Source organism: Pseudomonas sp. PAMC 26793 (assembly GCF_000313235.1).
GTDB lineage: Bacteria > Pseudomonadota > Gammaproteobacteria > Pseudomonadales > Pseudomonadaceae > Aquipseudomonas > Aquipseudomonas yamanorum.
In genome coordinates this window covers 1-115,343 of record NZ_AMXG01000058.1, presented here as the reverse complement: position 1 = coordinate 115,343, position 115,343 = coordinate 1, and the positions used below count along the sequence as shown (strand labels likewise).

Here is a 115,343-nt window from a genome sequence, read left to right as displayed (position 1 = left end):
AGTTCACGAAAGCGTTTTTGCCAGATCATGTAGGGCAGGGCGATCAGTACGGGCAGCAGCCAGGCGAGGAAGCCCTTGGTCATGAAGCCCATGCCGCAGGCGAACCCGAGCAGGGCCCACGACCCCAAGCGGCCACGGGTGGTGGTGCTGTCGAAGCAGAACCACAGGGCAGCTCCGGTCAGATTGACCCAGAAGGTAAACTGCGGATCGAGGTTGGCGTAGCCCGCCAGGAACGCGACGCTGACGAAACTCATGTACAGCACGGCGCTGACCAGGCTCTTGCGCGGGTCGTTCCACAAACGCCGGGCCACGCAGTACACCAGCAGGATGCTCAAGCCAGTGCTCAAGGCCGAGGCGAAACGCACGCCGAACAGGTTCTGCCCGAAAATCGCCTGGCCCAGCGCGATCATCCAGTAGCCGGCCGCCGGTTTTTCGAAATAGCGAATCCCCATGAAATGCGGCGAGGCCCATTTGCCGGTCAGCAGCATTTCCTGGCTGATCTGCGCATAGCGGGTTTCGTCGGGGATCCACAGCCCATGGGTGGTCAACGGAATCAGGTAGAACACTCCGAAAGCCAGCAGGAGCAGGGGCAGGGCCCAGCGCCGGATCATGCCTTTTGCACTCCGAGCCAGCCTTCACGGCCGCTGAGCACGCCGCGCACCAGCTGTTGCTGGGGCAGGGTGGTCAGGTCGGCGGGCAACAGGTCGCCCAACGGTTTGAACTCGATGCCGCGCTGCCCTGCCTGGGCGAGCAACTGGCGAAAATCATTGGCCATCAGAATCCCTTCTACTTCTGCGTGGATCGTATAGACGTTGAGCTTCGACGGCTTGAAGCGGTCGAGGATGTAACTGTTGAAATCCTTGGCGGCCACCACCGGGCCTACGACTTCGTCGAAGGTCGGCATGTCCACCGGAATTTGGGGCGTGCCGGCACTGCCATCCGCCAGGGTTGGCCGGAACAGGCTGGTACCACGGCAATCGCTGTTGTAGCGGAAATTGAACGCTTGCTTGGCTTGCACCACGCGCTCATCGGCACGCCACCCGGCGGCGGCTGAGCAGTCGATGGGCTCACCGAGGATGTCGTTCAAGGTGTCGACGCCACGGCGAATCTGCTCGATCAGCTGTGCATCGCTCCAGCGCCCGGTGTTGGCTTGCCAGCCATGGTGGTCCCAGGCGTGCAGCCCGACTTCATGCCCGGCAGCCTTGGCCTGGCGCATCAAGTGCCCCAGGTCGCGACCGATGGGTTTTCCTGGCCAGGCGGTGCCGGCCAGCAAAATGTCCCAGCCGTACAAACCGGCAGCGTTGGAGCGCAGCATCTTCCACAGGAATTGCGGGCGGATCAGGCGCCACAAGTGGCGCCCCATGTTGTCCGGCCCGACGCTGAAGAAGAAGGTCGCCTTGACCCCGGCTTCGTCGAGCGACTCCAACAACCGTGGCACCCCTTCACGGGTGCCTCGATAGGTGTCGACGTCGATGCGTAGACCTGCCTGCATCAGCGCTTGTCCGCGATTTCGAGCATGGCTTCACGCAGGAAGAAGTCCAGGGTGTTGCCGATGGTTTCGCTCATCTCCACGGTAGGCTCCCAGTTCAGCAGGCGCTTGGCGTTTTCGATGCTTGGCTTGCGGTGAGCCACGTCCTGGTAACCGGTGCCGTAGAACGCCTTGCTCTCTACGTCGCGGAAACCGGCAAACGGAGGGAAGTTGCTGCGCAGTGGGTGAGCTTCGAACTGACGCAGCAGTTCTTCGCCCAACTGACGGATGCTGGCTTCGTTTTCCGGGTTGCCGATGTTGATGATCTGGCCGTTGCAGTTATCGTTGTCGTTATCGATGATGCGGGCCAGGGCCTCGATACCGTCAGCGATGTCAGTGAAGCAACGCTTCTGCTCGCCACCGTCGAACAGACGGATCGGCGTGCCTTCCACCAGGTTCAGGATCAGCTGGGTGATGGCGCGGGAACTGCCGATACGGGCCGAGTCCAGGCGGTCGAGGCGCGGGCCCATCCAGTTGAATGGACGGAACAAGGTGAACTTCAGGCCTTTGTCGCCGTAGGCCCAGATCACGCGGTCCAGCAGCTGCTTGGAGACCGAGTAGATCCAGCGTTGCTTGTTGACCGGGCCCACCACCAGGTTGGAGGTGTCTTCGTCGAAGTACTGGTCCTGGCACATGCCATACACTTCGGATGTCGACGGGAAGATCACGCGCTTGTTGTACTTCACGCAGTAGCGAACCAGTTTCAGGTTCTCTTCGAAGTCCAGTTCAAACACGCGCAGCGGGTTGCGGGTGTATTCGATCGGAGTGGCGATGGCCACCAGCGGCAGGACCACGTCGCACTTCTTGATGTGGTACTCGATCCACTCGGAGTGAATGCTGATGTCGCCTTCCACGTAGTGGAAGTTCGGGTGGCTGCGCAGGCGCTCGATGGCGTCGGAGCCGATGTCCAGGCCGTAGATTTCGTAGCGGTCGTCACGCAGCAGGCGCTCGGACAGGTGGTTACCGATGAAACCGTTCACACCCAGGATCAGTACGCGGGTACGGCGTGGCTTGCGGCCGGACTCGGCGCCGCGCAGGACGGAACCGTCCACCAGGCCCAGTTCATCAGCCAGGGACGGGCCGGCCAGGTACAGGCCGTTTTCGTTGCGCTGGCCGAACTTGACCACCAGGGAGTCTTCACCGCAGGCGATGCGCAGCGGGTTGACGCTGATCACGCGGCCTGGTGCCAGGCCTTCGTTGCCTTTGACGACTTCAGCGCTCCAGACGATCAGCTTGTGCTCGCCTACCGCGCAGAAGGCGCCCGGGTACGGTTGGGTAACGGCGCGAACCAGGTTGAACAGCTCTTCAGCCGGTTTTTTCCAGTCCAGCTTGCCGTCAGCTGCGGTGCGACGACCGAAGTAGGTGGCTTTGCTTTCGTCTTGGGCGGTTTCGGTCAGCTTGCCTTGAGCCAGTTGCGGCAGGGCGTCACGCAGCAGGCTAGTGGCCGCGTCACGCAGTTTGGCGTGCAGGGTCAGGCCGGTGTCGGTGCGGTCGATCACGACTTTCTGCTGGGCCAGGATCGCGCCGGCATCGGCACGCTTGACCATGCGGTGCAGGGTCACGCCGGTTTCGGTTTCGCCGTTGACCAGTACCCAGTTGGCCGGTGCGCGGCCACGGTATTGTGGCAGCAGGGAGCCGTGCAGGTTGAACGCGCCTTTCTTGGCGGTGGCCAGCAGGGCTTCGCTCAGCAGGTTGCGGTAGTAGAACGAGAAGATGTAGTCCGGGTTCAGCTTGGCGATGCGCTCGATCCACAGCGGGTGGTTGGCGTCTTCCGGGGCGAGCACCGGGATACCGTTACGGGCGCACAGTTGGGCGACGGAACCGTAGAAATTGTTTTCCTTGGGATCATCGGCATGGGTGAACACGGCCGCAATTTCGTAACCCGCATTGAGCAGGGCTTCGATACCAGCACAGCCAATATCGTGGTAAGCGAAGACAACAGCTTTTGAATTCATGACGAAACCTGATCGGAAGGAGAAGTAGAAGTGTGGGAAGAGGTCAGGCCATCGACCGTGAAGGTCTCGGCCGGTGCTGCCGGTTGGTTGCGCAGCACTTTTTCAATAAAGAACCGTGGGCGGGCCCGGACGTCACTGTACATGCGGCCCAGGTATTCACCCAATAGGCCCATGCCGATGAACTGGCCTCCGGTAAAGACAAACAGTACGGCGAACAGGACGAAGGTACCGTCGCCGGCCCAGCCTGCGCCAAAGGCCAGGCGCAGGATGATCAGCGCAAAGGCGAAGAGCATGCCCAGCGCCGCCATGCTGAAGCCGACGATGCTCAACAGGCGCAATGGCGTGGTGGTCATGCAGGTCAGCAGGTCGAACATCAGGCTGATCAGGCGCATCGGGCTATATTTGGATTCGCCATGTTCACGCTCGGCGTGATGCACCAGGATTTCCGTGGTGTGCCGCGCGAAGCTGTTGGCCAGGATCGGGATAAAAGTGCTGCGCTCGCGGCAGGCCAGCATCGCGTCGACGATGGTGCGACGGTAAGCGCGCAGCATGCAGCCGTAGTCGCTCATGGCCACGCCGGTGGAGCGCTGCACGGCGAGGTTGATCAGGCGCGACGGCCAGCGGCGGAAAGCCGAGTCCTGGCGATTGTTGCGCACGGTGGCAACCACGTCGTAGCCCAGGGCGGCCTGTTCGACTAGACGCGGGATTTCTTCCGGCGGGTTTTGCAGGTCGGCGTCCAGGGTGATCACGACGTCGCCCCGGCAATGCTCGAAGCCGGCCATGATCGCGGCGTGCTGGCCGTAGTTGCGGTTGAGGATCACCGCCACCACGTTGCTGCCTTCGAGGGCGGCGGCGTCTTCCAGCAATTGCGCAGAATTGTCGCGGCTGCCGTCATCCACCAGGATGATTTCGTATTCGTAAGCCAGCTGTTTGCAGGCGGCCATGGTGCGGCGCAGCAGCTCAGGCAGGCTTTCTTGTTCGTTGTAGACCGGGATAACGATCGACACGCAATGAATTGGATAGGGTTTCAAAGATTCATTACCTCGGGGGTTTAGAGCAACTTGGAGCGTAAACACAGCCATTATCATCAGCCTCGCACGGCGGGCATCCGATCAAAGATAGCGTTGGTTTGTGGCATTCATTCGACAGTCCTGACAGGTCACAGTGGGTCTTCCATGGATTGTGTGAGTAAAGACCAAAACGCTCAAAGGTAAAGCGGAATCAACGAGTTAACCTGCAAATTACGGTTCGCTCTCAAGTCGTGCCGCCAAGATTAAGCGCAAAAATGTTCAACGAATATGAAACGCAGATGAAAAAGTCGTTTTTTTGGCAGGTAGACAGCTAGTGTTCAGGTAAACAACAGAACCACGGACAACACCGTCGTTGGCCCCTGCAGACTGGATAGTGGCCTTTTCCTGCGCGCGGGTTCATTCCTGAAGAATCTTCTCTGCAATGCCGTGCAAGTGCCGGTAAAGTAAGCCATATCTTGCCAGGGCAGTCGGATGAATAGCGTGCAGCGTTTACGGCCAATGTTGATGGTGTTGTTGATGACGGTGGCCTGGGCTACGAGCGTGCGGGCCGATGACGGTGTGGCACTGACGGCCATCGACCCGGTGCCCGATGGCGTAGAAGTGCGGGGTAAACAGGTCGGAGCCTTCACCTGGAGCGATAAACAGGGCAAGAACCTGTTGGTGCTCGCAGAGCAAGTCAGCGAACGCGACGACGACGGCGCGCAGTCGGCCTTTGTCTACGCGGCCCAGTACCTGCTTGATGGTGACCGGCCCAAGCGCCTGTGGATGCTCTACGACGACGTGCAGCATTGCGAGTTCGACGCCGGCGCACACTTCAACACCGACGCCACCAAGGTCACCGACTTGCTGGGTGACGGCATCAGCCAGGTCACGGTGGGGTATAGCCGCACCTGCACCAGCGATGTCAGCCCCAATGATTTCAAGCTGATCATGCACATCGGCAAGTCGCAGAAGTACCGCCTGCGTGGCATCGACCGCTATGGTGCCAGTTGGTGGGATGAAGACGCCGGCGCCCTGCAAGGCATGCCGTTGCCCAAGGATTGCAGCATCGCCGCCCAGCAAGCGCTGGTCAGCCAGTACAAGGAGCAGGGTACCGAGCTACCGCTTCCGGGCTGTTATGGCGACGAGGAGGACTTTGCCAAGGCGCCCAAACCGTACCTGGAGTTCATGCGCCAGCACTGGTTTGCCTTGATGCAGAAGCAGGACACCGACTGGAGCCAGCAGCAGACACCCGCCCCGGCGGAAGACGATCAGGAATAGCCCCATGGATTGACCTGCGCTAGACTCGGCGCTCGCCAATTCACTAAATATGTCGATTAAACAAATGGTTAGTCGACATATTTAATCCAAAGGCTGATCTACCTTGACTGAGTCTACCCGCAACCCGCTGACCCTCTACCTCACCCGCCTGGCACCCTCCAGCCAACTGACCATGCGCTACGTGCTGCAAGACGCCGCCGACCGCCTGGGCTTTGAAGACATCAATCTCGAAGACATCGACTGGCACCTGCTGCAGCCTGAACACGTCATGGCCCTGGTGGCGGCGTTGCGGGAAGACGGTTATGCGCCGAACACCTCCTCGCTGTACGTCAACGCCGTGCGCGGGGTGATGAACGAGGCCTGGCGCATGAGCCTGATCAGCCAGGATCACCTGTTGAAGATGCGTTCGGTCAAGGCCATGGCCGGCACGCGGCTGAGCCAGGGCCGCAATCTTCGGCGTACGCTGATTCGTGAGTTGATGGAGGTCTGCGCCGCCGACCCGCGTCCCCAGGGCCTGCGGGATGCAGCGGTGATCGGGATCCTGTATGGCTCGGGCATGCGCAAGTCGGAGTCGGTGAATATCGAGTTGGGCCAGGTCAATTTTGACGAGCGCAGCCTGCAGGTCACCGGCAAGGGCAACAAACAACTGATCAAGTACGCGCCGGCCTGGGCCTTCGCCAAGCTGGAGGCGTGGCTGGAGTTCCGTCGCAGCCAGTTGAAACCCGGTGAGCAGGACGACAGGTTCCTGTTCAACCGCATTCGCCGGGGCAGCCACATCACCCGAGAGCGCATCACCAAGCACGCGATTTACTACATCGCCCGTCAGCGCGGGGAACAAGTCGGCGTGAAAATCATGCCCCATGATTTCCGGCGCTCGTTCATCACCCGGGTGATTGAAGAGTACGACCTGTCCATTGCCCAGAAGCTGGCGCACCACACCAATATCCAGACCACCGCCAACTATGACGTGCGTGACGACAATGAGCGGCGGCGGGCAGTGGATCGATTTGATTTGTAGCGTCCTCGCAAAAAAAGATTGAATATTCACACCTAATGTTATTTAAATAACAAAACAAGAGCGCCACGACCTGCCTGGTCGTGCCGTAACAAGGTGGAATAGCAATGGGCAAGATCGCAGTCATCGGCAGCAATATGGTGGATTTGATTACCTATATCGACCGCATGCCGGTCCAGGGCGAAACCCTGGAAGCGCCGGGCTTTGCCCTGGGTTGCGGCGGCAAAGGGGCCAACCAGGCGGTGGCGGCAGCCAAGCTTGGGGCGGATGTGTTGATGCTCAGCAAAATCGGCGACGACATGTTTGCTGATAACACACTGGCCAACTTCCAGCGTTTTGGTATCGACACCCGTTACGTACAACGGGTGCCCGGCGTGTCCAGCGGCGTGGCGCCGATTTTCGTGCGGGCCGACTCCCACAACAGCATTTTGATCGTCAAGGGCGCCAATGCGCATTTGCTACCGGCTGATATCGACGCGGCGGCCGCCGACCTGCGCGAGTGCACGCTGATCGTGCTGCAACTGGAGATCAATCTGCCGACGGTCTACTACGCCATCGAATTCGCTCAGCGGCATGGCATCGCCGTGCTGCTCAACCCGGCACCGGCGTTGGCCGGGTTGAGCGCTGAGCACTTGGCGCAGTTGGACTTCCTGATCCCCAACGAATCCGAACTGGCGTTGATTACCGGCCAGGTCGTGGACTCGCCGGACTCGGCCCGCACTGCCGCACGCACCCTCGTCGCCAGCGGCATTCGCCATGTGATCGTCACCCTCGGCGAACACGGTGCGTTGTACGTGGGCGAGGAGGGGGAATTCGAGGTGCCGGGCCAGCGGGTCGACGCCCGTGACACCACCGGCGCCGGTGACGCCTTTATCGGTTGCTTCGTTCAGCACTGGAGCCGCGACGGCCATATCCGGCATGCCATGGAGCAGGCGGTGGCGTATTCGGCGTGCTCAGTGATGGCGCTGGGTACCCAGACCTCTTATCCCGACAGCGAAGCATTCGCCCGCTTCCAGCAACAGCGCTAACACCCTCTACCCAGCCCGGAGAACAATAATGAACAAACCTGCGCTGCAACAGACACCCGATGGTTTCTACCTGAACCGCACGCCCTGGTTCGCCTTTATCCTGCTGTGCAGCATCTTTGCTTTGTGGGCGGCTGCGGCGAGCATGAATGATGTGCTGATCGCCCACTTCAAGAAGGCGTTTTTGCTCAGTGATTTCCAGACTGCCTTTGTGCAGTCGGCGTTTTACCTGGGTTACTTCTTTGTTGCGATTCCGGCCGCAATGGTGGTTCGTCGGTTCAGCTACAAGACCACGATCCTGATCGGCCTGCTGCTGTACATGTTCGGCTGCCTGCTGTTTTTCCCGGCGGCGTCCACGGCCAAGTACGGGATGTTTTTGCTGGCGCTGTTTGTGATTGCCGCCGGCCTGTCGTTCCTGGAGACGGCGTGCAACACCTACTCGACGCTGATGGGCCCACGGGAAACCGGGACCCGGCGCTTGAACATCTCCCAGACCTTTCACCCGTTCGGCGCCATGGCCGGGGTGTACGTGGGCAGCTTCGTGATGTTCAAGGACACCGACGCCACCACTCAACAACTGCAGCAGATGAGCGTCTCCGAAGCGGCGGTGCAGCAGCTGCAGATGATTCAGTCCACCTTGTTGCCCTACAAGTGGATGATCGCGGTACTGGTGCTGATGTTTATCCTGATCGCCATTACCCGGTTCCCGGCCTGCAAGGGCAATAAGCCGGCCGACAGCAAGCCCGGGAGCCTGCGTCAAAGCCTGGGGCGGCTGTGGCGTAACCCACGCTTTACCTTTGGCGTACTCGCGCAGTTTCTGTATGTGGGCGCGCAGGTGGGCGTGTGGAGCTTCACCATCCGCCTGGCCATGCAAATGGGCGGCATGAATGAACGCAGTGCTTCATGGTTTCTGCTCACCACCTTTGCCGCCTACTTTGTCGGCAAGATGATCGCCAACTTGCTGATGCGCCGACTGCACCCGGCCAAGGTCTTGGCGATGTACGGCGTGCTGTGCATCGTGCTGCTGGCCTACACCATCCTGGTGCCGAACATCTCGGCGGTGTACGCAGCGGTGGGCGTGAGCATTTTTCTCGGCCCTTGCTGGCCGACCATCTACGGCTTGACCATCGATGGCCTGGGCGAGGACACCGGCGTCGGCGGTTCCTTGCTGGTGATGAGCATTGTCGGCGGCGGGGTGATTCCGATCTTCCAGGGCCTGTTGTCCGACGCCAGCGGGGGCAATATGCAGTTGGCCTACAGCGTGCCGTTGCTGTGCTTTATCGTGATCGTGATTTATGCGGTCAAATGCCTGCGCCAGTCAGACACAGCCACGTTGGGCGCGGCAGCGGCGGTGGCCTCATGAACACGCATATCCCGCTGTATCGTGCGGTGTTCAGCGAGCAGGAAAAGATCCTGTTGCAGTCCGGGGATTTCAAGGTCAGCGCCTGGACGTACCCGTCCGGCGTGCTGGCCGTGAGCCTGGAGAACAGCCGTGGGCGACTGGTGGTTCTGCCTTATCAGGGGCAGATGATCTGGTCGGCCGTGTTCGACGGCTGCGACCTGACCATGAGCAACCTGTTCGAACAGCCCCGTCCCAGCCCGACGATCATCGATACCTATGGCTGTTTCATGTTTCACAGTGGCCTGCTGCGTAATGGTTGCCCGGCGCCGGATGATACCCATGCCTTGCACGGTGAAATGCCCTGCGCGCCCATGGACACGGCGTGGCTGGAAATAAGCGAGGGCTTTGTGCGCCTGGGCGGCTCGTACCAATACGCCAAGGGGTTCGGTGATCGTTACCGGGCGTGCCCGAGCGTGACACTGCGCGCCGATTCGGCCGTGTTCGACATCGACATGGACGTGACCAACCTGGCTGGCAAGCCCATGGACCTGATGTACATGGCCCACATGAACTACGCCTATGTGGCCGGCGGACGGTTCGTCGAGCCGCTGGGCATGCAACGCTTACGCCTGCGTACCAGCGTGCCGGACCACGTCAAGCCGACGCCTGACTGGAATGCCTACATGGCGCAGTTGGCCGAGCATCCAGCCCAGTTGGCCTGCCTCGATCAGCCGGCGCTGTACGACCCTGAGATTGTATTTTTCTTCGACGGAGTGGGTACCGACGCCACAGGCCACGCGCACTGTCTGCTGGAGCATCGCGATGGCGCGGCGTTCTACACCCGTTACCGTCCCGAACAGTTCGAACACGCTGCACGCTGGATTCTGCACACGCCGGATCAGCAAGTGGCGGCGTTCGTGCTGCCGTCAACCTGCGAGCCCGAAGGCTATAACGCCGAGAAAGCCAAAGGGCACGTGCGTCAGCTGGCAGCCGGGGCCAGCGCCTCGTTCAGCGTGACCACCGGCTACTTGAACGCGCAGGAGCGGCAGAGGTTGCTGGGTTAAACCAGCAATTGCGCGCCGCTGGCCTGAATGGCGTCCTTGTAGGCGCGGGGGATTTTCTTGTCGCTGACCACGTACTGAAAGTCCCCCAGGGTGGCGAAGTGTGCGGTGCGCACCGTGTCGAACTTGCTGAAGTCGGCGAGCAGCACCCGTTGCTGGGCCTGGCGCAGGACCTTTTGCTTGACCTCGACTTCATTGAAGTTGAAGCAGGTCACACCGAATTCCTGGCTGACGCCCGCGGCAGTCACGAAGGCCCACGTCAGGCGCACGCTGTCGAGAATGCTGCTTTCGGCACTGCTTTCGAACACCTGGTTCTTGCGGTGAAAGGTGCCGCCGCATAACACGATGTGGCAGTTGGGCTTGTTCTGCAGCCTGAGCAGCACGTTCAACGAGCTGCACACCGCGGTGAACTCCAGCTCATCCGGGATGAAATCAATGACAAAGGGCGAGGTGGTGCCGCAGTCGAAAAATACCGTGTCACCGGGTTGTATCAACCGGGCGGCGAGTTTGCCGATGCGGCGCTTTTCCTCGACGTGGCGGGTGTCCTGGTCGGCTACCCGGTACTCGCTGGCTTCACTGCCGACCCGGGTGATATAGCCGCCCAGCAGGCGCACGTGATCGGTGAAGTGGTTGAGATCGCGGCGCAGGGTCATCTCGGAAACGTCCAGCAGCGCGGCCATTTCTCTCAGGTGAATGGCGTTCTGGTCCTGCAAGGCTTGTTGGATAAGCTTGAGTCGCTCGGCTTTTTTACTGTCCAAGAGTATTCCAGTGCTTGATTGTTTCTGTTAAATAAGCAACATTAAGTGTGACTATAGTAACATTGTTATGTGGGCGCTGTGACAAGCGGTACACGATCATTGGCAACATACAGGCAAGGACTCGTTAAATGAACACTCTTCAACCTGCAGCATTGGCGAAGTACATCGATCACACCTTGCTGGCGCCCGATGCCTCCCGTGAGCAGATCCGCATCTTGTGCGAGGAAGCCCGGGAACATGGCTTTTATTCGGTGTGCGTCAATTCAGGCCAGGTCCCTTACGCCGCGTCGTGCCTGACCGACGAGAGCGTGGTGATTTGTGCGGTGGTGGGCTTCCCGCTGGGTGCCGGCCTGAGCGACACCAAGGCATTTGAAGCCCAACGGGCAATTGCCGCCGGGGCAGGGGAGATCGATATGGTGCTCAATATCGGTTGGTTGAAGGAAGGGCTGCTGGACGCTGTGCGCGATGACATTGCCCTGGTCCACAAGGCCTGCGGCGCCGTGCCGTTGAAAGTGATCCTGGAAACCTGCCTGCTCAACGACGAACAGAAAGTCCAGGCATGCGAAATCTGCCGGGACCTGGGCGTGGCATTCGTCAAGACGTCCACGGGTTTCAGCCGAAGCGGCGCGACGGTCGAAGACGTGGCACTGATGCGCAAAACCGTGGGTGCCGGGGTTGGGGTCAAGGCCTCCGGTGGTGTGCGCGATTACGAGACGGCGATCCAGATGATCAATGCCGGGGCAACACGTCTGGGCAGCAGTTCGGGGATTGCGATTGTGGGCGGCGTGATGACGGCGGCGAGCGGCTATTGATCCACATCGTAATGACTGAAGGCCCGCCTGTAACCTGATCCGCCAACTGCCTTGAACTCTGCCCGGCACCCGCGCTCGCAATAAGTAGGGCGCGGGTTTTGCCGCGTGCCGTGTTCATTCAGTCAAGGGAGCAGACCATGGATACCTACAACATCAACAAGACCGGCACGGGTTGGGCACTGACCAAGCAGGGCTCGGCGCGGCCGTCGAAAACGGCGGAAACCAAAGAGGCGATCGTTGAGTTGGCGAAGGAGTTTCTCAGCGACAAAACGGCGTCGCTGAGGATTCACAGCATGGACGGGCGGATTCAGGAGGAGCGCACGTACCCGCGCAAAGCTGATCCGACACGATCTCTAGGTTAACCGAGTACCCAATGTGGGAGCGGGCTTGCTCGCGAAGGCGGTGGATCAGTCACACATGTATTGCCTGACACGCCGCTTTCGCGAGCAAGCCCGCTCCCACACTGGATTGGCGTCCTGCCTTAGAGAATTGGCTTACCACCGGTCACGGCATAGCGCGATCCGGAGATGTAACTCGCCTCATCCGACGCCAGCAGCACATAGATCGGCGCCACTTCCACCGGCTGCCCCGGGCGGCCCAGTGGCGTCTCGCTGCCAAAGCTGTTCACGTCCTCATCGGGCATGGTCGAGACAATCAACGGCGTCCAGATCGGACCCGGTGCCACGCTGTTCACTCGAATGCCCTTGCTCCCCAGCAGTTGCGCCAGGCCGCCGGTAAAGTTGGCAATCGCGCCCTTGGTGGCCGCATACGCCAGCAACGTTGGCTTGGGCATATCGGAGTTCACCGAACTGGTATTGATGATCGACCCGCCAGCCTTCATATGTGGCAGCGCTGCCTTGCAGATGCGAAACATCGCCGTGATGTTGATATCGAAGGTTTTGACCCATTCCTCGTCGGGAATCTCTTCCAGGGTCTCGTGGGTCATCTGAAACGCTGCGTTATTGACCAGCACATCGATACGCCCGAACTGCTCGACGGTCTGGTCGACAATGGCCTGGCAGTTGGCCTTTTGCGCAAGATCCCCGGGCAACAGCAGGCACTGGCGACCGGCTTCTTCGACCCAGCGTGCGGTTTCCTTCGCGTCCTCATGTTCATCCAGGTAAGCGATGGCCACGTCGGCACCTTCCCGTGCAAAGGCAATCGCCACGGCGCGGCCGATGCCGCTGTCAGCGCCGGTGATCAGGGCAATCTTGTTGGCCAGGCGGCCGGAGCCGGTGTAGCTCTTCTCGCCGCAGTCGGGGTAGGGGTCCATCTTCTTCTGCGAACCGGGAACGGATTGGGCCTGGCTGGCGAAAGGTGGGCGTGGGTAGTCAGTCATCTCAATCTCCATAGATCACAACGGGTTCTATGGATTAGTGATTTTCAGCGGCGCGATAGTTGTAATCGATGCTGGCCGAGCCCGACGAATGGTTTGTGATCAACCGTGCTGGCGGGCATCGCCCAGGCGCATGTAGTCCAGCTCATGGCGCACGCCGTGGCTGTCGATGTAGACCATGTGGCCTTTCACCGGACCGCACTCGGTGGAGGTTTGGGTACTGACACGCACCACCTTGGCGATATCCAGGTCCTGGGAATAATCGTACGCCTCGCTGGCGGGTGCGTTGGCACTCACCGCGGGCGCCGGGGTTTCGCCTTGAGCGACGGCCAGTGTGCTGAACAGGCCCAGCACGGCGATAAGCAGATAACGCATGAGAACCTCCGACACCACGAAGGTGGTGGCTTGACTGTGAGGCTCATTCTACAAAGCGCTTGCAGCGGGCATGAACGCCTGCGGGCCAATAGAAGACATCAGCCAAATCGATATACACAGGCGCTCATGTTCATTGCTGAGGCTGCAAATGCGCCGGCAGGCGGCGCAGCGTCCACCACACGGTGAGCATTGCCGCCACAGCGCTGAGGGCGATGCCGATCAACATCGGCGCCGGTGTGTGGTCGGCGAACAGGCCGGCCAGGGACATGGCCACGGCAGCGGTGATCATCTGGATCGCGCCCAACAGCGCCGATGCAGAGCCCGCTACCGCGCCGTGGTCTTCCAGGGACAACACCCCGGCCGCAGGCAATAAGAGGCCGAGGAAACCAAAGCCGATAAACAGCAGCGCCATCATCAACGGCAGGCTGTTGCCCCACAGTGTGGTAAGTGCGAGCAAGGTCATGACCGTTGCGACGCCCGCTATGGACCAGCGAATCAAAGGGGCCAATCCGAAGCGAGCACTCAGGCGCGCGGTCAACTGGCTGAGGGCAAAAAACGATGCGGCGTTGAGGGCGAAGCACAGGCTGAATTGCGTCGGCGTGAGCCCGTAGTACTCGATGTACACGAACGGCGCGCTGCCGATGAACACAAAGAACGTCGCCAGGCCAAAACCGCCCACCACCGACAACCCGGTAAACACCGGATCACGCAGCAGGGCGCCGTAGCTGCCAAACGCGTTGCCCAGGGTCTTGCCCAGGCGGCGCTCGGCGGGGTGGGTTTCCGGCAGTTGCACGGCGGTCATGATCAGGCACAGCACTGCGGCCACACCCAGCACCAGAAACACTTCGCGCCAGCTCCATACCGCAATGATCAGGCTGCCTGCCAATGGCGCGAGGATCGGTGAAATACTCACTACCAGCATCAACAATGCCATCAAGCGTGCAGCTTCATGGCCGGTGTACAAGTCACGGACAATCGCCCGGGGAATCACCATCCCGGCACAAGCGCCAAAGGCCTGCAAGGCCCGGAAGCCGATCAGCACCTCGATGGAGGGGGCGAGGGCGCAACCAATGCTGCCCACGATAAAAATCACCAGGCCGGCATAGATCGGCGGTTTGCGCCCGAACACATCGCTGATCGGGCCGTAGAACAGCTGGCACACACCGATGATCATGAAAAACACCGTCAGGCTCATCTGCACTGCGGCAGGCGAGGCATGCAAGCTGGCACCCAGGGTTGGCAGGGCCGGCAGGTAGATGTCGATGGCAAACGGGCCGACGGCAGTGATCAACCCCAGCAGCAGGGCGAGATGGGCGATACTTCGAGACATGGTGATTCCGGACGGCGGTAAAAAAGAGCGGCCAGCTTAGTGATCGCCCTCGGTGCTTACAAGCTGGTGTTTACAGACTCACTACATAGTTATGGGGGGCTGGCTGTCGCCGATGCCACCTGATCAGGACATAAGCGCGTAACCTATTGTCTTAACTCAACTAAATATCCATTTAGTCGAGTTAAGTATTCGTGAGTTTAAGGCTGGGCGAGGGCGCCTGTTCGGCGTTCGAATGGGGTTAGAGAGTATTCGACCTTCGGCGGGATTTCCTTGAAGTCGATGCGATCGATGATTTCATCGCGCTCCAGCTCCTTCAACTGCTGGATCAGCACCGCCATTGATGAGCGCCGGCGGCTCGATTGTGCTGACAGGTTCGACGACCGCTTCGATGGGCACCGCAGCGTTCAGCGTGTACAGCGCCTCGAAAGGTGCACTGCGAAACTTTGCCAGAAGCTGGGCGTTGGATCTGCAAGGCACGGGTATTCGGGTCAATGTGCTTTCACCTGGGCCAACGACGACGCCTGGTTTGGACCGAGCGCTTTCAGGCACCGGCCAGAAGGATGCGATTGTCGACTCGATGGTGACACGTGTGCCGCTGGGTCGTATGGGTTTGGCAGACGAAGTGGCGAATGCGGCATTGTTCCTGGCGTCGGATGAAAGCAGCTTCATGACAGGCAGCGAGATGTTTGTGGATGGTGGTTTCGCTCAGGTGTGATTCAGGGTCATCGGCCAAATCGAGATGGGTTGGGTTTGGCCGATGAGGAGCGTGGTGCGCTGGTTGAAATTTGGTTGGCACTGCCCCTGATAATGAATCATATTATTACGCATAATGTATATTATGTTAAATTATGTGTCATAACTGCGCAGCGCACAAGACCTGGACTAGATGCTCCCAGGTGTCATCGATCCTAGAAAACAGAAAGCGTAATGTTGCGTAGCCACTGTTCTTCCTTTCGTGCTTGGGCGCCCGTGCGCTTGAAGATCAGGTGCTCGGTATCCTGATGAACGTTGAAACTCCCGCTGCCCAGGCATTCAGGACCAGCAGTACATGGCGTGAATCGTCAGTCATGAAGCACCTCGTGAATGACCCCTCTTACCCAAGCCGCCAACACCTGACAACGGCACGCTCGAACAACCAATGGTCAGTCTGATCGCCAATAAGCTGGCAGTCTTGACCTGGATCAGAAACACCCGACATACGAGGGGTACACAAGAGAGGCAGCTTCGTTTCAGTGGTATTTACGATTGACGAGGAATCTCACCATGACCGCCCTACCCCATAACGCCTCAAACAGCACTCCCACCGTGTCGGACGTTCAAACCGATCACTGGATCGACCCTTTGAAGGACGGTACCCATGTACTCATCCGCCCGTTGGAAGCCAAAGATCGAGAGCGCGAATTCGCCTTCATCAAGAACCTTTCTCCCGAGTCACGGCATTTTCGCTTTCTATGCAGCATCACTGAGCCGGGTAACACCCTCATGAATCAATTGATGGCCGTCAACAGCCCGCAACAGATGGCGTATGTCGCACTGTTCATGGACGGTGGGCACTTGATCGAGATCGGCGTCGCGCGTTATGCGTCGGCCGAGGGCGACACTCAGTGCGAATCGGCGGTGGTAGTTGCCGATCAATGGCAAAACAAAGGCCTGGGCAAACGGCTGATGCAACACTTGATCGATGCGGCACGCCTCAATGGTTTTGAGTCCATGATGTCGATGGACTCAGCCGTGAACACTCGCATGCGCGGTTTGGCGCAAGAACTGGGCTTTGACAGTCATCGCGACCCGCTGGATGCGACGCAAGTCGTCTATCGATTAGCGCTGAACTGAGCATTGGAAACTACTCATGAACACTGAGTGCGGGGCGTGGATAGGGTGTGCCTGTAGGTTGAGCGATACGGGCTTAGTTCAGCGTCATACGCAAATTTACTCAGGTCTGTATTGACCGAGCGAGGGGTCACGCTGACCGGCTTGTATGACTGCGTTGGCAAAATGCTTTTAGCCGGACTATGTCCAGGATCTCGATGCTACGCCCTTCAACCGTGATTAAGCTCAGCTCGCGCAGACGCGCAATCGCTCGGCAAATCGTTTCGGACCTTACGCCAATAGACAAGGCAATGTCCTCACGTGACATGCGCAGCAGAAAACGGTGCGCGGAGTAGCCCCGTTCTGCAAAGCGTTTGGACAGCCCTAGCATGAAGATTGCCAGGCGTTCTTCTGAGTTGTAGTGCCCCAGTGCGAACAGCCTGTTTTGACCGTGGGTGATCTCTCGACTGAGCATCCTGCTTAGGTTCAAGCGCAAAGCGGGCAACTCGCGCGCCAGACTTTCGAGCCGCCGATAAGAAATCATATACGCCTCACTGTCCTCCAGTGCCACCGCCGAACATAAATGCAACTCTCCCGTAATGGCTTCCAGGCCCAATGGTTCTGCGGACATGGTAAATCCCGTTACCAAGCTGAACCCTTGATCGCTGACGAGAACGGTTTTAAAACTACCGTGCCGCACAAAATATAAATATTGTGAATTCCCGCCCGCGTGGTAAAGCTCGGCGCCTTTGTTAATGCGCACTGTGTGGGTTATTAATTCATCGAAACGCTCACACTCCGCCTCAGAGCGCTCGAGCGACAAAAACGCCTCATAAATAGCGGATTGATCAAGGTTCTTGACCGGGTCGTAGGCGCGTAAGGGAAACGACGTAACAGGTCTTGTTCGTTCAGTATTGATTAGCATCGTGCACACTCCGGCGGCGTCGACTGAGGCGTTACCCAAAGGTAGGCGACAGTTCGAGTTCATAAATGATTTCGTCATCGCCAGTGGCCGGATATCGGCAATGAAATCCGAGGCTACGGGCCAGGCGATGCATACCAAAGTTGTTGATCTGGTGGACCGACATCATTTTTTTGAACCCATTCCGTTTGGCCGCAAAGATCAGGTGCCCCATCAACAGCGTTCCCATGCCCTGACGTTGCCAGCGGTCCGCGACAACGACCGTGCAATCACACTGAGGGTTACCGGCAGTCGCGTCATAGCGACTTATTCCAACTTCCGTCAGTTGGCCGTTCTCATGAACCATTGCGATGTACGCCATGCGAGAGTGATGGTCCACATCCATCATTTGGTCCAGCAGCGACACATTCGGTTGCCCCATTACTCCAAAAAAACGTGTGCGAAACGACTCGGCTCCAAGCTGTTGAATAAATATGAACTCACGTTCACGGTCTTGTGGATGCAAGGGCCGAATCAGCACATGGGTATCGTTGTTCAAGGCCTCTATCCAATGCTCGTCGGGAGGTTCGTGACCGAGCCCCGCAAGAATTTGTTCTACCGCATAGTCATTTATCATGACGGTGGGCCTCCCCGCAGCTGTAAAGCCGACGGAGTACCGCCGGGAGCATATCCGGCAAATCTTCTGCCAATAACCCGGGACCAAATTCGGCCGCCGCCGCCCCATGCAACCAGACACCCGCTGCCGCAGCGGTAAAAGCCGATACTCCTTGGGCGAGCAAACCCAGAATGATGCCACCCAACACGTCGCCGGAACCGGCAGTCGCCAATGACGAAGGCGCATTGGTATTGACGATTGCGCGACCATCAGGCGCTGCGATCACGGTGTCACTGCCCTTAAGCACAACCACCGCTGAGCAACGAAGGGCTGCCGCTCGGGCACGGGTCAGCTTGTCGCCGGAGGCGTCAAATATTCGGCAGAATTCACCGTCATGGGGTGTCAGCACACAAGGCCCCCGTATCGCGCGGTCCAGAGCTTCGGGGTCATCCTGAAAGACCGTAATTGCATCAGCGTCAATCACCGTGGGGCGACCGGTTGCGAGCATCGCCAACACGTGGCCGAACGTATCTTTGTTAACGCCGGCACCGGGACCGATTAACCACGCGGAAAAACGGCTGCCGTTTAGCAGGTGACCAAAGTCTTCCGGGGTTACCCAGGGCTGCACCATGATGCTATTGAGCGTCGCGGCGTAAACGGGCAGTGCTATGTCAGGCACGGCAATCGTCGTCAGGCCCGCACCTGCCCTTGCAGCACCTCTGGCGGCCATGCGGGCGGCCCCGGTCACCGGGTAACCGCCGAATACCAAGGCATGTCCACGGCTATGTTTATTGGAGTCGGCCTGCGCTCGCGGCAGTTCGGCCAGCCACAACGCCGGATCATTCTCGAAGGCCCGCGGTGTGATGGAATCAAGCACCGATTTAGGATTGCCGATATCGGCAACCACGACTTCGCCGCACAGGTCTCGACCCGGTAACAGCAGGTGGCCGGGCTTTTTACGGGAAAACGTCACCGTCAGCACTGCCTTTACCGCCCCTAGCGCGGCGCCCGTATCGCCCATGACTCCGCTGGGTGTATCGATCGCGACAATCGGTACACCGCCATGCCCTGCTGCAGCCAATGTATCGAGCGCCTGCCCTTCAAGTGGACGGCTGAGCCCAGCACCGAAGAGTGCGTCAACGATAAGTTCCGCGTCCTTGAGTACCAACGGGCTGAGTGCTTCGACCTCCCCACTCCACCGCTGTGCATGTTGCCTTGCTTCATCCTGGAGGCTGAAACGACTGCCCAGCATGGCCACCCGCACCGGCCAGCCGGCCTCTGCCAACAGGTGGGCCGTGACGAACCCGTCCCCGCCGTTGTTGCCTGGCCCACACAGCACCAGCAGCGGCCTGGGCGTCCATCGGGTTTCAATCTCGTGCGCAACAGCCGCACCGGCATTGCCCATCAACTCAAAAGACGACACGCCGGCCGCAACCGATAACCGGTCGGCCTCAGCCATCTGTCGCACGGTTAACAAGGCGGTCTGGCTGCTCGCCTCGGACCCGAAACTCAACCTGTTCATGCTTTTTACTCTCTTAAACAGCACCGAAATCTATGACCACCCGCGAGGGAACGTCACCGTGTTCAAGGCGATCGAAAACCTGGTTGATCGCTGACAGTGGTTGCAATTCAATGTCGGCTTTAACCTTGCCTTGAGCGGCGAAGTCCAGTGCTTCGGCCATGTCCTGACGATTGCCGACAAACGAGCCACGAACGGTGATGCAGTTGGCAACCACGTCGAACAATGGCAGCGGGAACTCACCGGGTGGCAAGCCCACCAGCACACAGGTACCGTGCTTGCGCGTCATGCCCACGCCCTGACGGAAGGCACTCAGGGACGGCGCGGTAATCAGCACACCATGGGCACCACCACCGGTGGCCTTGATAGCCGCCTCGATGGGGTCGCCCTGTTTGGCGTTGACCACCGCGTCGGCCCCAAGGCGTGTGGCATGGGCCAGTTTGCGGTCGTCAATGTCCACTGCGCAGACCCGTAGCCCCATGGCCTTGGCGTATTGCACCGCCAGATGACCGAGGCCGCCGACACCGGACACCACCAGCCATTGCCCTGGACGAGTTGCGGTTTCCTTGATGCCCTTGTAGGTGGTGACGCCCGCGCAGATGATTGGCGCCGCCTCGCAAGCCGATAGCCCCTCAGGGATGTGGGCGACGTAATTCGGGTCGGCAAGGATGTATTCGGCAAAGCCACCGTTCTGGGTGTAGCCCCCGAATTGCGCTTGGGCACACACCGTCTCCCACGCGCTGAGGCAGTATTCACAATGCCCGCAGGCGGAATACAACCAGGGCACCCCTACCCGCTCGCCTTCGCGCACACTGGTGACGCCCTGTCCCAGCGCCGTCACGATGCCAATCCCCTCGTGCCCCGGGATAAACGGTAACCCGGGCTTAAGTGGCCAATCACCCTTCGCGGCATGCAGGTCGGTGTGACAGACCCCGCAGGCCTCAGTGCGAACCAGGATCTGCCCCGGGCCCGGGGTCGGAATGTCGCAACGTTTGAGCACCAGCGGTTGGCCGAATTGTTCAACGACGGCGGCCTGCATTGTGTGAGTCATGGGAGCATCCTTTTTTGAGTAGCCCCTTGGGGAGGGCCACATGAGGTGACACATAAGTCCAGTGATGGCGACAGGTTGTTGATCAACTTGCGGCGGACAACCCTAAGCCCTTTACGGCTTCGACCATGCCCGACATCACGGCCAGGGCATCGCCATAGACCATGTCGCAGTTGTCGGCATAGAACAGTGGATTGGCGATACCCGCGTAGCCCTTGCCCTGCCCGCGCTTGACCACATAAACCTGTTTGGCCTGGTCTGCATTGAGAATCGGCATGCCGTAGATGGGCGAGCTTTTATCTGCGCGTGCCGATGGATTGACTACATCATTGGCGCCGATGACGAGGACCATGTCGGTGTTCGCGAACTCCGCGTTGATGTCTTCCAGTTGGAAAATCATGTCGTAAGGCACACCGGCTTCGGCCAGCAGCACATCCATCTGCCCGGGCATGCGTCCGGCGACCGGATGCACGGCAAAGCGCACACCGACACCGGCAGCCTGCAGTAGCTTCACAAACTCGTAGAGCTTTTGCTGTGCCTGAGCCACCGCCAGGCCATAGCCCGGCACAATGATCACACTTGCGGCATAGCGCATGGCTGTGCCGGCGTCGCCAGGCGAGGTCACCTTGAGCGGGCGAGTCTCTGCGCCATGTTTGGGCTTGGCGCTGTCACCGAAGTGGCTGAACAATACGTGCACGACTGATCGGTTCATGGCCTTGGCCATCAACGCGGTCAAGGCAATGCCCGCAGCGCCCACCAGCATGCCTGCGATCATCAAGGCCGGGGCTTGCAATACGAAGCCCTCCAGGCCAACCGCAAGCCCGGTAAACGCGTTGTAAATCGAGATCACCACCGGCATGTCTGCGCCCCCGATCGGCAGCGTCATCAACACCCCAAACAGCAGCGCACCGATGAAGAACAGCCCAATCAACCCACTGACCGCCGTTAACGGCGTGGCGCCACCTTGCAGTAAAAATACGATGTAAGCGCCCAAGGCCACGGTACCCAGCATCACGATTGCGTTGATCAATTGGAGGCCCTTGAGGCGCAGGGGCGCGTTGAGCAGCCCACCCAGCTTGGCCCAGGCGACCAACGACCCAGACAACGACAGGGTCCCGATCAACGCCCCCACCAATGTCACCGTGAGTGCCGTCACGCCTTGTGCATGTGCGCCAAACAGCGCCACGGCTGCGATGGCGGCGGCAGCCCCACCGCCCATGCCGTTATATAGCGCAACCATTTGCGGCATCGCGGTCATTGCCACCTTGCGCCCGGCCCACCAGGCGGCTCCACCACCGATGATCAGGGCACTCAGCGCCAGCGCACTGTTGACCAGCAGGTGGGGCCTGGCGGCGTCGCTAACGGTGAATACCACCAGAAAGCTGGCCATTACCGCCGCCAACATGCCTACACCCGCGACGCTGATACCCGCCGCCGCCGTCACGGGCGAGGACATGCGCCAAAGGCCATAGATCACCAAAAAGGCCACGGCGAAATCCACCAGCCCCATTAACAACGTTGGAATCATCAGGAACATGACGGCACCTCAAGTCTTTTTCAGTGGTTTGACCACTGAGCGGTGGGCGTGCGCGTGGGGCTTTGGATGAGCGCTGGTATGAAACATGGCCAACATGCGGTCGGTCACGGCATACCCACCAGCTGCATTGCCGGCGCCCAGCAGCACTGCAACGAAACCCACTGCCTGCTCCAGTCCGCTGCTGGCGTTGAGCAAAGCGCCCACCCCGCCGACCACCACGATGCCATGGACAAAGTTCGAGCCAGACATCAGCGGCGTATGGTGTATCGCCGGCACCCGGCCGATGATGACCCAGCCTGCAAACCCGGCGAGCTTGAAGATGTACAACGCAAGCAGAATGCTGATCGTCATGGAAAGCTCCTTAATACCTGGTCCGTCACGCCATTGATGAAGGGTTGGGCGTGGTGGGCTGAGGGGGCTTGTTGTCACTCGATTTGCTGGCCTCTTCCATCAGGTGCCCGTCGTGGGTCAGGGCTGTCTTGGCCAGTACCTCGTCGGTCCAATCGCAACTGATGATGTTGTCCTTGAGCATGAGCGCCAGCAGGTTGAACTGGTTGTGAGCAAGTAGTTGACTGGCATCCTGGCTGAGCAGTGACGGCACATTGAGTGGCGCCACGATCGTCACACCGCCGACCCGCAGGGTGTCGCCCGGTACGGTGTCCTCGCAGTTGCCTCCGCCTTCAGCCGCCAGGTCAACAATGACCGCGCCGCACTTCATGCCCGCCAGTTGCGCCTTGCTGATCAGCTTGGGTGACGCGCGCCCTGGTACGGCCGCGGTGGTGATGACCAAGTCAGCCTTTTGCAGGTGCGCGGTCAACACCTTGGCCACCTGGGTTTGCTCTATCACACTGAGCTCACGGGCGTAGCCACCCGCCCCGCTGGCATCGATACCGGTGTCGACAAATGTTGCACCCAACGACAGGGCTTGCTCGCGGGTCTGCGCGCGGACGTCATAGCCTTCGACGAGAGCGCCCAGGCGATGGGCAGTGGCGATTGCCTCCAATCCGGCAACCCCAAGCCCCAGGACCAGCACCCTGGCGGGGCCGATCACGCCCCCGGCGCTGGTGATCTTCGGCAACACACACCTCAAGTGAGTGCTACCTAACTGCACGGCGTAATAACCGGCCAGCGCTGACTGGCTGGACAATGCGTCCATGCTCTGAGCACGGGAGATACGTGGGATACGCTCCATCGCAAAACAGGTAATGCGCCGGTCCAAGAGGACCTGTACCCGCTCTGGAACATGCTGGGCATAGACGAACGACACCAGGATCGCTCCAGCCTTCATCGCCCCCAATATTTTCAGCGACGGCACTTGTACCGCCAACACCACATCAGCTTCAGCCACCAACGCCAGCGGGTCCTTGATAAATGTCACGTCTTGATAATCTGCGTCGGCCAACCCACTGGCCTCCCCCGCGCCTGTTTGCATATGCAGCCGGGCCCCCAGCTTGACCAATTTGGCGGTCACCCCGGGCACCAGGGCGACACGTCGCTCATGGGGATGGGTTTCCTTGAGAACGGCAACATTGACGTACATCGCAAGCTCCACTGAATGTGGCGGGTGGGCAGGCATGACCTGCGGCAGAACTCGGCGCCCTGAGCGGGCGCCAGGGGTTCTAAACGGGCGCGTCGATAGCGACGTAGCGCACCAGTTTTTTATTGACGAAGGCCTGGATGCCCATATCGCCCAATTCGCGGCCGTAACCGGAGTTTTTGATCCCGCCGAAGGGCAGTTCGGCATCTGACCAACTGATGTTGTTGATAAACATCATGCCGGTATCGATCCGACTGGCGACCCGCAGCCCGCGACCCACGTCCTGGGTGAACACGGAGCCACCCAGGCCGAAGTCAGAGTCATTGGCCAGCGCAATGGCCTCTTCTTCGTTCTTGACCCGAAAAAACAGCGCCACCGGGCCAAAAAACTCGCCCCTGAACGCAGGGTTCTCCGGTGTGATATTGGTCAGGATGGTCGGGCTCATATAAGAGCCCGAACGGTGAATTCGCTCACCGCCCAGCAGTACCTCGGCACCGGAAAAAACCGCGTCGTCCACCTGCACCAGTAGTTGTTGCAGGGCCGACTCTGTCGACAGCGGACCCAGCGTCGTGCTCGGGTGCATCGGGTCGCCAGGCTTGAGCTCGGCCAGTGCAGCCTTGAAGCGCTGGATAAACATATCTGCGACATCCTCGACCACAATAAAGCGCTTGGCAGCGCAGCACGTTTGCCCACAGTTGTACATGCGACCCCACACCGCCCATTTGATGGTGAGGTCCATGTCGGCGTCTTCCAGAACAATGAAGGCGTCGCTGCCCCCCAGTTCCATGGACGATGGCTTGAGATTGGCCCCGGCTCTTGATGCGAGGCTGCGACCCGCTGGTACGCTACCGGTCAGGGCAACGCCCTTGACTCTGGCGTCATCGACGACGCTGTCCGACTGCTCGTGGGATATCAGCAAGTTGGTGTAAAGCCCCACGGGTGCACCGGCCTCGATCAACAGTGCCTCGAAAGCAATCGCGCACTGCGGCACACAGCCAGCGTGTTTAACCACCAGCACGTTGCCCGCCATCAAGTGCGGCCCTGCGACACGCGCCAATTGGTAGTAAGGAAAGTTCCACGGCTCGACACAGAAAATCACCCCGATAGGGCTGCTTTCCATATGTGCTTCGCCCTCTTTGGGATGGAGCTTGTGGCGGGCCAAAAAGCGCTCGGCATTTTTCGCGTAATAGTCAAGGATGTCTGCGCTGAAGCTCACCTCGCCACGGGCCTCACTGATGCGTTTTCCCATCTCCAGGGTTGCCAGCCGAGCGAAGTCGTCCACCCTGGAACGCATTAGCTCGCCAGCCTTGCCGATAATGGCGGCACGTGCCGCATAAGACGTCTGCTTCCAGCTCTGAAAGCAACGCTGCGCAGTCGCCAGTTTTTCCTCCAGCACCTCATCGCTGATTTGCTCGAAGCTTTCCAGTAACTGGCCATCGCTGGGGTTTACGCTTGTATAAGCCATGATGAATGCCTTTCCCGTGAGGTGACGCACGCCGATGGATTTCGGCTAAGAGCCCCTCAAGGGCTAAGCCCTGGGGGAGTGCTCTGGTTGGGCTTGATAAGTACCACGCAACCCTTGAACCGCCCGGACCGGGCGAAGATCAGTGCGCGACAATAATGTTGTTCTGTACATTCTGGACGCCGGCTGTCCCCCAGGCAGAATGTCTCGCCAGGTCGCGCTCGGCCCAACTGTCGACAGTCCCGGAGAGCGTCACGTTGGCGCCTTGGACTTCCACGTTGATTTTGTGCGAGTCAATAATGGCCCGACGGTTGAGCGCCTCGATGATGTCTGACTTCACATCCTTGGCCGATACTGTTGACTTGATGGCGATGTTGTTAGTGATGCCCTTGACGCCCATCAGGTTGCGAACGGCGTCCAGTGCCGCCCGGCGCTGGTATTCCCATTCCACATCGCCGCCCAGGGTTACCCAGCCGCCCTCGACCTGGATCTTGATGGAGTCCTTGAGCAGATACGTTGTCCACTCCAGGGCGCTGTCGGCAGAACGGGCGATATCAGCATCGGTGCGCTGGCTCAGGCTTGGTAATTTCACGTCTATTTCGACTGCCAGCGCGCGAACCCCCGAGACTTTTTTGGCAGCTTCTTCGGCAGCCCATTTTTCAACGAAGCTGTCGACGTGCCCGGCCAGAGTCACCACGCCATCCTGAACCTCGACCCCGATTTGCTCGGCATTGATTGACGGCTCCCAGCGCAACTCTGCAAGCACGTCATTTTTCAATTGCCTGTCCATTTTCATGTCATTGCTCCCGACCAGGTGATTGCAGGTCATTACGCCGAGGCAGTCGGCGCGACAAAGACACTGCAGAGCCATTCACGTTAGGCGCCTGAATGTCTGGTGAGTAGCCTCGGAAACTACCTACACTCTGGGTCCGAGCCATCGCGTAACAGGCCAACGCCAATGACCAAATTCATGCGTCGTCATGCAGAAACCCACAACAGCAGCCGAATCGGCTGGCTCAGGGCTGCGGTGCTGGGGGCAAACGATGGAATTGTGTCAACCGCAAGCCTGCTGATCGGCGTGGCGGCCGCCAGCGCTACGCACAACTCGCTGATTGTCACGGGCGTCGCAGGGCTTGTGGCGGGCGCCATGTCGATGGCGGCAGGTGAGTATGTTTCGGTGCACTCCCAGGCCGACACCGAACACGCCGACCTGCTAAAAGAGAAAAGAGAGCTTGAGACCAAGCCTGAGGCTGAACACCGGGAGCTGGCGCAGATTTATGTCAGGCGTGGCCTTGAGCCGGAGCTGGCCAGGCAGGTGGCGGTTCAGTTGATGGCCCACGATGCCTTGGGGGCGCACGCACGGGACGAACTGGGTATCTCCAGGGAGCTGAGCGCCAAACCCCTCTCTGCAGCGTTTGCCTCGGCGACGAGTTTCATCGTTGGGGCCGCGTTGCCGGTCGGGGTTACCTTGGTAGTGGCGCTAGAGCACGTGATTCTCTGGATATCGATCATGTCACTGGTGTTTTTGGCGGCCCTGGGCGCTGTCGCCGCAAAGGCCGGAGGCGCGCCGTTGTTGGCGGGCGCCTGGCGTGTGACGTTTTGGGGAGCGTTGGCGATGATCATTACTGCGGTGGTGGGCCGGGTATTCGGGGCAGTGGTTTAGCGCAACAGGTTTCAGCCTGAGGATTCAGGAGTGGGAGCAGATCAGTGTCAGGAATTGATTCTCGACACTGACGCCTGCTGGCGCCCGGTCATCTGAAAGGAACAGCTCGCCGTTATAGTAGGCGAAAGATACCGAGTTTTCGGTTCCCGGCTGGTGTGCAAAGCCACACACCGCCAAGTCACGGCCATCGGCGTTCACTGCGGTGGCGTAGACCGGGTCGAACACCCACCCTCCTCCTTCAAACCCAGCCAATGCCTTGGTCTTGGCAGCGCGTTCTTCCTTGGCGGCAACCGGCACCTTGATACGGGGTTGGTTCAGGCTTTCGATCGAGTCCGGTGTCGTGACGGCTGTTTCTGGCGGAGTTTGGCTGCAGCCGGCCAGGCATACGCAGGCGAGTCCGAGCCAGGCGATGACGTTCAAGGGCAACATACCGACAGGGTTAATTGGCACGTCCGGCCTTCTTGAGCATCAATTGCGCCCGCTGATTGGCTTCGTCTGCCGATTTTTTTGCCGCAAGCGCGGCCTGCAGTGCCTGGTCGGCCTTTATGGCTGACTCATCCGCGTGCACCCTTGCTGCGGTTGCCATGTCTTCGGCGCCGCTGATCCTTGCGTCCACTTCCTGGCGCCGATGGCTGCAACCGGCGGTCAAAACCAGGCTCAAGATCAGGGGTGTGATCAGGATGAGTCTTCTCATTGTGTCGCTCCTTTTAAACTGAATACTCGGTGCCGGTGCTGCAGGGGACACGTTATCCGTTTCCTGGATACCGCAGCAGGCTCGGAAACTACCTAGAAGGTTTTTGCACCCAAGAGGTTCGACCACAACCATCGGTCGGACACTTATGCGGCGCCTTTTCTATGCAAAGGAACGTGCGGCTCAGCAATGGCTGGATAATGTTCAGGTGGCCTGGCGTGAATGCAACGCGCAATGTCGTTAAGCCGCACACCCCGCAAACGTGGACATTGCGTAGCCACTAAAGGAGTGTAGGATCCAAAGACGTGTTCCTTCGGAACGCATTGCTGCGGTAAATCGCTATGCCTGTTCGCCTTCCGCTCGACGCTGGAACGGCCACGCCCAAGGTGATAACCCCATCGTCTTTAGCCGATGCTGCAACGCCGAGCTCAAAACCGCGGTTGACGCCTTCCCCGTCGACTGACTCCATTGATCAAATGCGCGCGCTGAACAAAGAACTGACGGAGATGACCGATCAGCTTCGTGGCTCCCTCGAGCAGCAGCGGGCGGCGTCATTGGTGTCTCTGAATGTGCTGCACAGCATTAACATCGCTGCGATTCTGCTGGATGCCAATCTAAATATCCGTTTGTTCACCCCGGCCAGTCAGTCGCTGTTCAACATTCTTCCTCAGGACATTGGACGACCACTGGCGGACCTGCGCCCGATGGCCACTGATATCAACCTGCTGGATGATGCCAAAACCGTCATGCGTGAGATGACGCCGCTGGAACGTGACGTTGAATCTAGCAGTGGCGTGAGCTTTACCCGGCGGATTTCACCCTATAACAAACAAGATGATTTTGTTGAAGGGGTGGTCATTACCTTTACGGATAGCTGTGACAAAAAACAGGCCACCCAGGAGATCAAAAGCCTGGCACACAAAGCGGAACTGGCAACGGCCACCAAGTCACGTTTTCTCGCCTCCGCCAGCCATGACTTACGCCAGCCGTTACAAACACTCAAGTTGTTGCAAGGGCTGTTGCTCAGCATTCTGAAAGATGAGCAGCCGCGGAAACTGACGGCCAGGATTGGCGAAACCGTGGGCGCCATGTCCGGAATGCTCAATGCCCTTCTGGATATCAACCACATTGAGACCGGCGAAATACTGGCAAACCCTGTCAGTTTCAGAGTGAGTGACCTGCTGGATAGACTTGCCGATGAGTTTAACTACAAGGCCGGTGCCAAAGGTTTGAAACTCAAGGTCGTGCCTTGCCAGCTGTTAGTTGAAAGTGATCCGCGCTTATTGGAACAGATGTTGCGCAATTTACTTTCCAACGCACTGAAGTACACGCGAGAAGGCCGCGTCCTCATGGGGTGCCGCCGCCACGGTGCGTGGTTGAGTATTGAAGTCTGGGATACCGGCGTCGGCATTGGCCCCCCAGAGCTGGAATCAATCATTGATGAGGCGGTGCCGGTCGACACCCCAAGCCTGATGCATGGCGCGGGCTTGCCGATTGTTAAGCGCTTGTGTGCGGTGTTGGGGCATCGGTTTCGTGCGCAATCGAGTCTCGCAAAAGGCTCGGCATTCGCCATTGATGTTGCCTTGTCTCGTAAGGCCATCGCTGTGCCAGGCGCCGTGTCAGAAACCGTTCCACAGAAGCCAGGCCGCGTACCGGGCAGTGAAATGATCCTGGTGGTCGAGGACGACGTGGAATTGCTAGAGTTGCTGGGTGCTCTGCTCAAGTCTGAAGGTTACCAAGTCGCCATGGCGAACGACGCGGAGACCGCGCTGGAGAGTGTCACCCATGGTGGCGTGCAACCCGATCTGATCCTGGCAGACTTCAACCTGCCAGGACCGATCAATGGCTTACAAATGATCGCGCAGTTGCGCAAGAAAATGCGCCGCACTATTCCCGCAATGGTGCTGACCGGGGATATTTCGCGTCAAACCTCCCATGATGTAGCGTTTGAGCACTGCACCCAGCTCAACAAGCCCGCCAAACTCAAAGAGGTCACTTTTGTCATTCGGTCTCTGCTTGCACGGCAACGCCAGGCGCTGGCTGAAGGCAGGCAACTCAAGGAAACCGAGCCACGCGAAACAACGACGTCCATCATCTTCGTCGTGGATCGCGATGATATTTTTCGCGATACGATCCGCGGCGTCCTGGAGTCCAGTGACTATCTCGTCCAGGACTACGCGACATGCGAGGCGTTTCTAGCGGACTACTCGCCGGGCCGGCGCGCGTGCTTGCTCGTCGATGCTCATGCACCAGGCATGGAGGGGCTTGAGCTCCTGCACCGATTGAGGCGCAACGGCGACGACCTGCCCGCCGTAATGATCAGCGATAGCAGCCCGGTTTCGGTCGCGGTGGATGCCATGAAGGCGGGGGCGTCAGATTTTATTGAAAAGCCGTTTGGCCGCAGCGAAGTCCTTCACAGTGTTGCGCGCGCCCTGGAGCATGCACTCGACGCGAATAAAAAACTGGCTTGGCGCCAGGAGGCGACCCATTGCATCGAGAGCCTGACTCTGCGACAGCGGCAAATCATGGACATGGTGCTGGCCGGTCACCCGAGTAAAAACATTGCGGCTGAACTGGGAATCAGCCAGCGCACGGTTGAAAATCACCGGGCCTCGATCATGAACCGTACGCGTTCCAAATCCATTCCAGCATTAGCGCGTATTGCACTTGCAGCCAATCCGCTGACTTTGGCTAAAACCGCCTCAGGCTCAAGCGAGACGCATAAAAACTAATGTGTCGTTAACGATAGCGCAGCGAGAACCGACTTTTTCAACAGGATTGGCCAAGAGCAGGCATTGAACCCGTCTACTCAACCAAGGGCGGCTCACTTCACCTTGCCGCTGCCTCAAGTACCACTTTTGACCTTACTCCAGATCCGCGTACGCACCCGCTCCATCTTCAGTGGCAACGGCTCCAAAGGAAACAGCGTATCCAGCACCGCTTTCGAAGGATAGACACCGGGATTGTCCCTGACCTTTTCATCTACCAGGCTGCGGGCATCCTTATTGGCGTTGGCGTAACTGAGGTAGTTGGAGGACTGCGCAATCACTTCCGGACGCAGCATATAGTCGATGAAGGCGAGCCCTTGCTGAGGGTTCGGCGCATCGCTGAGCAGCACCAGGCTTTCGACCCAGACCGGCGCGCCTTCCTTGGGGATGCTGTACTGAATCTTCCGGCCACTGCCGGCGGCGTCGGCGGCTTTCTTGGCGTCCATTACGCCGCCGGCCCATCCCACTACGGCGCAGATATTGCCGTTGGCCAAGTCCGTAATAAACCGTGAAGAATCGAAGTAGCGAATATGCGGGCGCAGCTTCAGCAGCAACGCCTGGGCTTTTAAATAGTCATCAGGATTCTGGCTGTTATAGGGCAAGCCCAGGTAATGCAAGGCGATGGGGATGATCTCGCCTGGCGCATCCAGCATAGCCACACCGCATTCGCCCAATTTGGCGAGGTTTTCTTCCTTGAAAATCAAATCCCAGGAGTTGACCGGTGCATCGCGGCCCAGGATCGCCCGGACTTTATCGACGTCATAGCCAATTCCCGTGGTGCCCCACAAGTAAGGCACGGCGTAGCGATTACCCGGGTCGTTGGTTTGCACCTTCGCCAGAATATCCGGATCAAGGTGAGACAGATTGCTCAGTTGCGCGCGATCCAATTCCTTGAGCACACCGGCCTTGATGAGGTTCGGCAACAGGTCTCCGGTGGCCACCACCACGTCATAACCACTGCGCCCGGCCATGAGTTTGCTCTGCATGACCTCGCTGTTATCGAACACGTCATACGCGGCCTGGGTGCCGGTCTGCGCCTGGAAGTTCTTCAGCGTGTCCGGGGCAATAAAGTCGTACCAGTTGTAGATATTGACTTTCGGTTCGGCGGCTTGAGCGCAAAGCACCAGGCTGCTGAAGACCGCAGCCAGGCTCCATTGCATGCATCGAATGGCGATCATGAGAACTCCCGATTATTGTTATGAGGGGGTAAAGCGAGATCAGCGAATCAGTAATTCACGGCGCCCGTCGGCGTGTTCCACGGTCTCACCGGGGAGCGTCAGGCGGCGGTCATTGAGGTAGTGATAATCCGCGCGGGCGGCTTGGACTTGGGTCAGGTCGAGGCTGATCATTTGCCGTGTTTCCTCGCGCCCGGCTTCGAACAGCACACGGCCGAACGGGTCGACCACAGCGCTGCCGCCGGCAAACACCAGGCCGTCATCGCCCTGCCCCACGCGATTGACCATCACGCTGAACACTTGGTTTTCCTGGGCCCGGGCCATGATCGCGGTGCGATGCACCGGGCCGTAAGGGTCCATGTTGCCGTTGGTGATGATGATCAGCTCGGCGCCCAGTTGGGCGAGTGCGCGTGCGGTTTCCGGCAGTTCGATGTCGTAGCAAATCAGAATGCCGATACGCACACCGTTGAAAAGCACCGTGCCGAAGCGGTCGCCAGGAGTGATGTCGCCCCGCTCCGAGGGCCACAGGTGTGTCTTGCGGTAACCCAGTGAGAGCCCATCAGGCGTAACCAGTACCGAAGTGTTGTAGAACACGCCCGCATCGTTCTCGACCAGGCCGATGACCACCGAAACACCCCGTTCGCGTACTGCCTGTTGCACGGCTTGCAGCGTCGGGCCTTCGAGGGTTTCTGCAACCGTTGCCAGCCGATCACCGGCGACGAAGCCCATCAAATGGGTTTCAGGAAACACCAACAGGTCGGTGTCCGCGTCGCAGTGGGCGATGGCTTCCAAGGCCCGCCTCAGGTTATAGGCGGTATCGCCATCGCGACCGGCTAACTGCATGAGTTCAATGTTCATGGCTGATCCTTGCGTATAGTTGAGGCCGTACGGACACCGTGTGTACGCCGGCCTGAAACGAGTATGGGCTGTACCTACGTGGCAAAAAATCACTTCGATGGGGTACCCCCGAATGGGTAGTGAGATGAATCTGACATTGCAGGACGTGGCTTGGCATGACTCGGTCGGCCGGTTGATCGAGACCCTGGACCGCCCGCACTTCTGGCGATCAATGGCGCGTTTGCTCGGCAGATATGTGCCGCTGGACACCTGGGTGGTGCTGATCTTCAGCGACGGCAGGCCTCAGGTTCTCGCCGAATCCCAGAATGAAGATGGCAGCAGCGATTCGCTCTTCCAGGACTATCTCAAAGGGCTCTACCTGCTCGATCCCTTTTACCTGGCCAATCGGGAATCGCCGAAAAGCGGGCTGTTCCAACTGGACGATGTCGCTCCGGAATGTTTCGAACAGACCGATTATTACCAACGCTACTTTCGGCTGAACGTGGTGGCTGACGAGATTCATATAAACGTGCAACTGGACCCTGAGCGGACCCTGAGCCTGTCACTGGGTAGCCACTGCCGCTTCAGCCAGGAGCAAATCGCATTACTGAAGCTGATCCAGCCGTGGGTGGCCGGTTTGATGCGCCAGCGTTGCGTGTTTGAACAGGAACTCAAGAGCACGCCGGAACCGGCAGCGGACTGGCAGGAGCGTCTGCAGTCACCCGCGCTGCAAATCAGCTCCGCACTGTCGGTCCGCGAAGCAGAGGTTGCCCAATTGATGCTCAGTGGCTGCTCGAACAAAGAGATCGCGCGCAAGCTGGCGATCTCGGCCGAGACCGTGAAGGTGCACCGCCGGCACCTGTACAACAAGCTGGGGATCAAGTCCCAGTCTGAGCTATTCCTGTTGTTTCTCCAGGCTCAGGACTAGGCCTTCAAGGCTGAGGCGCCCAACCGACTTTCGCCATCGCCGCCAACAACTGCTCAGGCTTGAGTGCCAGGGCTTTTCTGCCGCGACCTTGCACGTCGTCGGCGGCCAACATCGCGTTGAGGATCGCCTCCTCCACAGCATCCGCTGCGGCCACGAACAAGGCTGTCATGTAGTCGTTGTTGACCATTTTCAAGGGCGTCGTCGCGGGGCCCGGATGCCCCAGATTGGCGACCGGCAGGCCGCTGTTGCCTACCGAAAACGCAATGAAGATATCCCCACTGTCGTCTTCGGTGCCGCCGCCGACCCGTGCCAACCCGATGCTCGCTCGCTGGGCCAGGCGCGTGCACTGATGAGGCAGCAATGGCGCATCAGTAGCGATCGTGATCACGATGGAACCCATGCCGGGCACGCCGACATTCACCGGGCCGCTGTAGGGCGAAGGTATGTCCTTCAACACGCTGCCCACGGGGTAACCCGCGACACGCAGTGCGTCGCGTACACCATAGTTGGCCTGCACCAATGCACCGACGGTCCAACCGCCCTCCTCGCTGCTCAGAACCCGCGATGAGGTGCCAATGCCACCTTTGAACTCATGGCAGATCATGCCAGTGCCGCCGCCGACGCAACCTTCCTGCACCGGGCCGCTGCGGGCATCGGCCAGGGCGGCGTGAACATGTTCGGCGCTGACGTGTTGGTCCCAGATATCGCTGAGGATGCCGTCGTAGGTTTCCAGCACCACCGGCATGCACCAGTACGTGTGTTGCTTACCCATGTCGCGCTCAGCGGCCACCAGCGCATCGCGTACCACGCCGACGCTGTGAGTGTTGGTGTAGGCAATCGGCGTGGTCAGCAACCCTGCTTCGCGAATCCATTCAAGGCCGGTGGCGTCACCGTTGCCGTTCAGTACGTGAACGCCTGCAAAACACGGAGCCAAATGGGCCGCAATCGGCCGCGGCTCGATGACGGTCACACCGGTGTGTATCGAGCCATCGCGGCTTTCAGCATTGAGCGTGTGATGCCCCACCCGTACACCGGGCACATCCGTGATGCCGTTGAACACCCCAGGTGTGCCTGTACCGATTGCGATGCCAAGGTCTCGTAAGCGCATGTTTTAACTCTCAATAGTCGAGTGAAGGACGTGCTACGAGTCTAGGTTGGGGACTGTCCACTGGCGATAACCCCCAATTGTTACCCCGGGGGCGTTAGGTCGGCATCGGCCATTTATGCGTGAAATCTGGATTATCTCTGTTATAAACTGCTGATTACTTTATTTTCCGTCCAGCCAGGTGATGTATGGATCCTCTGTCCGACGTGCTTTCATTGTTGAGGGTGCGTAATTACCACTCCGCCACACTCTCCTTGGGCGGTGATTGGGCATTCACCTTTCCTGAGCGCGAAGGCATCAAGTTCACGGCGGTGGTCAAGGGCAGTTGCTGGTTGCATGTGGAAGGTGAGCAGCAGCCGCAGCGCCTTCACCAGGGCGATTGTTTTCTCATGACCCGCGGCATGCCATTTTCGCTCTACAGCGATATGTCCCAAGCGGTAATGAACTCCGACGGACACTTTCAAACGCTCGCGGCGGACGAGTTGGCCCTGCATTACGGCGGTGACGACGTCCAGTTGGTCGGTGGCCGCTTTGACTTCAGCGGTGTACCCGCCCAGTTGTTACTCAGCAGCCTGCCTTCATTGGTCCACGTACAGGCCAATGAACCGCAGGCATCGATCCTGCGCTGGGCGCTGGAGCGGTTCACCTCGGAACTGCAGCAGAAGCGCCCCGGCCGCTCGCTGATGAACGAACACTTGGCGCACCTGATGCTGGTCGAGGTGCTGCGCACCCACCTGGCGAACCTGGACGGCAGTGGCGTCGGTTGGTTTTACGGCTTGGCCGACCGTCACCTCAGCGTAGCCCTGAGCGCGATCCATGCTGACCCGGCCCATCGTTGGAGTGTCTTGGAATTGGCGCAGCTGGCAACCCTGTCGCGCTCGGCGTTCGCATTGCGCTTCAAGCAGGTGGTCGGTGCTGCACCGATGGAGTACGTGACGCGCTGGCGCATGCTGCTGGCCAGCGACCGGCTGAAGAGCTCCGATGACTCCATTTCCACCATCGCGTTTTCATTAGGCTATGAGTCCGAGAGCGCCTTCAGCACGGCGTTCAAGCGCGTCATGTCGCAATCGCCCCGCCACTATGTGCGCGGGCACACCGCCCAGGCTTAATGCAGGCCGCCGCCGATGATCAGGGTTTCACCGGTAATCCAGCTTGCATCCGACGACGCCAGGAACGCGACGGCGGGTGCAATATCCTCGGGCTGACCGATGCGACCCAGCGGCGTAATGGCTTCGATCTTCTGGCGGAACGCCTCTTCGAAAAAGCCGCTGGCATGCACACCTTCGGTGACCACCAACCCTGGGTTGACCGAATTGACACGGATATTCCTGGGCCCTAACTCATTGGCCAAGGTGCGGGTAATAGCGTCGACCGCCGCTTTGGAGGCGGTGTACACCGTCGAGTTGGCCGGTGTGAACGAGGTAACGCTGGAGCTGATGTTGACGATGCTGCCACCCGCCGAATTGAATACCTCAACCGCTGCCTGAGTACATTGGATCAGCCCCAGGACATTGAGGTTGAATTGGCGGTGGAACTCCTCCTGCGTAATGTCAGCCAACGGGTTGGTGGAATAGACGCCGGCATTGTTGACCAGGATGTCGAGGTGGCCATGCTCATGCACAATGGTTTTGAACAGGGCCTTAAGGTTAGTGCTGTTGGAAACATCGGCCTGCACTGCGTAGGCCCTGGCGCCAGTCTGCAGAATCTGTTCGACCACGCGGTCGGCATCCTCACGACTGCTGGCGTAGTTAACGATCACGGTGGCGCCATCCTTGGCCAATTGCTTGGCAATCGCCGCGCCGATGCCTTTGGAAGCACCGGTCACCAGCGCGACTTTCTTGTGCAGCTTTTTCATGTTCACACCCTTCTGTTGCTGGCTGAAAATCAGTCAGTCCAGCTTAGGAGCAACGCCCAGGCGGGTTAATAGCCAGTCCTCCAAAAAAGCTTCGCGATCGTCCAGCCGTGATACGCGGTGACGCGGGCGTGATTTCCCTCAGTACGCTGTCCCACGTCGTTCGTAAATACAGCTGAGTCGGTGCCGTCAGCGCTCCATTATCAGGTCATGCTGACGGGCCAACACTTATGCGTGCGTGAGGTACCAGCGCCAGTCCTGCTCCCCGACTTCGGCGTTGAATTTACGGAACTCGCGCCATTTGATCGCCAGATACACTTTAAGGAATTCGGCCCCCAGCGCCTCGTGTGCCCAAGCTGAATCCTGCAGGGCCTGCAACGCTGTTAGCCAGTCGGTAGGCAGGAAATCAGTTGCCTGTTCATACCCATTTCCTTCAATCGCCGCGCCGGGATCGCTTTGACGAGTGATGCCGTAGTGAATGCCGGCAAGTAATGCGGCAGCGGCAAGATACGGGTTGGCATCGGCCCCGCAAATGCGGTGTTCGATGTGCCGACTTATTGCGGGGCCTCCAGGGACGCGGAACGACACCGTACGATTGTTTACTCCCCAACTTTTGGCCAGCGGCGCGTAACTACCGGTCTGGAACCGGCGATAGGAATTGGCATGGGGGCAAAATATTGCCAGCGAGTCAAACAGGGTCGCCATCATCCCGCCAATTGAGTGACGCAACAGTGGCGTACCCTGTGGGTCTTCGCTCGCATACAGGTTATTGCCCTCCTCGTCGGCCAGGCTGACGTGCAGGTGCATACCGCTGCCGGCCTGGTCGCTGAACGGCTTGGCCATGAAGCACGCTTGTAGTCCATGTTTATTGGCTACACCTTTGACCAGGCGCTTGTAACGTACGCCTTCATCAATAGCCTGAAGCGCATCGAAACGATGCTCCAGCGTCAATTCGACTTGGCCTGGAGCGTACTCGGAGATGGCCGTACGTACCGGCAGCCCCTGTAGCGCGCACGCAGCGTAGAGATCATCAAGAAAAGGTTGAAGCTGCTCCAACTCGTAAATGCCATAAACCTGCGGTGCCTGAGGGCGGACGCCATTAGTCTGCAACGCTGGCTGCGGCCGACCGTTGGCATCGCGTTGTTGGTCCAGCAGGTAAAACTCTAATTCAACGGCCATTACCGGGTGGAATCCATCGGCTTTCAGCCGGTCAATGGCATGCACCAGTACGTGTCGCGGGTCGGCCGGTGCGGCGGGAATGCCTTGGGTCGGGTGCATGCTTACCTGCACTTGGCCTGTGGGATGAGTGCGCCAAGGTTGCAAGGTCAGGCTTCCCGCTAACGGGTAGGTCCAGCAATCGGCATCAGCGACATCCCAGACCAAGCCAGTGTCTTCTACGTCTTCACCCTGCACGGTCAAGGCGAGAATGGAACTTGGCAGCGGCCGACCACTTTCGTAGATCGCCAGTAGTTCGTTGCGATGCAACAGTTTGCCCCGTGGAACACCGTTTGCGTCGATAAGAAACAACTCGATGCTCAGTACTTCAGGGTGGGCGGCCAGATAATCTACGGCCTCTTTTTTATCAGCAAATTGCATGTCAAACCTCTTGGCGCTCATTCAAGCGACTGGACAGTATTTAAGAACAATGGCGTTTTCAGGCGTGCCGTTATGAAGGGATAACCCGCGCTCCAGGTAGGGCAAGCAGCGTGGAAAGCGCGTTATCCAACTCACCGATCAGCCTGTCGATATCCGCATCACTTGTTTGCGGACAGCACAGGGTCATGTTGTGAAAAGGCGTGATCAGGATTCCGCGATTGATCAGATAAAGATGCAGCGCCATTTGAAGGCTGTCATGAAAAGCCGCCTCGGCTTGCGCGCCTGTTCTTGGCGAGGTAGCGCAGAATTGAAACTCACAACGCGCGCCCAACTCTGTGACAGACCAGTTCAGGTGGTGTCGCTTGAACAACCCTCGAAATCCCTGGGCCAGCCTTGAGGCCAGGGGCAACATGTGCTCGTACGCAGACTCGGTCATGACCTCTTCGAGACTGACGCGCATGCAACGCATCGCCAGTGCGTTGGCGGACAGCGTCGTTCCCATGCCACTGTGGCCATGCCCGCCGCTCTCCTCGCTGATGGTCTTCTGGACGTCGCGCATGGCCGAGGCGACTGGCTCGCTAACGCCAAACACCGCGCAAGGCACGCCACCGGCAATGGGTTTACCCACCACGAAAAAGTCGGGTTTCAAATCCCACTGGCGAGTGCATCCACCGAGGCCGGTGGAAATAGTGTGGGTCTCATCAATGACCAACAGGCTGCCATATTTAAGGGTCAGCTCCCGGCACTTTTGCATGAACCCCGGATCCGGCAGGACCATGCCAATGTTCGTCATCGCCGGCTCGCACATCAGCGCGCACACATCGCCCTGGGCTAACGCCGCCTCCAGTGCGGCGACATCGTTGAAGGGGATGGATCGACTGTATTGGCTCAAGTCGTAGGCTTGGCCCACAAGACCTGAACGGGGCACTGTTTTGCCATCGCGGTAGCGCACCATCACGTCATCCACGGTGCCGTGGTAGCAGCCATCGAACACCAACAAGACGTTGCGCTGGGTGATAGCGCGCGCCCAGCGCAGCACATACCGGTTGGCGTCAGTCGCATTGGCGGTCACTTGCCAGTAAGGCAGCTCGAATCGCTGGGCCAGCAACTCGCCGCAGATCACCGCGTCTTCGCCCGGCAGCATCGTGGTCAAGCCATTATTCGCCTGCTCGGTTATGGCGCGGACAATAGGATCAGGTGAATGGCCAAACATCGTGCCGGTGTCGCCCAGGCAAAAGTCTATGTATTCATGCCCGTCAACGTCGGTGAAGCGCGCCCCTTTGGCACGCTGGACAAAGAGCGGCGAAGGCATGGACCAATCGCTCATCCAGTGCATGGGCACACCGTTGAACAGATTCGCCTTGGCGCGCTCGGCCAGCGCCAGTGAAGTGGGGTTGTTTTCTATAAACCGGGCACGCTCGGAGGCGGTAAAAGCAGCAATCGCTGATTCACTAATTCCACTTTTCGACATGATCAATACCCTATGTTAATTATCAAATTAATTAAAAGTCCGTTGCTGAATGACAGCCGGATACGACTCAAGGAACTCAACTGTTCTTTGATACATCGCGCTTTTATAAATCTCGGTTATAGCCCCCCGCCCAATATCGTGGATTGAGCGCGCTGGAGCGTATTCAAACTTAATAATCGCCGTGAGGGGCTTTGTTCTCGATCAAACAGTTCCCGCCATCCACCACGAGGACTTCCCCCGTGATGTAACTGGCGTCAGGCGATGCCAGAAATGCAACCGCCGCCGCCACTTCGCGGGGGCTGCCTGCGCGCCCAATCGGGGTGAAGCGCCCCGCCTCGGCTTCAACGGGCGTGGTTGAGCCCGTGGTGATCCAGCCGGGGGCCACGCTGTTGACGGTAATCCCCTGCTTGGCGACTTCAAGCGCAAGCCCCATGTTCATGCCCACCATCGCTGCCTTGGCGGCGCTATAAGCGGCTTCCCCCGGATTGCTCCCCCGGGTGCCCGTGGTGGAACTGATATTGACAATGCGCCCGTAACTTCTCGCCCTCATCCCGGGCAAAACGGCCCGCGTCAGAAGAAAAGCGGTGGTTAAGTTTCTGGCCAGTGAAAGATTCCACTCATGCAGTTCCATCGTTGCCAATTCAGAGAAGACTTCAGGGCTTCCTTGCATGGCCATACCGGCATTGTTCACCAGAATATCGACCCGCCCCCAGACTGACGCGGCCCATAGGCCGAATTCACGCACCTGACTTTCATCGGTAAGGTCAGTTGCCCGGCCTTCAACTTCAAACCCTTCTGCGAGCAGCTCTTTAACTCGATCCTCGATGCGGTTGCTGCTAGCGGTGATGATCAATCTCGCGCCCGCTGCACCCAGCCTGCGTGCGATCGCCATACCCATACCCGCTTCACTTCCGGCACCACTGACAAGTGCCACCTGCCCCCTCAAATCAGTATTTAACATGGTGTACCCCACGTACTTAATTGGTAATAGGGGTGGAAATTAGGCGAATAAATCTGATAAATAAAGACGATCATTATCAGAAAATTTGACAACTGCTATGGCCTTTACCAGTGAGTCACTCAAAGTTTTCCTTGCGGTTGTCGACAGCGGCTCCTTTTCTGCCGCCGCGCGCAAATTGGGCCGGGTACCCTCGGCCATTAACATGGCGGTGTCGCAGCTTGAAGCAGAGCTGGATTTATTGCTGTTTGACCGATCAACCCGCAAAGCCATTCCTACGGCCGCCGCCAAAGCACTGGAGCCCCAGGCACGCCAGGTCGCCAGCCAGTTAAACCTGCTGGACGCCCATGCGCTCCAGCTTCATCAGGGGTTGGAGGAGCGCTTGGTCCTTGCGATGGCGCCGGAGTTGCAAACAGGCGTATGGAATCGTCCGCTGTCCATTATCGCCAGCGAGTTCCCCACGCTTGAAATCGAGATCCGCTCCGCGTCCCATCCGGAGGCGATGCGCATGCTCCATGAAGGGCGTGTGCAGTTGGCACTGGGATTTGAACGACCAGGGCTTGACGAGCGGGAGACGTTTCTTGAAGCAGGGAGCCAATTGTTGGTAGCCGTTGCCTCTCCTGATCATCCTGCGGCCGCCGGCAAGAAACGCCCTTTGAGTGAAGAGCAGCTGGTCAACGTTCGGCAGATCATCGTTGCGACTGGAGGCCCTACAGACTCTGATCCACGTGTTGTGCTGTCACGGCGGATTTGGCACAGCGACAACTATCTGGCAACGCTGGACCTGGTGCAGCAAGGATTGGGCTGGGCTTATCTTCCACAACCGCTGGTACAACCCCTGATCACCTCGGGCGCATTGACGGAGGTGGTGTTTGACTACATGCCAAGTCAGATGCGGTTATGGGTCGATATCATCTGGGTAAAGAACCGCCCCCTGGGGCTGGCAGCGAGTCGCTACCTGAGCCTGATGCGCAAGATTGCCGAGGGCGAGCCGCGTCGTGTTTGAGAAAAAATACTCGCCGTATGGCTCATTGCGGCCATTGCTCAAGCAGTATCGAGACGAATTTTTCCGCCGCCGGCGAAAGCGACGCCCCCCGGCGGTAGACCAAGCCCAAAGAGCGGTTCACAACCGGCTCGATCAACGGGACGCTGACCAGGGTTGGATGATCTTGCGCCGGCATGGCCAGGCTCGGCATCGCCGAAACCCCCAGGCCCGCCTCCACCAGCCCCAACGAAGTAGAAAGATGCTGGACTTCGTAGAACCATTGCGGCCTCCAACTCAAGCCAGACAGGGCGTGATCGAGCAGCATGCGGTTACCGCTCAGGCGCCCTACCCCGATAAGACGGTAATCGCTCAATTCAGACCAGGTGACCGAGCTGCGCCCGGCTAATTCATGATCACGCCGGCACGCCAATACAAAAGGTTCGCTGACCAATGGCACGAATTCAATATCCGGATGCTGCCCACTCATCATGTTGATACCGAAGTCGGCTTCCCCCCGCAGTACCGCTTCAAGCCCTTCATTGGCGCTCAAATCCAGCAGGCGAATCCGGATTTTTGGATAGCGCTCGTTATACAAACGAATGACTGACGGCAAAAAATAGAAAGCGGCAGTAGGGATACATGCCAGGGTCACCCGGCCAATCTGGCGTTCGGCGAGTTCACGGATATTGAGAATCGACTCATCGAAGTCATCCAGCAACCGACGTGCCTTTGGCAGAAAGTCGCGGCCGACGCTCGTGAGGCTGACCTTGCGGGTGGTGCGATCGAGCAACGCGGTGCCCAACCCCTCTTCCAGTTTTTTTATCCGACGACTGATTGCAGGTTGAGACAGATGCAAGGCATCGGCAGCTTCGTGAAAACTGCCAAGTTCGGCGATTTTCACGAAGGATCGAATGTCGTTCAGCTCGTATTCCATGTCTTATCTCATCCGCAGAAGGCGTCAAAAAGTAATTCAGCGTAAATTCATCATTTGTAAAACGCAATAATCTCATCAATTTTTGCATTTGAAACATTTTTTAAAGCTTGCGACTCTTGCTCCAAGAACATCAATTAAGTCAATTGATCAACAAGAGTCAGGATCATGCAAAGAATTCCCTGTGTGCTGATGCGCGGTGGTACCTCTAAAGGCCCGGTTTTTCTTGATTGGGATTTGCCGGCAGCCGTTGAAGCGCGCGACGAGCTTCTGCTCAACCTGATGGGCTCCGGCCATGAGCTGGAGATCGACGGTATCGGTGGGGGCAGCCCGCAAACCAGCAAGGTCGCGATTGTCAGCCCTTCACTGCACCCGGACGCAGACGTTGATTACTTGTTCGTTCAAGTGATGGTTTCGCAACGCCGGGTCGACAGCGCCCCCAACTGCGGCAACATGCTGTGCGCGGTCGGGCCGTTCGCCATTGAACAGGGTCTGGTCAAAGGCAATCCAGGGCGCACCCGTGTACGCATTCGCAATGTGAACACCGGGACCTTTATCCATTCCGAGGTGTACACACCGGATGGCAAAGTCAGTTATGAGGGCGACACCGCCATCGATGGCGTGCCAGGTACTGCAGCGCCCGTGCAACTCAACTTTCTCGATGCGGCCGGCAGCAAGACCGGCAAACTCTTCCCGACCGGCAACACGCAGGACGTCATCGATGGCATTGCGGTGACCTGTATCGACATGGCGATGCCCATGGTGCTCATCGAAGCCAGTCAACTGGGCAAGCGTGGCGATGAGAAACCAGCGGAACTGGACGCCGATAAAGAATTCCTGCGTCGCCTTGAGTCTTTGCGGATCCAGGCCGGCCAGGCCATGGGCTTGGGCGATGTCAGCGACAAGGTGATTCCCAAACCGGTCCTGGTATCGCGAGCGAAAGCCGGCGGTACGATTCAGGTTCGCTATTTCATGCCGCACAACTGCCACCGTGCGCTGGCCATTACTGGCTCGATTGGTTTGGCTACCGCGTGCGTGATAGAAGGCAGCGTCGTCTCGCAAATGCTCGGCGGGATCAGTACGCCGCGCCTTGAAGCCGTGCGTATCGAACATCCCAGCGGCGGGATTGATGTCGTATTGTCCTACACCGGCGTCAACGGTGAGACAATTCAAGCGTCCGTCGTACGCACCGCGCGCAGGCTTTTTTCAGGTTACGTCTACGCCACGGGCTCTCGGCGCCTCGCCGGATAATTCCGGCGGTCGTTGGCATTTTTGCATCCGCACAATTCTAAAAATGGGTGATGCCATGAAAGTTGTTAAATCGCTCTACTTCCAGATTCTCTGCGCCGTGGTGCTGGGCATCGTGGTTGGCCATTTCTGGGCTCAGCAGGCCATCGCACTCAAGCCATTGGGTGATGCGTTCATCAAGCTCATCAAGATGATGATTGCCCCCGTGGTGTTCTGCACCATCGTCACCGGCATCGCCGGGATGAGCGACAAACGCTCGCTTGGACGCCTGCTCAGCAAGACCATGCTGCTGTTTTTTTGCCTGACGGTGATCAGCCTGGTGATTGGCCTCGTGGCGGTGTACGTGTTCCAGCCGGGCGCCGGCATGAATATTGATCCCAGCCAACTGAGCACCAAAGGCTTGGCCCAATACACGGAGTCGGCTGCAAAGCTTGGGGTTGTGGAGTTTTTCATGCACATCATCCCCGACACCTTTATCGGTGCCTTCAGCAAAGGGGAAGTGCTGCCGGTACTTTTTATTGCGGTATTGTCCGGCTTTGCCTTGTCTTCACTGGGCGAACGCGGCAAACCGGTGCTCGACGTGCTCGAATCCGCCTCGCAAATGGTCTTCAAGATCTTCGCTTACCTGATGCGCTTTGCGCCGATCGGTGCCTTCGGGGCCTTGGCATTCACCGTTGGCCAGTACGGCATCACTTCGCTGGGTTCGCTGGCGAAGTTGATCATGACCTTGTACATCGCCTGCGGCTTCTTCGTGTTCGTGGTGCTGGGCAGCATTTGCCGGAGCAATGGCTTCAGCCTGTGGAAACTGTTGCGCTACTTTCGCGAAGAATTCCTGGTGGTGCTAGGGACGTCCTCCACGGAACCTGTCATGCCACGCATGCTGGAAAAACTTGAAGCGTTAGGCTGCAAGAAAGGCGTCGTGGGCCTGGTACTTCCAACCGGCTACTCGTTCAACCTGGACGGTACGGCCATCTATTTGTCGTTGGCGGCGATTTTCATTGCCCAGGCCTGCAACATTGACCTGAGCTTTACGCAAATCATCACCATGCTGGCGATCATGTTGTTGTCCTCCAAAGGAGCCGCCGGCGTGACTGGCAGCGGGTTCGTGGCGCTCGCCTCGACCCTGACGGTCATTCACGACATCCCGTTGGCCGGCCTGGCGTTGCTGATCGGGATAGACCGCTTCATGTCTGAAGCGCGCGCCCTGACCAGCCTGGCCAGCAACGCAGTCGCGACGGTGGTGATTTCGATATCCGAAAATGCCTGCCACCGCGAAACGCTGAACCGGATGCTCGACGCAAAACCTTCTGCGGCACCCGTAAATGCCTGGGAAGACCTGAAGATCGCAAAGGCGTCCAGCAAGACCGGATAACGCCCTCCCCTGACTTGACTGAACCGCCGACCCCGCCAGGCGCCGTTGTGCAGCCCGGTGGGCCAGGGCTCGTGCGCCTTGGCATTTGTCACCATTACGATAACAACAAGAGAACCGTCCTATGCTCGCTTTCCTTGGCTTGGCCATGGTAGTCGTATTCACCTTCCTCATCATGACCAAGCGCTTGTCGCCGATCGTCGCACTCACCGTAGTGCCTATCGTTTTTGCGGTGATCGGCGGTTTCGGCGGCACCACCGGCAAGATGATGCTCGATGGCCTGAAAATGGTCGCACCGTCTGCCGCATTGCTGCTGTTTGCGATCCTGTTCTTTGGCTTGATGATCGATGCGGGCCTGTTCGATCCACTGATCCGCAAGATCCTCAAGCGCGTCAATGGTGACCCCATGAAGATCGCGGTGGGCACTGCCCTGCTCTCGTTGCTGGTCGCTCTCGACGGCGATGGCACAACGACCTACATGATCACTTGTGCTGCGATGCTGCCGCTGTATAAACGTATCGGTATGAACCCGATGATCCTGGCCACCATCTCCATGCTGTCCTTGAGCATCATGAGTGGCATGACCCCCTGGGGCGGCCCCGCTACACGGGCCATCGCCGCGCTGGGTCTGGATGCCGGCGAGTACTTCGTGCCGTTGCTGCCGACCATGATCGGCGGCGCCATGTGGGTGGTTTTCACAGCCTTCCTGCTGGGGCGAGCCGAACGCAAGCGTATCGGCAACGTGCAACTGCAAAGCGGTGGCGGCGATTGCTACATCAACGCGATTCTTGAGGACACGCCTCACAAACGCCCCAGGCTGGCCTACGTCAATCTGGTGCTGGTGATTGCGGTGATGGCGGCTCTGGTGATGGGGTTGATGCACTCGGCGATCTTGTTCCTGATCGGCTTCGTGCTTGCGCTGATGATTAACTACCCGCAATTGGACATCCAGAAAGAACGCATTCTGGCGCATTCGGGCAACGCCATGACGGTGGTGTTGCTGGTATTCGCAGCCGGTATTTTCGCCGGTATTTTTTCCGGTACCAAGATGGTCGACGCTCTGGCACAGACCCTCGTCGACTGGATCCCACCCTCTTGGGGCCACCTGTTTCCACTGGTCGTCGCGATCACCAGCATGCCGCTGACGTTCGTGCTGTCCAATGACGCCTACTATTTTGGTGTCGTACCTATCCTGGCTAATGCCGCCGCGGCGTATGGCATCGACCCGATTGAAATCGCGCGCGCCTCGATTCTGGGACAGCCCGTGCACTTGATGAGCCCGTTGGTTGCCTCGACCCTTTTGCTGGTAGGCATGGTCGATCGCGACATCGGCGACTTCCAGAAAGCCACCGTCAAATGGGCAGTGCTGACCTCCCTGGTCGTCACTGCACTGGCCTTGCTGACCGGCGCCATTAGCCTGTTTAAATAATTCACCCACCCACCCCTGCTGACTTTCAACGCGCCTCACTCAGGGCGCGGGTGTAGCCGTGCATCCAAAATAACAACAACGAGTCATTTGCCATGAACCCTATGTATACCCGTCGAGCTTTGTTTTGCGCGTTAGGCTTGGTCCCCGTCGCGGGCGCCAACGCCGAAGGTTTTATTGATGACAGCAAACTCAAGCTGCAACTGCGCAATGTGTATTTCAACGAGAACTTTCGTGACGAGCACGGCTTGAGTGCACGAGCCGCCAGAACGGCAAAAAGCGAACGGACCGAGTGGGCCCAGGGATTCCTGCTGGACTATCAGTCCGGATTTACCGCGGGCACCCTCGGCTTCGGCGTGGATGCCCTGGGTCTCTATGGCGTAAAGCTCGATTCAGGGCGCGGTCGCAGTGGTACCGGGCTTATGCCGGTGCATGATGACGGGCGAGCGGCCGACGAGTTTGCCAGCGCCGGCGCTACCGCAAAAGCCAGGTTCGCGAGAACCACCGTCAAGTACGGCACCTTGCTGCCCAAGGTGCCGGTGCTGATTTACAACGATGCACGCTTATTGCCCCAGACCTACCAGGGCACCCAGGTCAGCAGCACCGACATCGAGAACCTGACAGTCACCGGCGGGCACTTGGACCGATTCAAATTACGCGACTCCACCAACAGCGTGCCCATCGTGCCTGATGGCTATAGCGGGGCAAAGTCGGGAGACTTCAACTACGCCGGGGCCGAGTACAAGTGGGGCAAAAATATCCGCCTGAGCTATTTCTATGGCGAGCTCGAAAACTTCTACCGGCAGAACTTCGCTGGCATTCAGTACGACCTGCCACTGGCGGGTGGCGTACTCACCAGCGACCTGCGTTACTTCAACAGCGCAGATAGCGGCTCTGCGTATGCAGGCAAAATCGACAATGACATGCTCAGCGGCCAACTGGCCTACGCGATCGCCGGCCACACCGTCGGCGGTGGCTATCAGACCCTTCGCGGCGATGCCGGTTTGCCCTACATCAGCGGCGCGACCGTGTATTCATTCAGCAACGCAGGCATCGGCAAGTTCATCGAGGAAGACGAGAAGACCTGGATGCTCAACTATGCCTACAACTTCGCTGCCGTCGGCGTGCCCGGCTTGACCTTCTCCGCGCGCTACCTGAGCGGCAATGACGGTAAGTCCACGACCACGGTCAAGGAATGGGAGCGTGATACCGAGCTGGCTTACGTAGTACAGGCGGGTACGTTCAAGGGGCTGGGTGTGCGCATGCGCAACTATGTCTACCGCTCTGAGTTCTCCCGGGGGCGCGACAGCAATCGCCTCTACCTCACCTATGACATCGCCCTCTGGTAGGTCGACAATCGTTCAACGCCTTTGCCGATAAGTTTCACGGTCTGGTCAGCCAGATCGTCAGCATGGCCCGGGCGTTGAATACATCCGTCACCCAGGTGGCCGAACAGAGCAGTTGGGCACCCTGACCGAGGACCTGTCTGCGGGGGGCGTGTCGTTGAAAAGCCTGCAAGGCGATGTAGACGCTGGCAGGGCTATGATGTTGAACGCTCCGGCTCACGCGTGTTGGTCACGGGGCCCTTCTGAAAGAGGTTCCACACGCCAACGGCTTCAACCCCAAATGCGCCGCCACCGTCTGGCCAATATCAGCAAAGCTTTCACGCTCACCCAACCACCCCGCCGCCACGCCCGCACCATAAGCCAATACAGGCACATGCTCGCGGGTGTGATCGCTGCCCGGACGAGAAGGATCACAACCGTGGTCGGCGCTGATGACCAGTAACGTTTGCGGGTCCATCAACGCCAATAACTCCGGCAACCTGCGGTCGAACGCTTCCAGCGCGGCCGCATACCCGGCCAGGTCCCGGCGGTGCCCGTAGAGCATGTCGAAGTCGACGAAGTTGGCAAACACCAGGCTGTTGTCTGGCGCTTCCCTGTAGGCCTTGAGCGTGGCATCGAACAGCGCGTCGTTGCCGTCGGCCTTGTACAAGCGACTGATGCCCCGGTGCGCGAAAATGTCGCCGATCTTGCCCACCGCATGCACGGTGCCGCCGGCTTCGCACAGACGGTCAAGCAACGTCGCCGACGGCGGTGGCACGGTGTAGTCGCGGCGATTGCCGGTGCGGCGAAACTCACCCGCGTGTTCCCCGGTGAACGGTCGGGCAATCACCCTGCCAACGGTGTATTCATCACACAAAGTGCGGGCGATTTCACATACCCGGTACAGCGCCTCCAGCCCGAAATGGCTTTCATGGGCGGCGATCTGCATCACGCTGTCGGCCGAGGTGTAGCAAATCGGCTGCTTGCTGCGGATGTGTGCCTCACCCAATTCGTCCAGCACCGTGGTACCCGAGGCATGGCAGTTGCCCAGGATGCCCGGCAAGCCTGCCTGCTCAATCAGGTCGGCCAGCAACTGTGGCGGAAAGGAGTTGACCGGCTTTTCGAAATAACCCCAGTCGAACAACACCGGCACGCCCATCATTTCCCAATGCCCGGACGGTGTGTCTTTGCCAGACGATTGCTCCCGTGCATGGCCGAAGGCACCGCTCGGTGCAGCGTCGCCCCAGTCGCCCGGCAACGGGCCATCGCCACTGGCCGCCGCTGCAGCCCCCAATCCCAACCGTCCTAGGTTCGGCAGGGACAAAGGCCCCCGGCGCAACGGCCCATCCGCTTCGCCACGGGCGCACGCCTCGGCGATATGGCGCAAGGTGTCGGCGCCCGAGTCGCCAAAGAGGGCGGCGTCGGCACTGGCACCGATGCCCAACGAATCCAGCACCAACACGATGGCCTTGCTCATAGTATTTCCTGGATCAAGTTGCGTTCGGCCAGGAGGTTACCGCCTAACCGATAGGCTGCGCGCAAGGCGGATGCACCCTGCCCGGCCTGCTCTGTATTGCGCGCGTGTACCCAGCCCAAGGGCCTTTGCGCGCTCACCTGTTCACCGACAAAGGCCAACTCGCTGAAGCCGACCGACAGGTCCAGCACGTCGTCTGGATGACTGCGCCCGCCGCCCAATGCCACCACCGCCAAGCCCACCGCCCGGGTGTCTATCTCGCTGACGCAGCCCTCTTCCTCGGCCCACACCGGCATCGACACGGCAGCCTTGGGTAAATGCGCATCGGGGTTGTGGGTAAAGCCCTGCGGGCCACCCAGGGCACTGACCATTTGCTCGAAGCGCTGCAAGGCTGCCCCGCTCTGCCAGGCCTGAAGCAATTGATCACGGGCCTGAGCCTCATCCCTTGCCAGGCCGGCCATTGTCAGTACCTCGGTCGCCAGGGCCAGGGTCACCGCCCACAGGCGTTCACTGCGCACCTCGCCCTTGAGCAGCGCCACCGCTTCGGCAACCTCCAGGGCATTGCCGGCACTGCGGGCCAGCGGCTGGTTCATGTCGGTGATCAGGGCGCGGGTTTTGACCCCGGCACCGTTGGCCACGGCGACGATGCTCGCAGCCAGTTCGCGCGCCTGTTCGGGCTCGGCCATGAATGCGCCGTTGCCGGTCTTCACATCCATGATCAACACGTCGAGGCCGGCGGCGAGCTTCTTGCCGAGGATCGATGCGGTGATCAGATCAATCGACTCGACCGACCCGGTCACATCGCGGATCACATACAAACGTTTGTCCGCGGGCGCCAGGTTGGCGGTCTGGCCGATGATGGCGCAACCGACTTCGGCCACCACCGTGCGCAAACGTTCAGGGCTGGGTTGGCAGTCGTAACCGGGGATACTCTCGAGCTTGTCCAGGGTGCCGCCGGTGTGCCCCAGGCCACGCCCGGAAATCATCGGCACGTAACAGCCGCAGGCCGCCAGCAAAGGCGCCAGCAGCAAGCTGATCATGTCGCCGACGCCGCCGGTGGAATGCTTGTCCACGATCGGCCCCGGCAGATGCCAACTCAATACTTGGCCGGAGTCGCGCATCGCTTCGGTCAAGGCGATGCGCTCGGTCACATCCATACCCTTGATAAAAACCGCCATGGCGAACGCCGCGACCTGCCCATCGCTGAGGCTGCCGTCGGCAATGCCGGCGACAAACCGTTGAATGTCCATTGCGGCCAGGGCGTGCCCGTCGCGTTTACGGCGAATCACTTCTTGTGGCAACCACATACTGTGCTCCTTACAGCGAGATGAAAAAGCCGACAATCGCCGCACTCATCAGATTGGAAAGCGTGCCGCCGATCATGGCCCGCAGGCCCAGCCGCGCCAATTCTTGACGGCGTTGCGGGGCGATACCGGTCAGGCCACCGAGTTGAATGGCAATTGAAGACAGGTTGGCAAAGCCGCACAGGGCGAAGGTGACGATTACCTGGGTATGGACCGACAACAGCGGCACACCGGCTTCGGCGGCCTTGGCCGGGGTCAGGTAGTTGGCCAGGTCGGCATAGGCGACGAACTCGTTGAGGACCAGTTTTTCACCGATAAAACCGCCGGCCATGACCGCCTCGTGCCATGGCACCCCGAGCAGAAAAGCGATGGGCGCCAGCACGTGGCCGAGGACCAGTTGCAAGGTCAACTGCGGGTAACCAAACCAGTTGCCCGCCCAGCCCAGTAGCCCGTTGAACAGGGCGATCAACGCGATAAATGCCAGCAACATGGCACCGACGGACAAGGCCAGGCGCAAGCCAACCTGGGCCCCTTCGGCGGCAGCATCGATGATATTGGTGGGGCGATTCTCGGCCTGTCCCAGCTCCTCGATCACCTGTTCGGTGCGGGCTGATTCGGTTTCCGGCTCCATCAGCTTGGCCATCAACAGCGCCCCCGGTGCCGACATGAAACACGCCGCGATCAGGTACTTGAGCTCCACTCCCAGCCCGGCGTAACCCAACAGCACCGAGCCGGCCACCGCCGCGAAACCACCGACCATCACCGCGAATAACTCCGAGCGCGTCAGCTTGGCAATGAAGGGCCGGACCACCAGCGGTACCTCCGACTGGCCGATGAAAATCGCCGAGGTTACCACCATCGACTCAATGCGGCTGGTGCCCAGCAACAGGCGCAGGGCGCCGCCCACCAACCGTATGATCCAGCCCATCACGCCGATGTAATACAGCACCGAGATAAAGCTGCCGAAGAACACGATCATCGGCAATACCCGGATCGCGAACACAAACCCACCGCTGCCGAACACTTCAAACATGTGCGGCGAACTCAGGCCGCCAAACAGAAACTCGATGCCTTTGTTCGCGTACAGCTGCAGCGAGGCCACCGCCCCCGATAGCGAGGCCAGCACCGTCTGGCCCCAAGGCACGTACAGGGCAAAAGCGCCGATCAACACCTGGATCAGAAACGCTACCGAGACGGTGCGCCAGTTGATGGAGCGTCGCTGATGGGATAAAGCAATGGCAATGAGAATAAGGGTCGCTATTCCGACAAGACTGATCATGCAGGCGTCTCAACAATGGACCAAGCGGACGCAGGCCCGAAGGCCTGCCCAGGATTAGAAAGCGTCGAAGGCGCCCGGCAGCAATTGCGCGAGGGTCCAGGTGCGCGTGGCGGCCGGGTCACTGCCCTGGCAAATCACCACCGCATCCTTGGCCATCAACTCCAGCATCACCTGGCGGCAGGCACCGCAAGGGCTTATCAGTGAAACGTTGGGTGCATATACCGCCATAGCCTTGAAACTGCCCGGCGCATGGCCCTGGCTGATGGCGCTGAACAAGGCACTGCGCTCGGCACAGTTGGTCAGCCCGTAAGAGATGTTCTCCACGTTGCAACCCTGTACCACCTCGCCGTCGGCGGTCAGCAACGCCGCGCCGACCGGGAAATGGGAGTAAGGCGAGTACGTGCTCTCGGCGGCCCGCTTTGCCTGTTCCATCAAACGCTCTTCAATTGTCATGCACAGGGTCATCCCATCTTGTTGCGAGCACAGCCAGGGAGGCCGTGACGCTCTTGTGGTGTTATTTAAATAACAATAGATGTGATTATTCAATCTTTTTTTGCACGGGTGCACAAAGGTGTCTGGCGGAATGGCCTGAACACTCCCGGCGCACGCGGGATGTGTAGTTTTCACAAGTAATTTCCCCCTCCCCTAGGTATGCTCCGCGTTTATTGCCGACCACTGATACCGGGATGCCAGCCCAGGCGCAGCTTATGGAGCCGTATCCTCAAGGACGTTTGAACGATGAGTACCCCCGCGCTGGACATCAGCAGCCTGACGCCACTGCCTTACCACCAGCAGGTAGTCGATTACCTGAAAGCCAGTGAACCTGCGGTGTGGAGTTGGGCCTCGTCCCTCGGGGTTCAGCAGGAACATGCCCAGGATATGCGCGCGCAATTGCTGCGAGACACTTACCGCCTGAGCCCCGAGACTCATCCGCAGGCCTATCAGGCTTGCGAGACGGCGTTGCAGTGCTTGCAGATCCAGGCCCCAGCCACGCTTTACCAGGCCGGCGATGGCGCGATGAATGCGAGCCTGTATTACCTGGCTGGCGAAGTGCATGTGGTGTTCTACGGGCCGATCCTTGAACGGCTCGACGCCCAGGAGTTGCTGGCGCTGCTGGGGCATGAGCTGGCCCATTACCGTCTGTGGTCGAAGCACGACGGTGACTTTCTCACCGCCGACCGGATACTGAATCACGCGATGGCTGACGTGTACACGCCACCCAGCCTGGAACAGACCGCGCGCTTATATAGCCTGCACACCGAGATCTACGCCGACCGTGGTGCGGCGCTGGTGGCCAGTGGGCCAGAAGCGTCCATTACCTCCCTGGTGAAGATTCACACCGGGATTGTCAGTGTCGATGCGGCCAGCTATTTGCAGCAGGCCCGTGAACTGGATGGCAAGGATGCGCAGCTGTCCCAGGGCGTATCGCACCCGGAGGCGTTTCTGCGTTCCCAGGCCGTAGACAGCTGGTGGCAGCAGCTGCCGGAGACGGACGCCTGGCTGCACCGCCGGTTGCGTGGGCCGTTGTCGCTCAGTCGCCTGGATGTGACCGACCAGGTGGAGCTGACCGCCCTCACCCGCGGCTTTATCGCCAGCTTTATCAGTGCGTCGGTGTTGCAGTCAGACGCTGTGCTCAATCAGGTGCGGGGGTTCTTTCCCGACTGGAAGGACACTGAAACGCCCCTGGACCTTGGCACGTTGAATGCCGAACGTATCGACGCGAGCATCCACGAATACCTGCACTTCATCATGCTCGACCTGAGCCTGGTGGACCGCGACCTGCGCGACGACGCTTTAATGCATGCCGCGCGCACCGCGAAGAAGCTCGGCAGCGCCGACGACTTTATCAACGTGCTCAAGCGCGATATCAAATTACCCAAACGTGAGCTCGACCCTATCGTTCGCGCGCTCAAAGCGGAGGTCGACACATGGACCCAATAACCCAACCCGTCACCTTCACTCAATTGCTGCAAAGCCACGATGGCGCTGCCGTGCCCATCGACGATGTGGTGTTCCTCGCGTTGCCGCTGCTGCGCCAGGTGGCGCAACTGCATGAACAGGGGCGTGTTGCCCAGCTCAGCTACCTCAACGTAATGCTGGGGCCGGAGCGCACCCTGCAACTGCGCAACCTCGAGGGCGTGCCGCCGCGCCTGGCGCTGGAGGCGATCAAGCAGGTGCAGCCCAATCCGGAGTCGGCCCTTAATATCGTCGGTACCGTGCGCCTGACCCGGGATTCCGAAAGTGGCGTGGCCATTACCGACCTGCACGTGCAGGAAGACCCGCACCAGGCCATCGACCGCCCGGTGTTCCTCACGGACTTGCACAGTTGGGAGCATCGTCTCGGGCATCACGACGAAATCACCGATATTTTCCAGCTCGGGCAGTTGCTGGCGTGCCTGGCCTGCGGGCTGGATTTTGCCGATATCAATGACGTAAAGACGTTTGCTCGGCACCGGCGCAACCTGTTCCAGCTCAACAGCCGGCTCAACCCGGTGCTGGCCAACCTGATCGTCGAGATGACCGAACTCAACCGGCACGAGCGCGCCACCGATGTCGGTTCCCTGGCCCGGCGCCTGGAGTCCTGGCGCGAGCAGCCGGCCAGCCTCGATGTGGAGCGTGTGCTGGCTCAGGCCGAAGGCCCGGCGTCGCGGCGCACGGTGGTGCTGGAACACCTGCGCAACCGGCTGTTTGACCTGTCGCGGCGCAATCGCCTGCTGCACTTCCGGCCGACCCAGGCCAACGTCAACCTGACCGTGGCCAGCGTGCCGCTGGTGATGCGGATTGAAAGCATCCGACCTGAATCGCTGTGCACCTGGCAGCCTACCTTCGGTGGTTTCTCCGAGCAGGTGTTGAGCGGCAAGCCGGTTGGCCTGCAGCAATGGCTGCGGTTTGAAGACCAGACCTGGCTGCAGGCGTCCCTGGAACGCATCATTCAGGAAACCCGCCGCGACCGTGCCGAGTTCGGCTTCAGCAACCTGCGCCTGGTGGTGGCCTTCATGCGCTGGCACAACCTCAAGGACACGCCGGAAGAACGCATCGTTACCCCGCTGCTGTGGCTCCCGGTGGAGCTGAGCCGGAAAAAAGGTGTGCGCGACCAGTTCATGTTGCAGTGCGATGAGACCGAGGCCGAATTCAACCCGGTACTGCGTCATCAGTTGCGCCAGCTCTACGATATCCAGTTGCCGGAAACCGTCGACCTGCAAAAAACCTCGCTTGAAGAAATCCACGCGGATATTGCCCGCCAGATCAAACTCACCGAGCCCGGCGTGGATTTACGCCTGCAAAGCAAACCGCAAATCGAACTGATCCACCAGAAGGCGGTGCAGCACCTGCAGCACTTCCAGCGGCGCCGCGCCCGTCAGCGCTCGGCCATGCCGTTGGTAAAGCCGGATTTCAGCTACGACCGCGAAGACTACCGCCCGTTGGGCCTGCAACTGTTCCAGCAAAAAGTCCTGCCCAGCGTGTTGCCGCTGCGCATGGCGGTAGGTGGCAAACCTTCGCTGCGCGACCATCATCCACAAATGGTCGCCCGCAGCACTGAAAACAGCACCTACGCTTTGCCCGAGAATCAGGGGCATCGCTACGCCTGGGACATCGACCTGACCCAGGTCACCCTGGCCAACTTCAACTATCGCAAAATGTCGCTGGTGCGCGATTACGCGCAGTTGATCGACGAGCCGGCGCAGAACGAAGCGTTTGACCGGATGTTCTCCATTGAGCCGCGGGAGGTGGAAGTCCAGGCCCCGGACCCGATCCCGTTGCCGGAACAATGGAACGTGGTGGCCGGCGATGCGACGCAGAATGCCGCCGTCAGCCTGGCCCGCACCGGGCGCAATTTCATCATTCAGGGGCCGCCGGGTACCGGCAAGTCCCAGACCATCACCAACCTGATCGCCGACTATGCCGGGCGCGGCCTGCGGGTGCTGTTCGTGTGCGAAAAGCGCGCGGCACTGGATGTGGTGTTCCATCGCCTGCAACAGAGTGAGCTGGGTGAGTTGTGCTGCCTGATTCACGACTCCCAGACCGACAAGAAGGCCTTCGTGGGCAACCTGCGCGAATGCTATGAGCGCTGGATAGCCGGCGATGCCCAGTCGTCGCAGTTGCAGGCCCGACGCAGCGCCACACTGGCTACCTTGGGCCAACAGCTGGGTCTGATCGAGCGCTTTGAACAGGCCATGACCGAGGTGCCGGAAACGCTGGCCTGCTCCGTGCGCGAGCTGGTGCGGCATCTGATCGACCTGCCGGCCGTGGCTGCCAAGCTGCCGCCCGAAGTTCTGGAACGCTTGCCCGAATGGCGTCACTGGCAGGCGCAAAGCGAACTGACTGGCCGCCTGTATCAGGCGATCAATGAGCGCTTCGGCCTCGACAGTTTTGCGCGTCACCCTTTCAGCCATCTGGCCTCAAGCCTCATTACCCACGAACATGCCTATGGCCAGCTCAAGGCGTTCCTGGATGAAGCCGGTGGGCTGATGGACAGCGTCGAGCCGTTTCTGGAGTCATCCTCCAGCCTGCTGTCCAGTGACACCCGCCTGGCGGATGCGCGGGTGCTGACCCAGGCAGCCGAACAACTGACCGGCGCCAACCTGGCATCGCACCTCGACCTGTTGGAACCGGGCTCACCCGGTTCCCAGGCGTTGCAGGCCGAACAAGCCGCTTTGCAAACGCTGACCGTGCAACAACACAACGCCGCTGAAACCACCCGCCATTGGCGCGACAAACTCGCGCCCCAGGACACCCAGGCCGCACAGGATCTGGTGCAGCGCCTGGAAGGCTCGTTGCTGCGTTGGCTGCAACCGTCCTGGTGGCGGCTGCGCGGCGAGCTGCAACGGCGCTACGACTTCAGCCAGCACGCGGTGCGCCCCAGCTACCGCAGCGTGCTCGATAACCTGGCCGGCGAACACCGCGCTACCGCGGAGTTGCAGGCCGAGCAGCAGCGCCTGCAAAGTCACTACGGCATCCAGGACATCGACCTGTTCGTGCAAAACCTGCAAGCCCTGCTCCAGCAACTGAGCACATCACCGTTATTGCGCCAGTGGGTCGAAGGCCTGCGCGGTAACCCGAACGCCCTGCCGGGCGTACGCCAGGAAGCCAGCCTGCGCCAGCCGGTTGCGCGCCTGGCCGAGCTGGTTGCGCAGCACTGCGTGTTCGAACCGGCACCGAGCCTGGGCGAGTTGGCCGAATTCTTGCGCGACCTGCGTGAAGAACTCGACGAACTGCCCGACACCCTGCCCCTGCTCAATGAGCTGCACCAGGCCGACCCCGTCTGCCTGTTGGCCGTGCAACAGCACGCCTTGGCGCAAAAGGCGCTGGATGGGTTGATTGCCCAGGAAAACCTGACCCGCCTGTATCGTGCCAACCCGCAACTGGCACGCTTCGATGGCCCGGCCTTGAGCCTGGCCGCGCGGCAGGTCAGCCAGGCTGAAAGCAGCCTGCTCAAACACAACGCCCATGTGCTCAGCGCCACGCTGCACCAGCGTTTCCTGGAACACGTGAAGCAATCGGCGATGTCGGTGACTCAGCTGGACGCCCAGGCCCGTGAGTTCAAGAAAGCCTATGCCAAGGGCCGCCGTGAACTGGAACACGAGCTGGGCAAGACCATGCGTTATCGCTCCATCCGTGAAATGGCGAGTGGTGACAGTGGCCGCGTGATCAACGACCTCAAGCCTATCTGGCTGATGAGCCCGCTGTCGGTGTCCGACACGCTGCCGCTGACCCCGGACCTGTTCGACGTGGTGATTTTCGACGAAGCCAGTCAGATCCCCAGTGAAGAAGCCGTGCCGGCCTTGAGCCGAGCGCAACAGGTGATCGTGGTGGGTGACGAGATGCAATTGCCACCCACCAACTTCTTCTCCAGCGCCGGCGAACAGGACGATAACGAACTGATTGCCATGGAGGACGGCGAGCAGATTGCAATCAACCTCGACGCCGACAGCCTGCTGAGCCAGGCCGCGCGTAATTTGCCGGCAACCCTGTTGGCCTGGCACTACCGCAGCCGCCATGAAGCGTTGATCAGCTTCTCCAACGCGGCGTTCTATGAAGGCCGGCTGATCACCATTCCCGACCGGCGTATCGAGCGCCCGGCCCCGGCCCAGGCGGCGCTGGACTCCATGGATGCCCAGGCGGTGATTCAGGGCGCCAATACGCTGCTCGACAGCCCGATCAGCTTTCTGAAGATGAGCGATGGCGTCTACCTGAGTCGCAGCAACCTGGCCGAAGCACGCTACATCGCCAACCTGGTGCGCGAACTGCTGCAACGCGAGACCGGCCTGAGCCTGGGCATCGTGGCCTTCTCCGAAGCCCAGCAAGGCGCCATCGAGCAGGCCCTGGAGGACCTGGCCGCCAGTGACTCGGCCTTTGCCACGCGCCTTGAGCAAGAATATGTGCGTGAAGACGCCGGGCAGTTCAACGGGCTGTTCGTCAAGAACCTGGAGAACGTCCAGGGGGATGAACGCGACGTGATCATCCTGAGCATCTGCTACGCACCAGGACCGAACGGCAAGATGCTGATGAACTTCGGCCCGATCAACCAGCGCGGCGGGGAAAAACGCCTGAACGTAATCTTCAGCCGTGCACGCAAGCGTATGGCGATTGTCTCCAGCATTGAAGCGGACGCCATCACCAACACCCACAACGACGGTGCCGCTGCACTGCGCGGGTTCCTGCAGTTCGCCCAGGCCAGCGCCAACGGCGACGCACCGCGATCCCAGGGCATCCTTGCCAACCTCAATCCAGGCGCCAAGCAATCCTTTGCCGTCAGCCTGCCCAAGGACAGCCTGCGCAGCGCCCTCGCCGCCGCGTTGCGTAAACGCGGACATACGGTGCAGGAATACGTCGGGCGTTCGCAGTTTCGCTGCGACCTGGCGATCAGTGACGCCAGCGGTGAACACTTCAGCCTGGGCGTGCTGCTGGACGGCGATACGGCGGCCGCGACTGACGTGCGTGAGCGTTATATCTTCCGCCCGACCGTGCTGCGCAGCTTCGGCTGGAAGATTATCGACGTGCTCAGCCATGACTGGCTGCGGGCCCCGGAAGAGGTGCTGAATCAGATTGAAGCGCTGCTACGGGGTGAAGAGGCGCCCGCGCTGCCAGAACCTGAACAGCCAGTGGAACCGGAAACCGTTGAGGTCGAGGCTCCGTCTACCCCGGAAGCACAGACCCCGATGCGTGAGTTCACCTTTGGTGAAGGCAACTCCAACAAGTTCTGGCGTATCGGCGTCACGGAGGCGGACGTGGTGGTGAACTTCGGTCGCATCGGCACCAAGGGCCAGACCTTGATCAAGTCCCTCGACAGCCCCGAACGCGCAGTGCGCGAAGCGGAAAAGCTGATCGCGGAGAAACTGCGCAAAGGCTATCAAGAGCAGACGGGATCAATCACACCGGGATGATTCAAGGACGTTATAAATCTCGGAAACGACCTGCCGTGTCGCGTCGTCAAGGGTTCCTTCATTACGGCATAACACCCAGCCGTGATCCGCAACCGCTCGCTCGAACGCCAGGGTACAGGCGACGTGTTCTTCCAGCTTGTGGATCACGGTGCTGCTCAGCCCGCGCCGGCGTGCAGCGGCCCTTGCCCATGAAATCTCGGGATCGGTGACCACGCCGACATGCAGGTCCGGCACTTGCACGTTTCGATCAATGTTCAGGTGCAGGATGTCTGCCAGCGGGACTCCCCGGCGAAACGCGGCATCCGACGGGTACCAGCGGTCAATCAAGACAATGCTGCCTGGCGGCTGTTGAGTCAGCACGTGCCGGGAAATCCAGGCACGGCTTTCAGCGAATCGCTTACAAACCTCCCACTCCAACTCCCGGCTGGGCGTTCTGGCGAGTTGGTTGACGAGGGCCATTGTTTCACTTCGGTAGGGATCGCTTTTTCTCTCGCACAGCCGGATCACCTTTTTGTTGTCCGCCCTCAGTGCTTTGGTAACGGCTTCCAGCAGCGTGGTTTTGCCGGTGCCCTTGGGCCCATCCAGAGAAACAAACAGCGGACGATTCCTTCTTCAACTAACGGTTGATAACGGATGAACTGTATCTGAATTTCTGGCTGATGGTTCTCAAAATCCGGCCAAAGGACGCATCTATAACACTCCAGACTTAAACCGCGGAATCTCTAACCCCAGGCTTTCCCGCAACGTCGTACCTTCATACGCCGTGCGATACACACCACGCGCCTGCAACAACGGGATGACCTCCTGGGTGAATCGGCTGAATTGTTCCGGATGGCCGATGTAGATGTTAAAACCATCCACCGCACGGGCTTCAAACCAGCCAGCCATTTTCCGTGCAACGGTCTCCGCCGATCCGACAAAAGCCCCCGGGCGCAACTGCCGTCCAAACTCCACCGCCTGGCGCAATGTAAAGCCTTTGTCCCGGGCCTGGTCAGCAATGCGCTTGGCCGCCGTAAAAAAGCTGCTGCGTGCCGCCTCAAGGCTTTCCTGCGGAAACGCTGCATCAAGGTCGTACTGGCTGAAATCATGCCAGCCGAAATTGCGCCCGAACTCCTTCAGCGCCAGCTCAAAACTGTGATCGGCCTGGTGGTAGTGCTGTTCGATTTCACGGGCATGCTCATCAGTATCGCCCACATAAATCTCGGCGCCGGGCATCACCAGCAATTGCTCCGGATCACGGCCATGGTGCACCGCCCTGCCCTTGATATCCCGGTAGAACGCCTGGCCCTGCTCGATGCTGGCCGCGTGGGTGAAGATCACATCGGCCGTGGCGGCGCCCACGTCACGGCCTTGCTCCGAATCGCCGGCCTGGAAGATCACCGGCTGGCCTTGGGGTGAGCGCTGGATATTCAGCGGCCCGACCACCGAAAAGTGCTCGCCTTTGTGGTTCAGGCTATGGAGTTTGCTCGGGTCGAGAAATTGGCCGGTGGCGCGGTCACGCACGAAGGCCTCTTCCTCATAGGAGTTCCACAGTCCCTGCACCACCTGGACGTGTTCGGCTGCCCGGCCATAGCGGGTGTCGTAGTCATAATGTTCGTCACGGCTGTAGTTGCCGGCGGTACCGGCGTCGCCACTGGTGACCACGTTCCAGCCAGCGCGGCCTTTGCTGATCAGGTCGAGTGAGGCCAGGCGCCGCGCAACGTTATAGGGCGAGTTGTAAGAGGTGGTCAGCGTGCCGACCAAGCCCAGATGCCGGGTGCTCACGGCCAGCGCCGACAACAATGTCAGCGGCTCCAGCCGATTCAGGTAGTGGGATGGCGAGCTCGGGGTGATGAACTGGCTATCGACGATAAACATCAAGTCGAACAATGCCGCCTCGGCCTGGCGTGCGATCTCGATGTACCAGTCGACGTTGACGCTGGCGTCGGCCGGCAGTTGAGGGTCGAGCCATAGATTGTGGCGGCCGGGCCCGCCGCAGCCCATGGTCAGGGCGCCCAGTTTGAGCTGTCTTTTTGGGGTCATGTCTGACGTATTCCTTGAAACATTCAGGGCTGGGTTCTGGCAACGGCTGGCTGCAACGACGCCGCGAAGGAGTCGTCGAACAGCTTGGCTGCCGGGTAAGACTTGACCAGTCCCTGGCTTGCAAAAAAGTCCACGGTCTTTTGCGCCTCTACAGGCGATTGGGCCGTCAGTGGTTCGACCGTCGTGCGCGCCCGGGCAAACCAGGCACGGGCGATATCTGCATCAGCCCGGGTGCGTTTGGCCCAGGCGTCGGCATAAGCGTCGGTATTGGCCGGGCTTTGGCGCGTCCAGTCGCGGGCTTTTTTCAGGCGCTGGAGAAAATCGCTGATTTGCGCACGTTTGCCGTCGACGGCCCGGGTGCTGGCGGCGATGAAGCTCTGGGCCGGGATCAGCCCGTCAGCGGTCGCCAGTACTCGTGCGCCTTGGCGTTCCTGTTGGGTGACGTAGGGTTCCCAGGTAGCGATGACGTCAACGGAACCGCCTTCCAGTGCGTGAGAGGCATCCAGCGCGCTGAGGTAGCGCAACTCCAGGGAGTCTTTTGGCACGCCGGCTTTATCCAGCGCGGTCAGCAGCAGTTGCTGGCTCCAGGAGCCTTTCCAGATGGCGGCACGCTTGCCTTTCAGGTCGGCAAGGCTGTGGATCGAAGAATCCTTTTTCACCAGGATGGCCACGCCCTCGAGGTTTTGCTGACTGACTGCAATCACCTTGATCGGCGCACCCAGCGCGCCGAGGAACAGCACGGGCGCATCACCGAGCAAGCCGATGTCGAGGCTGTTGGTGTTGAGGGCTTCGGCCACCGGTGAGCCGGCGGTGAATTGCTTCCATTCGAGGGTATAGGGCAGATCATCCAGCACCCCCGCCGCTTCCATCACCGCCTGGGCGTTATAGCTTTGGTCACCCACCACCAGGGTTTGCGCGTTCGCGGTCAGGCACAGCAGAGCGGCCATCCCGGCCGCCAGTCTTGTCAGGTAACGCACGTTCGTCTCCAGATGCCTTCTCAGGCATTTCAAGTCGATCCGCGCGTGCGGTCTCGGCAGTGTTCGTAGGGCTGTCTACGATGGAGTGCTAACCCATGCCTGTAAAATACTTATAACGCATAACCTAATTCAATATTAATGCGCATAACGCATTTTTTGTAAGGCGCCGAGGAAACTGACATTGCGTACCCGACGGCACCACCTACACTGATTTGAATTCGGCTGCTCTTGGGCCATTTTTCGGCGGGCCCGGCCCGATGCACCTGCACTCATTGCTCAACAAATAAAGCAGTTAACCAACTGATTAATCAGAGTAAATATGAAAGAGCAGCCTCGGCAGCTTGCATCGGCACCGCAACCAGTGGCGCATATACGCGCCCTTTTTCGACAACCACACCTTCTGGCTCCCTTGAGTCTGCTGTGCATCGCCCTCGCGGGTTGTACGGTCGGGCCGGATTTCACGCGGCCCGATGTGCCGGCGAATGCCGATTACTCACGAGAAAAGCTCTCTGCCACCGCCAAGGCCGATATCGACACCGGCGGCGCAGCGCAGCGGCTGATCGCGGGGATGGATATTCCCGGGCAATGGTGGACGCTGTTCCGCTCACCGGCCCTGAATGCCCTGGTGGAAGAAGCCTTGCGTGCCAACCCGGATGTCACCGCGGCCCAGGCGGCGTTGCGCCAGGCCAATGAGCTGGTCTATGCCGACCAGGCGTCGCTCTTCCCTTCCGTCAGCGGCAATGTGCAGAAGGCCCGCGAGAAAGTCTCAGGCGTCACCTCGGGCATCCCAGAGTCACCGATTCTCACGGTGAGCTCGGCATCGCTGAGTGTGTCCTATGCGCCGGACGTGTTCGGCGGTACGCGCCGGCAAATCGAATCCACCTCGGCCCAGGCCGAGTACGAGCGCTTCCAGCTGGAGGCGACGTATCTCACCTTGACCTCCAACGTGGTCAATACAGCGGTCAGTCTGGCGTCGATACGCGATCAAGTCGCCGCCACCGAAGAAATCATCCGGATCCAGAGTGGCCAGCTCGACCTCCTGCAGGCGCAGCGCCGGCTGGGGGCCATCGGCGACACCGACGTGCTCACGCAGCAGACCGCACTGGCGCAAACCCGCGCGAGCCTGCCGCCCCTGCAAAAGCAGTTGGCGCAGACCCGCAACCAGTTGATGGCCTACCTCGGGCGGTTTCCCAATCAGGACCAGGACGAGCGCTTCAACCTGGCCTCCCTGCACCTGCCGGAAGAACTGCCCCTCAGCCTGCCTTCGGCGATCGTCGGCCAGCGGCCGGATGTGCGTTCTGCCCAGGCGCAACTGCATCAGGCCAGTGCCAACATTGGTGTGGCCGTGGCCAATCAGTTGCCCCAGTTCAGCATTACCGGCTCCGTGGGTTCGACGGTGGCCAGCGGGACCAAGCTGTTTTCGGCGGGCAGTGGCGTCTGGAGCCTGGCCGGGTCGATCACCCAACCGATCTTTGATGCCGGCGCACTGGAACATCGCAAACGCGCCGCTGTGGCCGCTTATGACGAGTCGGCAGCGCGCTACCGTGGCACGGTGATCGGTGCGTTCCAGGACGTGGCCAACGCGCTGCGGGCGCTGGAGGCCGATGCTGATGCGCTCAACCAGCAGGTGGTGGCCGAGCGCTCTGCCCAAGCCAACCTGGACCTGGTGCAGGCGCAGTTCAAGCTCGGCGCCGTGGCCTACATCAACCTGCTTACGGCCCAGCAAACCTACCAGAACACCGTGCTGGCCCGCGTCAAGGCCCAGGCTTCCCGTTACAGCGATACCACGGCGCTCTTCCAGGCATTGGGTGGCGGGTGGTGGAACCGAACCGATGTGGACCCTGCCACCAAGGGCCGGCCTGATCGCTTCGGCCTGCCGTCGTGGAACGAGATCATGCCGGCCAAAAACAAGGCAGCGCCTGCCGATTCGGCACGGTTCGACTGAACTGAAATCTGAAACAGCGAGAACACCCATGGCTGACGTCATTACTGCCTCTCCCCTGCCACCCGAGCCCGGCGCACCGCGCAAGCGTCGACTGTGGCGGCCGATGCTCATCATGATCGTGGTGGTGCTGGTGATTGTGGCGATCATTGCCGGGGTGAAGTTCGTGCAGATTTCGGCGCTGATCGCCCAGTCGAAAATGCCCAGGCCCGCCTCCGTGGTCACGGCCATGAAGGTGCCGTTCAGCGATTGGCAACCGAATGTCAGCGCCGTGGGGTCGATGAAGGCGGTCAGAGGGGTGGATGTGACCACGGAAGTGGGCGGCATCGTGCGCACCATCGGCTTTACGCCTGGGCAAGAGGTGGCGGCCCAGGCGCTGCTGGTGCAGTTGAATGCCGACTCGGACATCGCGCAACTGCATTCCCTGGAAGCAACGGCTGATTTGGCGGTGATCGTCCTCAAGCGTGACAAGGCGCAACTGGCGGTCAACGCCATCTCCCAGGCACAAGTGGATACTGACACCGCCGACCTGAAAGCCAAGCTTGCTGCCGCCGAACAACAGCGCGCGCTGGTGGCGAAAAAGACCATACGTGCACCGTTCTCCGGGCGCATCGGGATCACCAGCGTCAACCCCGGCCAATACCTCAACCCCGGCGACAAGATCGCCACCCTGCAGACCTTCGATCCGATTTACATCGACTTCACGGTGCCCCAGACCCAACTGGAGGCGATCGCCATCGGCCAGGGGGTTTCTGTGACGGCCGACGGCCTGTCCAATCAAACCTTCACCGGCAAGGTCAGCACCATCGACACCCAGTTCGACTCGACCACGCGCAACGTCACGGTGGAAGCGACCGTCGACAACCCCAAACAAAGTCTCGTGCCCGGGATGTTTGCCCGCGCCGTGGTCAACTCCGGTGCAACGCAGCGCTACCTCACCGTGCCGCAGACATCGGTGACCTACAACCCCTACGGCACCACGGTGTTCATCGCCACATCGAGCAAGGACGACAAGGGTGAGGAAGTGCTCACGGCGCAACAAACCTTTATCAAGACCGGGCCCACCCGGGGCGACCAGGTGGCGATCCTGTCGGGCGTGAAGGAAGGCGACCTGCTGATCACCAGCGGCCAGATGAAGCTCAAGAATGGCTCGCCGGTGAAGGTCGATAACAGCGCCGCGCCGCTGAACGATCCTGCGCCGACTCCCCAAGAACACTAAAGGTGTCCCATGAAGCTTACCGATACCTTTATTCAGCGGCCGGTCTGGGCGATTGTCGTCTCGCTGTTCATCCTGATCCTGGGGCTGCGCTCGATCTTCGAATTGCCGGTGAACCAATGGCCACGCACCGAAAACACCGTGGTCACCATCACCACCGCTTACTACGGCGCGGACGCGTCCACGGTGGCCGGCTTTATCACCCAGCCGCTTGAGTCGGCCATCGCCCAGGCCCAGGGCATCGACTACCTGTCTTCAACGAGCATCACCGGCGTATCGACCATTACCGCCACACTGCGGTTGAACTACGACGCCAGCAAGGCGCTTACCGAGATCAATACCCAGGTCAACTCGGTCAAGAACCAACTGCCGGCACAGTCCCAGGAGCCGGTGCTGACGGTGGCGGTCGGGCAGACCACTGACGCCATGTACCTGGGCTTCTACAGCGACACCCTGGCCACCAATAACATCACCGATTACCTGGTGCGGGTGGTCAAGCCCAAGCTGGACTCGATCCAGGGCGTGCAAACCGCAGAAATCCTCGGCGGGCGTCAGTTTGCCCTGCGCGCCTGGATGGACCCGGACAAACTCGCCGCACATAACGTGACCGCCCAGGACGTGTCCACCGCCCTGGCCAACAACAACTACCTGTCTGCGGTCGGCTCCACCCGCGGGCAAACGGTGACGGTCGACCTGACGGCCGGGACCGATTTGCACACGGTGGATGAATTCAAGCGGCTGGTGATCAAACAGAAAGGCGATGCCCTGGTGTACCTGGAGGACGTGGCCACCGTCACCCTCGGCGCTGAAAGCTACGACAGCAGCGTGGCGTTTTCCGGCAAGCGTTCGGTGTTCATCGGCATCAAGACAGCGCCGACTGCAAACATCCTGACGGTGGCCGACAGCGTGCGCGAGGCCTTCCCCGAGCTGCAATCGCAGTTGCCCACCGGGGTACGCGGCGAGATCGTGTATGACTCCACGGCGTTCATCAACACCTCGATTTATGAGGTGGTGAAGACCCTCGTCGAGGCGATGATCATTGTGTCGGTGGTGATCTACCTGTTCCTCGGCTCGTTCCGTGCGGTGATCGTGCCGTTGGTGGCGATCCCGCTGTCCCTGGTGGGGACCTTCTTCATCATGTACCTGCTGGGGTACTCGATTAACCTGCTGACCCTGCTCGCCCTGGTATTGGCGATCGGCTTGGTGGTGGACGACGCGATTATCGTGGTGGAAAACGTCGACCGGCATATCAAGGAGGGAGGCAAAGGCGTGCTCGAGGCTGCGCTGGTCGCGGCACGGGAACTGGGTGGCCCGATCGTTGCGATGACCGTGGTGCTGATCGCCGCGTACGTGCCCATCGGGCTGCGCAGCGGGCTTACCGGTGCGCTGTTCAAGGAGTTCTGCTTCTCGCTGGCGGGTGCCGTGACTGTATCGGCCGTGGTGGCGTTGACGCTTTCGCCGATGATGACTTCCCGGCTGTTCAAGACCGGGCAGGAAGAAGGTCGTTTCGCCCGCAAACTCGATCAGTACTTTGACTGGTTGCGGGGTCGTTATCACCGCGTGCTCTCAGGCGGCCTGAACGTGTGGCCGGTGCTGGTGACATTTGGCTTTGTGCTGTTCCTGCTGGTGGCCGCCAGTGGCATGACCGCCAAAAGTGAACTGTCGCCCACCGAGGACCAGGGGCTGGTGTTCATGCAGATCAAAGGCCCGCCCACCGCCTCGCCGCAGCAGATGGAGCGGATTGCCGACCAGGCTTTCCAGATCGCCAACAAAGAGCCTGAATACGCGCAGATGTTCCAGTTGACCGGGCTGCCGATCCTCAACCAGGGCCTGGGCGGTGTGCTGCTGAAAAACTGGGGCGACCGCACACGCTCCCAGGCCCAACTGATCCTGGATCTCCAGCAAAAATGGAACCAGGTTCCAGGCGCGACCATTGCAGCCTTCCCGTTGCCGTCGCTGCCGGGTGCCCAAGGGTTGCCGGTGCAGTTTGTGATCACCACCACCGACTCGGTGGAAAACCTGAATGAAGTCGCCCAGGCCGTGGTGGCCGAGGCCCAGAAACAACAGCTGTTCTATTTCTCCGACATGGACCTGAAACTCGACAAGCCACAAGCCAAGCTGGTGGTGGACCGGGAAAAAATTGCCGCGCTGGGCATGACCCAGGCCGACGTCGGTGCGGCGTTGTCCGCCGCTCTGGGCGGCAACTACGTGAACTATTTCTCCACCGCTGGGCGCTCGTACAAAGTCATTCCCCAGGTGTTGCAGGTTGATCGCCTCAACCCCGACCAGATTCTCGATTACTACATCCGCACGCCATCCGGCAGCATGATTCAGGCGCGCACCGTGGCGCATATCGAAACCTCGACCCAGCCGGAATCCATCAACCACTTCCAGCAACTCAACTCGGCGACCTTGTCGGGTGTGAGCGGCGTGGCCCAGGGCGAACTGCTGGCGAAACTGAACACCATCCTGACCAACGTTGCACCTTCGGGCTACACCTCGGACTTTTCCGGTGAGTCGCGCCAGTTCATGCAAGAGTCCGGCGGGTTCTTCGGCTTGCTGATGTTCTCGATCCTGATCGTGTACCTGGCCCTGGCCTTCCAGTTCGAGAGCTTCCGCGACCCGGTGGTGATCCTGTTCTCGGTGCCCCCTGCTCTCTTTGGTGCGCTGGCGTTTATCACCATGGGGTTTGCCTCGATCAACGTGTACACCCAGGTGGGCCTGGTGACGTTGCTGGGGTTGATCACCAAGCACGGGATCCTGATTGTGCAGTTTGCCAACGAGCTGCAGCGCGCCGGTCACAGCAAGCGTGAGGCGATAGAAGAAGCCGCCGGCGTGCGTCTGCGACCGATCCTGATGACCACCGCCGCCATGGTGCTGGGCGTGGTGCCGCTGGTGTGGGCCTCCGGCGCCGGGGCTGCGGGACGGCATGACATGGGCCTGGTGATCTTCGCGGGGTTGTCGATCGGTACCGTGCTGACGCTGTTCATGGTGCCGGCGATGTATATGTTTATTGGTTCCACGCACCATCAGGAGGCGGAGCAACCGGTCCCCGTGTAGGAGCGAGCTTGCTCGCGAAGGACGTTAACGATGACGCGGGCATTCAGAATGAACGCGGCGCCCTCAGGTTCTTCGCGAGCAAGCTCGCTCCTACAGTGGATCAGTGGATCAGATCACCACCCGCAGCGCCAAGCCTTCATACGCATCCAGGGTGATGGTGAAATCACCCTCGGGTGTCAGATCGCCCTCCACCCGCTCATTGATGATGTCCACCACCGGTCCCGGCGCGATATTGGGCAGGTGCAAGGTTTCCGTAATCGGCGTGGAGCCGAAGTTCAGTGCAGTGATCTGGGTACCTTTGCCCGCCGGCAGTTCGTGGACCATGATCAACAGCCCTGGATGCTGCACATCCGGCACCAGGATCTGGCGGCTGGCGGCGATGTCGTAGGCACGGCGCACGGCGAGGATTCTTTGCAACTGCGAAGCAAACGAATCCGGGTCGGCCAATTGGCTGATCAGGCTGCCATACAAGGTCTTGGGGCGTGGCATCTGCCCGGCGGATTGCTCCGCCTCCGGATTCAGGTCCACCAGGTCATAGGCGCCACGATGGATCCAGCGTGTGTCGCCATCGAGCATCAAGTGGGCCACCTCCTCCGCCGGTAACGGCAGTGCACCCACCAGGTCCCAGCCGGACAGCGCAAACACTCCCGGTTGCATCGCGTTGTACATCACCAGCAGCAGGTGAATCTGGCGGATCTGCTGGATATCCGCCGGGGTAATCGCCTCAAGGTCGCGAATCCCCAATGCCGCCGTGATGATGCTGGCGGTGGTGCAGGACACGCCATTGGTCACGAACTTCAGGTTATAGGGTGCGTGTTCGCCGGCCAGGCGTTCGTACATCTGCTCGCGGATATGCTCGCGCAGGATGCCGCCGGGAAAGGTCTGCCCCTGATAGAGGTAGGTGTCATGGGCGTGCAACGTCCAGAAGTGCACCAGTTCCAGGGTCAGCTCGTCGTGGTTCTGCAAGGCATGGATCAACGAGCCAGGGTCGATGCCCTGGGTGTGCATCTCCCGCAGCATCAGGCGCAGGAATTCGGTGTCGCCCATCAGTAAGGCGTGCTGGTAAGCCGGCCGGGTGATGAAGTCGTAGGACAGGTCGGCGCCGCCGTGGGACATGGCGGCGATGTCGTCCACCGTCAGGTTCAGTTCCTGGAAGCTGAAACCACCCGCCTTGCGAATCGCGCCACCCAGGATCTGGTTGCCGGTGATGGACAGCGGATGGCTTTCGGACCAGGCGTTACCTTCCAGTTTACGTTCCACACCGAGGAAACCGTTGGCATCCAGGCGCAGGATCTTCGCGCCCATCACGTCGATGGCGTGTAAGGCGTCGCCAATGATCATCTGCTGCGCGGCGAAGGTCGGGTCCAGCCAGTTCAGCGACGGCTGCCCTTCCTTGAAGTAATGCAGGTACACCCAGCGCCGGGGCTTGCCGTCCACGCCGATCACCACGTCGGTGGCGCTCCAATCGGTTTCCTTGACCCCGGGCTCGAAGAAGATCACCCGTTGCAACTGGCCGACGATGTAGTGCTTGTCCCTGAGTACGTCCACCTGCTGCGGGCTGAGGTTCTGCGCATCGCGGCCCTCGCTGATGTCGGGCAGCAGCGGCCAGTCTTCTTCGCGGATCTCCACCATGTGGTAGAGCCCGGGATAGTCTTCGTAGGCCATCTCGGCCAGGCGGAAGTCCGCGCCCTTGCCGGTGTGGGACGGGATCACGTCATCGATGATCACCGCGTTGTGCGCGGCGGCCATGCGGGCCAGTGCCTGAAGCTGGGCTTCGGTGCCCAGTTGCGGGTCGATGTCGAAGCTGATGCGGTCGAAATTGCCGTCAATGGTCGGGGTGTGCTCGGTGCCGGAAAGACCGCCCGAGCGTTTCAATGGGCCGTTGTGAATGCCCTGGATGCCGATTTTTGACAGCGCGTGCCACAAGGTTTCATCCCCCAGGGCCTCCAGTACGCTGCCGTTCTCGCGGGTGACGATGGACGCCGGGTAGGCCGTGAACCACACCGACGACAGGGCTGAAGCATCACGGGGCCGGGTATGGGCATACGGCTGTTGCCACAACCGGCCCTGCCCCGAGTAGAGCTTGGCGCGCTGCTTCGCAGCCTGCAGCATCGATTGTTCCACCAGCCAGGCCACGTGTTTCTTATCGGCGTCCGTCATAAATCAATCACCTGAACCCATGAAGTAGTCGGTTGCGGTGGCTGCATGTGAACCACCGTTCGTTACTGTATGAGGCCCCGGGCGACGATTCGTTGCATCCGGGATGGCGACCCTTCCCCGGCCTAGACCCAGCCACCGTCCACAATGAAGTTCTGTGCGGTGCACATCGCCGAAACATCAGAGGCCAGGAACAGCGCCATATTGGCGATATGTTGCGGCTCCACACTGCCCGGCAGGCACTGGCTGCGGGCGATCAATTCCCGGGCCGCGTCATCCACCCACATCGCCAGTTGTTTCTCGGTCATCACCCAGCCCGGCACCAGCGTATTGACCCGGATCCGGCTCGGGCCCAGTTCCCGCGCCAGGGCCCGGGTCATGCCGTGGGCAGCGGCTTTGCTGGCGGCGTATACCGGGTAGCCGCTGGAAGCCATCATCCAGCCGATGGAGCCCAGGTTGATGATCGACCCACCGCCGGCGGCCTTCATCATCGGCACCACGGCCCGTGCCGCGAAAAAGGCGTGCTTCAGGTTGACCGAAATCAGTTGGTCGAACCGCTCTGAATCAATGTCATCCAGGGTGTGCCGAACGTCGTTGGCGGCGTTGTTCACCAGCACGTCGATCGGCCCAAGGCTCTGCGCCAGGCACGCTATCGCGGCCTTGTAAGCAATCTCGTCGGTGATGTCGCAATGGGCGAATTCGACGGCATGGCCCTCGGCCGACAATATCGCCGCCAAGCGGTCACCCTGCCCTTGCGCCCGGTCCACGAACGCGACCTTGGCCCCCTGGCGTGCGAAGGCACGCACCATCGACTCGCCGATCCCGGAAGCACCACCGGAGATCAACACGGTTTTATCCCGCAGGTCCGGGTACATCGCTTGGGCGCCGGGCTGTTTTTCAGTGTTCATGGGGCAGTCACTCCGCTGTATTTAGTCTTATTTTATATTGCATCTTTCGCGATATTGGCTATAAATCAGCCTTGCAACCGAATAAATAGTAGAACTATTTAATTAACAACAATAAAGGTAGCTCAGTCATGCGGCAATCCCGATTCCTGCTTACCGGCCTCGGCCTCTCCCTGGCGATGGCCAGCCTAGGCGCTCAGGCGGCTGGCTTGTCCAGCGAACACAAACCTTTCGGCAAAACCAACGACGGCACTGCTGTCGAGCAGTACGTGTTGCGCAACAGCCATGGCGTACAAGCCACGGTGATCACCTACGGCGCTGTGTTGCAGTCGCTTAAGGTACCGGACAAACACGGCCAGTTCGCCGACGTGGTACTGGGCTTCGATGACGTCCAGGGCTACCAGGCCGGCACCGCGTTCTTTGGTGCGACCATTGGCCGTTTTGGCAACCGCCTGGCCAAGGGCAGCTTTGAACTGGACGGCAAACGCTATCAAGTGCCCCTCAACGATGGGCCGAACTCGCTGCATGGCGGCCCCCAGGGTTTCGACAAGCACGTGTGGAAAGCCCAGCCGGTCAAGCAAGACGACTCGGTGGGCGTGACCCTGAGCTACCTGTCGAAAGACGGCGAGATGGGCTTTCCCGGCAACCTGAAGGTGGATGTCACCTATAGCCTCAACGACAAAAACGAACTGCACATCGACTACAAGGCCACCACCGACAAACCCACGGTGCTGAACCTCACCAACCACAGTTACTTCAACCTCGCCGGCGCCGGTAACGGTGACGTGCTCAAGCAGCTGGCCACCTTGCACGCCAGCCATTACACACCGGTCAACAGCACCTTGATTCCCACGGGTGAACTGGCGCCGGTGGCCGGTACACCGATGGACTTTCTCAAGCCCACCGCCATCGGCCAGCACATCAAGGACGATCATCCCCAACTGAAATTCGCCGAGCCGAAACAAGGCGGCTTTGACTTCAACTGGGTGCTGGATGCCAAGGGCGATATCGGCAAACTGGCCGCCGACGTTCGTGACCCGCAGTCCGGTCGGCGCTTGCAGCTGTATACCAGCGAACCCGGTGTGCAGTTCTATACCAGCAACTTCCTCGACGGCTCGATCAAGGGTAAAGGCGGCAAACCATATGCCCACTGGAGCGCGTTTACCCTGGAAACCCAGCATTTTCCTGACGGGCCCAACCAGCCGAATTTCCCCTCAACCCGTCTGGATCCCGGCCAGACCTACACCCAAAACACCGTGCTGAAATTCTCCGCCGACTGAATCAGCTTGATCGTTCCCACGCGCAGCGTGGGAACGATCGCAGCTCCCGCAAGGATCAGCGTTGTTTCATACGGTCGATCACCACCGCCAGCAGCAGGATCGAGCCGCGGATCACGTACTGATAGAAGGTGTCGATGTTCTTCAGGTTCATCGCATTCTCGATGATCGCCAGAATCAGCACCCCGGCAATCACGTGGCGAATCATGCCGACCCCGCCGCTCAACGACACCCCGCCCAGCACGCAGGCAGAAATCACCGTCAACTCGAAACCCTGGCCAATCATCGGCTGCCCGGAGGTCATGCGCGAAGCAAGGATCACCCCGGCCAACGCGCCGATCACCCCGTGCACCGCGAAGATGATGATCTTGGTGCGATCGACGTTCACCCCCGCCAGCAACGCGGCTTCCGGGTTGCCGCCGATGGCCATGGTGTTGCGCCCGTAAGTGGTGTAGTTGAGCAGCCAGCCGAAGAACAGGAAACACAGGATCGTGATCAGGATCGGCACCGGCACGCCAAACAACTGGCCGTTGCCGAACACGAAGAACCCGTCCTGGGAGACGCCCACCGCCTTGCCATTGGCAAAGATATAGGCCAGGCCGCGCACAATCTGCATGGTCGCCAGCGTGGTGATAAGCGCATTCACCCGCAACTTGGCGATCACGATTCCGTTGATCAATCCCACCACCAGGCCCATCAGCAGCGCTGCACCGATGCCGAGCAAGACGCTGTCGGTATCGCGCATCACAATTGCCGCCACGACCCCGGCGCAGGCAATCACTGAGCCCACCGACAGGTCGAAATGCCCTGACGCCAGGCAATACAGCATGGTGCACGCGGCAATCCCGGTGGTTGAGATCGCCAGCCCAAGGCCGCGCATATTGAGCGGCGACAGGAAGTTGTCGATCAGCAAGGTGCAGAGCACGAAGATCGCCACCGCGGCCATCAGCATCGCCCAGTTGTCGAGCAGGCTGCGCAGGTCCAGCGGTTTGCGCGCCGTGGGCACAGCCGTGTTTTGGCTTGTCATAGTCACCTCGTCAGTTTCCCTGGCCAGCGGCGCGTTGGCGCGGCAGGGCCATTTGCAGCAAGTTGGATTCATTGGCGTGTTCGCGGCTCATCTCACCGCACATCGCGCCTTCACACAGCACCAGGATGCGGTCGGAAATGCCCATCACCTCCATCAGGTCGCTGGACACCACAATCACCGCAATGCCGCGAGCCGCCAGGTCATGGATGATCTGGTAAATCTCGGCCTTGGCGCCGATATCGATGCCACGGGTAGGCTCGTCGAGCAGCAGGACTTTCATCGGCATCGACAGCCACCGCCCGAGAATCGCCTTTTGCTGATTGCCGCCGGACAGGTACATGATCTTCTGCGCCGCCGTGGGCGTCTTGACCTTCAGCGCCTTGATCTGCGTGGCGGCGTTGTCTTTCTCCCAGCCACCGCGCAACAACCAGCCAAAGCGCGAATGGGCACTGCGCGCGCTGATATTGATGTTCTCGGCGACACTGGACAGCGGCACGATGCCCTCCTTCTTGCGGTCCTCGGGGCACAGCAAAATACCGGCGTCGATGGCGTCACGGGGTGAACGCAGGCGCAGCGCATCGCCGCACAACTCAAGGCTGCCGGCGCTGTTGCGCTCAAGACCGCCCAGCAGCCGCAGCAACTCGGTACGCCCGGCGCCCACCAACCCGAACAGGCCGAGAATCTCCCCCTGGCGCACCTCGAAACTCACCGGTTCACGCAAGCCGGGGCCCAGCAAGCCATTGACCTTGAGGGCCACCGCCCCCCGCTCGCGGGGCCGGTAATCGTAGATGTCTTGAATGTCGCGGCCGACCATGCAGGTCACCAGTTGATCGTGGGTCAGCGTGCTCATGTCCTCGAACGTGCGCACGTAGCGGCCGTCCTTGAACACCGTCACCGCGTTGCAGATGCGGAACACCTCCTCCATGCGATGGGACACGTACAGCACCACTTTGCCCTCGTCCCGCAGGCGACCGATGATTGCCATCAGGCGGTCGATCTCCCGCGCTGACAGGCTGCTGGTGGGTTCGTCGAACGCAATCACATGGGCGCCACGGGACAGCGCTTTGGCGATTTCCACCAACTGGCGCTGGCCCAGGGACAGGCGGCCGACTTTCTCCTGGGGATCGATTTCATCCGCCAGGCCCTTGAGGCACGCCAATGCCTGTTGGCGCAACGCGCTGCGATTGATCAAGCCAAAGCTGGCCGGCAGATGCCCGAGGAACAGGTTTTCGGCGACGCTCATTTCCGGCACCAGGTGCAGCTCCTGGTGGATCACCGCGACGCCGCTGGCGATGCTGTCCGCCGCGCACTTGAAGGCCATGGTGTGCGCGCCGATCTGGACGCTGCCGGTGCTCGGCACATAGGCGCCACCGAGGATTTTCAGCAGCGTGGATTTACCGGCGCCGTTCTCGCCCATCAAGCCGTGGACTTGCCCCGGGTGGGCGCTGAAGCTGATGCCATCCAGCGCCTTGACCCCGGGAAACGCCTTGCCGATACCGTTGAAACACAAGCTGGCGCCGGTGTTGTCGGGTTGTTTCTGTTGCGCGTGCATAACCACCTCGTCACACAGGTCAGGCGGCCCTGTCAGCAGAGCCGCCGGGGAACGTCAGCGGTCTTCAGTTCCACAGACCGATCTTTTCCAGCTCCTGCTTGAAGTTCTCGCGGGTGATCAGCGTCACCTCGTCCATCGCGGTGTACTTCGGTGGTTCCTTGCCGGTGGTGACCCACTCGAACATCATGCTTGCGGTGTTGTAGCCCTCGATGTGCGGGCTGGGCAGCATGGAGCCGAAGAAGCCGCTGTTGGCTTTCTTCAACTCGCCGATGGCGTCGGTGCCGTTGATCCCGATGCCGATGACATTGGCAGCGGCAAAGCCGGCACTTTCGGTGGCGCGTACGCCGCCGAGCACGGTGTTGTCATTCATGCCGCCGATGATCAGGTTTTTCGCGCCGCTGGGCAGTTTCACCAGCGCCGAGTTGGTGGCGTCCATGCTGCCGGGGACGTCGAGGGTCTTGAGGGCGGCATACAGGATGTGGTCGTCCGGAATACCGGCGGCCTTCAGGGATTTGACCGAGCCGTCGGTGCGCTTTTTGCCGGTGTCGAGTTCGTTGTAGGTGTTGATCACGGCATAGGTGTCTTTCCAGTCCCAGCCGCGTTTTTTCGCTTCAGCGGCCATGGCACTGCCCTGCTTCTCGCCCACTTCAAACGCGGCCATGCCCAGGTAAGGCACGTCTTCCATGAAGTTGCCCTTGGCGTCCACAAACCGGTCATCCACGGCGATCACTTTCAAGCCGTTGGCTTTGGCCTTGGCCATGATGGCCGGGCCGAGGGACACGTCCGGCGGGCAAATCACAAAACCCTTGGCGCCGTTGGCCGCCAGGCTGTCGATGGCCGAGAGAGTTTTCTCGCCGTCGGGTACAGCAATCTTGATCACTTCAAAGCCCTTGTCCTTGCCGGCCTTTTCGGCGAAGGCCCACTCGGTCTGGAACCAGGGTTCTTCGGCCTGCTTGACCAGAAAGCCGATCTTCACCGGCTCGGCCGCCAGCAACAGGCTGCTCAGGCTGACGGCGGATACCGCCACAGCGGCGCAGCACAGGGAACGGATACCACGACGACGATTCATAGGGTGACTCCTTGTTGTTGTATTTGAATGCGTTAAACAGCCTGTTGGTTATCCTGCAAAGCGGTAACAGATTTTCCCCGGTACATCGACCTCCATCGCCAGCACCGCACCGTCCAGCGGGTGATCCTGCGGGCTGGCGGCACTGGTGATGTACAAGGTCTTGAGGTCCGGGCCTGCGAACACGCAACTGGTGGGACGGCTGACCGGCAACTCGATCACCCGGTCGACTTCGCCGTCCGGCGTCAGCCGCAGCAGGCAACTGCCGTCCCAGCGGGCGTTCCAGATATAGCCTTCGGCGTCCATGGCCGAGCCGTCCGGGCCACCCCGGGAGTGAGGCCCGAACCAGAGCTGCGCGGGTGCGAGCAGGCCCTCTTGATTAATCGGATATTGATAGAGCGTGCCGTCCAGGCTGTCGCCGAAATGCACATGGGTGGCGGCGTCGTTCCACAGCAAGGTGTTGGGAATCCCCAGGCCTTGCAGCAGCGGCGTGACCTGCCCGTCGGCATCGACCCGGAACAGGCCGCCGGAACGCCGCAGCACCGGCAAGTCTTCACCCTGCTCGCCGATGTTGTTCTGCATGGTGCCCAGCCACAGCCGGCCCTGGGCATCGCAACGGGCTTCGTTGGCACGGTTGCCCGGTTGCGGGTCGGCGACGCAGAGCAAGGTCAGGCGTGGATCCCTCGGCGCTGAATCGAGGTCGAGGCGATACACGCCACTGCTCAGGGTCACCAGCGCATCGCCGCTGGCACATGGGATAAAGGCCGAGACGGGCTCAGGCAGTTGCCAGCTGTGCAGTTGCCCGCCTTTCAGGCGTAACGCCTGCTGGCCGATGATATCCACCCAATACAGCGCCTGGCCCTGCTGGTCCCAGAACGGGCCTTCGCCCAGCCGAGCGCGGTGCGGTGTGACGGCATTCCACGACATGAAACCTCCTGCTTTCTTGTTGTTTTCAGGTGGTACCGGTTACAGCGCGTCCCGCGACGGCTGCCCATCTACCAGACGCTGAATGCGCAACGGGTTGGCATTCTTCAGCGCGTCGGGGAGCAGGCTATCAGGGTAGTTCTGAAAGCACACAGGTCGCAGAAAACGCTCGATTGCCAGGGTGCCCACCGAGGTGCCACGGGCATCGGACGTTGCAGGGTACGGCCCGCCGTGGACCATCGCGTCACACACCTCGACGCCCGTGGGGTAACCGTTGAGCAGGATGCGGCCGACCTTTTGTTCCAGCAGCGGCGTCAACTCACCAAACTGGGTGAAATCCGCCTGCTCGCCAATGATCGTCGCCGTCAGTTGGCCATGCAGGCCGTGCAACGCAGCACTCAATTGCGCCTGATCGGCGACTTCCACGAACACGGTGGTGGGGCCGAACACTTCTTCCTGCAGCACTTCATCGCCGTTGATCAGCAGGCGGGCATCCGCTTTGAACAGCTGTGGCTGCGCCTGATTGCCGGCCTGCGCCTGGCCCGCCAGGTGCTCGATGCCAGGATGGGCGAGCAGTGTGTGCAGGCCTTTGCCGTAGCTGCTCAAGGTGCCGGCATTGAGCATGGTTTGCGCCGGTTGGTCGCCGATCAGTTGGGCGACCTGTTGGGTGAAGGCTGTGAACGCTGGCGATGCAATCCCGATCACCAGGCCTGGGTTCGTGCAGAACTGGCCACACCCTTGCACTACCGACGCCACCAGGTCGCGGGCGATGGTGTCTGCCCGGGTTTGCAGGGCCTGGGGCAAGACGATCACCGGGTTGATGCTGGACATCTCGGCGAACACCGGGATCGGTTGCGGACGTGCCGCCGCCATATCACACAGGGCCCGGCCCCCCTTGAGCGAGCCGGTGAAACCCACGGCGCGGATCGCCGGGTGCTTGACCAGTGCTTCACCCACCCCGCCGCCGAAGATCATATTGAACACGCCGTCGGGCATCCCGGTGCTCTGCGCCGCCCGCAGGATTGCATCGGCGACACGCTCGGCAGTGGCCATGTGGCCGCTGTGGGCCTTGAACACCACCGGGCAGCCGGCCGCCAGCGCGGCGGCGGTGTCACCTCCGGCAGTGGAAAAGGCCAAGGGAAAATTGCTTGCGCCGAACACCGCGACCGGCCCGAGACCGATGCGGTATTGGCGCAAGTCCGGGCGTGGCAAGGGCTGACGATCCGGCAGCGCCAGATCGATCCGCGCCCCGTAGAAATCACCGCGCCGCAGCACCTTGGCGAACAGCCGCATCTGGCCGCTGGTGCGGCCGCGTTCGCCCTGGATACGTCCGGCGGGCAATGCCGTTTCGCGGCAGACCAGGGCGATAAAGTCATCGCCAAGGACGTCCAGCTCATCGGCTATCGCCTCCAGGAACGACGCACGATGTTGCGCGCTCAGGCTGCGATAAGCCGGGTAAGCCGCTGCTGCGGCGTTGGCTGCCGCGTCGACTTCCTGCGCCGTCGCCTGGTAGAAATCATAGGGCAACGCTTCGCCGGTAGTGGCGTCGACGCTGTGCAGTGTGACGCTGCCGGCAGCGCTGCGCTGGCCGCCGATGTAGTTGTGGCCGTAAATCCGGGTCATGCCTGTCTCCTTCAAAGGGTGCCTATGCCGCCAGGTGCCACGCCGCCATTGGCCACGGCAATGCCGTTGATCAAGGGCGCGCCGAATTCGGCCTGGCTGATTTCAAACACATCGCCTGGCTGGGTACGAATGCCGTCGGCAAACGACAAGGTTGCGGTGCCGAAAAAGTGGATATGCACATCACCTGGGCGCAGGAACTGGGTGTATTTGAAATGGTGGTATTCAAGGTTCTCGAGGCTGTGGCACATGTTGGCTTCGCCACTGAGGAATTCGTGCTGCCACAGCACCTCGCCGTTGCGCAGGATACGGCTGGTGCCCGCCAGGTGCTGGGGCAGTTCACCCAGGCGCAATTCGGGACCATAGCTGCAACTGCGCAATTTGGAGTGTGCCAGGTACAGGTAATTCTTGCGTTCCATCACGTGGTCGGAAAACTCGTTGCCCACCGCGTAGCCCAGGCGATACGGCTTGCTGTCGTGACCAATTACGTACAGCCCGGCAATTTCCGGCTCTTCACCGGCGTCTTCGGCAAACGCCGGCCACGGGAATGGCTGGCCCGGGCGCACCACAATGCTGCCGTCGCCTTTGTAGAACCACTCCGGTTGTACACCGGTCTGGCCAGAAGCGGGCTTGCCGCCCTCCACGCCCCATTTGAAGATGCGCATGCTGTCGGTCATCGCACTCTCGTCACTGGCGTTCTGGTGCATCTTGTCCCGCGCCGACGCACTGCCCAAGTGGGTCAAGCCAGTACCGCTGACCAGCGTGTGCGCCGGGTCCGGGTGATCCAGCGGTGGCAGGATCCTGTGCCCGGCCAGCAGTTCGGCATAGGCGTGGCGCTCGCCCAGGCCGAGGTGGTCTATGTGCTGTTGCAAGGTCACGCCGGCCTCGATGGCGGCGAGTGCCAGGTCGCGTACCGTGCGTGCGGCGCGCACCTCGCGTACCTGATCGCCCTCGACCACGCCGACCCGGCGTTCGCCGTTGTTCAATTCAAACTGCACTAAACCCATGAGTGTTCTCCTGATTGCCAATTAAGTACGGGTGGCGCCACGGGCGCTGGCGGCGAACTGGTCCGGCGGCAGTACGTGCTTGCGCTCCAACAGCCGATAGACCACAGCCGTCAGCACCACCCCGAACAGCATCACGCACGCCAGGAAGTACAGGCCCGACGCAAGGTTGCCGGTGTACTCCTTGAGGGCGCCGATCACGAACGGCCCGATGTAGCCGCCGAGGTTGCCCACCGAGTTGATCAAGGCGATGCCCGCCGCTGCACTCGCGCCGGCAAAGAAACGTCCCGGCAAGGTCCAGAACACCGCCGTGCAAGAGAACAGCGCGAACGCCACCAGGCACAGCGCTGCCAGTTGCCACAGCGGCGCTGTCAGCCAGGCGCTGAGGAACAGGCCGATGGCGCCCAACACGTAGAGCACCGCGAGGTGGCCGTAGCGATCATTCAGGCGATCGGAACTGCGCGGGACGATCAGCAGACCGATGATCCCGAAGATGTAGGGCACCGCCGACACAAACCCGGTGGTCAGGTCGCTGCCGCCGAACTGCTTGATCAAGGTCGGCAGCCACAGGCCCAGGCCATAAATGCTCAAGGTCACCGGCAGGTAGAACAGCGCCAGCAGCAACACGCGTTTGTCCTTCAGGGCATGCAGCGGGTTGCCGTGCCGGGTCTGGCCGTAGGCTTGCAGGTCTTTGGCCAGCTCGCCGGTGAGCCAGTCCTTCTCGGCCTGGTCCATCCATTTGACCTGTTGCGGGCCGTCCGGCAGGTAACGCAGCACCGGCCAGGTCAGCAGGATCGCCGGGGTGCCGATGACGATGAACAACCACTGCCAGCCGTGCAGGCCGAGGATCCCGTCCATGCCGAGCAAGCCGCCCGCCACGGGGCCGGTGATCATCATGGCGATGGGCTGGGACAGGATGAACAACCCGAGGATCTTGCCGCGATGACGCACCGGGAACCACTGGGTGATGTAGTAGAGGACGCCCGGGAAGAACCCGGCCTCGGCGGCGCCCAGCAGAAAGCGCATCACATAGAAACTGTGGGGACCCTGGACGAACGCCATGCCGATGGTGATGGCGCCCCAGGTGACCATGATCCGCGCAAACCAGCGCCGGGCACCGAAACGGTCGAGCATCAGGTTGCTGGGGATTTCCAACAGGAAGTAACCAATAAAGAACAGCCCTGCCCCCAAGCCATACGCCGCATCGCCGATGCCGACATCCGCGCCCATGTGCAATTTGGCGAAGCCCACGGCCGAGCGATCCACGTAGGCAATCAGGTACAGCAAGATCAGGAAGGGAATCAGTTTCAGCGTGATGCGACGTATCAGCCGCTGTTCCTGGCTCATGTGAGCAGTCTCCGATTGTTATTTTTATAGAGCGTTGCGGGTCGCCTCTCGCGAAAAACCGCCAGGGCCAGGCCTCGTTGAATCGGACTATATAGTAATACTATTTAATCAACAATACTTCCAAAGCTTCGAATTTGCGCCTATGTTAAGCCAGGATTAGATCGATATAGTCTTACAATAAGAGAGTCAGCCATGTCCGAGAAAAAGCCCGTCCTGCGCTCCGCCAGCTGGTTTGGTACCGCCGACAAAAACGGCTTCATGTACCGCAGCTGGATGAAAAACCAGGGAATTGCCGATCATCAGTTCCATGGCAAGCCGATCATCGGGATCTGCAACACCTGGTCGGAACTGACGCCCTGCAACGCGCACTTCCGCCAGATTGCCGAGCATGTGAAACGCGGCGTGATCGAAGCCGGTGGCTTTCCCGTGGAGTTCCCGGTGTTTTCCAACGGCGAATCGAACCTGCGCCCCACGGCGATGCTCACCCGCAACCTGGCCAGCATGGACGTGGAGGAAGCCATACGCGGCAACCCCATCGACGGCGTGGTGCTGCTGACCGGCTGTGACAAAACCACCCCGGCGCTATTGATGGGTGCCGCCAGTTGCGACGTGCCGGCAATCGTTGTCACCGGCGGGCCGATGCTCAACGGCAAGCACAAGGGCCAGGACATCGGCTCGGGTACCGTGGTGTGGCAGCTCAGCGAACAGGTCAAGGCGGGCACCATCACCCTCGACGATTTCCTCGCGGCCGAAGGCGGCATGTCCCGCTCGGCGGGCACCTGCAACACCATGGGCACCGCCTCGACCATGGCCTGTATGGCCGAAGCCCTCGGCACTTCCCTGCCCCACAACGCGGCGATTCCGGCGGTGGACGCGCGGCGTTATGTGCTGGCGCACATGTCCGGCATGCGTGCGGTGGAGATGGTGCGTGAAGACTTGAAACTGTCGAAGATCCTGACCAAGGAGGCGTTCGAAAACGCGATCCGTGTCAACGCAGCCATCGGCGGCTCCACCAACGCGGTGATTCACCTGAAAGCCATCGCCGGGCGTATCGGCGTCGAGCTCGACCTGGACGACTGGACCCGCATGGGGCGCGGCATGCCGACCATCGTCGACCTGCAACCGTCCGGGCGCTTCCTGATGGAAGAGTTCTACTACGCCGGCGGCCTGCCGGCGGTGCTGCGCCGCCTCGGTGAAGCCAATCTGATCCCGCACCCGAACGCCTTGACCGTCAACGGCAAGTCCCTTGGGGAAAACACCCGGGAAGCGCCGATCTACGGCCAGGACGAAGTGATCCGCACCCTCGACAATCCGATCCGCGCCGACGGCGGCATTTGTGTGCTGCGGGGCAACCTCGCGCCACTCGGTGCAGTACTCAAGCCTTCGGCTGCCAGCCCCGAACTGATGCAGCATCGCGGGCGTGCAGTCGTATTCGAGAACTTCGACATGTACAAGGAGCGGATCAACGACCCGGAGCTGGACGTGGATGCCAACTCGATCCTGGTGATGAAAAACTGCGGGCCCAAGGGTTACCCGGGCATGGCGGAAGTCGGCAACATGGGCTTGCCGGCGAAACTGCTGGCCCAGGGCGTGACCGACATGGTGCGGATTTCCGATGCACGCATGAGCGGCACGGCCTACGGCACCGTGGTGCTGCACGTGGCACCGGAAGCCGCGGCCGGCGGTCCATTGGCGACGGTCAAGGAAGGCGACTGGATCGAACTCGATTGCGCCAACGGCCGCCTGCACCTGGACATCCCGGACGCCGAACTGGCGGCGCGTATGGCCGACCTCGCGCCGCCGCAGCAGCTGATTGTCGGGGGCTACCGGCAGTTGTACATCGACCATGTACTGCAGGCAGACCAGGGCTGCGACTTCGACTTCCTGGTGGGCTGCCGTGGTGCGGAAGTGCCGCGTCATTCCCACTAATTGGGACGGGAGCAGTGCTATGATGCCGCGTATTTCGCCAGAGTAGCCTCCCTGTTATGGATCAGCAGCCGACCAAGCCGCGCAAGAGCATGCACGCCCAAATCGTTCAGGACTTGGGCATGCACATCGTTTCCGGACGCTTCAAGCCGGAAGAACGATTGCCCATGGAGGCCACCTTGTGCGAGGAGTACAAGGTCAGCCGCTCGGTATTGCGTGAGGCGACTCGGGTGCTGAGCGCCAAGGGCCTGGTGATGTCCAAGCCCAAGGTCGGCGCCGTGGTGCGCCCTCGGGTGCAGTGGCACTTGCTGGACCCGGACGTGCTGTCCTGGCTGATGCAGTCGACGCCCCACAGCGAGTTTTTCAATACCCTGGCCGGTGTACGCCGGATCCTCGAGCCGGAAATCGCCGCCATGGCCGCGACCACCGCCACCGACGCCGACATTGCCATCATCGAAAAAGCCTACCTCGGCATGGAAACTGCCAATACCCACGACGCGCTGTTACAGGCCGACCTGGACTTCCACCGCGCAATTGCCGATGCCACCCGCAACGACTTGCTGGCCTACATGTGCAACATGCTGTCGCTGCCACTTCGCGAGTCCATCAACATCACCAACCGCCGCCCCGACATCCAGGGCCTCAGCCTGCCCCGGCACAAGGCGATCCTCACCGCGATCAAGAACCGTGACGCCCTCGGCGCACGGCATGCCTCCCTGGTGCAACTGGACGATACCCGGGTGGCGCTGGACACCGTGATGAATGTGCTGACGCCGCTGTAGGCCAGGCAACCCACCGTCAAGATCGAGGCCGCCCTTGGATTACTTCGCTGCGTTAACCGCCTTTGTCGAAGCCGCCGAGGGCAATAACTTCTCCCGCGCCGCCGACCGGCTTGGCATCAAGGCCTCCACGGTTTCCCGTTACGTGAAGGACCTTGAACAGGACCTCGGCATCGCCTTGTTCAACCGCTCTACGCGCACGCTGCACCTGACTGAGGGTGGCCAGACGTTTCTGATGCACGCACGCCGGGTACTGGATGAACTCGAACAAGCCAAGGCCGCCACCTCCGCACTGAACGAACAACCACGGGGCGTACTCAAGCTCAACCTGCCGCCCGCCTTTGCCCGTCACCATATCCTTCCCACCTTGAATGCCTTCCTGGCCCGCTACCCGCAGATCAAGCTGGAACTGGTGCTGGACGACAGCCACGTCAACCTGATTCATGCCGGCGCCGACTTGGCGATCCGCATTGGCACCCTGGCGGATTCCACGTTGAAGGCACGCAAGATCTGCGATGAGCGCTATCGGCTGGTGGCCAGCCCGGCGTTTTGCCGGGAGTATCCGGCGCCGTCCGCGCCTTCGGAACTGGCGGCGCTGCCGGTGATTCTGGGGCGGGATATCGCGGCGGATATCGCGTTTGCCAACGGGCATGAGGTGTCGCCGCTGGTGCACAAAGACGCTATCCGGATCAACGACCTCGACGCACAGCTGATCGCCGCGCAACAAGGCCTGGGGTTTGCCTTGCTGCCCGATTGGCTGGTGGCCAAGGGCATTGAGGCCGGCGAGCTGGAGTTGTGGCTGCCAGAGTGGACTGTCCGGATCGCCGGCCGTGAACCGGCGGTGTGGTTCGTCTATCCACCCAAGCGCATCGTGTCTTCCAAAGTGCGGTGCTTCATCGACTTTATCGTCGAGCAGTTGGGCGAAACACCGCACTGGAAACGGCTCAACTGAAGCGGATATCCAGCGACCGCAGGTAGGTTTGCAGCCCGGCGTCCTGGATCGGAATCAGGAAAGCTTCAGTGTCGGACTCGTTGAAGTGAGCATGCCAGTAGCCTGGGGGAGTGACGAACGCCAGCCCCGGGGACCAGTCGACCCGCACCGGATTGCGGATTTGGCCATCGGCGTCCAGTTCGGTGCCCACCAGCGAGTAGCAACCCTTTGGGCAATCGATGATGAAATCCAGCGCAATCGACTGGTGCCGGTGCGGCTTTTGAATCGACCCGGCGGGCAGGATGCCGTACATCGCCCACAGCACATGGGTCACGGTACGGGTCTGCGGGAAGTGGCGATTGCCCAGCAGGATGCTGATACGGCTGCGGTCCTGGGCGCGGGGATCATCGGCGGCTTCGCGCAGTTTTGCGTTGGCCAGTGCTGCGGGATACAGCGTCGGCACGAAGCGATCGGTGCTGCGAGTCACGCCCAGGTAACGCAACAGCGGCTCATCGTGCACGTAGTACAGGCGCGCATCCTCAGAAGCACTGAACTGCGCTTGCTGCAGGCCTGGCAGCGCGATGAAGCAGCCTTTGGACCATTCGATGCGGTGCTCGCCCTGGACCACACTGCCCTCCCCGGCGATGACATAAAACACCTGTGAGGTGGCGTTGGGTTGCAGCTCCAGCGTGTCGCCTGCGTTCAGGCGCATGAAGTTCGCACACAGCCCCGGCCCGGTCGCAGGGCCTTCGCAGCCCAGTGCCTCGCTGAGGTCCAGCGGGACCACCCGGGACGGGCCGCTGTCATACAGCGAGGCCGGGAAGCTGTGGTAGGGAATGCGAGTGATCAGGTTGGCGCTGATGGGGTTGGCGGCCTTGCTGTATTCGAAGTACTCAGCGTCGAGCAGGTGCAGGGGTTGGGTATCGGTCACATCAGGCTTGAATTCGCTGTTCATTATGATCACCTCAATCTACGGCTGGATTTCGCAACGGCCCGTGGGGCGTTGCGGCGGTGAGAGAACTATAGGCATTCGGCGGTGGTGGATTAATCCCTCATCTTGCACAGCAGTTGTGCGAAATGGGGCAGGCACGAAATCGTCTCGGTGTATTGATAGTTCGATCCAGCCAACTATCAAAGTGCCACTTTATAAATCAGTTAAATATATATACATCAGCGCCCATAAAAAATCCGCCGCAGAGACTGCGGCGGCAAACCAAAGGATGTTGTCGAAGCAGAGCGGCTAAGACACGGTTAAAGTTACAGCAGCGTGGGCCAGAGCCTAGTGAATTTTAATTAATCGAGTTTAACCAAGCCTTCACTGGTTCTTTAACTTAAGCAACTATTGGCGATTAATCTATCCGGGCAAATAACAACCAGAGTTAAGCAAACACGGTTGATCGTGGACTCCCCGTTTACTTTGCTGTAACGCTGGAAAGGCCCGAGTTTGCCCCGAGCTCTTTTTTCAGGGACGATACCGGCCTTATGTCTTCCACCCTGCAAGAGACCCCCATGGCCAACCACGACCTCGCCTTCACCCCCGACCTCGACCCGGATTCCATCTCCTCCGACGTCATCGGCTTCAACGGTATTCTCGTCTCCACGCAAATCCCTACCCGCGCCGACGGCAGCCTCGAACTGGGCGACATCACCCTGCAAAGCGCATGCACCCTGCAAGCCCTCAAGGTGGCCCTGGAACGTGCCGGCAGTTCGATCGACCGGGTCATGCACCTGACCATTTATCTGACCGACATGGCCGACCGCGCCGCGTTCAACGAAGTCTACAAGCGCTACTTCGCCAAGCCTTGGCCGGTGCGTGCGGCGGTTGGTGTTGCCGCCCTGGCCGTAGAAGGCATGCGAGTGGAAGTCACGGCGATGGCCGCCAAGGGTTGAGCCAAACGCTCTATATCAACCAACGATGATCAAATGTGGGAGCTGTCGAGCCCCAGCGAGGCTGCGATGGGATCGCCTCGGTGTAACTGATACACCGCGGTGTCTGCATCGCGGGCAAGCCCGGCTCCCACAGTTGAGTGCGTTCCAACTTGGGAGGCTTGATAGATGTCGATCAGGCATTTCACAGCTACAATGCCCGCCTCCGTGACAAGCCTGACTAAAAAAACTATGTCCTTGCCCAAGCATCACCTGGAATTGCTCAGCCCTGCCCGCGATGTTGCCATCGCCCGCGAGGCCATCCTGCATGGCGCCGACGCCGTGTACATCGGCGGCCCGAGTTTCGGCGCGCGCCATAACGCCTGCAACGACGTGAGCGATATCGCGCAGTTGGTGGAGTTCGCCCGGCGCTACCATGCGCGGGTGTTCACCACCATCAACACGATCCTGCACGACAACGAGCTGGAGCCGGCGCGCAAGCTGATCCACGAGCTTTACGATGCCGGCGTCGACGCGCTGATCGTCCAGGACCTGGGGGTGATGGAGCTGGATATCCCGCCCATCGAACTGCACGCCAGCACCCAGACCGACATCCGCACTTTGGGCCGGGCAAAGTTCCTCGACCAGGCCGGGTTCTCGCAACTGGTGTTGGCCCGTGAGCTGAACCTGCAAGAGATCCGGGCGATTGCCGATGAAACCGATGCCGCCATCGAGTTTTTCATCCACGGCGCCTTGTGCGTGGCCTTCTCCGGCCAGTGCAACATCTCCCACGCCCAGAATGGCCGCAGCGCCAACCGCGGCGATTGCTCCCAGGCCTGCCGCCTGCCCTACACCTTGAAAGATGACCAGGGCCGTGTGGTTGCCTTTGAAAAGCACCTGTTGTCGATGAAAGACAACAACCAGAGCGCCAACCTGCGCGCCCTGGTGGATGCCGGCGTGCGTTCATTCAAGATCGAAGGCCGCTACAAGGACATGGGCTATGTGAAGAACATCACCGCCTATTACCGTCAGCGCCTGGACGAGATTCTCGAAGACCGCCCGGACCTGGCTCGCGCTTCCAGCGGTCGCACTGCGCATTTCTTCCTGCCGGACCCGGAAAAGACCTTCCACCGTGGCAGCACCGACTACTTCGTCACCGACCGCAAGGTCGACATTGGCGCCTTCGACACCCCAACCTTTACCGGCCTGCCGGTGGGTGTGGTGGAGAAAGCCGGCAAGCGTGACTTGCAAGTGATCACCCATGAGCCGCTGTCCAACGGCGACGGCCTCAATGTGCTGATCAAGCGCGAAGTGGTGGGTTTCCGCGCGAACATCGCCGAGCCAAAAGGCGAGTTCGAAGAAGACGGCGAGAAGCGCTACCGCTACCGCGTCGAGCCCAATGAGATGCCGGCTGGCCTGCATCAACTGCGGCCGAATCATCCGTTGAACCGCAACCTGGACCATAACTGGCAGCAGGCTTTGCTGAAGACTTCCGCCGAGCGCCGTATCGGTGTGTCCTGGGCGGCTCGCCTGCAGGAAGACCGCCTGGAACTGACCGTCACCAGCGAAGAAGGCATGAGCGCCAGCGTCGCCCTGCCCGGTCCGTTTGGCGTGGCCAACAAGCCGGAACAGGCCCTGGAAACCCTGCGGGACTTGCTGGGCCAGCTGGGCACCACCCAGTACCACGCCACCGCGATCGAGCTGGATGCACCACAGGCGTTCTTCATCCCGAACTCGCAGCTCAAGGCCTTGCGCCGTGAAGTGATCGAGGCGCTGACCGAGGCGCGTATCCAGGCTCACCCACGGGGCGGCCGCAAGGCGGAAACCACGCCGCCGCCGGTGTACCCGGAATCGCACCTGTCGTTCCTGGCCAACGTCTACAACCAGAAGGCCCGCGACTTCTATCACCGCCATGGCGTGCAACTGATCGACGCGGCGTACGAAGCCCACGAAGAAACCGGCGAAGTGCCGGTGATGATCACCAAGCACTGCCTGCGCTTCTCGTTCAACCTCTGCCCTAAACAGGCCAAGGGTGTGACGGGGGTGAAGACCAAAGTCGCGCCAATGCAGCTGATTCACGGCGATGAAGTGCTGACGCTGAAGTTCGACTGCAAGCCGTGCGAGATGCATGTGATCGGCAAGATCAAGGGCCACATCCTCGGCCTGCCGCAGCCGGGCAGCGTGGTGGGTTATATCAGCCCGGACGACCTGCTCAAGACCATCCCGCGCGGCGCACACTGAGTCGCCGGTGAGCGTCATGCTACGGCGTGACGCTCACCGCTGTTTTCGAACGCCACCACCAACCCCGCTGCAACCCTGCCGCCGCCAGCAGAATCGCCGCCACGCCCAGCCATTGCAGCCAGCCCAGGCGGTGCCCAAAGGCAATCCAGTCGACGAAGATTGCCGCGATCGGGTAGATAAACGACAGCGCGCCGGTGATTGCCGTCGGTAACTTCTGGATCGCGCCATACAGCAATACGTACATCAAGCCGGTGTGCACCACGCCCAGCGTCAACAGTGCCGCCCAAGCATCCATCGATGCAGACAGGCTGTGCCACTGCATCAGCGGTACCAGCAACAAGGCGCCCGTGCTCACCTGGATCAACGCCATCAAATGTGGCGGCACTTCCTTCAGGCGCTTGATGATCAGCGCCGCAATCGCATACAGAAACGCCGCGCCCAGGGCCAATGCCACACCCACCAGGTAGTCATCCCCAGTGTTTTGCTGACTGCCATGGGCGGTGACGATCGCGAGCATTCCCACGAACGCCATGCTCAGCCAGGCGAGCTTCTGCACGGTGATTTTCTCGCCCAGGAACACCGCCGCCAGCAGCACCAGCATGAACGGCTGGACGTTATACACCGCCGTGCTGATGGAGATTGAAGCCCGAGCATAAGACTCGAACAGCAGCAACCAATTGCCCACAATCGCCACGCCGCTGAGCATCGCCAGCCCGAGCTTGGTGTAGCTCAGCAAGTCCAGGCGCAGATACCCCAGCAACCCGCACACCACCAGCAACGTCAGCGCGCCGATCACGCAGCGCCAGAACACCACTTCGACCACCGGCACGCCCGACACCAGCACGAACCAGCCGATGGTGCCGGATATGAGCATGGCGGCGACCATTTCCCATGAACCGCGACGTATGGATTTGTCCATGATTGAGCTCCTCAAGTGAGGCTCAATTATGGCAATCTGGCCGATAGCGACTCCAGATTCTAAATAAGGCGAACCTAGCATTTCGCCTATTCTTATTAGGCAAACCTGAGCAATCGCTTTCGGAGCGACCATGATTGACAGCATTGACCAGCAACTGATTGCCGCGCTGATGGATGATTCGCGTCTGTCCCTCAAGGCATTGGCGGGCATCACCGGCCTCTCCTCCCCCAGTGTCGGTGAGCGACTGCGGCGCCTGGAAGAGCGCGGCGTCTTGAAGAACTACACCGTGGACATTGACCCCAAGCATTTTGGCTATCTACTGCAAGCCATCGTGCGCATTCGCCCGCTGCCCGGGAAACTGCAGGAAGTGGAGCGCCAGATCCAGGCAATCCCGGAGTTCACCGAATGCGACAAGGTGACCGGCGATGACTGCTTCATCGCACGTCTGCACGTGCGCACCATGGACCAACTGGACACCCTGCTTGACCGGCTCAATGCGTATGCCGAAACCAACACCGCCATCGTCAAGAAAACCCCGGTCAAACGCCGGTTGCCGCCATTGGGGGATTCGTGATTTTGAGTCACTGATGCAGTGACGGGATCGCTATTCTGTCCATACAGTGCGGTGTTTATGCTTGATCCACCCATTGGAACAACAGGCGTAAACACCATGTATGTCATCACCGGAATCACAGGCAAAGTCGGCGGCGCCCTGGCGCGCTTTCTCCTCAACGATCGTCAACCCGTACGCGCAGTCATTCGCGATGCCCGCAAAGGCGCCGAATGGGCCGCCCTCGGTTGCGAGGTCGCCATCGCCAATATGGACGATGCCGCCGCCCTCACCGAAGCATTCAAGGGCGCCACTGGCGTGTTCATCCTGCCGCCTTCGGATTTTGATCCGGAGCCCGGCTTCCCCGAGGCGCGCAAGGTGATTGCCGCCGTTGCCCAAGCCATCGAGGCGGCGGCACCGCAAAAAGTGGTGTGCCTGTCGACCATAGGCGCCCAGGCCGAACACCTTAACCTGCTGACCCAACGCACGCTGATGGAACAGGCGCTAAGCGCGCTGAACGTTCCGGTGACCTTCCTGCGCCCGGGCTGGTTTATGGAAAACGCCGCCTATGACATCGCCACGGCCCGTCAACACGGGGTGATCCACAGCTTCCTGCAACCGCTGGACAAAACCGTACCGATGATCGCCACCGCCGACGTCGGCCGCCTCGCCGCCCAACTGCTGCTGCAACACTGGACTGGCCGCCGTGTGGTTGAGCTGGAAGGTCAGAGGGTCAGCCCGAAAGACATCGCCCGCACCTTGACCGAAGTGCTTGGTCGCGGTGTGACTGCACAGGTGGTGCCTCGCGATGCGTGGGAGCCGATGTTTCGTGAGCAAGGCGCGCAGAATCCAATGCCGCGCATGCGCATGATTGATGGGTTTAACGAAGGTTGGATCTGCTTTGAGCAGGCGGACGTGGTCAAGGGTGAGACCACGTTGCTCAAGGTGCTGCGCGAACTGGCTGCCAACGTCTAAACCTGGGCTGGAGGGCTTTTTGTGGCGAGGGGGCTTGCTCCCGCTGGAGTGCGAAGCGCTCCCACGATTTTTGGGGCCGCTGCGCAGCCCAGCGGGAGCAAGCTCCCTCGCCACACGCTGAGTTTTCGATCAGTTACGCCCGGCAGTCACGCCGCGATCGAAGGACAAGGCATCGCGCTAGGCCGCAGCGTCATGGTGCGCGACGACCTGGCATCCGGGCGTCTGATCCGCCCGTTTGGCGAGGTCAAAAGCGCCGTGGCCCTGGCCTACGATATTGTGTTCCGGCCAGAGTCTAGCGAGCTGGCAAAAGTACAGGTGTTCCGCGACTGGTTATTGACCCAGGCTGCTACATAGATCGCAGACAACTGGTTTTTTCAGATAAACCGAGGTGATGCCATCGCAGCGATGCGGCGACCCGACAAGCCAGCTCCCACATTTGACCGTGCCCGCTTTAGATTTTGCCTTTGCTTTTAACACTCAAGCCGGCCGGTAGGCCGCTGTGCTCTTGATCTTGCTTTTGATCTTGATCTTAGGCGCCCCGTTAAACCACGCTGGCCGAACGCAGGCTTTGGAGCGTGGGTAACCCGGCAGGACGCCGGGTTAGCCGTCCTGGGCCAGGGATGGCCCATGACGGCGGCCCACGGTCCAAAGCCGGAGTGAGGGCACTCCGAGCCTAGGCGAGGAGCCGAGTGGTGGGGCAAGAGCGTTTTGCTTACTTTTGCGCTTTTCAAAAGTGAGCCGCTGTAAGAGCGGAACCCTAGGCGGCCGTTACCTAAATAACGGATATACACCCATCCAACTCAGCCCCAACACAAATGTCACCTCTGAAATCAGGCCAGGCTTTCGTCAATCACCAACACCAGCTTCCCGGAAATCTGATTAGTCGCCAGCTCAGCAAACGCAGCCTCGGCATCCTTGATCGGAAATGTCTTGGCCAATTGCGGACTCAAACGGCCCTCGGCAAACAACGGCCAAACATGCTGGCTCAAGTCGCTGAACAGGTCAGCCTTGAACTGATCATCCCGGCTACGCAACGTCGACCCCAACACCTGCACACGCTTGGCCAACACCTGCGCCAGGTCGATCTGCGCCTCACGGCCGCCCATCAACCCAATCAACACCCAACGGCCATCACGCGCCGCCAGCTTGAGATTCAGCGCCGCGTAATTCCCCCCCACCGGGTCAAGAATCACATCGAACGGTCCAAAATCCCTCAAGCCCTCGATGCCGTCAGTACGTACCACACCCCCCTGAGCCCCCAGCGCCTCACAGTACGCCAGGCGATCCGCCGACCCCACGCTGACCCAACACGGGCTACCAAACGCCTTGCACAACTGAATCGCCGCCGACCCCACGCCACTGGCGCCAGCATGCAACAGCACCTTCTCCCCAGGCTTGAGGCCCGCCAGCTGGAACAGATTCAGCCACGCAGTGCTGTACACCTCGGGCAACCCGGCCGCTTCCACCAGGGACACGCCCTCCGGCACCGGCAGCACATGACGCGCGTCCACCACCACTTCCTCGGCCATCCCGCCACCAGCCAGCAAGGCGCAAACACGATCACCCACCTGCCACGACGAACCAGCGCCGACTTCGCTGATCACCCCGGAACACTCCAGGCCCAACACCTGACTGGCGCCAGGAGGCGGTGGATAGAGCCCTGAACGCTGTAATAAATCCGCCCGATTCAGGCCCGCAGCCGCCACACGAATGCGAACTTGGCCTACATCACATGTAGGACTCGGCTCGTCTTGCCACTCCACATGACCTTCAACGCCTTGCAATGCTTTCACAGTGCCTCCATAGTGAGTCTGGACTGAGCCCGTTGCTGTAGCGCCGGGCTTTTTGCATTATGCGACCGGCCCATATGGAACCGGCGACTTCAAAGACGGCCTAATATGCGTTATCAATTGCCCCCGCGTCGAATCAGCATGAAGCATCTGTTCCCCAGCACCGCCCTCGCTCTTTTTATTGGTATCGGCCTTCTGCCGCTATCGAGCAATACGTTCGCAGCCAACAGCTGGGACAATCTTCAGCCTGATCGCGATGAGGTGATTGCCAGCCTTAACGTCGTTGAGTTGCTCAAGCGCCACCATTACAGCAAGCCGCCGCTGGACGACGCTCGCTCGGTGATCATTTACGACAGCTACCTCAAGCTGTTGGATCCCTCGCGCAGCTATTTCCTGGCCAGCGACATCACCGAGTTCGACAAGTGGAAGACGCAGTTCGACGACTTCCTCAAGAGCGGTGACCTGCAGCCCGGCTTCACCATCTACAAGCGTTACCTGGACCGCGTCAAAGCGCGTCTGGACTTCGCCATTGGTGAGCTGAACAAGGGCGTCGACCAGTTCGACTTCACCAAGAAAGAGACCTTGCTGGTTGACCGCAAGGACGCTCCTTGGCTGACCACCGAAGCCGAACTGGACGACCTGTGGCGCAAACGCGTCAAGGATGAGGTCCTGCGCTACAAGATCTCAGGCAAAGACCCGAAGGCCATTCAGGAACTGTTGACCAAGCGCTACAAGAATCAGCTGGCACGTCTGGACCAGACCCGTGCCGAAGATATCTTCCAGGCCTACATCAACACCTTCGCGATGTCCTACGACCCGCACACCAATTATCTGTCGCCAGATAACGCAGAAAATTTCGATATCAATATGAGTCTGTCGCTGGAAGGCATCGGTGCCGTCCTGCAAAGCGATAACGACCAGGTGAAAATCGTGCGTCTGGTGCCGGCAGGTCCGGCCGACAAGACCAAGCAGGTTGCTCCGGCCGACAAGATCATCGGTGTGGCCCAGGCCGACAAAGAGATGGTCGATGTAGTCGGCTGGCGTTTGGATGAAGTGGTCAAGCTGATCCGCGGTCCGAAAGGCAGCGTGGTGCGCCTGGAATTGATTCCGCACACCAACGCGCCGAACGACCAGACCAGCAAGATCGTGTCCATCACCCGTGAAGCGGTGAAGCTCGAAGACCAGGCCGTCCAGAAGCAAGTCCTCAACCTCAAGCAGGATGGCAAGGACTACAAGCTGGGCGTGGTGGTGATCCCCGCGTTCTACCTAGACTTCAAAGCGTTCCGCGCCGGTGATCCGGACTACAAGAGCACCACCCGCGACGTTAAGAAAATCCTGACAGAGTTGCAGAAAGAAAAAGTCGACGGCGTGGTCATCGACCTGCGCAACAACGGCGGCGGTTCCCTGCAGGAAGCCACCGAGCTGACCAGTCTGTTTATCGACAAGGGTCCGACCGTGCTGGTGCGTAACGCTGACGGCCGTGTGGACGTGCTGGAAGACGAGAACCCGGGTGCCTTCTACAAAGGGCCGATGGCGTTGCTGGTCAACCGCCTCTCGGCATCCGCCTCGGAGATTTTTGCCGGCGCGATGCAGGACTATCACCGTGCGCTGATCATCGGCGGCCAGACCTTCGGCAAAGGTACCGTGCAGACCATCCAGCCGCTGAACCATGGCGAGCTGAAACTGACCCTGGCCAAGTTCTACCGGGTTTCCGGGCAGAGCACCCAGCATCAGGGCGTACTGCCGGATGTCGATTTCCCGTCGATCATCGACACCAAGGAAATCGGCGAGAGCGCACTGCCTGAGGCCATGCCGTGGGACACCATCCGCCCTGCGATCAAGCCTGCGGTAGACCCGTTCAAACCGTACATCGCACAGCTGAAAGCTGATCACGAAGCCCGCTCCGCCAAGGATGCCGAGTTCATCTTTATCCGCGACAAGCTGGCCCTGGCCAAGAAGTTGATGGAAGAGAAAACCGTCAGCCTCAACGAAGCCGACCGTCGTGCGCAGCACACCGACATCGAGAATCAGCAACTGGTGCTGGAGAACGCCCGCCGCAAGGCCAAAGGCGAAGCCCCACTCAAGGAACTGAAGAAAGAAGACGAAGACGCGATCGCCGCCGAGCCTGATAAAACCAAGCCGGAAGATGATGCCTACCTGAGCGAGACCGGGCGCATCCTGCTGGACTACTTGAAAATCAGTAAGACGGTGGCCAAACAGTAAATGATGGCAATTTAATGTGAACGCTCTCCGGAGTGTCATCAAATAGACATCATTCTGTCGTGAAATGAAGGACCTGCCCAAGCAGGTCCTTTTTTTTCGACCCGAGAAAATCATGACCATGACCGAACAGCTGAATGCATTGGGCTCAATCCTGGCTCAAGGCAGTTTGCACAGCCTGTTCCAACCGATCATTTCTCTGTCCGAGCGGCGCGTGGTCGGTTACGAGGCCCTCAGTCGTGGCCCGTCCAACAGCCCGCTGCACTCCCCTATCGCGCTGTTCTCCGTGGCCCGCCACGCCGGGCGCCTCAGCGAGCTGGAGATGGTCTGCCGGGAAAGCGCCTGCCGACGGTTCAGCGAACAGAAACTACCGGGCAAGCTGTTCCTTAACGTCTCGCCCGAGTCCCTGCTGGAAACCGCGCACCAGCCCGGCCGTACCCTGCAACTGCTCAGCGATTTCGGCATTCCGCCCAGCCAGGTGGTGATCGAACTGACCGAGCAGACCCCGACCGACGATTTTCAACTGCTGCAAACCGCGCTGCATCACTATCGCGCCATGGGGTTTTCGATTGCCCTGGATGACCTGGGTGCCGGCTATTCCAGCCTGCGGCTGTGGTCGGAATTGCGTCCGGACTATGTGAAGATTGACCGGCACTTTATCGACGGCATTCACCAGGACGCCCTCAAGCGCGAGTTTGTCGGCTCCATCCTGCAAATCGCCAAGGCCTCCCGGGCCCAGGTGATCGCTGAAGGCATCGAGCTGCCGGAAGAGTTGGCGGTGCTCACGGAAATGGGCGTCGACCTGGTGCAGGGCTACCTGCTCTGCCGCCCCCAGGAACACCCGCCGCAGGAAGCACGATTGATGTTACCCAAGCCTGACAGCGCCAACGTCGCACTGAACGACGAAGGCAGCGACCTCAGCGCCCTGCTCAACGAACAACCGGCTGTGGGCCAGCACACCGCCACGGCGCAGGTGCTGGAAGCCTTCCGCCGCCAGGCCAACCTCAATTCCCTGGCGGTGCTGGATGAGCGTGGCCATCCAATAGGCATCGTGCACCGGCACTCGCTGTCGGACGCCCTGCTCAAGCCGTTCGCCACCGACCTGTTCGCCCGCAAGCCCATCAGCCGCTTGATGAGTGATGACTTCCTCGCGGTGGAACTGAGCCAGTCCTTGCAGCAAGTCAGCCGACTGCTCACCAGCCGCGCACGCCAGCGGATCGAGGAAGATTTCATCATCACCCTCAACGGCGATTACCTGGGGCTGGGGCGGGTGATCGACGTGCTCAAGCTGATTACCGAGCTGAAGATCCAGCAGGCACGCTATGCCAACCCGCTGACCTTGCTGCCGGGTAACGTACCGATCCAGCAGTGCCTGACGCGGTTGTTGCAGCAACAACGCGAGTCAGTGATCTGCTACGTGGATATCGACAGTTTCAAGCCATTCAACGATATCTACGGCTATGGCCGGGGCGATGAAGTGCTGCTGTGCCTGGCGCAATGCCTGAACGACCGGGTAGACCCCAGCCGCGACTTTGTCGGGCATATCGGCGGTGATGACTTTTTGCTGGTGCTGGGGCCGCAGGATTGGCGCAAGCGGCTTAACCAGTTGCTGGATGACTTCCACACTCAATGCCGGCGCTTCTATCGCAGCGAGCATCTGGACGCGGGCTGTTTCGTTGCACTGAACCGCCAGGGCGTGCGCCAGGAGTTTGCGCTGCTGTCGCTGTCCATCGGCGTGGTGCATTTGTATCCACAGGCCTGTGGACAACTCGATGCCAGCCAGTTGGCAGAACTGGCCTCGCAAGCCAAGCACCACGCGAAGAACGTGGCCGGCTATAGCATTCATGTGATCGATAGTCTGGAGTTGGGCCAGGCAGAACCGGAGCCGCTCTAGATCAGAGTTGTTCCAGACGGATCTGCGCCAACGGGTGCCCGGCCCGGGCGGCGATTTTCCACCAGCGTGCCGCTTCCAGCGGATCCGGCGCCTTGCCAAGGCTGCCCGCGAGGCTTAACACCCCAATCTGGTAGGCAGCCTTGCCATCTCCGGCCTGGGCCGCCAGCCGCAACAGCAGCACGCCCTCTTCACGGGCGCCAAGGCCCTTGCCGCGAAACGTCAGGATATGTCCGTAGAAACTCTGGGCCCCTACGTCCCCCAGATTTGCCATGCGTGCGAACTGGCCTTCAAGCCATTGCCAGCCACGCGGCTGTCGCATGAACCAGGACCAATGAAACAATTTGCGCGCCAGCCAATAACTGACATACGCCTTAAGCTTCCAAAACACTAAGCCTCCGCTGACTCGGGATAATCATACTCAAACACCCGCACCACTTCCGATGCATGCCACGACGCTGCGGCCACGCCATCGGACGGCCCGCAGAAACGTCCAAGACGCTCCACACATTCAAAGAAGCCGGTACGTGGCAGGCGGCTGGCGCCCTGGCTGATCACCAGGGAACTGCGCAGCGGCTGGTCGGCCTTGGCATCCAGCGCTGCCAGGTGTTCCAGCGCGGCCGTCAGGGTTTGCATCGCCGGCGTGGGAAATTGCAGGCGCTCCAGCAACGCGCGGTAGGTCAAGAGGTGGCGCTGTCGGCGCGCCTGGTCCAGTTCGTTGATTAACCCATCCCAATGCTGACGGCTGATGCGTACGCTCACGTTTCGTCCCTCCAACCTGCGACGCCCAATTCCCAAGCCAGACTGCGGCGGATGGCTGCGTCCGGCTGGCGCTCACCACTTTCGATCAAGCCCAGGTAAGACGGACTGATGCCCACCGTGCGCGCCAGAGCTTCGATGGCCAGGCCCTTGGCTTCGCGCAGGCTTCGCAGCTGCTCCAGGGGGCGCAGATCCGGTTCGGCAGTGGCTTGGCGAAGGTTCGAAGCAGGAGATGTCGGCTGCTGCTGACCGGCGGCTTTTAACAGCGCCTGATACTGAGCCCAAGGCAGAACCGCATATTCGGGTTCGCCATCCTTTGTAATTATCTGAATATCCATGACTGCCCCGTAGGATCACAACACTTACTTCGTAAGTACTTTCCTTAGGAGTGTAATCCTAACAGCCACAAAGAGCGCAGGGGGATATTCGCAAGGTTCAGTTTTTTTTCAGGTGTTCCTGCGTCAGCAACAGAGGCGTCGCTGGCAGGCGCTCAACCACCGCGAGCTTCTCGGGGGCCTGACGCTCGCGCCAGGCGCGAAAAGCGCTCAGTTCACCGTCCAGGGTCTTCATGACCCATGCCAGCACGGCAATGTCGTCGAGCATGCCAAATACCGGGATAAAGTCCGGGATCGCGTCAATCGGGCTCAGGAAGTACATCAGCCCCGCCACCACCGAAATCAGTGCCTTGGGGCTGATGGCCCGGTATTCGCCGCGCCAGTAGGCCAGGCACAAGGCCTGGAGCAGTTTGAGGTCGTCCTTGAGCTTGCCCAGCCGGTTGCCCTGGCTCGAGCCTTTGGCGGCCACCGCGAACAGCAACGTAGGCAAGCGCCCACGGCCCAGCAGGCGAGCAGCCATGGGCAGGAAGCGGGTGAAATTAAACGGCGCTTTCATCATCACTCCAGTTCCAGGCGATAGAAAAGGTTATCCACACAAATTGTGGATAACCTTGTGAACAGAGCCTATTTTCCAGGCTGAAAGCCACGTAATACAAGGGCTACAGTCAGATCGGGCGTTTTTTGCGCACATAAAAAAAACCCAAGAATTCATTGACTTGGAGATTATCTGCGTCTACCCGTGCTCGGGTCTTTTATCAGACTGCTCTAGCCCGCATGGGTTCGGTTGAATTTGGCCTGGATTCAGCTGATCGTTCCCACGCTCTGCGTGGGAATGCCGCCTGTGGCGCTCCGCGCTTGCTGTTAGCGCAAGGCTTGAGCAATGCGCAATGGTGACGCAGAGCGTCACGGAATGCATTCCCACGCAGAGCGTGGGAACGATCGCAGAGCGCGGGAACGATCGCACAGGCCAGATACAACAACGCCCCGTCGAGACGGGGCGTTGTGTGTTCAGGCGCTGATTACTTCTTGGCAGCAGGAGCCGCCGGTGCGTCAGGAGCGTCTGCCTTGGACGGGTCCTTGATGGCCAGCAGTTCCAGGTCGAATACCAGCACGGAGTTGGCTGGAATCGCCGGGCTCGGGCTCTGCGCGCCGTAGGCCAGGTCGGACGGGATGTACAACTCGACCTTCTCGCCAACGTGCATCAGTTGCAGGCCTTCGACCCAACCTGGAATCACGCCGCTGACCGGCAGGTCAATCGGGCTGCCGCGATCCACGGAGCTGTCGAAGGTGGTGCCGTTGGTGAGCTTGCCGGTGTAGTGAACAGTCACTACGTCGGTAGGCTTGGGTTGAGCACCGTCCGCTTTCTTCACGATCTTGTATTGCAGACCGGAAGCGGTGGTGACAACGCCGTCTTTCTTGGCGTTTTCTTCGAGGAATTTCTTGCCGGCGGTTGCCGACTCTTCGCTCATCTTGGCCATACGCTCTTCAGCACGTTTTTGCAGTGCGGCGAAGGCTTCGACCAGCTCGTCGTCTTTCAGCTTCTGTTCTTTCTTGCCGACGGCATCTTCGATGCCTTGGGCTACCGCTTTGGAGTCCAGGTCATCCATGCCTTCTTGAGCAAGGCTTTTGCCCATGTTCAGGCCGATACCGTAGGAAGCTTTTTGCGCCGGGGTTTTCAGCTCTACGCTGGTTTGCGAATCACAACCCGCAAGTACCAGGCTAACCAGGGCCACCGCCGCCGCCAACCGATGCTGTTTCATGCTATTTCCTTGTTCGTGTGCCAAAAGGGCATTCGAGTAAAGTCGCGAGCTTATCAGGCGGCCACGACCAATGGCTACCGGCATGTGAGCAGGAAACTTCTGATAAGTTCACGTGTTTAAAAGCATTTTCATTCAATCCAGGGCCCTGCGACGGACAGCAGCAGCGCTGGAACGAGACTCATGGCCACTTGCCGCACTGCTGGCCTGATGGCATAAGAACGCTACAACTCGACAAGGATAGTTATCTTGCGCATTTTTTCCCGTGTTTTGCTGATGATTTTCATACTGCTGGGCCTGGTCCTGGCGGTGGTGCTCTATTACGTGGTCAACCCGAAACTGCCAGTCTACGTGCCGGTGGAACAGGTGCATTACCAGGATCAATGGAGCGCCGCAGATCGCCAGACCTATTACTTCACGCCCCAGGGCACTCAGGTCAAGGGCCTGCGTTATGCCTGGTTTACCGCCTTGGAACTGCCGTTCTCCGAGCAGCGTTTCGCCACGCCCGAGTACCTGGCGCGCTTCGGCTTCCTGGTAGACCCCAAGCAGGTGCCCACCGCGCAAAACCCCGGCAACCTGCCGGTGGGTTTCGCCCGGCATAAAAACGCTGGCAGCAATGATGAGTTTCTCGACATCACCTGCGCCGCGTGCCACACCGGCCAGTTGAACTTCAAAGGCCAGGGCCTGCGTATCGACGGTGGCCCGGCGCAACATGTGCTGCCGTCCAGCGTACCGACCCTGCGCGGCGGCAGCTTCGGCCAGGCACTGGTCGCCAGCCTTGCCTCGACCTACTACAACCCGTGGAAATTCGAGCGCTTTGCCCGCACCGTGCTGGGCCATGACTACGACGACCAGAACGCCGCGCAACTGCGCCAGGACTTCAAGAAGTCCCTGAACAACTTCCTGAAAGTTGCCTGGAACGACACCCACCGTGGCCTCTACCCCACCGAAGAAGGCCCGGGTCGTACCGACGCCTTTGGCCGTATCGCCAACGCCAGCTTCGGCGACGCCATTTCCCCCGACAACTACCGCATCGCCAATGCACCGGTGGACTACCCGCAACTGTGGGACATCTGGACCTTCGACTGGGTGCAATGGAACGGCTCGGCCCAGCAACCCATGGCCCGCAATATCGGCGAAGCCCTGGGCGTTGGCGCCACCCTGGACTTCTTCGACAGCGCCGGCCAGCCGCTCCAGGGCGATGCACGCTACGCCTCTAGCGTGCGGGTGCGCGACCTGAATACCATCGAAGAAACCCTGCAACGGCTCAAGCCACCCACCTGGCCCGAAGACCTGTTCGGCGCGATCGACAAACCACTGGCCGCCCAGGGCCGCGCGCTATTCACCGAGAACTGCGCCGGCTGCCACGTACCGGCAGTTTCCCAAGTCGATGGCCGTCCGGTGCGCCAGTTGAACATGCTCCCGGTGGACGTCATCGGTACCGACCCTACTACCGCCAACAATATCGCTGACCACCGCTTCGACCTCAGCGCCCTGCAATGGGACCCGGCGGAGTTGGCGAAAATGAACGTCGAACTGCACCCCACCCCCACCGAGCCGCTGGACCTGCGCAGCCTCTCTTCAGCCAAAGGCCTGGCTTACATCACCGCCTTTGTCGAAGACCACGCCTACCGTGCCGCCGGCGTGACACCCGCCGAACGCCCGCGCCTGGACGGCTTCGGCCTGCCCATCGGCGTGCGCGAATTGCGTGCCTACAAGGCACGGCCACTGGCCGGGGTATGGGCGACACCGCCATTCCTGCACAACGGTTCGGTGCCGACGATCTACCAATTGCTCTCGCCCCAGGACGAGCGCAGCCCAACCTTCTATAAAGGCACTTTCGAATACGATCCGCGCCACCTGGGCTATCAAACCGCAGCGTTCCCCAACGCCTTCCTGTTCGATACGCGGATCACCGGCAACCACAACAGCGGCCACGAATTCCGTGCCGGCCAGCGTGGCAACGGGGTGATCGGCCGAGGCTTGCTGCCCCAGGAACGCTGGGCGCTGCTGGAATATTTGAAAGTGCTGGGTGGCCCTCTTGAACAGCAACTGCCCTGACCCAACCGACTTCGCAGAAAAGGATTTTTAAATGCTCGCTCGACTTTGGCTGCGCCTCGGCGCGTTTCTTGGCAAGACCCTGTTGTGGCTGGTAGGCCTGGGCCTGCTGGGCTGGTTGCTGTCCACCCTGTGGTTCGCCTGGCAACACAGCGGCCCGGTGTCACCGGATGAACAGATTCCACCGGGTGAAGCCGCCATGACCCAGGGCATCATCCAGACCGCGGTGCGCATCGTCGATCAACATCGCGAAGGCACGCGTTACCTGCGGGATGCGCATGCCAAGGCCCATGGTTGCGTGAAAGCCGAGGTCAGCGTGCTGCCGGACCTCGACCCGGCCTTGCGCCAGGGCGTGTTCGCCGAGCCGGGCAAGACCTGGCAGGCGATGATGCGTTTGTCCAACGGCAATGCGTATCCGCAGTTCGACAGCATCCGGGATGCCCGGGGCATGGCGATCAAGCTCTTGGACGTGCCGGGCAAGCAGTTGCTGGCGGATCAGCAGGCGCGCGGTGAGCAGGACTTTGTGATGTTCAGCCATCCGAACTTTTTCGTCAGTGATGTGGCGGAGTATGCGCAGAACATTTCGGCTCAGGCCGATGGCAAGAAGGTCCTGGCGTTCTTCCCCGGGGTGGATCCGCGCAGTTGGCAGGTGCGGCATTTGTTTATCGCCCTGGCGACGTTGGCGCCGCCGCCGGTGAGTCCTACGCAGACGACGTATTTCTCGGTGTCACCGTATAAGTTTGGGGCGGCGAATGCGAAGTTTCGGGTGGTGCCGGATCCCCAGGGGTGTCCTGCGTATGTGCTGCCCAAACAGAACCACGACCTGCCGAACTTTTTGCGCAGTGCGTTGAATCAGCAACTGTCGACGGACCGGGTGGCGGCGTGTTTTGTGTTGCAGATTCAGCGGCAGAATCCGCAGAAGTTTATGCCGATCGAGGACACCAGCGTTGAGTGGAAAGAGAGTGATGCGCCGTTTGAGACGGTGGCCAAGGTGGTGATTCCGGCGCAGGATTTTGATACGCCGGCGTTGAACCTGGCTTGTGATAATCAGTCGTTTAATCCGTGGTTTGGGGTGGAGGCGCATCGGCCGATTGGGGGGATTAATCGGTTGCGTAAGGCGGTGTATGAGGCGGTCAGTGATTATCGGCATAGCCGGAATTTGTAGCTCTGCGGTGTGGGGGGCATATCCGTTGCTGCGGTTGTGGCCGCTATTGGTTCCGCTCTTACAGCGGCTCACTTTTGAAAAGCGCAAAAGTAAGCAAAACGCTCATGCCCCACCACTCGGCTCCTCGCCTAGGCTCGGAGTGCCCTCACTCCGGCTTTGGACCGTGGGCCGCCGCGATGGGCCATCCTTGGCCCAGCGCGGCTAACCCGGCGTCCTGCCGGGTTACCCACGCTCCAAAGCCTGCGTTCGGCCAGCGTGGTTTAACGGGGCGCCTAAGATCAAGATCAAAAGCAAGAGCACAGCGGCCTACCGGCCGGCTTGAGTGTTTTAGAGCAACAGCACAATCAAAAGCTAAAGCGGGCACGGTCCAAATGTGGGAGCTGGCTTCTAACACTCAAGCCGGCCGGGGCCGCTGGTCTCTTTTGGCCTGCGATGGCATCAACTGGGTCTGCCTGATACACCGAGTTGTCTGCATCGCAGGCAAGCCAGCTCCCACAGAAAAGCAGAGCTGCATCAACTTCAGATTTGGCTTTCGCTCTGGCTTGTGATCTGGCTTCTAACACTCAAGCCGGCCGGTAGGCCGCTGTGCTCTTGCTTTTGATCTTGATCTGACTGCCCCAATAAGCCCGAGGCCGAACGCAGGCAGTGCGGCGCGGCGGCCCGCTTCGCGGTGCCGGAGTGAGGGAACACCGAGCCCCAGCGAGGTGCCGACAGGCGGGGCAGAGCGTTTTGGTTACTTTGCCGCTTTTGTAAAGTGACTCGCTGTAAGAGCGAAACCATAAGTAGCCGTTACCTAAAAAACGGATATACACACAACAACCACGTAAAGATTCCGTATAGATTCAACCCCAGCCATAACGTTTACGTCGTCTCTATTGAGCAACTAATCCCCCCTCCACTACTGTGAACTCCACACCAATCACCCCCGTAGGAAGTCATCGTGGAAAGTTCAACTTTAGGCATGATCGTCCTCTCAATGATCGCCCTGTTCGGCGCCGCCGCCTTTTGCTTCGAACAACTCGCCACCCGTGATTCAAAGAAAAAGAAAGCCAAATAAGCTGATCATCAAAAGCAGCAGAACCCCAGTGTTTCAAGGGATACCCCACCCCCGGGCTATCCCTTTTTTTCGTTCGCCCACCCTAGCCCCCTCTATACACCGTCTTAATACCCGCCCCGGTAATCAGTGCCCGAACTTGATACCCAACCTCTTAACCTCCCCGCGTCCGCAATCGCGGCTTATTAATCAGGGGAGTTCCACCGTGCTCACACTCAAGTTCATCTATATCGCCAGCGGCTTATGCGCCGTCGGGCTGTTCGCTTATCTGGGCTACGCCCTCATTCGCGCCGAAAAGTTCTAGGGAGCCCACCATGTACGACGTGATTTTTGTAGGCCTCTCCCTGGTGTTTTTCGCCACGACAGCCATGGCCATTGTCGCCATGGGCAAGATTTGAACGGAGCCTCGACATGCTAAGCACTTTGCTGGAATTTGCGCTGGTCCTGGGGTTGATGACCGGGCTCGCCGTGCTGATGGGCAAGTGGCTGACCCGGGTCTTTACCGGAACCCGCCACGCCCTGCCGGAACGTTATACCTATCGCCTGCTGGGCATCGACCCGCTGGAAACCATGGGCTGGGCCCGCTACGGTTCGGCCCTGCTGCTGTCGAACGCGGCGATGATGCTGCTCGGCTATATCATCCTGCGGCTGCAAGCCGTCATGCCGATCAACCCACTCGGGCTGGCCGCGCAAACCCCGGACCTCGCGTTCAATACCGCCGCGTCCTTTATCACCAACACCAACTGGCAGGCGTACTCGGGCGAAACCAGCCTGTCGAACTTCAGCCAGATGGCGGTGATTACATTTCTGATGTTTGTCGGCGCCACCTCGGGCGTGGTCACCGCAGCGGGTTTTATCCGTGGCTTGAGCCGCTCAAGCTCGGCGGATATCGGCAACTTCTGGGTCGACTTCACCCGCACCCTGTACCGCGTGATGCTGCCGCTGTGCGTGGGCATGGCCCTGGTGTATGTGTGGCAAGGCATGCCCCAGACCTTTGCCTCCCAGGCCCTGGCCACAACCCTTGAAGGCGCGCAGCAACAGTTGATTGTCGGCGCGGTGGCGAGCTTTGAATCGATCAAGCATATCGGCACCAACGGCGGCGGTTTCTTCAGCATGAACGCCGCGCACCCGTTCGAAAACCCGACCCCGCTGACCAACACCCTGCACATCCTCAGCATGTTGCTGATCCCGTCGGCGCTGACTTACACCTTCGGCAGCATGCTGCTGCAACGCCGTCAGGGCTGGGTGTTTTTCGGCACCTTCCTGGTGATGTTCATCGGCTTTCTCGCACTGGTGTATGGCGCAGAGCAAAACGGCAACCCGCTGCTGACCCAGGCCGGTGCCAACCAGACGCTGTCCATCGAACAAAGCGGCGGCAATATGGAAGGCAAGGAACTGCGTTTCGGCATCGCCGACAGCAGCCTGTTTATCGCCACCACCACCGCGGCCACCACCGGTTCGGTCAACGCGATGCATGACTCATTGACCCCCATGGGCGGCTTCGTGCCCCTGGCGCAGATGATGCTCAACTGCGTGTTCGGCGGCGACGGTGTGGGCTTTATCAACCTGATCCAGTACGCGCTGCTGACGGTGTTCCTGGTGGGCATGATGATCGGCCGCAGCCCGGAATTTCTCGGCAAGAAGATCGAGGCCCGGGAGATAAAACTGGTAATGCTCTCGGTGCTCGCGCACCCCATCAGCATCCTCGGTTTCACCGCCCTCGCCGCCCTGTGGCCCGACACCATGGCCAGCCTGAATAACCTCGGCCCCCACGGGTTCAGCGAGGTGCTCTACGCCTACACCTCGGGCACCGCCAACAACGGTTCGGCATTCGCCGGGCTGAATGCCAACACGCCGTTTTTCAACACCACCATTGGCCTCGCGATGCTGGTCGGGCGCTTCTTCACCATGCTGCCGATGCTCGCCGTGGCCGGTTCCCTGGCGATGAAAAAGACCGTGCCTGCCGGCGCCGGTACCATCCCCACCGCAACCCCGCTGTTCATGGTGCTGGTGGTGTTTGTGGTGCTGGTGGTGGGTGGCCTGACTTTCCTGCCGGCCCTCGCGCTCGGCCCGCTGGTGGAGCAACTGCAGTTGCTGTCCGGCCAGACGTACAACTAAGGACACGTTGATGACGACTCAATCGATATTCAAAGGGCTGTTGCGCCCGGTGCTGGTTTCGGCCGTGTTTTTCATGGCCCTGACCGGCCTCGCCTACCCGATCTTCACCACCTTTGCCGCGCAGTTGCTGTTCCCGTTCCAAGCCCAGGGTTCGCTGATTGAACGCGACGGCCTGGTGATCGGCTCGGCGTTGATCGGCCAGGACTTCACCCAGCCCGGGTACTTCCATGGCCGCCCGAGCATGACCCTCGGCGCAGACCCGCAAGACCCGAGCAAAAGCGTGTCGCAGCCTTACAACGCCGGCTCCAGCGGCGCCAGCAACCTGGGTCCTACCAGCCAGAAACTGGTAGACCAGGTTGCAGCCCGAGTTAAAGCCTACCGCCAGGACAACGGCCTCGCCGCCGATGCCCAGGTGCCGGTGGATGCGGTCACCGCTTCCGCCTCCGGCCTGGACCCGCATATCTCCGTGGCCAACGCGCGCATCCAACTGGCCCGGGTCGCCCGCCTGCGGCAGATCCCCGAAACCGAACTGCTGCAACTGGTGAACGAAAACACCGCCGCCCGCACCCTCGGTTTGCTTGGCGAACCACGAGTCAATGTGCTGCAACTCAACCTCGCGCTGGACGCCCGCCTGCCTGTGCGCCAGCCCCCCATTGCGGCCAGTGAGTAAGAGATTCCCCCATGATCAAGAATGCTCGTTTACCTCTGTTTGACCGCGCCATCGTGCTCACCGCCTGCGGGGACGCGTTCAAGAAACTGCTGCCCCAGGCGCAGTGGAAAAACCCGGTTATGTTCGTGGTGTACCTGGGCAGCCTCCTCACCACGCTGCTGTGGTTCCAGTCCCTCGGCGGCCAGGGTGAAGCCCCCAGCGGGTTTATCCTCAGCATCAGCTTGTGGCTGTGGTTCACCGTGCTGTTCGCCAACTTCGCCGAGGCCCTGGCCGAGGGTCGCAGCCGCGCCCAGGCCGCCAGCCTGCGGGGGATGAAACGCCAGACCCTGGCCAAGCTGCTGCAGCAACCCAAGCACGGCGCGGCGTGGCTGCCGACCGAAGCGACGCTGTTGCGCAAGGACCAGGTGGTGCTGATCGAAGCCGGCGACCTGGTGCCGCTCGATGGCGTAGTGATCGAAGGCGTGGCCTCGGTGGATGAAAGCGCAATCACCGGTGAATCGGCACCGGTGATCCGCGAAGCCGGCGGCGACTTTTCCTCGGTCACCGGCGGCACGCGGGTGCTCTCGGACTGGCTGGTGGTGCGCATCAGCGTCAACCCGGGGGAGTCGTTCCTCGACCGTATGATTTCCATGGTGGAATCCGCCAAGCGCCAGAAGACGCCCAACGAAGTCGCCCTGACGATTTTGCTGGTGGGCCTGACCCTGTTGTTCCTGCTGGTGATCGCCACGCTGAGCCCGTACTCGATCTTCGCCGTGGCCATGAGTGGCAGCGGTAGCGTGGTCAGCGCCACGGTATTGGTGGCACTGCTGGTGTGCCTGATCCCCACCACCATCGGCGGCCTGCTCTCGGCCATCGGCGTGGCGGGCATGAGCCGCATGATGTCGGCCAATGTGATCGCCACCTCTGGCCGTGCCGTAGAGGCGGCCGGTGACATCGACGTGTTGCTGCTGGACAAGACCGGCACCATCACCCTGGGCAATCGCCAGGCCAGCAGCTTCCTGCCGGCACCAGGGGTCAAGGAAGCCGAGTTGGCCGATGCAGCGCAACTCGCGTCCCTGGCCGACGAAACCCCGGAAGGCCGCAGCATTGTGGTGCTGGCCAAGCAGAAGTTCGACATCCGTGCGCGGGACATCAACGCCCTCGGCGCAAGCTTTGTGCACTTCACTGCACAGACCCGCATGAGCGGCGTCGACCTGCCCGAAGGCCGAGGTATTCGCAAGGGCGCAGCGGATGCCATCCGCAGTCATATCGAAGCATTGGGTGGAGGTTTTCCGGCGGCCTTGCAAGCCAAGGTCGACGAAGTATCGCGACGCGGCAGTACCCCGCTGGTGGTCTCGGACGGTGCGAAAGCACTCGGCGTGGTGGAGCTCAAGGACGTGGTCAAGGGCGGCATCAAGGAGCGCTTCGCCGAACTGCGGCGCATGGGCATCAAGACCGTGATGATCACCGGCGACAACCGCTTGACCGCCGCCGCGATTGCCGTGGAAGCCGGCGTGGATGACTTTCTCGCCGAGGCCCGCCCGGAAGACAAGCTGCAACTGATCCGCGACTACCAGGCCCAGGGCAAGCTCGTGGCCATGACCGGCGACGGCACCAACGACGCCCCGGCCCTGGCCCAGGCCGACGTGGCGGTGGCGATGAACAGCGGCACCCAGGCGGCGAAAGAGGCCGGCAACATGGTCGACCTCGACAGCAACCCGACCAAGCTGATCGAAGTGGTCGAGGTGGGCAAGCAGATGCTGATGACCCGTGGCGCGCTGACCACCTTCAGCGTGGCGAATGACGTGGCGAAGTATTTCGCGATCATCCCGGCGGCGTTTGTCGCGACCTATCCGCAGCTCGGCGCGCTGAACGTGATGCACCTGACCAGCCCCAACTCGGCGATTCTCAGCGCGGTGATTTTCAACGCGTTGATCATTGTGGCGCTGATTCCGCTGGCACTGCGCGGCGTGGCGTACCGGGCGATTGGCGCGGCGGCGTTGCTCAATCGCAACCTGCTGATCTATGGCCTGGGCGGGGTGCTGGTGCCGTTTGCCGGGATCAAGCTGATTGACATGGTGCTGACCGGGTTAGGCCTCGTGTAGCCCCGCAAATCCAATGTGGGAGCGGGCTTGCTCGCGAATGCGCAGTGTCAGCCAACTCATCTGTCACTGATACACCGCTTTCGCGAGCAAGCCCGCTCCCACAATTGAACCGCATTGACCAGGAATGACATGCCCGCATTAAACGAAGAACGCCCCGACCCCGACGCCCTCCTCGCCCGGGTCCAGCAGGAAGAACAGGCCGCCTTGCGCGGCAAATTGCGTATCTACTTCGGCTCCAACGCCGGGGTGGGCAAGACCTGCGCCATGCTCGACGCGGCGCAACGGGAAGTCAGCCTGGGGCGCGACGTACTCGCCGGCGTGGTGGAAACCCACGGCCGCCAGGAAACCGCGGACCTGCTCAACGGCCTCGAACAACTGCCCCGGGCCCACCGTCTTCACCGCGACTTTGCCCTCACCGAATTCGACCTCGACGCCGCCCTGCAACGCCATCCCGCCGTGCTGCTGGTGGATGAACTGGCCCACAGCAATGTGCCCGGCTCACGCCACCCGAAACGTTGGCAAGACGTGGAAGAACTGCTCAGCGCCGGCATCGATGTGTGGACCACCCTCAACGTCCAGCACCTGGAAAGCCTTAACGATCTGGTGAGTGGGATCATCGGCATTCGCGTGCGGGAAACCGTACCGGACCACGTGTTCGACAACGCCCACGAAGTGGTCGTGGTGGACCTGCCGCCGGATGATCTGCTGCAACGCTTGAAGGACGGCAAGGTGTACCTGGGTCCCCAAGCCGAGCGCGCTTCGCGGCACTTTTTTCGCAAGGGCAACCTGTTGGCCCTGCGGGAACTGGCCCTGCGCCGCACCGCCGACCGAGTCGACACGCAAATGCGCGTGTACCGCCGCGAACAGTCGATCAAGACCCTGTGGCCCGCCCGCGAGCGCTTGCTGGTAGGCGTGGCCGGTGACGCCGGTGATGAGCGCCTGGTACGTGAAGCCGCGCGCCTGGCGCAAAAGCTCGAGGCGGACTGGATCGTGGTGCACGTCGCCTCCGCTCAGGGCCGCGGCGCCAAGCGTTATCTCACGGCGATGAAAACCCTGGCCCTGGCCAGCGAATTTGGCGCCGACACCGCAACATTGCCGGGCATGGACGTCGCCGAAGCACTGGCCGCCTGCGCCCGGGAACACAACGCCAATCGCCTGGTACTCGGCCATCATCCACGCCGGGCATGGCGGTTCTGGCACCAGTCGGTGGGCGACCGGATCAGCCGCCACCATCCGCAGATCGACCAGATCGTGATCGCCCATGGCGTACTGCCGGGTACTGTCCCGGTCATTGAAAAAACCGCGCCCGCCCCCGGCCGGACCCTCGCCTACCTCTGGGCCACCCTCGCCTGTTTCACCGCCAGCGCCATCGCCGCGCTGCTGCTTCAGGTGTTCGACCTGGCCAACGTGGTGATGCTGTTCCTGCTCACCGTGGTGCTGGTGGCCCTGAGGTTTGGACGCGGCCCCGGCGTGTGGGCGGCGATGCTGGCGGTGCTGTGTTTCGACTTCTTTTTCGTCCAGCCGCGCTACTCGTTTACCGTCAACGACACCCAGTATTTCTTCACCTTCGCGTTGATGCTCGGCATCGCCCTGATCACCGGGCAACTCACCGCGCGCCTGCGCCACGAAGCGCGCACCGCCGCCGCGCGAGAACGCCGCGCCACGTCCCTGGCACGCCTGGCCCGGGATCTGTCGGCTGCCTTGACCGTGGAGCAGATCAGCGAAGTGGCGCTGCGCACCTTCAGCGGCGTGTTCGAGGCACGGGTCGGCCTGGCCTTGCCGGACGCCGCCGACGGCGTGCACAGCGTGGGCGCAGGCGGGCTGCCGATCGACGACAGCATCGCCCAATGGACCTACGACCACGGCCAATCCGCCGGCCAGGGCACCGACACCTTGTCCGCCGCCAAGGGGTGCTATCTGCCGCTCAAGGCGCCCATGCGGGTGCGCGGTGTGCTGGTGCTGGAACTGGCGCAAAGCGAACGCCTCAACGAGCCCGAAGAACGTCGCCTGCTGGAAGCCTGCATGAGCCAGTTGGCGATTGCCCTGGAGCGCGTGCACTTCGTCGAAGTGGCGCAAAGCACGTTGGTGCAGATGGAAGGCGAGAAGATGCGCAACACCTTGCTCGCGGCGATTTCCCACGACTTGCGCACGCCCTTGACCACCCTAATCGGCGCCGCCGACACCGCCCTGCCCCATGCACCGCCAGGGCCGCTGACCGAGTTGCTGCACGGCATCCATGAGCAGGCGACCTCAATGCAACGCCTGATCGAAAACCTGCTGGACATGGCCCGCATGCAAGAGCGCGGCGTAAGGCTCAACCGGCAATGGCATTTGCTGGAGGAAATCGTCGGCAGCGCGCTGCGCCAGTTGCGTGAACCACTGGCCCGGCATGTGCTGCATACGACGCTGGACCCGCAATTACCGCTGGTGGAAGTCGATGCGCTGCTGATCGAACGAGTGCTGGTCAACCTGCTGGATAACGCTGCCAAGTACACCCCGCCGGGCACGGTCATTACCGTGGCCGCCCGCGCGGTTTCCGACAGCATCCTGCTGGAAGTCAGCGACACCGGCCCGGGCAGCGCGCCGGCCAATCTGTTCGAACCGTTTGCCCGTGGCCAGCAGGAATCCTCGGTCGCTGGAATCGGCCTGGGGCTGGCCCTGGCCAAACGCATCGTCGAAGCCCACGGCGGGCGCATCGAAGCCATGCCCGGCAGAGAGCGCGGCATGCATTTCGTCATCACTTTACCGGCGGGTACTCCGCCCCCAATGGACGCCCTATGAGCACTGCACGCATTCTGATTGTTGAAGACGAGGCCAATATCCGCCGTTTTGTCGGCATCGCCCTGCAGGACGAGGGCTTCCAGGTGTTCGAGGCCGACAGCGTCAAGCGCGCGTTGATCCATGCCTCCAGCCGCCAGCCGGACCTGGTGATCGTCGACCTCGGCCTGCCGGACGGCGACGGCAAACAGTTGATCAGCGAACTGCGGGGATGGCTGGCGGTGCCGATCCTGGTGTTGTCGGCGCGGGATCGCGAAGAGGAAAAAGTCGCCGCCCTGGACGCCGGCGCCGATGACTACCTGACCAAACCCTTCGGCGTGCCCGAGTTGCTGGCGCGCATCCGGGCGCAACTGCGTCGGCACGGGCAAACCGGCACCGTGGCGGCCACCAGCAAGGTGGCGTTTGGCGAGATTGAGGTGGACCTGGCGACCCATGAAGTGTGGCGCCAAGGCCTGCCCGTGCACCTGACGCCCATCGAATACCGCCTGCTGTGCGCAATGATTCGCGGGCAGAGCCGGGTGCTCACCCATCGGCAGTTATTGCTTGAAGTGTGGGGGCTGGACTACGTGGACCGCGCCCACTACCTGCGGGTGCATATGGCACATCTACGACAGAAGCTGGAGGCGGACCCGGCCCAGCCGCAGTACTTCATTACCGAGTTGCAGGTGGGCTACCGACTGGTGGGCTTGTGAACAGATGCGCGGCGGCGAAATCGACAAACACACGGATCTTCGGCGAGAGGTGCCGGCTGGAAGGCCACAGGGCCCAGAACTGGCCCTGGTCGTCGGAATGGTCGTCGAGCACGGTTTCCAGCTGGCCCTCGGCGAGTGCTTCGCGGGCCAGGAAGTCCGGCACGTAGGCAATGCCATGGCCGTCCATCGCAGCCCGGAGCATGCCTTCCATATTGTTCAAAGTCAGGGCGGTGGGCAGGCGCAATTGGGTGATGGCCGGGTTGGCGGATAAGGTCCAGTCCATGACTTTTCCGGTGGTGGCGAAGCGGTAACGCAAACACGGGTGATGCTCCAGGTCGCTCAGGGACTCTGGCCGCCCGTTGGCCCGCAGGTACTCGGGTGAGGCACACAGCACAAACCTGAACGGCCCCAGCTTGCGGGCCATCAGGGTTGAATCCGCCAGGCCGCCGCTGCGGATGACCACGTCGAAGCCCTCTTCGATCACGTCCACCAGATGGTCGTTGAAATCCAGTTCCAGCTCGATCTCCGGGTAGGCTTTGCGGAACGCCATCATGTGTGGAAAGAGAAAGCGATAACCGATGGTGGGCAGGCTGACCCGCAGTTTGCCCCGGGGTGCCTGCATCGCATGGGAAAGCATGGCGCGGGCGTCTTGCAGGTCGTCGAGAATTTTCCGACTGCGCTCGTAGAACAGTTGCCCTTCGGCGGTGAGGCTGACCTTCCGTGTGCTGCGGTGCAACAGCCGCACATTCAGTGACGCCTCAAGCTTGGCGACATTCTTACCCACCGCCGAGGCGGAAATCCCCATCGCCCGGGCTGCACCGGTGAAGCTCAGGGCCTCTGCCGTTTTCACGAAGGCAATCACGCCGCTCAAGTTATCGGTCACGTCATTACATCCATTCAGTCCGTTATGAACGGAATGTAAGCCCGTTTATCCACGATTGCATCCTGATTAGAGTCTTTCAACCTTCAGACCTGCGGGAATGCCCCATGAACACGACAACCGAACCTGTGCCCGCCCATGGCCGACATTCCATCCTGGCCGCGATTTGCCTGGCGGCCCTGGTATTGCCCATGAGCTTCACCGGCGGTGCCGTCGCCACGCCTTTTATCGGCCAGGCATTTGCCGCCCAGCCAAGCCAGCTGGCGTGGATCACCAATGCGTTCATGCTGAGCTTCGGCAGCCTGTTGATGGCCGCCGGCACCCTCGCCGACCTGTATGGGAGAAAGCGTCTGTTCTTGTGGGGCATGGCGCTGTTTACCCTGGTCTCCTTGCTGCTGGCAGTGGCACCGGGGATTTTCTGGCTGGATGTGTTGCGTGGTGTGCAGGGCGTCGCGGCAGCCACCGCGTTGGCCAGTGGCTGTGCGGCGCTGGCCCAGGAGTTTGACGGCCATGCTCGCACCCGCGCCTTCAGCTTGCTCGGTACAACGTTTGGTGCAGGCCTGGCGTTTGGGCCATTGCTATCGGGGGTGCTGATCGAACACTGGGGCTGGCGCTCGATTTTTCTCGGCACCGCGCTATTGGCCGGTATTTCGCTGCTGTCTGCCGCGCCCAAAATGCGTGAAAGCCGCGACCCGCAAGCGCTGAGGCTGGACACCGCTGGTGTACTGACGTTTTCCGCGATGCTGGTGGCCCTGACCACGGCGGTGATCCTCGCGCCGGAGCACGGCTGGACGTCGCCGCTGGTTGATGCCCTGCTGATCGCGGCGGCGGTGTTTTTGCTGGTGTTTATCCTCGTCGAAAACCGCTCCAACCAACCAATGCTGGAGCTGCGGCTGTTTCGCTTCCCGCGTTTTATTGGCGTGCAGCTCCTGCCGATCGGTACCTGTTACTGCTACATCGTGCTGATCGTGTTGCTACCCCTGCGGTTTATCGGCGTGGAAGGCGCCAGTGCGCTGGGCGCGGGTTTGATGATGCTCGCGTTGTCGGCACCGATGCTGGTGGTGCCGATGATCGCCGCATCGCTCACGCGCTGGCTGTCGGCCGGTGTGTTGTGTGCCATTGGCTTGCTGATCGCAGCGGCGGGCCTGTGGGGATTAAGCCAGGCCGATCAGCCTGCGCAGACCATCGCCGCGATGCTGGTCATCGGAATCGGCACCGGGCTGCCGTGGGGCTTGATGGATGGCTTGGCGATCAGCGTGGTCCCCAAGGAGCGCGCGGGAATGGCGGCGGGGATTTTCAATACCACCCGCGTGGCCAGTGAAGGGGTGGCGCTGGCGGTCACGATGGCTGTGCTGGGGGCATTGGTGGCGCATCACCTGAAGGGGCGCGCAGGGGCCGACGTTTCAGTGATTGCCCAAGGCCTGGTCATGGGCAACGTGCAACTGGCTTCAGCTGCCCTACCGCTGGAAGCACTGCGTAGCGCCTACATCGCGGCGTTCAATACGTTGCTGCAACTGCTCGCGGGATTCACCGTGCTGACGGCGATCGTAGTCCTGGCCTTCATGGGGCGAAACAGCATTGCGCCCGTACAAACCGAACCGGGCATTCAATCGCTGAGCTGAATCCCAGGCACAAAAAAAGCCCGCTCAATGAGCGGGCTTTCCGTGGTACCTGGCGTTCAGCGTTCCAGGTGACCGAATATGGCGCAGCGGACGGGACTCGAACCCGCGACCCCCGGCGTGACAGGCCGGTATTCTAACCGACTGAACTACCGCTGCGCGT

General features: G+C 60.6%; 95 protein-coding genes, 1 tRNA gene and 1 pseudogene (1 of these 97 running past the window's edge). 43 read left to right on the top strand and 54 right to left on the bottom strand.

Going from position 1 to position 115,343, the window contains the following annotated elements:
• The 4 genes in view from arnT to arnC are tightly spaced (each overlapping or abutting the next) and all read right to left on the bottom strand, a layout consistent with a single transcriptional unit that may run on beyond the window.
• A protein-coding gene (arnT, locus tag D109_RS0131010) for a lipid IV(A) 4-amino-4-deoxy-L-arabinosyltransferase (protein WP_017480342.1) crosses the window boundary here: on the bottom strand, positions 1-611 show its 5' portion. Its footprint begins 1,045 nt before the window's first position; 611 of the gene's 1,656 nt are visible here — the first part of the coding sequence; it begins with the start codon at positions 609-611; its stop codon lies beyond the left edge, outside the window.
• Positions 608-1,492, bottom strand: coding sequence for a 4-deoxy-4-formamido-L-arabinose-phosphoundecaprenol deformylase (gene arnD, locus D109_RS0131005; RefSeq protein WP_017480341.1), 885 nt, complete (start codon positions 1,490-1,492; stop codon positions 608-610). The genes arnT and arnD overlap by 4 nt, the downstream gene beginning before the upstream one ends.
• Entirely contained in the window at positions 1,492-3,483 is a 1,992-nt protein-coding gene (arnA, locus tag D109_RS0131000; RefSeq protein ID WP_017480340.1) for a bifunctional UDP-4-amino-4-deoxy-L-arabinose formyltransferase/UDP-glucuronic acid oxidase ArnA, read from the bottom strand. The genes arnD and arnA overlap by 1 nt, the downstream gene beginning before the upstream one ends.
• On the bottom strand, positions 3,480-4,514 hold the full coding sequence (arnC, locus tag D109_RS0130995; RefSeq protein WP_032869197.1) for an undecaprenyl-phosphate 4-deoxy-4-formamido-L-arabinose transferase: 1,035 nt from the start codon (positions 4,512-4,514) through the stop codon (positions 3,480-3,482). The genes arnA and arnC overlap by 4 nt, the downstream gene beginning before the upstream one ends.
• Positions 4,515-4,985: 471 nt before the next feature.
• On the opposite strand from arnC, the gene D109_RS0130990 reads away from it, so the two are divergent.
• The 5 genes from D109_RS0130990 to D109_RS0130970 all read left to right on the top strand — a co-directional run bounded on the left by D109_RS0130990 (position 4,986) and on the right by D109_RS0130970 (position 10,220).
• Positions 4,986-5,774, top strand: coding sequence for a M949_RS01915 family surface polysaccharide biosynthesis protein (locus D109_RS0130990; RefSeq protein ID WP_026078338.1), 789 nt, complete (start codon positions 4,986-4,988; stop codon positions 5,772-5,774).
• A gap of 103 nt (positions 5,775-5,877) precedes the next feature.
• Positions 5,878-6,792, top strand: coding sequence for a tyrosine recombinase XerC (gene xerC, locus D109_RS0130985; protein WP_017480337.1), 915 nt, complete (start codon positions 5,878-5,880; stop codon positions 6,790-6,792).
• Positions 6,793-6,896: 104 nt separating this feature from the next.
• Positions 6,897-7,817: a ribokinase gene (gene rbsK, locus D109_RS0130980; RefSeq protein ID WP_017480336.1), complete on the top strand. Its 921-nt coding sequence runs from the start codon at positions 6,897-6,899 to the stop codon at positions 7,815-7,817.
• A 28-nt stretch (positions 7,818-7,845) separates the two neighbouring features.
• Positions 7,846-9,177: an L-fucose:H+ symporter permease gene (gene fucP, locus D109_RS0130975; RefSeq protein WP_017480335.1), complete on the top strand. Its 1,332-nt coding sequence runs from the start codon at positions 7,846-7,848 to the stop codon at positions 9,175-9,177.
• The gene (locus D109_RS0130970; RefSeq protein WP_017480334.1) at positions 9,174-10,220 is read left to right on the top strand and encodes an aldose 1-epimerase family protein; all 1,047 of its coding nucleotides are present in this window, start codon (positions 9,174-9,176) and stop codon (positions 10,218-10,220) included. Before fucP ends, D109_RS0130970 begins: the two co-directional genes overlap by 4 nt.
• Here the strand turns inward: D109_RS0130970 and deoR are convergent.
• Positions 10,217-10,975, bottom strand: a complete 759-nt coding sequence (gene deoR / locus D109_RS0130965) for a DNA-binding transcriptional repressor DeoR (RefSeq protein WP_017480333.1) — start codon at positions 10,973-10,975, stop codon at positions 10,217-10,219. The genes D109_RS0130970 and deoR overlap by 4 nt on opposite strands.
• A 128-nt stretch (positions 10,976-11,103) precedes the next feature.
• On the opposite strand from deoR, the gene deoC reads away from it, so the two are divergent.
• A complete protein-coding gene (deoC, locus tag D109_RS0130960; RefSeq protein WP_017480332.1) occupies positions 11,104-11,787 on the top strand; it encodes a deoxyribose-phosphate aldolase in 684 nt (227 codons plus the stop codon).
• 137 nt (positions 11,788-11,924) lie between these two features.
• On the top strand, positions 11,925-12,149 hold the full coding sequence (locus D109_RS0130955) for a DUF2188 domain-containing protein (protein ID WP_017480331.1): 225 nt from the start codon (positions 11,925-11,927) through the stop codon (positions 12,147-12,149).
• 119 nt (positions 12,150-12,268) lie between these two features.
• Here the strand turns inward: D109_RS0130955 and D109_RS0130950 are convergent, their stop codons facing one another.
• The 4 genes and pseudogenes from D109_RS0130950 to D109_RS1000000133720 all read right to left on the bottom strand — a co-directional run.
• A complete protein-coding gene (locus tag D109_RS0130950) occupies positions 12,269-13,126 on the bottom strand; it encodes an SDR family oxidoreductase (protein ID WP_003217640.1) in 858 nt (285 codons plus the stop codon).
• Between the two features lie 99 nt (positions 13,127-13,225).
• Positions 13,226-13,498 carry a DUF2790 domain-containing protein gene (locus D109_RS0130945; protein WP_017480330.1) on the bottom strand — a complete coding sequence of 91 codons (273 nt, stop codon included), beginning with the start codon at positions 13,496-13,498 and terminating at the stop codon, positions 13,226-13,228.
• A gap of 130 nt (positions 13,499-13,628) precedes the next feature.
• Positions 13,629-14,828 carry a multidrug effflux MFS transporter gene (locus tag D109_RS0130940; RefSeq protein ID WP_017480329.1) on the bottom strand — a complete coding sequence of 400 codons (1,200 nt, stop codon included), beginning with the start codon at positions 14,826-14,828 and terminating at the stop codon, positions 13,629-13,631.
• Positions 14,829-15,025: 197 nt separating this feature from the next.
• Positions 15,026-15,160 (bottom strand): annotated as a pseudogene (locus tag D109_RS1000000133720) (winged helix-turn-helix transcriptional regulator); the annotation flags it as partial.
• An 8-nt stretch (positions 15,161-15,168) separates the two neighbouring features.
• Between D109_RS1000000133720 and D109_RS01000000132260 the strand changes: the two are divergent.
• Both D109_RS01000000132260 and D109_RS0130920 read left to right on the top strand, forming a co-directional pair.
• Positions 15,169-15,543, top strand: coding sequence for an SDR family oxidoreductase (locus D109_RS01000000132260; protein ID WP_017480327.1), 375 nt, complete (start codon positions 15,169-15,171; stop codon positions 15,541-15,543).
• 548 nt (positions 15,544-16,091) lie between these two features.
• Positions 16,092-16,661: a GNAT family N-acetyltransferase gene (locus D109_RS0130920; protein ID WP_017480325.1), complete on the top strand. Its 570-nt coding sequence runs from the start codon at positions 16,092-16,094 to the stop codon at positions 16,659-16,661.
• 127 nt (positions 16,662-16,788) lie between these two features.
• On the opposite strand, the gene D109_RS0130915 is transcribed toward D109_RS0130920, so the two are convergent.
• From D109_RS0130915 to D109_RS0130875, 9 genes are all read right to left on the bottom strand, one after another.
• Positions 16,789-17,562, bottom strand: a complete 774-nt coding sequence (locus D109_RS0130915) for a helix-turn-helix domain-containing protein (protein ID WP_017480324.1) — start codon at positions 17,560-17,562, stop codon at positions 16,789-16,791.
• Between the two features lie 31 nt (positions 17,563-17,593).
• Positions 17,594-18,175 (bottom strand): GNAT family N-acetyltransferase, encoded by a 582-nt coding sequence (locus D109_RS0130910; protein WP_017480323.1) that lies wholly within the window; start codon positions 18,173-18,175, stop codon positions 17,594-17,596.
• On the bottom strand, positions 18,165-19,676 hold the full coding sequence (locus tag D109_RS0130905; RefSeq protein ID WP_017480322.1) for a bifunctional ADP-dependent NAD(P)H-hydrate dehydratase/NAD(P)H-hydrate epimerase: 1,512 nt from the start codon (positions 19,674-19,676) through the stop codon (positions 18,165-18,167). The genes D109_RS0130910 and D109_RS0130905 overlap by 11 nt, the downstream gene beginning before the upstream one ends.
• Before the next feature lie 13 nt (positions 19,677-19,689).
• The gene (gene adhP / locus D109_RS0130900; protein WP_026078335.1) at positions 19,690-20,724 is read right to left on the bottom strand and encodes an alcohol dehydrogenase AdhP; all 1,035 of its coding nucleotides are present in this window, start codon (positions 20,722-20,724) and stop codon (positions 19,690-19,692) included.
• Between the two features lie 82 nt (positions 20,725-20,806).
• A complete protein-coding gene (locus tag D109_RS0130895) occupies positions 20,807-22,258 on the bottom strand; it encodes an NAD(P)(+) transhydrogenase (Re/Si-specific) subunit beta (RefSeq protein ID WP_017480320.1) in 1,452 nt (483 codons plus the stop codon).
• Between the two features lie 9 nt (positions 22,259-22,267).
• Complete coding sequence (locus D109_RS0130890) at positions 22,268-22,609, bottom strand: proton-translocating transhydrogenase family protein (protein WP_017480319.1); 342 nt, start codon at positions 22,607-22,609, stop codon at positions 22,268-22,270.
• A gap of 25 nt (positions 22,610-22,634) precedes the next feature.
• On the bottom strand, positions 22,635-23,798 hold the full coding sequence (locus D109_RS0130885; RefSeq protein WP_017480318.1) for an NAD(P) transhydrogenase subunit alpha: 1,164 nt from the start codon (positions 23,796-23,798) through the stop codon (positions 22,635-22,637).
• 79 nt (positions 23,799-23,877) lie between these two features.
• Complete coding sequence (locus D109_RS0130880; RefSeq protein WP_017480317.1) at positions 23,878-25,260, bottom strand: NAD-dependent succinate-semialdehyde dehydrogenase; 1,383 nt, start codon at positions 25,258-25,260, stop codon at positions 23,878-23,880.
• Between the two features lie 139 nt (positions 25,261-25,399).
• Positions 25,400-26,053 carry a BON domain-containing protein gene (locus D109_RS0130875; protein ID WP_017480316.1) on the bottom strand — a complete coding sequence of 218 codons (654 nt, stop codon included), beginning with the start codon at positions 26,051-26,053 and terminating at the stop codon, positions 25,400-25,402.
• 174 nt (positions 26,054-26,227) lie between these two features.
• Here D109_RS0130875 and D109_RS0130870 point away from each other — a divergent pair, with 174 nt between their 5' ends.
• Positions 26,228-26,920, top strand: a complete 693-nt coding sequence (locus D109_RS0130870; RefSeq protein WP_017480315.1) for a VIT family protein — start codon at positions 26,228-26,230, stop codon at positions 26,918-26,920.
• A 24-nt stretch (positions 26,921-26,944) separates the two neighbouring features.
• Here D109_RS0130870 and D109_RS0130865 read toward each other — a convergent pair whose 3' ends face one another.
• Both D109_RS0130865 and D109_RS0130860 read right to left on the bottom strand, forming a co-directional pair.
• Positions 26,945-27,370: a hypothetical protein gene (locus D109_RS0130865; protein ID WP_256219627.1), complete on the bottom strand. Its 426-nt coding sequence runs from the start codon at positions 27,368-27,370 to the stop codon at positions 26,945-26,947.
• Positions 27,360-27,614 carry an Lpp/OprI family alanine-zipper lipoprotein gene (locus D109_RS0130860; RefSeq protein WP_017480313.1) on the bottom strand — a complete coding sequence of 85 codons (255 nt, stop codon included), beginning with the start codon at positions 27,612-27,614 and terminating at the stop codon, positions 27,360-27,362. The genes D109_RS0130865 and D109_RS0130860 overlap by 11 nt, the downstream gene beginning before the upstream one ends.
• Positions 27,615-27,952: 338 nt before the next feature.
• Here D109_RS0130860 and D109_RS01000000132255 point away from each other — a divergent pair, with 338 nt between their 5' ends.
• Positions 27,953-30,343 carry a response regulator gene (locus D109_RS01000000132255; protein ID WP_050555094.1) on the top strand — a complete coding sequence of 797 codons (2,391 nt, stop codon included), beginning with the start codon at positions 27,953-27,955 and terminating at the stop codon, positions 30,341-30,343.
• Between the two features lie 113 nt (positions 30,344-30,456).
• On the opposite strand, the gene D109_RS0130850 is transcribed toward D109_RS01000000132255, so the two are convergent.
• Complete coding sequence (locus tag D109_RS0130850; RefSeq protein WP_017480311.1) at positions 30,457-31,557, bottom strand: polyamine ABC transporter substrate-binding protein; 1,101 nt, start codon at positions 31,555-31,557, stop codon at positions 30,457-30,459.
• 39 nt (positions 31,558-31,596) lie between these two features.
• Positions 31,597-32,412 (bottom strand): carbon-nitrogen hydrolase family protein, encoded by an 816-nt coding sequence (locus D109_RS0130845; RefSeq protein WP_017480310.1) that lies wholly within the window; start codon positions 32,410-32,412, stop codon positions 31,597-31,599.
• A gap of 124 nt (positions 32,413-32,536) precedes the next feature.
• Here D109_RS0130845 and D109_RS0130840 point away from each other — a divergent pair, with 124 nt between their 5' ends.
• Positions 32,537-33,319 carry a helix-turn-helix transcriptional regulator gene (locus D109_RS0130840; protein WP_017480309.1) on the top strand — a complete coding sequence of 261 codons (783 nt, stop codon included), beginning with the start codon at positions 32,537-32,539 and terminating at the stop codon, positions 33,317-33,319.
• A 4-nt stretch (positions 33,320-33,323) separates the two neighbouring features.
• Here D109_RS0130840 and D109_RS0130835 read toward each other — a convergent pair whose 3' ends face one another.
• A complete protein-coding gene (locus D109_RS0130835) occupies positions 33,324-34,427 on the bottom strand; it encodes a P1 family peptidase (RefSeq protein ID WP_026078334.1) in 1,104 nt (367 codons plus the stop codon).
• A gap of 185 nt (positions 34,428-34,612) precedes the next feature.
• On the opposite strand from D109_RS0130835, the gene D109_RS0130830 reads away from it, so the two are divergent.
• Positions 34,613-35,533, top strand: coding sequence for an AraC family transcriptional regulator (locus tag D109_RS0130830; protein ID WP_026078333.1), 921 nt, complete (start codon positions 34,613-34,615; stop codon positions 35,531-35,533).
• On the opposite strand, the gene D109_RS0130825 is transcribed toward D109_RS0130830, so the two are convergent.
• The 4 genes from D109_RS0130825 to D109_RS0130810 form a co-directional block, all read right to left on the bottom strand.
• The gene (locus tag D109_RS0130825) at positions 35,530-36,279 is read right to left on the bottom strand and encodes an SDR family NAD(P)-dependent oxidoreductase (protein WP_017480306.1); all 750 of its coding nucleotides are present in this window, start codon (positions 36,277-36,279) and stop codon (positions 35,530-35,532) included. The genes D109_RS0130830 and D109_RS0130825 overlap by 4 nt on opposite strands.
• A gap of 225 nt (positions 36,280-36,504) precedes the next feature.
• A complete protein-coding gene (locus tag D109_RS0130820) occupies positions 36,505-37,872 on the bottom strand; it encodes a glutamine synthetase family protein (protein ID WP_017480305.1) in 1,368 nt (455 codons plus the stop codon).
• Between the two features lie 70 nt (positions 37,873-37,942).
• Positions 37,943-39,343 (bottom strand): aspartate aminotransferase family protein, encoded by a 1,401-nt coding sequence (locus tag D109_RS0130815; protein ID WP_017480304.1) that lies wholly within the window; start codon positions 39,341-39,343, stop codon positions 37,943-37,945.
• A 169-nt stretch (positions 39,344-39,512) separates the two neighbouring features.
• Positions 39,513-40,304, bottom strand: a complete 792-nt coding sequence (locus D109_RS0130810) for an SDR family NAD(P)-dependent oxidoreductase (protein ID WP_026078332.1) — start codon at positions 40,302-40,304, stop codon at positions 39,513-39,515.
• A gap of 97 nt (positions 40,305-40,401) precedes the next feature.
• Here D109_RS0130810 and D109_RS0130805 point away from each other — a divergent pair, with 97 nt between their 5' ends.
• A complete protein-coding gene (locus tag D109_RS0130805; RefSeq protein ID WP_017480302.1) occupies positions 40,402-41,307 on the top strand; it encodes a LysR family transcriptional regulator in 906 nt (301 codons plus the stop codon).
• Between the two features lie 22 nt (positions 41,308-41,329).
• On the opposite strand, the gene D109_RS0130800 is transcribed toward D109_RS0130805, so the two are convergent.
• Complete coding sequence (locus D109_RS0130800) at positions 41,330-42,220, bottom strand: LysR family transcriptional regulator (RefSeq protein WP_017480301.1); 891 nt, start codon at positions 42,218-42,220, stop codon at positions 41,330-41,332.
• Between the two features lie 165 nt (positions 42,221-42,385).
• On the opposite strand from D109_RS0130800, the gene D109_RS0130795 reads away from it, so the two are divergent.
• From D109_RS0130795 to D109_RS0130780, 4 genes are all read left to right on the top strand, one after another.
• The gene (locus D109_RS0130795) at positions 42,386-43,468 is read left to right on the top strand and encodes a 4-oxalomesaconate tautomerase (RefSeq protein WP_026078331.1); all 1,083 of its coding nucleotides are present in this window, start codon (positions 42,386-42,388) and stop codon (positions 43,466-43,468) included.
• A 43-nt stretch (positions 43,469-43,511) separates the two neighbouring features.
• Positions 43,512-44,837: a dicarboxylate/amino acid:cation symporter gene (locus D109_RS0130790; protein WP_017480299.1), complete on the top strand. Its 1,326-nt coding sequence runs from the start codon at positions 43,512-43,514 to the stop codon at positions 44,835-44,837.
• Positions 44,838-44,958: 121 nt separating this feature from the next.
• Positions 44,959-46,263, top strand: coding sequence for a CitMHS family transporter (locus D109_RS0130785; protein ID WP_017480298.1), 1,305 nt, complete (start codon positions 44,959-44,961; stop codon positions 46,261-46,263).
• 101 nt (positions 46,264-46,364) lie between these two features.
• Positions 46,365-47,609 carry an OprD family outer membrane porin gene (locus D109_RS0130780; protein WP_017480297.1) on the top strand — a complete coding sequence of 415 codons (1,245 nt, stop codon included), beginning with the start codon at positions 46,365-46,367 and terminating at the stop codon, positions 47,607-47,609.
• 226 nt (positions 47,610-47,835) lie between these two features.
• Here D109_RS0130780 and D109_RS0130775 read toward each other — a convergent pair whose 3' ends face one another.
• The 4 genes from D109_RS0130775 to D109_RS0130760 are packed head-to-tail and all read right to left on the bottom strand — an operon-like array spanning position 47,836 to position 52,107.
• Positions 47,836-49,062 (bottom strand): phosphopentomutase, encoded by a 1,227-nt coding sequence (locus D109_RS0130775; protein ID WP_017480296.1) that lies wholly within the window; start codon positions 49,060-49,062, stop codon positions 47,836-47,838.
• Positions 49,059-50,366 carry a thymidine phosphorylase gene (gene deoA / locus D109_RS0130770; protein WP_017480295.1) on the bottom strand — a complete coding sequence of 436 codons (1,308 nt, stop codon included), beginning with the start codon at positions 50,364-50,366 and terminating at the stop codon, positions 49,059-49,061. Before deoA ends, D109_RS0130775 begins: the two co-directional genes overlap by 4 nt.
• A gap of 10 nt (positions 50,367-50,376) precedes the next feature.
• Positions 50,377-51,642, bottom strand: a complete 1,266-nt coding sequence (locus tag D109_RS0130765) for a NupC/NupG family nucleoside CNT transporter (RefSeq protein ID WP_017480294.1) — start codon at positions 51,640-51,642, stop codon at positions 50,377-50,379.
• 54 nt (positions 51,643-51,696) lie between these two features.
• Positions 51,697-52,107: a cytidine deaminase gene (locus D109_RS0130760; protein ID WP_017480293.1), complete on the bottom strand. Its 411-nt coding sequence runs from the start codon at positions 52,105-52,107 to the stop codon at positions 51,697-51,699.
• Positions 52,108-52,380: 273 nt separating this feature from the next.
• Between D109_RS0130760 and D109_RS0130755 the strand changes: the two genes are divergently transcribed.
• Positions 52,381-53,583 (top strand): M48 family metalloprotease, encoded by a 1,203-nt coding sequence (locus tag D109_RS0130755; protein ID WP_017480292.1) that lies wholly within the window; start codon positions 52,381-52,383, stop codon positions 53,581-53,583.
• Positions 53,571-59,027 carry a WGR domain-containing protein gene (locus D109_RS0130750; protein WP_017480291.1) on the top strand — a complete coding sequence of 1,819 codons (5,457 nt, stop codon included), beginning with the start codon at positions 53,571-53,573 and terminating at the stop codon, positions 59,025-59,027. Before D109_RS0130755 ends, D109_RS0130750 begins: the two co-directional genes overlap by 13 nt.
• Here D109_RS0130750 and D109_RS0130745 read toward each other — a convergent pair.
• The 3 genes from D109_RS0130745 to D109_RS0130735 form a co-directional block, all read right to left on the bottom strand.
• Positions 59,010-59,624 carry a dTMP kinase gene (locus D109_RS0130745; protein WP_026078329.1) on the bottom strand — a complete coding sequence of 205 codons (615 nt, stop codon included), beginning with the start codon at positions 59,622-59,624 and terminating at the stop codon, positions 59,010-59,012. The two genes, D109_RS0130750 and D109_RS0130745, sit on opposite strands and share 18 nt — an antisense overlap.
• 93 nt (positions 59,625-59,717) lie before the next feature.
• Positions 59,718-61,049 carry an LLM class flavin-dependent oxidoreductase gene (locus D109_RS0130740; protein WP_017480289.1) on the bottom strand — a complete coding sequence of 444 codons (1,332 nt, stop codon included), beginning with the start codon at positions 61,047-61,049 and terminating at the stop codon, positions 59,718-59,720.
• 23 nt (positions 61,050-61,072) lie between these two features.
• Positions 61,073-62,026, bottom strand: a complete 954-nt coding sequence (locus D109_RS0130735; protein WP_026078328.1) for an ABC transporter substrate-binding protein — start codon at positions 62,024-62,026, stop codon at positions 61,073-61,075.
• A 409-nt stretch (positions 62,027-62,435) separates the two neighbouring features.
• On the opposite strand from D109_RS0130735, the gene D109_RS0130730 reads away from it, so the two are divergent.
• The 3 genes from D109_RS0130730 to D109_RS0130720 are packed head-to-tail and all read left to right on the top strand — an operon-like array spanning position 62,436 to position 68,244.
• Positions 62,436-63,971 carry an efflux transporter outer membrane subunit gene (locus D109_RS0130730; protein ID WP_032869191.1) on the top strand — a complete coding sequence of 512 codons (1,536 nt, stop codon included), beginning with the start codon at positions 62,436-62,438 and terminating at the stop codon, positions 63,969-63,971.
• A gap of 28 nt (positions 63,972-63,999) precedes the next feature.
• The gene (locus D109_RS0130725; RefSeq protein ID WP_026078326.1) at positions 64,000-65,187 is read left to right on the top strand and encodes an efflux RND transporter periplasmic adaptor subunit; all 1,188 of its coding nucleotides are present in this window, start codon (positions 64,000-64,002) and stop codon (positions 65,185-65,187) included.
• Between the two features lie 9 nt (positions 65,188-65,196).
• The gene (locus tag D109_RS0130720; RefSeq protein ID WP_017480285.1) at positions 65,197-68,244 is read left to right on the top strand and encodes an efflux RND transporter permease subunit; all 3,048 of its coding nucleotides are present in this window, start codon (positions 65,197-65,199) and stop codon (positions 68,242-68,244) included.
• Between the two features lie 108 nt (positions 68,245-68,352).
• Here the strand turns inward: D109_RS0130720 and treS are convergent, their stop codons facing one another.
• Both treS and D109_RS0130710 read right to left on the bottom strand, forming a co-directional pair.
• Positions 68,353-70,404 (bottom strand): maltose alpha-D-glucosyltransferase, encoded by a 2,052-nt coding sequence (gene treS / locus D109_RS0130715; protein WP_017480284.1) that lies wholly within the window; start codon positions 70,402-70,404, stop codon positions 68,353-68,355.
• Between the two features lie 122 nt (positions 70,405-70,526).
• Entirely contained in the window at positions 70,527-71,309 is a 783-nt protein-coding gene (locus D109_RS0130710) for an SDR family NAD(P)-dependent oxidoreductase (protein WP_017480283.1), read from the bottom strand.
• A 128-nt stretch (positions 71,310-71,437) separates the two neighbouring features.
• Here D109_RS0130710 and D109_RS0130705 point away from each other — a divergent pair, with 128 nt between their 5' ends.
• A complete protein-coding gene (locus D109_RS0130705) occupies positions 71,438-72,586 on the top strand; it encodes an aldose epimerase family protein (protein ID WP_017480282.1) in 1,149 nt (382 codons plus the stop codon).
• 55 nt (positions 72,587-72,641) lie between these two features.
• Here the strand turns inward: D109_RS0130705 and araH are convergent, their stop codons facing one another.
• The 7 genes from araH to D109_RS0130670 form a co-directional block, all read right to left on the bottom strand.
• On the bottom strand, positions 72,642-73,610 hold the full coding sequence (araH, locus tag D109_RS0130700; RefSeq protein ID WP_017480281.1) for an L-arabinose ABC transporter permease AraH: 969 nt from the start codon (positions 73,608-73,610) through the stop codon (positions 72,642-72,644).
• Positions 73,611-73,620: 10 nt separating this feature from the next.
• Positions 73,621-75,162, bottom strand: coding sequence for an L-arabinose ABC transporter ATP-binding protein AraG (gene araG, locus D109_RS0130695; protein ID WP_017480280.1), 1,542 nt, complete (start codon positions 75,160-75,162; stop codon positions 73,621-73,623).
• 64 nt (positions 75,163-75,226) lie between these two features.
• Positions 75,227-76,231 (bottom strand): substrate-binding domain-containing protein, encoded by a 1,005-nt coding sequence (locus tag D109_RS0130690; RefSeq protein ID WP_017480279.1) that lies wholly within the window; start codon positions 76,229-76,231, stop codon positions 75,227-75,229.
• A gap of 48 nt (positions 76,232-76,279) precedes the next feature.
• On the bottom strand, positions 76,280-77,155 hold the full coding sequence (locus D109_RS0130685; protein ID WP_017480278.1) for an SMP-30/gluconolactonase/LRE family protein: 876 nt from the start codon (positions 77,153-77,155) through the stop codon (positions 76,280-76,282).
• Positions 77,156-77,194: 39 nt separating this feature from the next.
• Entirely contained in the window at positions 77,195-78,775 is a 1,581-nt protein-coding gene (locus D109_RS0130680) for an aldehyde dehydrogenase (NADP(+)) (RefSeq protein ID WP_017480277.1), read from the bottom strand.
• Positions 78,776-78,786: 11 nt separating this feature from the next.
• On the bottom strand, positions 78,787-79,779 hold the full coding sequence (gene araD1 / locus D109_RS0130675; protein ID WP_017480276.1) for an AraD1 family protein: 993 nt from the start codon (positions 79,777-79,779) through the stop codon (positions 78,787-78,789).
• A gap of 21 nt (positions 79,780-79,800) precedes the next feature.
• Entirely contained in the window at positions 79,801-81,123 is a 1,323-nt protein-coding gene (locus D109_RS0130670; protein WP_017480275.1) for an MFS transporter, read from the bottom strand.
• A gap of 192 nt (positions 81,124-81,315) precedes the next feature.
• Here D109_RS0130670 and D109_RS0130665 point away from each other — a divergent pair, with 192 nt between their 5' ends.
• Genes D109_RS0130665 through D109_RS0130655 form a run of 3 tightly spaced genes read left to right on the top strand, consistent with a single transcriptional unit; the run spans position 81,316 to position 84,780 of the window.
• Positions 81,316-83,052, top strand: coding sequence for an IlvD/Edd family dehydratase (locus D109_RS0130665; protein ID WP_017480274.1), 1,737 nt, complete (start codon positions 81,316-81,318; stop codon positions 83,050-83,052).
• A 56-nt stretch (positions 83,053-83,108) separates the two neighbouring features.
• Entirely contained in the window at positions 83,109-83,831 is a 723-nt protein-coding gene (locus D109_RS0130660) for a FadR/GntR family transcriptional regulator (protein ID WP_017480273.1), read from the top strand.
• A 34-nt stretch (positions 83,832-83,865) separates the two neighbouring features.
• Positions 83,866-84,780, top strand: a complete 915-nt coding sequence (locus tag D109_RS0130655; protein WP_017480272.1) for a LysR family transcriptional regulator — start codon at positions 83,866-83,868, stop codon at positions 84,778-84,780.
• Here D109_RS0130655 and D109_RS0130650 read toward each other — a convergent pair.
• Positions 84,773-85,714, bottom strand: a complete 942-nt coding sequence (locus D109_RS0130650; protein WP_017480271.1) for a cupin — start codon at positions 85,712-85,714, stop codon at positions 84,773-84,775. The genes D109_RS0130655 and D109_RS0130650 overlap by 8 nt on opposite strands.
• A 554-nt stretch (positions 85,715-86,268) precedes the next feature.
• Here D109_RS0130650 and D109_RS0130645 point away from each other — a divergent pair.
• Positions 86,269-86,649 (top strand): RidA family protein, encoded by a 381-nt coding sequence (locus tag D109_RS0130645; protein WP_017480270.1) that lies wholly within the window; start codon positions 86,269-86,271, stop codon positions 86,647-86,649.
• Positions 86,650-86,877: 228 nt separating this feature from the next.
• Positions 86,878-88,866 (top strand): U32 family peptidase, encoded by a 1,989-nt coding sequence (locus D109_RS0130635; RefSeq protein WP_017480269.1) that lies wholly within the window; start codon positions 86,878-86,880, stop codon positions 88,864-88,866.
• A gap of 19 nt (positions 88,867-88,885) precedes the next feature.
• On the opposite strand, the gene D109_RS0130630 is transcribed toward D109_RS0130635, so the two are convergent.
• A complete protein-coding gene (locus D109_RS0130630; RefSeq protein WP_017480268.1) occupies positions 88,886-89,785 on the bottom strand; it encodes a DMT family transporter in 900 nt (299 codons plus the stop codon).
• 130 nt (positions 89,786-89,915) lie between these two features.
• Between D109_RS0130630 and D109_RS0130625 the strand changes: the two genes are divergently transcribed.
• The 3 genes from D109_RS0130625 (at position 89,916) to D109_RS1000000133525 (ending at position 91,664) form a co-directional block, all read left to right on the top strand.
• Complete coding sequence (locus tag D109_RS0130625) at positions 89,916-90,359, top strand: Lrp/AsnC family transcriptional regulator (RefSeq protein WP_008433323.1); 444 nt, start codon at positions 89,916-89,918, stop codon at positions 90,357-90,359.
• A 96-nt stretch (positions 90,360-90,455) separates the two neighbouring features.
• The gene (locus D109_RS0130620; RefSeq protein WP_017480267.1) at positions 90,456-91,310 is read left to right on the top strand and encodes an NmrA family NAD(P)-binding protein; all 855 of its coding nucleotides are present in this window, start codon (positions 90,456-90,458) and stop codon (positions 91,308-91,310) included.
• Between the two features lie 21 nt (positions 91,311-91,331).
• Positions 91,332-91,664 carry a LysR substrate-binding domain-containing protein gene (locus D109_RS1000000133525; protein WP_017480266.1) on the top strand — a complete coding sequence of 111 codons (333 nt, stop codon included), beginning with the start codon at positions 91,332-91,334 and terminating at the stop codon, positions 91,662-91,664.
• 476 nt (positions 91,665-92,140) lie between these two features.
• Here D109_RS1000000133525 and D109_RS0130610 read toward each other — a convergent pair whose 3' ends face one another.
• Positions 92,141-93,103, bottom strand: coding sequence for a zinc-binding dehydrogenase (locus D109_RS0130610; protein WP_026078324.1), 963 nt, complete (start codon positions 93,101-93,103; stop codon positions 92,141-92,143).
• 105 nt (positions 93,104-93,208) lie between these two features.
• Here D109_RS0130610 and D109_RS0130605 point away from each other — a divergent pair, with 105 nt between their 5' ends.
• Both D109_RS0130605 and D109_RS0130600 read left to right on the top strand, forming a co-directional pair.
• Complete coding sequence (locus D109_RS0130605) at positions 93,209-95,323, top strand: carboxy terminal-processing peptidase (protein ID WP_017480264.1); 2,115 nt, start codon at positions 93,209-93,211, stop codon at positions 95,321-95,323.
• A gap of 112 nt (positions 95,324-95,435) precedes the next feature.
• Complete coding sequence (locus tag D109_RS0130600; RefSeq protein ID WP_085988748.1) at positions 95,436-97,214, top strand: bifunctional diguanylate cyclase/phosphodiesterase; 1,779 nt, start codon at positions 95,436-95,438, stop codon at positions 97,212-97,214.
• A gap of 1 nt (position 97,215) precedes the next feature.
• Here D109_RS0130600 and D109_RS0130595 read toward each other — a convergent pair whose 3' ends face one another.
• From D109_RS0130595 to D109_RS0130570, 5 genes are all read right to left on the bottom strand, one after another.
• Positions 97,216-97,602: a sel1 repeat family protein gene (locus D109_RS0130595; RefSeq protein ID WP_017480262.1), complete on the bottom strand. Its 387-nt coding sequence runs from the start codon at positions 97,600-97,602 to the stop codon at positions 97,216-97,218.
• A complete protein-coding gene (locus tag D109_RS0130590; protein WP_010166435.1) occupies positions 97,602-97,973 on the bottom strand; it encodes a hypothetical protein in 372 nt (123 codons plus the stop codon). Before D109_RS0130590 ends, D109_RS0130595 begins: the two co-directional genes overlap by 1 nt.
• Positions 97,970-98,308: a helix-turn-helix transcriptional regulator gene (locus tag D109_RS0130585; RefSeq protein ID WP_017480261.1), complete on the bottom strand. Its 339-nt coding sequence runs from the start codon at positions 98,306-98,308 to the stop codon at positions 97,970-97,972. Before D109_RS0130585 ends, D109_RS0130590 begins: the two co-directional genes overlap by 4 nt.
• Before the next feature lie 97 nt (positions 98,309-98,405).
• Positions 98,406-98,861 (bottom strand): YkvA family protein, encoded by a 456-nt coding sequence (locus D109_RS0130580; protein WP_026078323.1) that lies wholly within the window; start codon positions 98,859-98,861, stop codon positions 98,406-98,408.
• A gap of 463 nt (positions 98,862-99,324) precedes the next feature.
• Positions 99,325-100,065 carry an FKBP-type peptidyl-prolyl cis-trans isomerase gene (locus D109_RS0130570; protein WP_003211122.1) on the bottom strand — a complete coding sequence of 247 codons (741 nt, stop codon included), beginning with the start codon at positions 100,063-100,065 and terminating at the stop codon, positions 99,325-99,327.
• Between the two features lie 246 nt (positions 100,066-100,311).
• Here D109_RS0130570 and D109_RS0130565 point away from each other — a divergent pair, with 246 nt between their 5' ends.
• From D109_RS0130565 to D109_RS0130520, 8 genes are all read left to right on the top strand, one after another.
• Complete coding sequence (locus D109_RS0130565) at positions 100,312-102,123, top strand: di-heme-cytochrome C peroxidase (protein WP_017480258.1); 1,812 nt, start codon at positions 100,312-100,314, stop codon at positions 102,121-102,123.
• 31 nt (positions 102,124-102,154) lie between these two features.
• On the top strand, positions 102,155-103,285 hold the full coding sequence (locus tag D109_RS0130560) for a catalase family protein (protein ID WP_017480257.1): 1,131 nt from the start codon (positions 102,155-102,157) through the stop codon (positions 103,283-103,285).
• Positions 103,286-104,544: 1,259 nt separating this feature from the next.
• Positions 104,545-104,643 (top strand): K(+)-transporting ATPase subunit F, encoded by a 99-nt coding sequence (gene kdpF / locus D109_RS0130550; RefSeq protein WP_003219423.1) that lies wholly within the window; start codon positions 104,545-104,547, stop codon positions 104,641-104,643.
• Positions 104,644-104,750: 107 nt separating this feature from the next.
• Positions 104,751-106,457 carry a potassium-transporting ATPase subunit KdpA gene (gene kdpA, locus D109_RS0130540; protein WP_017480255.1) on the top strand — a complete coding sequence of 569 codons (1,707 nt, stop codon included), beginning with the start codon at positions 104,751-104,753 and terminating at the stop codon, positions 106,455-106,457.
• A gap of 10 nt (positions 106,458-106,467) precedes the next feature.
• Positions 106,468-107,127, top strand: a complete 660-nt coding sequence (kdpC, locus tag D109_RS0130535; RefSeq protein WP_017480254.1) for a K(+)-transporting ATPase subunit C — start codon at positions 106,468-106,470, stop codon at positions 107,125-107,127.
• Between the two features lie 11 nt (positions 107,128-107,138).
• Positions 107,139-109,211, top strand: a complete 2,073-nt coding sequence (gene kdpB / locus D109_RS0130530) for a potassium-transporting ATPase subunit KdpB (protein ID WP_017480253.1) — start codon at positions 107,139-107,141, stop codon at positions 109,209-109,211.
• A gap of 129 nt (positions 109,212-109,340) precedes the next feature.
• Positions 109,341-111,992 (top strand): sensor histidine kinase KdpD, encoded by a 2,652-nt coding sequence (locus tag D109_RS0130525; RefSeq protein WP_017480252.1) that lies wholly within the window; start codon positions 109,341-109,343, stop codon positions 111,990-111,992.
• Positions 111,989-112,681 (top strand): response regulator, encoded by a 693-nt coding sequence (locus D109_RS0130520; protein WP_010166411.1) that lies wholly within the window; start codon positions 111,989-111,991, stop codon positions 112,679-112,681. Before D109_RS0130525 ends, D109_RS0130520 begins: the two co-directional genes overlap by 4 nt.
• Here the strand turns inward: D109_RS0130520 and D109_RS0130515 are convergent.
• On the bottom strand, positions 112,641-113,564 hold the full coding sequence (locus tag D109_RS0130515) for a LysR family transcriptional regulator (RefSeq protein ID WP_017480251.1): 924 nt from the start codon (positions 113,562-113,564) through the stop codon (positions 112,641-112,643). The two genes, D109_RS0130520 and D109_RS0130515, sit on opposite strands and share 41 nt — an antisense overlap.
• A 104-nt stretch (positions 113,565-113,668) precedes the next feature.
• Here D109_RS0130515 and D109_RS0130510 point away from each other — a divergent pair, with 104 nt between their 5' ends.
• Positions 113,669-115,183 (top strand): MFS transporter, encoded by a 1,515-nt coding sequence (locus D109_RS0130510; RefSeq protein WP_017480250.1) that lies wholly within the window; start codon positions 113,669-113,671, stop codon positions 115,181-115,183.
• A gap of 79 nt (positions 115,184-115,262) precedes the next feature.
• On the opposite strand, the gene D109_RS0130505 is transcribed toward D109_RS0130510, so the two are convergent.
• A tRNA-Asp gene (locus D109_RS0130505) sits at positions 115,263-115,339 on the bottom strand.
• Positions 115,340-115,343: the final 4 nt, after the last annotated feature.

What these genes read in the sequence shown, in the direction of transcription:
- D109_RS0130570 (WP_003211122.1), bottom strand. Translation starts at nt 100,065, where the DNA reads ATGAAACAGCATCGGTTGGCGGCGGCGGTGGCCCTGGTTAGCCTGGTA.
- kdpA (WP_017480255.1), top strand. Translation starts at nt 104,751, where the DNA reads ATGCTAAGCACTTTGCTGGAATTTGCGCTGGTCCTGGGGTTGATGACC.
- D109_RS0130520 (WP_010166411.1), top strand. Translation starts at nt 111,989, where the DNA reads ATGAGCACTGCACGCATTCTGATTGTTGAAGACGAGGCCAATATCCGC.
- D109_RS0130910 (WP_017480323.1), bottom strand. Translation starts at nt 18,175, where the DNA reads ATGATAAATGACTATGCGGTAGAACAAATTCTTGCGGGGCTCGGTCAC.
- D109_RS0130510 (WP_017480250.1), top strand. Translation starts at nt 113,669, where the DNA reads ATGAACACGACAACCGAACCTGTGCCCGCCCATGGCCGACATTCCATC.
- D109_RS0130645 (WP_017480270.1), top strand. Translation starts at nt 86,269, where the DNA reads ATGGCCAACCACGACCTCGCCTTCACCCCCGACCTCGACCCGGATTCC.
- D109_RS0130780 (WP_017480297.1), top strand. Translation starts at nt 46,365, where the DNA reads ATGTATACCCGTCGAGCTTTGTTTTGCGCGTTAGGCTTGGTCCCCGTC.
- D109_RS0130825 (WP_017480306.1), bottom strand. Translation starts at nt 36,279, where the DNA reads ATGAAAAAGCTGCACAAGAAAGTCGCGCTGGTGACCGGTGCTTCCAAA.
- D109_RS0130560 (WP_017480257.1), top strand. Translation starts at nt 102,155, where the DNA reads ATGCTCGCTCGACTTTGGCTGCGCCTCGGCGCGTTTCTTGGCAAGACC.
- D109_RS0130895 (WP_017480320.1), bottom strand. Translation starts at nt 22,258, where the DNA reads ATGTTCCTGATGATTCCAACGTTGTTAATGGGGCTGGTGGATTTCGCC.
- D109_RS0130785 (WP_017480298.1), top strand. Translation starts at nt 44,959, where the DNA reads ATGCTCGCTTTCCTTGGCTTGGCCATGGTAGTCGTATTCACCTTCCTC.
- D109_RS0130765 (WP_017480294.1), bottom strand. Translation starts at nt 51,642, where the DNA reads ATGATCAGTCTTGTCGGAATAGCGACCCTTATTCTCATTGCCATTGCT.
- D109_RS01000000132255 (WP_050555094.1), top strand. Translation starts at nt 27,953, where the DNA reads ATGCCTGTTCGCCTTCCGCTCGACGCTGGAACGGCCACGCCCAAGGTG.
- D109_RS0130870 (WP_017480315.1), top strand. Translation starts at nt 26,228, where the DNA reads ATGCGTCGTCATGCAGAAACCCACAACAGCAGCCGAATCGGCTGGCTC.
- D109_RS0130835 (WP_026078334.1), bottom strand. Translation starts at nt 34,427, where the DNA reads ATGCGCTTACGAGACCTTGGCATCGCAATCGGTACAGGCACACCTGGG.
- D109_RS0130950 (WP_003217640.1), bottom strand. Translation starts at nt 13,126, where the DNA reads ATGACTGACTACCCACGCCCACCTTTCGCCAGCCAGGCCCAATCCGTT.
- treS (WP_017480284.1), bottom strand. Translation starts at nt 70,404, where the DNA reads ATGACGGACGCCGATAAGAAACACGTGGCCTGGCTGGTGGAACAATCG.
- D109_RS0130705 (WP_017480282.1), top strand. Translation starts at nt 71,438, where the DNA reads ATGCGGCAATCCCGATTCCTGCTTACCGGCCTCGGCCTCTCCCTGGCG.
- D109_RS0130725 (WP_026078326.1), top strand. Translation starts at nt 64,000, where the DNA reads ATGGCTGACGTCATTACTGCCTCTCCCCTGCCACCCGAGCCCGGCGCA.
- D109_RS0130750 (WP_017480291.1), top strand. Translation starts at nt 53,571, where the DNA reads ATGGACCCAATAACCCAACCCGTCACCTTCACTCAATTGCTGCAAAGC.
- D109_RS0130650 (WP_017480271.1), bottom strand. Translation starts at nt 85,714, where the DNA reads ATGAACAGCGAATTCAAGCCTGATGTGACCGATACCCAACCCCTGCAC.
- D109_RS0130805 (WP_017480302.1), top strand. Translation starts at nt 40,402, where the DNA reads ATGGCCTTTACCAGTGAGTCACTCAAAGTTTTCCTTGCGGTTGTCGAC.
- kdpB (WP_017480253.1), top strand. Translation starts at nt 107,139, where the DNA reads ATGATCAAGAATGCTCGTTTACCTCTGTTTGACCGCGCCATCGTGCTC.
- D109_RS0130940 (WP_017480329.1), bottom strand. Translation starts at nt 14,828, where the DNA reads ATGTCTCGAAGTATCGCCCATCTCGCCCTGCTGCTGGGGTTGATCACT.
- D109_RS0130880 (WP_017480317.1), bottom strand. Translation starts at nt 25,260, where the DNA reads ATGGCTTATACAAGCGTAAACCCCAGCGATGGCCAGTTACTGGAAAGC.
- D109_RS0130775 (WP_017480296.1), bottom strand. Translation starts at nt 49,062, where the DNA reads ATGAGCAAGGCCATCGTGTTGGTGCTGGATTCGTTGGGCATCGGTGCC.
- rbsK (WP_017480336.1), top strand. Translation starts at nt 6,897, where the DNA reads ATGGGCAAGATCGCAGTCATCGGCAGCAATATGGTGGATTTGATTACC.
- D109_RS0130755 (WP_017480292.1), top strand. Translation starts at nt 52,381, where the DNA reads ATGAGTACCCCCGCGCTGGACATCAGCAGCCTGACGCCACTGCCTTAC.
- D109_RS0130635 (WP_017480269.1), top strand. Translation starts at nt 86,878, where the DNA reads ATGTCCTTGCCCAAGCATCACCTGGAATTGCTCAGCCCTGCCCGCGAT.
- D109_RS0130790 (WP_017480299.1), top strand. Translation starts at nt 43,512, where the DNA reads ATGGGTGATGCCATGAAAGTTGTTAAATCGCTCTACTTCCAGATTCTC.
- D109_RS0130625 (WP_008433323.1), top strand. Translation starts at nt 89,916, where the DNA reads ATGATTGACAGCATTGACCAGCAACTGATTGCCGCGCTGATGGATGAT.
- D109_RS0130800 (WP_017480301.1), bottom strand. Translation starts at nt 42,220, where the DNA reads ATGGAATACGAGCTGAACGACATTCGATCCTTCGTGAAAATCGCCGAA.
- D109_RS0130970 (WP_017480334.1), top strand. Translation starts at nt 9,174, where the DNA reads ATGAACACGCATATCCCGCTGTATCGTGCGGTGTTCAGCGAGCAGGAA.
- D109_RS0130920 (WP_017480325.1), top strand. Translation starts at nt 16,092, where the DNA reads ATGACCGCCCTACCCCATAACGCCTCAAACAGCACTCCCACCGTGTCG.
- D109_RS0130525 (WP_017480252.1), top strand. Translation starts at nt 109,341, where the DNA reads ATGCCCGCATTAAACGAAGAACGCCCCGACCCCGACGCCCTCCTCGCC.
- deoA (WP_017480295.1), bottom strand. Translation starts at nt 50,366, where the DNA reads ATGTGGTTGCCACAAGAAGTGATTCGCCGTAAACGCGACGGGCACGCC.
- D109_RS0130585 (WP_017480261.1), bottom strand. Translation starts at nt 98,308, where the DNA reads ATGGATATTCAGATAATTACAAAGGATGGCGAACCCGAATATGCGGTT.
- D109_RS0130875 (WP_017480316.1), bottom strand. Translation starts at nt 26,053, where the DNA reads ATGAAAATGGACAGGCAATTGAAAAATGACGTGCTTGCAGAGTTGCGC.
- D109_RS0130890 (WP_017480319.1), bottom strand. Translation starts at nt 22,609, where the DNA reads ATGACGATCAGCATTCTGCTTGCGTTGTACATCTTCAAGCTCGCCGGG.
- D109_RS0130860 (WP_017480313.1), bottom strand. Translation starts at nt 27,614, where the DNA reads ATGAGAAGACTCATCCTGATCACACCCCTGATCTTGAGCCTGGTTTTG.
- deoC (WP_017480332.1), top strand. Translation starts at nt 11,104, where the DNA reads ATGAACACTCTTCAACCTGCAGCATTGGCGAAGTACATCGATCACACC.
- D109_RS0130620 (WP_017480267.1), top strand. Translation starts at nt 90,456, where the DNA reads ATGTATGTCATCACCGGAATCACAGGCAAAGTCGGCGGCGCCCTGGCG.
- D109_RS0130915 (WP_017480324.1), bottom strand. Translation starts at nt 17,562, where the DNA reads ATGCTAATCAATACTGAACGAACAAGACCTGTTACGTCGTTTCCCTTA.
- D109_RS0130815 (WP_017480304.1), bottom strand. Translation starts at nt 39,343, where the DNA reads ATGTCGAAAAGTGGAATTAGTGAATCAGCGATTGCTGCTTTTACCGCC.
- D109_RS0130990 (WP_026078338.1), top strand. Translation starts at nt 4,986, where the DNA reads ATGAATAGCGTGCAGCGTTTACGGCCAATGTTGATGGTGTTGTTGATG.
- araD1 (WP_017480276.1), bottom strand. Translation starts at nt 79,779, where the DNA reads ATGGGTTTAGTGCAGTTTGAATTGAACAACGGCGAACGCCGGGTCGGC.
- D109_RS0130850 (WP_017480311.1), bottom strand. Translation starts at nt 31,557, where the DNA reads ATGATCGCCATTCGATGCATGCAATGGAGCCTGGCTGCGGTCTTCAGC.
- D109_RS0130845 (WP_017480310.1), bottom strand. Translation starts at nt 32,412, where the DNA reads ATGAACATTGAACTCATGCAGTTAGCCGGTCGCGATGGCGATACCGCC.
- araG (WP_017480280.1), bottom strand. Translation starts at nt 75,162, where the DNA reads ATGCACGCGCAACAGAAACAACCCGACAACACCGGCGCCAGCTTGTGT.
- D109_RS0130630 (WP_017480268.1), bottom strand. Translation starts at nt 89,785, where the DNA reads ATGGACAAATCCATACGTCGCGGTTCATGGGAAATGGTCGCCGCCATG.
- kdpC (WP_017480254.1), top strand. Translation starts at nt 106,468, where the DNA reads ATGACGACTCAATCGATATTCAAAGGGCTGTTGCGCCCGGTGCTGGTT.
- D109_RS01000000132260 (WP_017480327.1), top strand. Translation starts at nt 15,169, where the DNA reads ATGAGCGCCGGCGGCTCGATTGTGCTGACAGGTTCGACGACCGCTTCG.
- D109_RS0130760 (WP_017480293.1), bottom strand. Translation starts at nt 52,107, where the DNA reads ATGACCCTGTGCATGACAATTGAAGAGCGTTTGATGGAACAGGCAAAG.
- D109_RS0130665 (WP_017480274.1), top strand. Translation starts at nt 81,316, where the DNA reads ATGTCCGAGAAAAAGCCCGTCCTGCGCTCCGCCAGCTGGTTTGGTACC.
- fucP (WP_017480335.1), top strand. Translation starts at nt 7,846, where the DNA reads ATGAACAAACCTGCGCTGCAACAGACACCCGATGGTTTCTACCTGAAC.
- araH (WP_017480281.1), bottom strand. Translation starts at nt 73,610, where the DNA reads ATGACAAGCCAAAACACGGCTGTGCCCACGGCGCGCAAACCGCTGGAC.
- D109_RS0130945 (WP_017480330.1), bottom strand. Translation starts at nt 13,498, where the DNA reads ATGCGTTATCTGCTTATCGCCGTGCTGGGCCTGTTCAGCACACTGGCC.
- arnD (WP_017480341.1), bottom strand. Translation starts at nt 1,492, where the DNA reads ATGCAGGCAGGTCTACGCATCGACGTCGACACCTATCGAGGCACCCGT.
- D109_RS0130600 (WP_085988748.1), top strand. Translation starts at nt 95,436, where the DNA reads ATGACCATGACCGAACAGCTGAATGCATTGGGCTCAATCCTGGCTCAA.
- D109_RS0130810 (WP_026078332.1), bottom strand. Translation starts at nt 40,304, where the DNA reads ATGTTAAATACTGATTTGAGGGGGCAGGTGGCACTTGTCAGTGGTGCC.
- D109_RS0130690 (WP_017480279.1), bottom strand. Translation starts at nt 76,231, where the DNA reads ATGAATCGTCGTCGTGGTATCCGTTCCCTGTGCTGCGCCGCTGTGGCG.
- D109_RS0130580 (WP_026078323.1), bottom strand. Translation starts at nt 98,861, where the DNA reads ATGAAAGCGCCGTTTAATTTCACCCGCTTCCTGCCCATGGCTGCTCGC.
- D109_RS0130710 (WP_017480283.1), bottom strand. Translation starts at nt 71,309, where the DNA reads ATGAACACTGAAAAACAGCCCGGCGCCCAAGCGATGTACCCGGACCTG.
- D109_RS0130905 (WP_017480322.1), bottom strand. Translation starts at nt 19,676, where the DNA reads ATGAACAGGTTGAGTTTCGGGTCCGAGGCGAGCAGCCAGACCGCCTTG.
- D109_RS0130680 (WP_017480277.1), bottom strand. Translation starts at nt 78,775, where the DNA reads ATGACCCGGATTTACGGCCACAACTACATCGGCGGCCAGCGCAGCGCT.
- D109_RS0130720 (WP_017480285.1), top strand. Translation starts at nt 65,197, where the DNA reads ATGAAGCTTACCGATACCTTTATTCAGCGGCCGGTCTGGGCGATTGTC.
- D109_RS0130885 (WP_017480318.1), bottom strand. Translation starts at nt 23,798, where the DNA reads ATGTACGTCAATGTTGCCGTTCTCAAGGAAACCCATCCCCATGAGCGA.
- D109_RS0130820 (WP_017480305.1), bottom strand. Translation starts at nt 37,872, where the DNA reads ATGCAATTTGCTGATAAAAAAGAGGCCGTAGATTATCTGGCCGCCCAC.
- D109_RS0130685 (WP_017480278.1), bottom strand. Translation starts at nt 77,155, where the DNA reads ATGTCGTGGAATGCCGTCACACCGCACCGCGCTCGGCTGGGCGAAGGC.
- D109_RS0130795 (WP_026078331.1), top strand. Translation starts at nt 42,386, where the DNA reads ATGCAAAGAATTCCCTGTGTGCTGATGCGCGGTGGTACCTCTAAAGGC.
- D109_RS0130955 (WP_017480331.1), top strand. Translation starts at nt 11,925, where the DNA reads ATGGATACCTACAACATCAACAAGACCGGCACGGGTTGGGCACTGACC.
- arnA (WP_017480340.1), bottom strand. Translation starts at nt 3,483, where the DNA reads ATGAATTCAAAAGCTGTTGTCTTCGCTTACCACGATATTGGCTGTGCT.
- D109_RS0130740 (WP_017480289.1), bottom strand. Translation starts at nt 61,049, where the DNA reads ATGACCCCAAAAAGACAGCTCAAACTGGGCGCCCTGACCATGGGCTGC.
- D109_RS0130670 (WP_017480275.1), bottom strand. Translation starts at nt 81,123, where the DNA reads ATGAGCCAGGAACAGCGGCTGATACGTCGCATCACGCTGAAACTGATT.
- D109_RS0130840 (WP_017480309.1), top strand. Translation starts at nt 32,537, where the DNA reads ATGAATCTGACATTGCAGGACGTGGCTTGGCATGACTCGGTCGGCCGG.
- D109_RS0130605 (WP_017480264.1), top strand. Translation starts at nt 93,209, where the DNA reads ATGCGTTATCAATTGCCCCCGCGTCGAATCAGCATGAAGCATCTGTTC.
- D109_RS0130830 (WP_026078333.1), top strand. Translation starts at nt 34,613, where the DNA reads ATGGATCCTCTGTCCGACGTGCTTTCATTGTTGAGGGTGCGTAATTAC.
- D109_RS0130660 (WP_017480273.1), top strand. Translation starts at nt 83,109, where the DNA reads ATGGATCAGCAGCCGACCAAGCCGCGCAAGAGCATGCACGCCCAAATC.
- adhP (WP_026078335.1), bottom strand. Translation starts at nt 20,724, where the DNA reads ATGACTCACACAATGCAGGCCGCCGTCGTTGAACAATTCGGCCAACCG.